This is a genomic window from Streptomyces sp. NPDC048196 (genome assembly GCF_040652715.1).
Classification (GTDB): Bacteria; Actinomycetota; Actinomycetes; order Streptomycetales; family Streptomycetaceae; genus Streptomyces; species Streptomyces siderophoricus.
On sequence record NZ_JBEZMM010000001.1, the window covers coordinates 278,698 to 394,040 of the forward strand.

Sequence of the window (115,343 nt, forward strand, 5' to 3'; positions counted from 1 at the left end):
GCCGCCCGGGCGGTCTCCTCGATCGTCCGGCTGGCGAAGGTGCTGGTGACGGTGAGCGCGCCGACCGCACCGGCGGCCCGCACGGTCGCCGTCTCGCCCTCCGCGTCGACCAGTTGGTGGTACGCCATCGGCGCGACACCGACGGGGAAGGACACCGGGGAGCCGAGCAGGGTGGTGCCCGGCTCGCAGTGGGAGACGTCGACCAGGGTCCGCGGGCGCAGCCGGTAGCGCTCGTACGCCGCCCGCTCCCCGCGCAGCGTCACCTCGTCCCCGCTGCCGCCGGCGATGAAGTCGTACACCGCCCGGTCCAGTCGGGCGCGGGCCGCCGCCTCGTAGTCCTCCGGCGACAGCAGCACCTCCCCGGCGTCGGCCCCGGGCTCCCGGCCGGCCCGCGCGGTCATACGCCGGCCTTCGCGGACGCGCCGGCGGGAACCGCGTCGCCGCGCGGATCGTCGGCCTCGTCGGTGCGCGTCCGCTCGCGCTCCACGGCCTCGTACAGCGCCTTGATGTTGCCGCTGCCGAAGGTCCGGGCGTCGAGCCGCTGGATCAGCTCGAAGAACACCGTGCGGCGGGCGTAGGGGGACCGGGTGAAGACCTGGACCAGCTGTCCCCACTCGTCCCGGTCGGCGAGCAGACCGAGGTCCTGCAGTACCGCCGGGTCGATGCCCACCTCGATGCCGCGCTCCGCGAGCGAGGCGTAGTAGCCGGCCGGCGTGGAGAGCAACTCCACGCCGGACAGCCGGAGTTCACGGGCGGCGTGCACGATGTCGTCGGTGCTGTAGGCGACGTGCTGGACGCCCGGGCCGTTGAACCCGTCGAGGAAGTCGTTGAGCTGTCCGCGGCCGCCGACCGGGTCGGGCTCGACCATGGTGAAGGTGATGCCCCGGGTCTCGTCCTGGACGACCTTGGAGGCCATCGCCTGGCCGCCGACCACGATGTACTCGTCGTAGGTGTGCTTCAGGCCCAGCGCCCGCTGGTAGAAGTCGACCATGGTGTCCAGCGAGCCGGCCCGCAGGCAGAGGGCCAGGTGGTCGACCGAGCGGAGCAGGGCGGGCCCGGACGCCTCGGCGGCCTCCGCCACCGGCCGGTACCGCCCCGGCAGGAAGTGGGCCGAGGCCTCGTCGTCGCCGTCGCGCTGGACGAAGCTGTGGACCAGGTCGTTGGTCGCGGCGACGGTGGCGCGGACCACCCGCACCCCGTCGTCCTCGAACGTCTCCGGCCCGGCCACCGGCTCGGCCCCGGCGGCCAGCGCCTGCTCGAAGTCCGCGACGGCATCGGTCGACCGCAGGGCCACGTCCCGTACGCCGTCGCCGTGCCGGTGGACGAAGCGGGCGGCCCGGTGGTCCGCGTGCAGGGCGGAGGTCAGCACCAGGCGGACGCCGCCGTGCGCCAGGACCAGCGACCGGGCGCCGGCGAGACCGGTGAGCGGCCCCGCTTCGGCCACCACCCGGAAGCCGTAGGTCCCGCAGTAGTAGTGGGAAGCCTGATTGACGTCCCCCACATAGAACTCAACGTGGTCGATGGAGTGGGCGGTCACAGTGATCCAATCTGTTGCTCGGGAGGTGGGAGCAGCCGCAGCCGGCGCACCGCGGCTCGGCGCGGCGCCGGAAGCGTGCGGCGACGGAGCAGGGGACAAGGGGCGGGAGCGGGCTACCGGAGGGGACCGGACGCCTCGGCAAGTGAGCGGAAAATGGCGGCGGTCGAGGTGGCGCCGGGGTCCTGGTGGCCGATGCTGCGCAGCCCCAGGTACGCCGCCCGGCCCTTCCGGGCCTGCAGCGGAACGGTCTCCCGCATCCCGGCCTCGGCGGCCTCGGCCGCGGCGTGCGCCGCCGTGGCGAACGCGGCGCCGGACTCCGCGGCGGCCCGGAAGGCGCCGACCGCGGGGGCGTATGCGTCGATCATGGTCTTGTCGCCGGGCACGGCCGCGCCCAGCTGCTGGATCTTCGCCAGCGCCGCGGCGAGCCCGGCCGCGAACCGCCGGGCGTCGACCTCGGGGGAGGAGCCGAGCGCCTCGCCGAGGGCCCGGAACGCGCCGCCGAACAGCGGTCCGGACGCGCCACCGACGACCGAGACCAGACAGTTCCCGGCCCGGAGGAGGATCTCGCCGGGTGCGTCGGTGCCGTCCGGCGCCGCGACGGGTGCGGACGGCCCGGGCCCGGAGCGGGCCAGGCCGGCCTGTACCGCGGTGAACCCCCGGGCCATGTTGGCCCCGTGGTCCCCGTCGCCGATGGCGGAGTCCAGACGGGTGAGCAGGTCCCGGTCCCGGTGCATGGCCGAGGTGGTGTGCTGCATCCAGCCGAGGGCGAGCGCCGAGTCCACCGCTACTCCTCCGGTTGTGCCGATCGTTCTGCACCGGCGGGGTCGCACCGTCCGGCTCGTCCGGTGGCCGCCCGCATGAGCGTCCGGGCCGCCCGGCCACCGAGGCGGAGTCCTCGTCGACGCGCGGAACTCCGGCCCCGGCGCCGGCGTCACCGGCCCGGACAGCACTAAGTTGTCGCTCTTCTCCGCAGGCTTCCGCATGGCAGGCGCTCCTTCGTTCCCCCGGTGCCCGCGACCTTGAGGGCGAGTCGGATAACTAACGCTTTACCGAAAGCTGTTCGGCATTGCCGAATGGCCATAGGAAGCAAAACGCAGCGACCCCGGCCCCGTCAAGGGCTTCGGCGCATTGGCAACGCAGGCAACACAATCGCCGGGCAACCAGCCCCTGAGCACTGCGGGTTGATGAACCCGTGATGAAGCCGTGGGGTCTTCGGCGCACGTCAACCGGCGGCGCGCAGCCCGGCGTTGCGTGGCGCGCCGAGGTCCCGCGACAGGCTGCGGGCCACCTCGCGGACCGCGATCGCGCACTCCTGGCGAACGGTTTCGGCCAACAATCGCTCGACCGGTCCCACCAGCCCGAGCGCGCCCACCACCTCGCCGCTGCGGTCGAACACCGGCGCCGCGATCCCCGCGTCGCCGAGCGTCAACTCGCCCTCTTCCAGGGCATATCCGGTCTCCCGGGCCCGGTCCAGCTGGGTCGCCAGCCAGCCCGGGTCGTCGATGCTGGCCCCGGTGACCCGGGCCAGCTCGCCCGCGAGCAGCTCGCCGCGCCGCTCGGCCGGCAGGAACGCCGCGATCGCCTTCCCGATCGCGCAGGCGTTCCAGGGCAGGCTGGCCCCGGTCTCCAGCACCTGCACCGACCCGCCGGGCCGGAACGCATGGTGGATGACCAGAACCTGACTACCCGTCAAAATCCCCACCCAGACGGCCGCGCCGGCCTGGTTGGCCAGCAGGTCCGCCCAGGTCACGGCGCGGGTACGGAGCTCGTGCGAGTCCAGATAGGCATTGCCGAGGGTCACCAGGCCCGGGCCCAGCCGGTACTTCCCGGTCTCCCGGTCCTGGACGACCATGCCCTCCGACTCCAGGGTGCGCAGCAGGGCGTGGACGGTCGGCTTGGCCACTCCGATGCGGTCGGCCAGCTCGGTGACGCCCAGGCGCGGCGTCGCCGTGGCGAGCTCCCGGAGCACATGGATCGCCCTGTGGACAGCCTGGACCATCGATCAACTCCCTGTTCGGTATTGCTGAACGGCGTTCCGCTCCGTAGAGTCCTCGTTCATGACACCGCTGGTTGGCATCGTACTTGTGTCGCACCGTGCGGAGATCGCCTTCGGCGTACGGACCCTCATCGAGCAGATGGCCGGTCCCGGAGTCGTCGTCGCCCCGGCCGGCGGCACCGATGACGGCCGCACGGGTACCAGTTACTGCCGCATCCTGGGCGCGCTGCGCACCGCCGCCACCGGCGAAGCGGGCGCGGTGGTCCTCCCCGACCTGGGCAGCTCGGTCCTCGCCACCCGTCTCGTGCTGACCGATCACCCCGGCATCCACGCCGTCCTGGCCGACGCCCCCTTCCTCGAAGGGGCCGTGGCGGCCGCCGTCACTGCCGCGAGCGGCGCCGCCCTCCCCACCGTCCTCAAAGCGGCCGAAGAGGCCCGCCACGCCTCCAAGTTCTGACCGGATCCGACTGTTGTGCCTCGCTCCTGGTGCTACATCTGACCGGATCCGAGCGGTCGCGGCTTATCCCCGGAAGCCGCGGACCAGGAGTTCGGTGTTGCGGTCCGCCGGCCGGCCCGCCATCTCCTCGTGCACCCCGCCCGCCATCCCGTCGGCCAGCCCCGGGGCGTTGTACGACAGCTCGCGGTACAGGGAGGCGAGGCCGACCGCGGAGAGATCGCCGAGGTCGGTCCGGTGCGGTGCCGCGGATTCGATGAGCGTGGTGAACAGCGACACCGTGCCGTCGTGGTTGTCGACCAGCTCCAGCAGCCGGGCGTGCTGCGGATAGTCCACGTGGGACGCGGTGTTGACCTCCCAGAAGGACCGGGCCGGCGTCGGGTGGGGGTGCGGGGTGATGCGGTTGACGTGGCTGTGCCCGTTGATCCACGCCACCACGTTCGGGAACCGGTTCAGCAGCGCGATGACCTCGGCGCCGTCGTGCCGCGGCGCGCCCGTACGGGCCGCGTCCGGGCGCCGGGTCATGCTCGGACTGTGGTGGTGGCTGAAAACCAGGACGTGGGCGTCCGCCGCGCCCGGGTTGTGCACCGGGCGGCCGTCCGCGTCGAAGTAGCGGGAACTGTGCGCCGCCAACGTCCGCTCCAGCCAGCGGAGTTGCTCGCTGTCCAGGGACCCCTCGAAGTGGCCGCTGCGATACGTCGTGTCGAGGCTGATGCCGAGCACGTTCTCCGCGACCGGGAACGTGTAGTACATGCGCTCGCCGTCGAGATGGTTCTCGGTGTAGCCGTGCCCGGCCGGCCCCGCCCCGGCGTGGGCCGGATCCAGATGCGCGCGCAGATACGCGTGCGGGGTCACCATCCGCCGCCGCTCATCGGCGACCACGCTCCGGGCCCCGGCGGAATTGCGCTGCAGAATCTCCTTCAGCACCACGCTCTTGGGATCGTCACCGGTGTTGAGCACCCGGGCCAGTGCGGCCACATCGGCGTCCGGGACGGAGAAGACTTTGCGGGCCCCGGTGAGGTAGTCGCACAGCCAGGGATCGGCCGGATTCAGGCACCCGCCCGGCAGGTCGTCGTGATTGCCCGGCGTCGAATACCAGGGAATGCGCAGCCCGGGGCTGGTCACCGGCCGGATCGCGGCGTCGAGGAATCCGGGGATCTCCGGTAGCCCCCGCCGCTTGTCCTGGTCGCGCAGACCGGCGTCCGGATGCCAGTAGAGCGGAAGCCCGGAATTCTGGACGCCCTCGTACGACGCCGGTGCTCCGGTATTCGGCGTGATGCGGCCCCCGCTCATCAGCGTGAGGAACCACTCCAGCTCCACCATCTCGTGATTGTCGATGTTGTCCCCGGTGGACATCGCGAAGGTCGGCGCCCGCCCGGTGTGCGGCCCGCCGCGGATCGCATTGACCTGTTCCACCAGCGACACCGCACCGGCCACCGACAGCGCCTCCTGCCCCCGCCAGGACCCCGGCGATCCGGCGCGCAGGAATTCGGTCCGCAGCGGGCTCTGGACGTCGGCCACATGCAGATCGGTGAGCTGGACGAAACAGGCCAGCGGGGTGCGCCGGTCCTGCCGCCGGGGCCCGGCCGCGGCCAGCTCGTCCCGCACGACCAGGGGCCAGCCGGGCCCGGAGGCCATCCGCCGGTAGCCGCTTGTGCCGGTGAGCCGGGCGGTGGTCTCCAGGGTCGTGACGCCGTACGGCGCCGGGCGCCCGGAAGCGGGCCGGGCCGGCGACGGCACCGAGTCGGTCCGCGCGGGTCGGGGATCCGCAGCGGCGCTGCTCCGGCGCTGGCCGGGCAGTGCCCAGGCGGCGCCGGCCCCGGCGACGGCGGCGCCGGAGGAGAGAAGGAATCGACGACGGGGGGTGGGGGTGTGCAAACCGGCCATGGGGCCCTCCGTGGACGGCGGCCGGAATGGCGGGCCACCGGGGTGTCACCAAACGGAACATCTCGTTCCGAAGAGTGCGCGGGATGCGTGGCCGGAAGTTGAACGGACCCGGAACGCGGAACACCCATCGCTCGTCGATTCGGGGACGCAAAAATACCCCGCGACGAATTTGACGTCCGGGGTATTTCTCTGCGTATATTGAGGGCTTCTGTGTCTTGGTTGCGCAAGAACACTACCCAACGTTCCAAAGCAAACCGTACTTGAGCGGAGTCGAATTGTCAAACGAGGAATTGCGGCAGGAGCAGGAATTCATCGACCTGCTCTACGAGCGTCTCGCGGAAATGCGCGCGGAAGCCGCGACCGCGGTACGAAAGGCCCTGGCGCTCGCGGGGAACAACGCCCAGGCACGGCTGGAGCGCGATGTCGCGGTGGCCGAGCAGTCCGGTGTGCTGGCCGCCGCCGACGCCGGGGAGTCCGGGCTCTGCTTCGGCAGGCTGGCCTTCCGTGACGGCCGTGACCACCACATCGGCCGGATCGGCATCCGCCGCGACGACGCCGACCACACCCCGCTCGTCCTCGACTGGCGCGCCGAGGTCGCCCGCCCCTTCTACCTCGCCACCGGCCACACCCCCATGGGCCTGCGGCGCAGACGCCACATCAGCACCGAAGGCCGCCGGGTCACCGCCCTGCACGACGAGATCCTCGACCTCACCGACGCCCTCCGCACCGGACACGAAGGCACCGACGCGGACGCCGTGCTGCTCGCCGCCCTGGACACCGCGCGCACCGGCCGGATGCACGAGATCGTGCAGACCATCCAGGCCGACCAGGACCGCATCATCCGCGCCCCGCACCACGGCGTCCTCGTCGTCGAAGGCGGCCCCGGCACCGGCAAGACCGTCGTCGCCCTGCACCGCGCGGCCTATCTGCTCTACGCCCACCGGGAACAACTCGCCCGCCGCGCCGTGCTGATCGTCGGCCCCAACCCCGCCTTCCTCAGCTACATCGGCGAGGTGCTGCCCGCGCTCGGCGAGACCGGGGTACTGCTGGCCACCCCCGCGGAACTCTTCCCGGGCGTCACCGCGACCGGAACCGACACGCCCCGGGCCGCCGAGGTCAAGGGCGGCGCGGCCATGGCCGAGGCGCTCGCGCGGTTCGTCCAGGACCGGCAGACCCTGCCCGATCCGGAGATCGTCATCGAGCACGACGACGGCGAACTGCGGCTGGACGCACCGATGGCGGAGGAGGCCCGGCGCCGGGCCCGCGAGACCCGGCTGCCGCACAACCTCGCCCGCCCGCACTTCGCGTTCCGCATCATCGACGCACTCACCGCCCAACTGACCGACCGGATCGGCGCCGACCCCTACGGCGGCCCGAACCTGCTCGGCGCCGACGACATCGCCCAGCTCGGCAAGGCCATCGCCACCAGCCGCGAAGTGCACCGCGCCATCGAGGAGTTGTGGCCCGCTCTGACGCCCCGGCAGCTGGTCGCGGACTTCCTCGCCGAGCCCGTCCACCTCCCCGAGGCGGACGCCGACGCGATCCGGCGGACCGGCGGACAGTGGACGCCCGCGGACATCCCGCTGCTCGACGAGGCGGCCGAACTCCTCGGCGAGGACGACTCGGCGGCCCGCGCCGCCGCCGAGGCCGAGCGCCTGGAACAGATCGACTACGCCCAGGGAGTGCTCGACCTCTCCTACGGCTCCCGCACCCAGGAGTTCGAGGACCGCGACGACGAGGACTCGGAGGTGCTCGCCGCGCACGACCTGGTCGACGCGGAACTGCTCGCCGAGCGGCACGAGGAGGCCGACCACCGCAGCGCCGCCGAGCGCGCCGCGGCCGACCGCACCTGGGCCTTCGGCCACATCATCGTCGACGAGGCACAGGAACTCTCCGCGATGGCCTGGCGGTTGCTGATGCGCCGCTGCCCGACCCGCTCGATGACCCTGGTCGGCGACCCGGCCCAGACCGCGGAACCGGGCGGCTGCGGCTCCTGGGAGGCGATCCTCACCCCGTACGTCGGTGACCGCTGGGAGCACACCCGGCTCGGCGTCAACTACCGCACGCCGACCGAGATCATGGCGGTCGCGGCCGAGGTGCCGCGGTCCCTGGACCCGGACTTCGCGCCGCCCCGTTCGATCCGTTCCACCGGTGTACGGCCCTGGGCGCAGCGCACCGACGACCTGGCGGGCGCGGTGGCCGCGGCCGTCGCACGGGAGAGCCGGGCGGACGGCCGGCTCGCGGTGATCGCCCCGCGCTCCCGGCACGCGGACCTGCTGCCGCTGCTCCCGTCCGCGTCCGCCGGACCGGCCCCCGACCTGACCGGCCCGGTCGTGCTGATCGATCCGCGGCAGGCCAAGGGCCTGGAGTTCGACACCGTGCTGGTGGCGGAACCGCACGAGCTGGGCGCCAGCGATCTGTACGTCGCGCTCACCCGGGCGACCCAGCGGCTGGGCGTGCTCCACACAGGAGCGCTGCCGGCCGGGCTCGCGGCGGCGCCGCTGGCGGAGGCCACCGCGGCCGACCGGTGACGCCCGGCGCGGGCGGCGCGGGGCGGGGGAGCGGCGGCGGAACGCCCGCGCCGGTCCGCCGTTCCACGCCGTTCCCGCGCGCCGGTGATGCCCCGTCAGGCCCGCGGGCCGGGGCATGAACGCACCCGCCCCCGGCTAGGCACTCTGCGCCCCTCGCGCACAACCGGCGAGCGGGCCGTTCGAGATCACGGTTCCGTTCCGCCAAGGGGGAGTTTCGGCATGCCCGGACCGCACGGCACGCATCCGCACCACGCCCGGCAGAGAAAGCGTCCGCGCCACGCACTGGCTCTCGTGCTCGCCGCCGCGGTCCTCGTCCTGCCGGCCGGCCCGGCCGCACTCGCCACGCCGGGGTCCGCCACCGTCGAGCGTCCGCCCATCGGCTCCCTGTGGCAGGCCGTCCACCAGGTCGTCCTGCTGGTGAACGGGGAGCGGGCGGCACACGGCTGTCCGGGGGTGCGGTGGAACGCGGCGCTCCAGCGGGCGGCGCAGCGCCATGCGGACGACATGGCCGCGCGCAGGTTCTTCGGCCACACCAATCCGGACGGTGCCGATCCGGGAGCCCGGATCACCGCGGCCGGCTACTCGTGGTCCGCGTACGGCGAGAACATCGCGGTGGGCCAGCCGACCCCGGCCGCCGTCATGAAGGACTGGATGAACAGCCCCGGCCACCGGCGCAACATCCTCCGGTGCGACCTGAAGGACCTCGGCGTCGGCATCCGGGAGGGCACCGGCGGGCCGTGGTGGACACAGGACTTCGCCGCCCGTTGAGGTTGAGCGCGGTGCGGAGGTCGGCGGTCCGGTCGAGCGAGGCGGTGACCCGGACGTCGAGCAGCCGGGTGCCGCGGGTGAACGCCTTCGTCGCGAGGGCGGTGTTGAGCCGCTCGGCGGCGGACGCGGACAGGGTGATCGGGGCCTTGAGGCGCAGCACCCGGGTCCTGGTGTTCAGCGCGGTCCTGAGGTCGGCGCGGGGGAAGCTGCCCAGCGTGATCCGGGTGCCGCGGCCGGTGCGGGCACTGAGCATGCCCCGGCCGAGCTCGGCGGTGAGGCCGGTGAGCCGGAGGGTCTTGTGCGCCTTGGCATGTACGAGGGCCACCCCGCCGGCGCCGAACCGCAGTTCGCCGCCTGCCTTGCCGCCGCTGTTGGTGACCGCACCACCCGAGAGGCGCAGGCTCAGCGTGCGGCTGCCGTCGTGTGCGAGGTGCAGGCGGGGTTTCCCCTTCGTGCCGAGCGCCTTGGGCACCACACCGTGGGTGGCGAGCCGGGTGAGCAGCGCGGACGGGACACGGAAGCGGGCGGTGCCCCGTTCGACGGGAACCTCGGTGTTGCCGGCGTGCCGCGCGGCGGTGGTCCGGCTGCCGGTCGGGGGAGCGGCGCCGGGTGGGGGACCGGCGGCGACGAGTGCGGTGGTCGTGAGCGTGAGAGCGGCGGCGGTGGCGAGACGGCGAGCGGGCATGCGGGACCTCGCTATGTCATGTGATGTACCGATCTGCCACCTTACGTTCCGAACGGTCGGCCGCGGCTGAACGGCGCAGTGCGGCTGACGGCCGGTCAGTGCCGGCCGGCCGGAACGGCCGTACCCTCCTCGACCGCGGTGGCGGCGGACGCGGTGAACTCCGGATCCGGCTCCAGGAACCGGATGGCGACCGCGGTCAGCAGATGAAGCCCGGCGAAGATCCAGACGATCCCCTCGATCCCGAACGGGCCCAGGGCGACCGCGACGACGGCCGGCCCGGCGAAGGTGCTGAGCCCCGCACCGAGGTTGAGCGCGGACATCGCCTGACCCTTGTGGCGCGGCGCCAGCGCCGGTACGAGCGCCGAGATCGGCACGTAGCCGGCCAGCGCGATGCCGTAGAGCGCGGCGGCCACCGCGGAGGCGGCGAAGGACGGGCCGGCCACCAGCGGGACGTAGTACAGCGCGAGGCAGGTCAGCGCACAGGCCACGGCACCGAACCAGGTCATGGTGCGCTGCCAGCCGAGCCGGTCCCCGACGGCGCCGAAGAAGAGATTGGCGAAGATGTTCGCGGTGAACATCACGCTGAGCAGCCGCAGCCATGCCGAGGTGGTGAATCCGGCCGTCTCCGTGAAGAAGAACGGCATGCAGACGAGGAACCCGAACTGGGAACCGGTGCTGACCACGCGTACCGCGGCACCGACGGCCACCCGCGGGCGGCGCCGCATGATCGAGACGCTGCCCGCCAGCGTCGCCAGCGGCCGTTCACCGGCCGGCGCGAGCCGGGAACGACCGGTGGGTTCGCGCACCAGCAGCAGGGCGAGCAGCCCGCCGAGCGTCACCAGTCCGAGCGCGAACCAGAGCGTCTGGTACGAGCCGACCTGCGGGATCGTCGCGCTGGCGAGCAGCGAACCGAGCGTCGGCAGCCCGCCGGTGAAGGCGAACCAGTACCAGCCGACGGCCGTGCCCAGCCGGTGCGGCGGGGTCGCCGCGGTCACCCACACCAGGAATCCGTAGGCGAACAAGGGATAGCCGAAGCCGCGCAGCCCGTAGACGAGCAGCAGCAGCGGATAGTTCATGGCCGGCAGTGCGACCGACAGCAGGAGCAGCTGGAAGACGAGCCAGATGGCGAACCCGGCGGTCATCACCCGCCGCGGCCCCCAGAGGTCGGACAGCGCCCCGGAGAGCCAGGCGCCGACGGCGACGGTGATGCCGTAGACGGCGATGACGACCGCCGCGTCGGCCTTGGTCAGCCCGTGGTCGGCCAGGTACTTCGAGAAGAACCCGGTCTCCACGCCGTCGCCGGTCATGAAGAGCAGGACGCCGACGAAACCCCAGGTCAGCGCCGGGGGTATGCCCAGTCGTGCGAGGCGGGAGCGGTCGGTCGCCGGCCGGGGCGCACCGGCCGGGGTCCGGGCCGGGCTCGACGAGGGGGCGGGGCTGCTCATGGGCCCTCCAGGGCGGAGAAGGAAGGGGATGCGGGTTCCACCGTCGCGTCGGCGGAGCCGGAAAGTGCTGCCGAACGGTGGACCGGCCGCAAAGTCTTCTCGTATTTTGTGCGAAGTCAAGCCTGCTCTGCTAAAAAAGAGCGCACATCCTCGAAGACCCCAGGGAGCCGTGCCCGCCATGACCGCCACCCCCGCGCAGCCCGCGATCCCCACGACGGCCGCGATCCCCGCCACCATGCGCGCCGCCGTCCTGCACGGCCCCGAGAAGCTGACGCTCGAAGAGCGCCCCGTCCCCACCCCCGGACCGGGAGAGGTCCTGGTCCGCGTCGAAGCGGTCGGCACCTGCGGCTCCGACGTGCACTACTACCGGCACGGCCGGATCGGCGACTTCGTCGTGCGGGAACCCCTCGTCCTCGGCCACGAGGCGGCCGGCACCGTGGTCGCCTGCGGGCCGGGCGTCGACCCGCAGCGGACCGGCCGGCGCGTTGCCGTCGAGCCCGGCACCCCGTGCGGCACCTGCGGCGAATGCCGGGCCGGCCGCTACAACCTCTGCCCCGGAATGCGCTTCCTCGCCACGCCCCCGGTCGACGGCGCCTTCTGCGAATACCTGGCCGTCCACCAGGACTTCGCCCATGCCGTCCCCGACTCCCTGACCATCGAGGACGCCGCCCTGCTGGAGCCGCTCTCGGTCGCCGTCTGGGCCTGCCGCAAGGCCCGCGTCGCCCCCGGTGACCGGGTGCTGATCACCGGAGCGGGACCCATCGGCCTGGTCGCCGCCCGGACCGCACGCGCCTTCGGCGCCCGGGAGGTGCTCGTCACCGACGTCGTCCCGCACCGCCTGGAACTCGCCCGCGCGGCCGGCGCCACCACCCTCGACGTCTCCCGCACCCCGCTGCCCGAGGCCGGCTGGACCCCCACCGTGCTGCTGGAGTGCTCCGGCGTCCCGGCGGTGACCGGCGAGGCGATCCGCACCGTCGGCCGGGCCGGCCGGGTCGTGCTCATCGGCATGGGCGGGGACGAGATCCCGCTCCCGCTCGGCCGGGTGCAGAACCACGAACTCGAACTCACCGGCACCTTCCGCTACGCCCACACCTGGCCCACCGCGATCGCGCTGGTGGAGTCGGGTGCGGTCCGGCTCGACTCGCTGGTCTCGCACCGTTACGGTCTTGCCGAGGCCGAGCACGCACTGACCGTCGCCACCAAGGACGCGACCGCCGTGAAGGCCGTCATCCATCCGCAGCGGTAGGCGCGCCGCTGCCGCTGTGCGACCGGGAAAGGGGCGGCCCCGATGGCTTCCACACGGTCGTCGCTGGCCGAGGTCGACCGGCGACGACAGGACGTACTGGCCTTCGTCGTCGAACGCGGAGAGGTCCGGATCGACGAACTGGCCAGGCACTTCGGGGTCAGCCTCGCGACCATGCACCGCGACCTGGACCAGCTCGCCGAACGCCGGCTGCTGCGCAAGGAACGCGGCCGGGCCGCCCCCTTCCCCACCCTCACCATGGAAACCGCCACCCGCTTCCGCATCGGCGTCCAGCGCCCGCTGAAGGAGGCGCTGTGTGCCGCGGTCGCCGACGAGATCCGGCCCGGCAGCACCGTCGTCCTGGACGACTCGACCACGCTGTTCCCGCTCGCCGCGCGGATCGCCCGGACCGAGGCGGTCGCCGTGGTCACCAACTCCCTCGGCGTGGCCCGGCTGTTCGACGAGACACCCGGCGCCGACGTCACGCTGCTCGGCGGTCGCTACCGCGGCGAATTCGGCTCCTGCGTCGGCCCCGACGTGCTGCGCGCCCTCGGCCGGCTGCGCGCCGACCTCGCGGTGATGTCGGCCGTCTCCATCCTCGGCGGCCGGCTCTTCCACCCCATCCGCGAGTACGCCGAGATCAAGGAAGCCATGCTGGACTGCGCCCGGCGCTCCCTGCTCCTCGTCGACCACACCAAGTTCGGCAAGACCGCCACCCACGCGTACGGCGACGCCGGCCGCTACGACCGCATCGTCACCGACCGCGCCACCCCCGCCGCCGAACTCGCCGCCCTGCGCGACCGCGGCGCGACGGTCGACGTGGTGGACGCCTGACCCGTCCCCGCGCGAAGCGGCACGGTCGTCACCCGCCGGGGCGCGCACCCTCCGCGGACGCCGGCGTACGGCTGCCGGTGCGGGCGGCGCCGATACCGGCGAGCACGACGCAGACGACCCCGGCCGCCGGGCCCGCCCCGGGCAGCTGGCCGAGGGTGACGGCGCCGATGACCAGGGCGATGGCGGGTTCCAGGCTCATCAGGGTGCCGAAGGCGGTGGTGGAGAGCCGGCGCAGGGCCAGGAATTCGAGGCTGAACGGGATGACCGGGTGCAGCACCGCCAGCGCCAGGCCGGTGAGCACCAGGGACCAGGTCACCGACGCCAGGGCGGACGGTCCGGCGAACAGCGTGGCGACCAGGGCGGCCACCGGCATCGAGACGGCCAGACCGTTCAGACCGGTGACCCGGTCGCCGACGCGCTGGGTCAGCAGGATGTACCCGGCCCAGCAGCCCGCGGCGGCCAGCGCGAGCCCGAGCCCGACCGGGTCGCTCCCGCCGTGCCAGGGCTCGGTGAGCAGCACCACCCCCACCGCGGCCAGCGAGGCCCACAGCTTGCGGCCGCCCCTCGACCCGAACATGGCCACACCGAGCGGCCCCAGGAACTCCAGTGCGCTGGCCGTCCCCAGCGGGATGCGGGCGACCGCGCACATGAACAGCAGCATCAGCCCGGCCGTCACCACCCCCAGCCCGAGACAGACGAGCAGGTCCCTGCCGGTGAAGTCCGAGCGGCGCGGGCGGACGAGGACCAGCAGGAGCAGGCCCGCCCACGTCAGGCGCAGCGCCGTCGTTCCCACCGGTCCGAGCTGGTCGAAGAGCCGCACCGAGAGCGCGAGGCCCAGCTGGACGCAGCTCATCGAGGCGAGGGACATCAGCACCCCGGCGTCGGTCCCGCGGAAGGAGGCACGGCGGGCGGCGGTGGAGGACGTCAGGGCAGGTGGCGCGGTCATGGCCGCCAGTAGACGGTCTCGGCATCGTTGCCGTCCACGTGCCGATCATGGACATTCCGTTCGGGAAAGCTGAACAATGGCGCGCATGGAGACGAGGCGACTGGAACTACTGGCCGAATTGTCCCGGCTCGGGTCGATGCGTGCCGTCGCCGAGACCCTCGGAACGACCACCTCGACGGTCTCCCAGCAGATCGCCGCGCTCGCCCGTGAGACGGACACCACGCTCATCGAGCCGGACGGCCGCCGGGTCCGGCTGACCCCGGCGGGCCGGCGGCTGGCCGAACACGCCGTGACGATCCTCGCCGCGGTCGAGGCGGCCCGGCTCGACCTGGGACCCGGGGCCGAGCCCCACGGCACCCTCAGGGTCGCCGGCTTCGGCACGGCGATCCGTACGTACCTGCTGCCCATCGTCACCGGGCTCGCGACGAGCCACCCCCAGGTGCGGATCCTCATCCGCGAGCACGAGCCCGCCGAGGCCCTGCACGCCCTCGCCGCCGACGAGACGGACCTCGCGCTCACCTACGACTACAACCTCGCACCGGCCACCTTCGACCCGTCCGTCGGCGCGGCGCCGCTGTGGACCACGGAATGGGGCCTCGGCGTCCCCGCCGGTATCCAGGTGCCCGAGGGCACGGCCCTGGACGTCGTCACCCGCTTCCGTGCGGAGAGCTGGATCGTCAACTCCCGGAATTCCGCGGACGAGGTGGCCATCCGCACGCTCGCCTCGATGGCGGACTTCACGCCCCGGGTGACCCATCAGGCCGACAGCCTCGACCTGGTGCAGGCAATGGTCGCCGCCGGGCTGGGCGTCGGGCTGCTGCCCGGGGACCTCGCGCCCTTCCCCGGCGTCCGCATCGTCCGGCTCACGGCCCCGGAGGTCGTCCTGCGCGCGTACGCCGTCGCCCGCCACGGCAGCCTCAACTGGCCCCCACTGGCGCTGGTGACCGACCTCCTCGCCCGCCGGACCCACGAGGACACCCGCCCGCCGCGCCGGTAGCCGCCGGGCGGATGACGTACGGTCGCGTGCCTTCGGGGGAATGCCGGCCCGCGGGCGTTCGAGAACCGGTGCCGGGTGATACCACCTCTGGGTAGGCACGGGCGCGCGGAGGGCGGTGGCGGCCAGGTGCGGAACCGACCCGGCAGGAAGCGGGAGAGCACGTCCGGCGCCTCTGGCAGCGGCGGCCGGCCGCGCGGCCGGGTCACGGTTCTGCGGACCCGCGGCGGCCGGCGGACCGTGACCGTACGCCGGACGGCGGGCGGGGGACCGGAGCGCCGCCCGGCCGTACCCACCGGGCCGTCCCCGATGTTGCAAGCCGCCGCCGCGTACGGGTGGCGCCTCATCATCGTGGGCGCGGTCGTCTACGCGGTCTTCGTGGCCCTGGGCAAGTTCCACCTGGTGACCCTGGCGGTCTTCCTGGGCCTTGTGCTGACGGCCCTTCTGGAGCCGCTGACCCGACTGCTCGACCGCTGGATGCCCCGGTCGGTGGCGGTCGCCTCCGGGCTGCTGCTCGGCATCCTGCTGCTCTTCGGTGTGCTGAGCCTGATCGGTGCGAACGTCGCGGGGGAGTGGGCGGGGCTGCGCCGGGAGTTCGACGGCGGTGTGGCCAGGATCGAGCGATGGGCGCAGGGCCCGCCGGTCCACCTGAGCCGCGAGACCCTCGCGCATCTGCAGACATGGGTCCGCAGGTTCGTCTCCACGCACCGGTCTGCGTTGATCAGCACGGCGCTGAGCGGCGTGGACCGGCTCGTCGAAGCGGCGACGGTGGGGGTGCTCGCGCTGTTCTGCTCGGTCTTCTTCCTGCATTCCGGCGGCCGGATGTGGCGCTGGTTCGGCGGCCAGCTGCCCGGCAACCGGCGCCGCCCGGTCCAGCTCGCGGGCCGCGCCGCCTGGACCACGTTCACCGGCTACACCCGCGGCATCGTCCTGGTCGCCGCGATCAACGCCGTGCTCGTGGGCGTCGCGCTGTTCATCCTGGGGGTGCCGCTCGCCGTCCCGCTGGCCGTGTTGGAGTTCTTCGCCGCCTTCATCCCGCTGGTGGGCTCGCCGGTCGCGCTGGCCGTGGCCGCCGTGGTGGCGCTGGCCGCCAAGGGCCCGGTGATCGCGCTGATCGTCGTGCTGCTGATCGTGGTCATCGGCCAGATCGAGGGCCATGTGCTGCACCCGCTCGTGATGAGCCGCGCGGTCCAGCTGCATCCGGTCGTGGTGGCGCTCTCGGTGGTCTGCGGCGCGGTCACCGCCGGGGTGCCCGGCGCGATCGTCGCGGTACCGCTCGTTTCGGTGGTGTGGTCCGTCTACAGCGTGCTGCGCGCGCTCCCCGCCGCGTCCTTCCGGGCCCCCTGAGCGCGCCGCGCGCCCGGACGCCGATTGCGGCTGCGGCACCGTCCGGGGCACTCTTGCGTCATGTCATATGTGCGGCTCGAAGCCTGGATCGGTGGGGAGTGGCTGGAGGTGGACTCGGTGAGCGTGAGCCTCGTGGAGTCCGCCCTCACGCTCTCCTTCGAGCACCAGCGGACCGAATCCGGCTACCGGGATCTCATCTGGGAGCCGCTGGAGAAATTCCTCCGTGAGTACCGCGACGAACCGCTCGTCGTCGTACCGCGCCGACGCAATCTGCCGGTGATGTTCGGCCCCGGTGCCGCGGGGCCGTTCCGGCTCGCCGAGGTGTCGGACGGCTGACCTCCGCTGACATCCCGTCAGCGGAGGGGACAATTCGTGGCCATCTACGGCACGGCAGAGGGAATGCTCTCCTAGGGGCCCGCTGCCGTGCTGTCAGACCGAACGTACCGGGTCGGCAGCTACGTTCTCACCGCATTTCCGTCAAGAGGATCGTCGGAAACGAGCAAAACTGGCAACTATTTGACCGGACTGTCGCGTCCTCCGTGCAGAGTCATCAGGTGGGGGCACCCGTCACCGCACCGCCACCGCGGCGGGCGGGAACCGGGTCTTGTAAAGGAGAAAGCATGCGACCGTTTGCGTTGAGCTACGCCCGTCCGGCGGTGACGCCGTCGACCGCCGCGCCGTACACCTATGACGCCGCGCGGCAACTCAACGTACTGCCCGACGGACGCCCGGCCACCTCCAGCCGGGCCGTGCTGCTGGCCACCGGCACCACCGCGTCCACGGCCGGCTCCAAGACCCACTTCGACGACTGAGCGTCCATGACCGTCCTGGTCCTCACCTGCGAGGAGGACTTGACCGCGGACATGGTGGTCACGATCCTCCACGACCGCGGTGTCCCGCTCGTCCGCCTCGACCCCGCCGACCTGCCCGGCCGGGTCGCCCTGTCGGCGGACTACGCCCACCACGCCTTCCACGGCTACCTGAAGGCGGACGAACGCATGGTGAGCCTGCGCAGCCTGCGGTCGATATGGGTCCGCCGGCCCGGAACGCCCGGCACCCGCGCCGAGGAACAGTCCGCCTGGCTCGCCACGGAGGCCGAGCACGCGCTCTACGGCATGCTCACCTGCACCCCGGCGCGCTGGATGAACCACCCCGTCGCGGCCGCGCAGGCCCGCTACAAGCCCTGGCAGCTGCACCTCGCCCAACAGAGCGGTTTCACCATCCCGCCCACCCTGATCACCACCTTCCCCTCGGTCGCCCGGCAGTTCGCGGCCACCCACCGCGACCTCGTGGTGAAGTCGGTCTCCGGCAAACACCCCGGCGAACCCCCGATGGTGCTGCCCACCACGCGGATCGGCCCGGACGTGGACTTCACCGGAGTCGCCGCCTCCCCCACGCTGCTCCAGCGCCACATCCACAAGCAGGCCGACATCCGGCTCACCTGCGTCGGCGGCCGGCTCTTCGCCGCCCGGAAGCAGGCCGATCCGGACGAGGTCGACAGCCGTTTCACCCAGAACGCCGCCTGGAAGCCCACCGAGGTCCCCGACACGGTCCGGCGCTCGGTCGCCGCGTACCTGCGCCTCGCCCAGATTTCCTACGGTGCCTTCGACTTCGCGGAGGACCGGGAGGGGGCCTGGTGGTTCCTCGAATGCAACCAGGGCGGACAGTTCGGCTTCGTCCAGCTCGACACCGACCAGCCCATCGCCCAGGCCATCGCCACCTGGCTGGCGGAGGAACCCGCGTGACACCGGCACCCGCCCCGTCGGGCCCGGCGGCCCGGTGACCGGCTCGTCGGGCGCGTCGAAGGCGATCAGCGGACCCATACGGCGATTGTCGCCCGTCCGGGGCGCCGAGTGGGGGTGGGACGGTACGGCGAGTGTGGAGGGACGGTGTGCCACCCGGTGCGAAATCTCCCGAGCAGGTCGTCTAAGGTCGTCGCGGCACCGATGAGGGGAGCGGGTATGGCCGGCTGGCCGGTGACACTCGACCGGGCCGGGATCATGGACCCCTCGCTCCGGCGCGACTACACCGAACAGCGCCGTCTGGTCGCGCGGTTCGCCCGCGCCGAGTACACCGCGGTGCGGTTGCTGCTGCCCCCTGTACTGGTCCCCGACGTCCTCGCCGCCACGGCCTTCATGCACCACACGGACGACCGGATCGACCAGGGGCCCGTGGCGGAACGTGCCGCGGCCCGCACCGCGTGGGACGAGCAGGTGCGGACGGCGCTCGCGGGCGGCCCGACGGACGAGCCGTTGTTGCGCGCGCTACGGCACACCGTCACCCGGCATCCACAACTGGAGCCACACGTACGGGAGTTCCTGGCGGGGGCGGCGGCGGACGTGGACTGGTCCGGGTTCGCCACCGAGCGGGAATTCCAGGACTACATCGACGCCTATTCGCTGCCCGCCTTCATGCTCCTCACCTGCCTGCTCGCGCCCGACACCGGCACCGAGGCGTACGTGGCGGGCTGCCGCAGCTTCATCGAGGCGATGCAACGCCTCGACTTCCTGGACGACATCGCCGAGGACCTGTCCCACGGGCGGCTCGGCATCCCGCAGGACGCCCTGGCCCGGCACGGGCTGACCCACCGGGATCTGGCCGAGGCCGGTCCCGCCGCCCGTACCGCCTTCGCGGCCCTGGTGCCGCAGCAACTGGCCCTGGCCCAGGACGGATTGGCGGCCTCGTACGACCTGGTCGAGCGGGTGGCGGCACCCGGCCGGCCGCTCGTCCGCGCGCTGCTGACCCTGCAGGAGCTCCGGGTGCGCACGGTGCGACGGAAGGGCGCGGCCCTGCTCACCGGCGGCACCCGGCCGCCGGTCGTCGGTGCGCTGGGCCTCCTGGCCCGGGAATACCGGACGGCGCGCAGCCAACGGCTTCCCGTACGGGCCTGAGGCCGGCCGCCGCCCGGGCGCGGCCGCTGGTTTCCGGCTACCGCAGCAGCCACTTGCCGGTCATCGCCATCACCTCCGCGCGGTCGCGCGGGCCGTGGTCGGCGGCGATGAAGTGGTTGCCGATCCGCAGGGAGAAGGCGAGCAGGCTGCGCACCTCGACCTCGTCCTCGTCGGCGCAGAGCGAGCCGAACAGTGAACGCAGGTACGCCATGCGCCGGTTGTCGACGCGCCGCAGCCGCCGGGCGACGGCCTCGTCGCGCCGGGCCCAGTCGCGGACCGCGAGGTCGGCCGCGGTGCCCCGCAGCGGCCCCTCCGTGGACGACGAGGCGATCGCGAACAGCCGCTCCAGCTTGGCCCTGGCGTCCCCGCCGCCGCTCTCCACCTGCTCGATCACCCCGTCGGTGACCGCCTGCTCCCAGGCGTCGAGCATCTCGGTGAGCAGGGCCTCCCGGTTGCTGAAGTACCCGTAGAAGCCGCCCTTGCTGACGCCGAGGGCCTGCGCCAGCACCTCGATCCGGACCGCCTCGGGGCCGCCCGCGGCGAGCGCGCGCAGGCCTTCCTCGATCCACTTGCCGCGCGGCGTGCGCGTCACGCCCATGCCGTGTCTCCTCTCACTTCCCACCCGGCCTATACGGCACCGTACAGACCGGTGCTAGCCTAGATCTATACGCCACCGTATAGATAACCGTATGGACAGGGGCCGGCCATGAGACTCCCCAGCACAGCGCACACCTCCCGTCCCTGGCGCATCCATGAGATCGCCGGGGACTTCCAGGTCGAGGACGTATGGGCGCTCCCGACACCCGGCGGTCCGGACGATCTCGCGCGCCTGGTACGCCAGTTCACCGGCGACGTCCCCGAACGCGGGACCCACCACTTTTCCCTCGTCCCGCGGACGCTCTTCGCCGCGCGTTGGGCGCTCGGGCGCCTCTTCGGGTGGGACAAGCCGGTCGCCGGTCCCGGCAGCCGGAAGTGGACGCTGCGGGACCGGCTGCCGGCCGACCTCCGCGACGGCCCGCGGGGGCCCGACCTCCGCGCGGTGCCGTTGACCTCCGTCTACCTGACGCACGACGAGTGGGTCGCCGAGCTCGCCAACCGGACCGTGCAGGCGGTGATGCACATCGGCTGGGTCCCGGACGGCGCCGACGGCTACCGCGGGCAGATGGCCGTCCTCGTCAAGCCCAACGGACTGTTCGGCGCCCTCTACATGGCGGCCATCAAGCCCTTCCGCTACCTGGGCGTCTACCCGGCACTGTTCCGCGGGATGGGCCGCAGGTGGCAGCAGGGCTGACGCGCCGGACCTCGTGCGGACCGCCTCGTCAGCCGCCGTCGCGCGGCCCGGCGGTGCGGTCGCGCCGGGCCGGGCCGGGACGAGCGCACCGAGCATCAGGACGGCGGTGACCGCGAAGGCCGCCGGATAGCCCGTCCAGCCGGCGACCACCCCGAAGCCGGCCGCGCCCACGCCCATGCCCGCGTCGTACGCGACGTTCCACAGCGCGCTCACCGTGCCGTAACCGGAAGCGGGCACCCGGGCGTACATCAGCGTCAGGGTGGCGTTCTGGAGGATGCCGAATCCGGTGCCGAAGACGGCGACCCCGGCGACCACGGCGGCCGGACTGTCCGTCAGCACGAGGCCGAGCGTCCCGGCCGCGGACAGCAGCAGACCGGGCAGCACCAGCCGGGAGGGGCCGTGCCGGTCGCCGTACCTGCCGGCGACCCAGCGCGCGACGACCGCGGCGAGCGGCTGGACGAACAGCACCACCGCGACGACCCCGGCCGAGCCGGACGCCACCGCTCGACCAGCTCGCCCTGGCGAAGCTGATCGAATCCGGCAGGTACGACCGGCAGCTGCGCCGGATGCGGACGGTCCACGCGGCCCGCCGGGACGCCCTGGTGACGGCACTGGCCGCCCATGCTCCCGGCATCGCGTTCACCGGCCTGGCAGCCGGCTTCCACGCCGTGGCCCACCTCGCACCCGGGACCGACGAGCAGACCCTGATCGCCGCCGCCCGTACCCGGTCCGTCGGCCTCCACGGCATGAGCGCCTGCCGCTCGACCGGCGCCACCGCACCCGCCCAACTGGTCCTGGGCTTCGGCGACCTCGGTGAGCGCGCCATTACCGCCGGTATCGCCGCGGTCGGGGACCTGCTGTGCGGACCGGGCCGAGCGCGGCCGGCCAGGACGGATTCCTGCCCTTCCGCCGGTCGGCCCGCACTCTTCCTGATCGGACCGCCCCGAACTGGGCATCCTCATACGTGACCGCCTCGGTAGCATTGCCGCGGCGAGGAAGATCGCGAGCGGCCGGCGGCCGACTCGCGCGGACCGGACCGGGGCGACACCGCCCCGGTAAGTCGTCAGAAGGGACTGGGGTTTGCGTACCACCGAGGCGGCAGCACGGGAGCGCATCGCGGCAGTGCTGCGCACGGAGGCCGACGACATCGCCGACCGCTGGGTGCAGTTGCAGTTGGCCCGGGCGGCCTCGGGGGACGGCGTGGGGGAGAGCGCACTGCGCGAGGAGGCCGACGCACTGCTCGGCGCCCTGCTCGCCGGACTGGAAGGTGACCTCCCGGTGGAGCGGGTCTTCACCGGCCACCAGGCGCTGCGGCAGGCGGTGTCCGACCTCTCGCTGCGCCGGGCCCGCAACGGCGTGAGCCCCACCGTCACCGCGCTGGCGGTGATGGCGCTGAAGGAGGCGCTGCTGGAGGCCGCACAGCGGCACAGCGCGGACGGCGACGAACTCTTCGCCGCGTCCCTCCTGGCCAACCGTCTGCTGGACACCGCCGGCGCGCTGTCCTTCGAGACCTACGTCGACGGCCGGGAAGAGATCATCCGCAGGCAGAGCCGGCAACTCCTCGAAGTCTCCACGCCCGTGGTGCGGTTGTGGCGGCAGGTCCTCGCCGTCCCCCTGATCGGCACCCTGGACACCGCCCGCACCCAGGTCGTCATGGAGAACCTCCTGGAGGCCATCCAGGAGCACGAGGCGCTGGTCGCCATCATCGACATCACCGGTGTGCCCACCGTGGACACCGCCGTGGCCCAGCACCTGATGCAGACCGTCAACGCGGTACGGCTGATGGGCTCGGACTGCGTGATCAGCGGGATCCGGCCGCCGATCGCCCAGACCATCGCCCAGCTCGGCATCGACCTGTCCACCATCCTCACCCGCGCCACCCTCGCCGACGCGCTGGCCGCCGCGATCCAGCTCACCGACGCCGCGCCGGCCATGACCGCACCGGGAGCGGAGCGATGACCAGCCCGCCCGCCACCGGAGTGCCCATCCTGCGCCTCGGGGACGTCCTGGTCACCGGACTCCTCAACGAGCTCGACGACGAGGCCGCCGTGCTCTTCACCAGCGAGCTCACCGAGCGGATCGCCACCGAAGGGGCCCGCGGGGTACTGATCGACATCTCCCGGCTGGAGATCATCGACTCCTTCGTCGCCCGCATGCTGATGGAACTGACCACCACCGCACGCCTGTTGGGCGCCCGGGTGATCGTGGCCGGCATGCGCCCGCCGGTGGCCATCACGCTCGCCGAACTGGGACTGCAGCTGACCGGGGTGGAAACCGCCCTCAACGCGGAACAGGGCATGGCGGCCCTGGGCTGGCACCAGAGCCCGGCGCCGCCCGGAGAGGCTCGCCGTGACCGGCGCCGGTGACGGGGGCACGACCGTGCTCGGGGACGCGGAGCGCCGCGCGGCCAACGGCGAGGCCGTCGCCGGGTCGGCCACGTACGGCGTGCGCAGCGAACAGGACCTGCTGACGGTCCGGCATGCCGTGCGGGCCGCCACCCGCCGGGCCGGCTTCAGCATCGTCGACCAGACCAGGGTCGTCACCGCCGCCAGCGAACTCGCCCGCAACGCCTACGTGCACGGCGGCGGAGGAACCCTCACCATCGACTACCCGACCCGGCGGGACGCGGTCGGCCTGCGGCTGACCGTCACCGACGACGGCCCCGGCATCGACGACGTCCCCACCGCGCTCGCCGACGGCTACACCACCGGCTCCGGACTCGGACACGGCCTGGGCGGCGCCCGGCGGTTGATGGACGAATTCGACATCCGTACCGAGGTGGGCGGCGGGACGACGGTGACGGCCACGCGGTGGGCCGTACGGTGACCGCTCCGCCGCCCACGGCGTGCGTCCCCATCGACCACTACAGCGCCGTCCACGTCGCCGCGGAGACCGCCCGCGCACTGGCCCGGGACTGTGCGCTGCCCGCACCGCTGCCCGACCAGGCCGCCGTCCTCGCCTCCGAACTCGGCAGCAACCTCGCCAAACACGCGGTCAACGGCGCCCTGTACGTGCAGCGGACCCCGCTCGGCGACGGCGTGGAGATCCTCGCCGCCGACCGCGGACCGGGCATGCCCGAGCTGGGGCGGTGTCTGGCCGACGGCTACACCACCACCGACACCCTCGGCGCGGGCCTGGGCGCGGTCGGCCGGATCGCCACCACCTTCACGATCCGCAGCGCGCCCGCCGACGGTACGTTCGCCTGCGCCCGGCTCACCCCGTCCGCACATCTGGCCAACGACCTGCACGGACTCGGGGCGGTCTGCCTCCCGGCCGCGGGTGAACGGCTCAGCGGTGACGCCTGCGCCGTCGCCGACGGGCCGGACACCCGCACCACCCTCGTCGTCGACGGACTGGGCCACGGCCCGCAGGCCGCCGAGGCCGCACAGCTCGCGGTGCGCACCTTCCGGCGCGAGCCGCACGGCCCGCTGCCCGACATCCTGCACGCCGTCCACCGCGCCCTGCGGCACACCCGCGGCGCCGCTGTCGCACTGCTGCGGTTGCACCCGGACCGCGCCGAGTACTGCGGGGTCGGCAACGTCCGCGCCCTGGTCGTCACCCCTGACCGCGTCCACCACCAGCTCACCGGGCAGCCCGGCGTGGCCGGCCTGAACCTGCCCCGCGCCCATCCCCGCGAGCTGCCCATGGAGGACGGGGCCACCGCCGTGCTCCACACCGACGGCGTGGACCACCGCTGGACCCGCACCCCGCCGCCGTTCCTGCTGCGCCTGCCGCCGCCCCTGCTCGTCACCGCCCTGGCCCACGGCCACCGCCGTACCAGTGACGACGCGACCGTCCTTGCCGCCAACCGCTACCAGAGACCCTCGTGACCCCACGCGTACTCCACACCCTCCCGGCGCTCCAGCAGGCCGTCCGCGGGCTGGCCGAATCCAGTGCGCTGCCCGTCGAGACCCGGGCCCGTCTGGTGCTCGCCGTGAGCGAATCGGCCGGTGCCGCGCTCGACGCCGGCCAAGCGGTGACCCTGGAGGTCACCCGGGAGACCGGCCGGGGCCGGGCCGCCGCGCCCGCCCTCGTCCTCACCCTCCGCACCCCGGGCGCCGCCCGCCCGCCGCGCACCGGGCACTCCCCGCTGCCGGCCCGCACCGGATCCGACGGGTCACTGACCTGGCGCGTCCCGCTCACCGACCCCGGCAACGGTCCGGAACCGCACCGCCCGCACGGCGCCGCCGACACCGCGGCGACCGAGACCGCCGCGCTGGAGGAGGAACTGCGGGCCGCTCTCGGCCGCGTGGACGCCCTCGTGGCCGAAAAGCGCCGGCTGACCGAGGAGCTGGAGGAGACCAACACCGGCGTGCTGGCCCTCTACGTCCAGCTCGAAGAGCGCGACGAGCGGCTCCGCAACGCCCACGGCCAGACGCTGCGCGAACTTGAGGACGCCCTGCGGCCGCCGCCGCTGACCCTCGACGGCCTGGAACTCGCCGTCCATTACGCACCGGCCGGCACCGACGCCCCCACCGGCGGAGACCTCTACGACTGGTTCCTGCTGCCGGACGGCACGGTGCACATCACCATCGTCGACGCCCTCGGCCACGGCGTACGCAGCACCCGCAGCGCGCTCAACGTCACCCACGCGGTCCGCACCCTGGCCCTCGAAGGCCACCCGCTGGAATCGATCGTGGCGCGCACCCACGAGATCCTCACCCCCTTCGACCCCGAGCTGATGGCCACGGTCCTGCTCGTCCGGCTCCACCCCGCCACCGGCGAACTGCAGTTGGCCAACGGCAGCCACCCGCCGGCGCTGGTGGTCCGCCGCGACGGGACCGCGGAATTCCTGGAGGTCCGCGGCCGCGGCGTGGGCTTCCCGCTGCCCGGCAGCGAACGGCTGCTGCGGACCCGGCTGCACGAGGAGGACCTGCTCGTGCTCTACACCGACGGCCTCACCGAAAGCCGCCGGGATCCGCTGGAGGGCGAACAGCGGCTGATCCAGAGCGTGTTACAGCACCGGCACCGCCCGATAAGAGAAATCCCCGGTGCCCTGGCGGAGGACATGCACGCGGTCATCCTGCACTCCGACGACACCCTCGCACTGACCCTCCGCCGGGCCCCGCAGCCGGGGTAGGCAGCCGGGGTGGGCTGGAGCACCTCCGGTGCTCACGGGTGGGCGCTCACCGCTCCCGTCGGCGGCACGGGATCAGCGCGTGCACCGTCTTGCCCTGGTCGGTCAGGCACACCGACGTGGCGATCGCGAGCCGCTGGACCATCGGCCAGCCGAAACCCCCGGTGTCGCCGTCGACATCGGGCACCCGTCCCACGGGCGGATCGCTGGACGCGTCGGTCACGCCCACCGCGAGCGCATCGCCGCAGACGGCCAGCCGCAGTGAGAACGAGGAACCGGCCGCGTGCCGTACGGAGTTGGTGACGAGCTCGCAGACCACGAGCACCACCGCGTCGGCGGCGCCGGCGTCCAGCGGGGGCCGCAGGCCCGCCAGGAACTTCCGGGTGACCTCGCGCGCGGTGGCGGCCGCCCTGGGCCGCCTGGCCATCGTCGTCACCTGTGCCGACGGCGAGGGGGCCGACGGCGTCATGCCGTGGTGCCGGGCCGTGGTGCTGCTCAACAGGATCACCTCGTTCGTGTCGTCCTTGAGACGGGCCACCGGGCCGCCACATCGTCCTCCGCGCACGCTTCCGGTCCGCCGGACGGTGACCGCCCAGCAAACCCGTGTGTCATACACGGAGAGTCACTCCTCTCGTGCTTCCGTTCCAGCGCAGGTCAAGGGCATGGCTCTGACCTGGTGTTCCGTCAGCCTCTTCGATTGCAGATCCTTACTACCCTGGTCACCCTGCGTTAATCCGCCCGTGGGTAAGGGATCACCAGAGCCTGTCGATCGTCCCCGGATACAGCGCGAGACGGGCATGCCGGAACGCGGCGCGGTGCCGCCGGGCCCCGGCGGAGAAGAAGTCGGCCATGGTGACCTTGTCGAAGGGCGGCCGGTCGCTCGGGAGGGGACACTGCGGCGTGCCGCCGATGAGATGGGTGCCGGGCAGCAGCCGCCAGCCCGCGCTCCGGTAGAAGGGTTCGAGGGGCCGGTCACAGGTGAACACGCCCAGATCCAGGCCGGCATCGGCCATGGCCGTACGGGCGGCGGCCACCAGCCGTCGGCCGTATCCCCTGCCGCGTACGGCGGGTCGGGTCACGACGGTGCTCAGCCCGCCCGCCCGGTAGCGCCGGCCGGCGTGTACCAGCGGCTTGGACAGCACGTCCAGCGCCGCCACCACTGTGCCGTCGTCGACGAGCAGCATCGAATGGGGGTCCAGCGCCGGATCGTGAGTGAGAGCGTCGCCGAAGGCGGGGGAGGGTTCGGCCGGGGGCCATGCCTGGTGCTGGAGGTCCAGGACCTGCGTGCGCAGGGTGGCCGGGGTGTCCGCTTCCGGGAAGCACAGGATCTGCATGCGGTGATCGTGCCTGGCCCCACTCCGTACCGAAAGCGCGTTTCGCCCGCGGGCGGCTCAGGTCCCCAGACAGTCGACGAACGACACCCGCCCGCCCGCGCCCTGGATGAAGTCCCGCGCGGGGTGGTTGCGCAGCAGGCACATGTCGTAGCGGGCCTTGGGGCCGCCGTCGCCGTCCTCCTCGTAGAAGTGCTTCCCGGACAGCTGGCACGAGTCGTAGCGCACCAACGGGCCCCGGGGGCCGATGCGGTAGCGGTGCGGGCGGCTGGCCCCGGCGAACGGCTTGAAAGCGTGCGCGGTGTCGTCACAGTCGTTGAAGTGCACCGTGCCGCTGTCCCAGGCGCAGTCGATCACGACGGTGTCCGGGCCGCGCACCTCGAAGCGGATGTCCTCGGCGTGGAAGCGCTGGACGGAGTCGTGGTGCGGGCCGCGGGGGAAGCGGAAGAAGGTGCTGGTCCGCCCGTAGTCGGGGGAGTTGCCGGGGCGGCGCCCGGTGATGATGTACGAACCGCCGCGGCACGTGACCGAGCCCCCGTAGGGGAATTCCAGGAAATTCCCCCAGGAGTACTCGACCTTCATGTCGGTGAACCAATAGTTGAGGAACTGGTCCTGCTGCGACTGGTCCGGCGACTTCTGCGACAGCCCGGAGTAGAGGAACGCCTTGCGGTAGGAGCCGCCCACCCGGCACGCGTCCCACCGCATCTCCGAGTTGGTGTTGCTGCCGTCGAGGGCCAGCCCGTAGGTCCACTCCCCGGTCCACTCGCACTCGGAGAAGCGGTAGTCCTGGGCCTGGCCGGTCGAGAACGAGTAGAAGAACGACGCGCCGGGCGTGCCGGAGCGGAAGGCGAGCTGCTCGAACATCACATTCGCCCAGCCGTCCTCGTTGCGGCACAGGTAGGCGTCCTCGGCCCGGGACGGCGCGAAGATCAGCTGCGTCATCCGCTTCCCGGCCCCGCGGAATCGCAGTCCGTTGGCCTTGAGCTTGCCGGCCGGCGCGTCGAGGAGCGCATGCGGCGACCGGATGAGGTACGTCCCGGCCGGAATGTCGATCACGGTCCGGCCGATGTGGTCCCAGACCCGGCCGGCCGCGTAGGCGTAGGCCCGGGCGAACGCACGGCTGTCGTCGGTGCGGCCGTCCCCCTTGGCGCCGCAGTCCGCCACCACGTCGATGACGTCCTTGCCCTTGGGCTTGCGGCCGGTGACCAGCGGGCCCGTCGGGGCGTTGTCGGACGGCTGCCGGTCGGGCGCGGAGTCACAGCCGGCCAGGGCGGCCGCGAGCGCGGCGGCCGTACCCGCCAGCACCGTCCGGCGGCCGGCGCCACCGTTTGACGGAGAGGTCCTGCCTGCCATGATGTGCTCCTCCGGGGGGTCCATTTCAACGAGTGGGGGGACATGAGTCAGTTCGGATATGCGCTCAGGGAACTGTCGGCGGCCCAGAAATCCGCGAAGGGGGTGTCCCTGTATTCGCGTTATGTGAACCGGCCGGCCGGGCGGATACTCGCCGCGGCGGGCCATCAGCTGAAACTCACGCCCAATCAGGTCACGCTCATCAGCGCGGCCGTGACCTTCGCCGGGGTGGTGATGATCGCGGCCCTGAAGCCCTCGTCCGCCGCGGCGCTCGGAATCGTCGCGGCACTGGGCCTGGGATTCGCACTGGATTCGGCCGACGGCCAGCTCGCCCGGTTGACCGGGGCCGGCAGCGCCGCGGGGGAGTGGCTCGACCATGTCGTCGACTGCGCGAAGATGCTCGCCGTCCACATGGCCGTACTCCTCGCCTTCTACCGTCACTTCGGATTCTCCGACCCGGTGTTCCTGCTGCTGCCGGTGGCCTTCCAATTCGCCGCGGTGATGGTCTTCTTCGGCGGAATCCTCACCGACCAGCTCAAGCGCGCCGAGCGGCTGCGGAACGGCGCGGAACGGCCCGCCGCGGCACCGGTGTCCACCCTGCGCGCGGTGGCCCTGCTCCCCGTCGACTACGGCGTGTTCTGCGCGGCGTTCCTGCTCTTCGGCAGCCGTGACCTGTTCGTCGCGGCGTACTGCGCGCTGCTCGTCGCCCATCTCCTCTTCATGGTGGCGTTCCTCGTCAAGTGGTACCGGGAACTGTCCGTCCCCGTGCGCTGACGAACGGGAACGAGGCAGCGGGGCATTCCCCGGAAGAACTCCGGGGAATGCCTCCGCCCACCTCTGCCGGCCTCCCGTACTACGCCGAATTCGCCAGCCCGTCGAGCGCCTTGCGCAGCAGTGTGCTCGACGTGTGCACGGTGTAGGGGAAATAGATCACCTCGACGCCGACCGCCGCGAAATCCCGTTCGAGCTTGTCACCCTTGCTCGTTCCCCGCCAGTCGTCGCCCTTGAAGAGGACATCGAACCGGACCTGCTGCCAGGTCACCAATTTGTCCGGCACGGTTTCCACGAACGCCGCGTCCACGAACCGGACGCTGCGCACGATCTCCAGCCGCTCGGTGAGCGGAATGACCGGTGCCGTGCCCTTGGCCTGCTCGGCCATTTCGTCCGAGACGACCCCGGCCACGAGATAGTCGCACTGGCTCTTGGCATGCCGGAGAATGTTCAGATGCCCTATGTGGAACAAGTCGTAGACCCCGGGTGCGTACCCCACGCGGTGCGTCATGTGCTCCCCAGTCGGCGAACGGTCAGTACTTGGCGGTGACGTTGACCGGGCCGTTGCGGCCCGAGACGTTGGTGCCGTCGGTGACCTCCAGCGAGTAACGGTGCGCCGAGCCGGGCTCCACGGTGTCCGTGAAGCTCATGTCCGGCCGGTTCCAGTAGCGCGAGTCCTTGGTGAGCGAGGTCAGATACACCCCGTCCCGGTAGAGCTTGTACGTCAGCACGCCGTTGTCCCGGTCCCACGAGGCCTTCCAGGTCAGCGTGATCTTCCCGCGCGACGGGCTCGACCCGCTCATCAGCGGCACCTGCGGCGCACCGGTGTCCGGAGCCGCCGCGAACCGCGTCAGGCCCTGCTGCGGCGCGTCGTTGACGGTGGTGAACTCGCCGCCCGCCCACAGGATCCCGTCCGCCATGGTCAGCGCACGCGGGCCGATCTGCTCGCCGATCCCGTCGTTGGTGTCCGGGAACCACGGCAGGATCGTCTTGTCCGCGATCGACTGGGCGAGGAAGTGCTGCCGGTTGCCGATGTCGGAGAAGCCGCCCGGGGTGTCGGAGCAGTTGTGCGCGTGCGACCCGCTGTAGAGGACGCCCTTGTACGGCAGCACGGCCTGGGTGGCGCCCAGACAGGTGTCCTTCCAGATCTGCCCGCCGTCCGACAGCCGGCCGGCGATCCGCCCGTCGAAGACCCCGCCGCCGGTGCCCTCGGCGCCCAGATAGAAGTTGGTGCCGTCGTTGACGAGCGCCTTGACCGCCGACCTGCTGGGGATCCAGCCGGTGAAGGTGTTGACGACCTTGCCGGTGGTCGCGTCGAGCCCGGCCAGCGCGTGCACGCTCAGCAGACTGCCGTTCACCGAGGTGAACCGGCCGCCGATGATGACCTTGTTGAGCTTCGGGGCGACCGTGATCGCGTTCACCCCGGGCGTCGGGTCGTTCGGGATCGACGAGCCCCGGATCGTCGCCTTGAACGGCAGCAGCGCACCCGTCGGACGCAGTGCGGCGACCCGCTCGCGGGTCTGCCCCTGGACCTTGTCGAACTGCCCGCCGATGTAGACCGCGTCGTCGGTGACGTCGAGGGCACGCACGGTCGAGCTGACCGTGGGCTTCCAGTCGTCGCCGATCGTGCAGTCCGCGGTGTTGAGCGAGGCGGTGTTGGAGCGCCCGACCGGGCCGGCCTTGCCGAACGAGCCGCCGATGTAGATCAGCGAACCGTCGGGCGAGGCCTTCATCGCCCGGATGGTGTTCTCACCGCCGCTGAACGCCGGGGCGCAGGCGAGCGGTTGCCCGGTTTTGGCGTCGAAGGCCGCGAAGTTCCTACGGGCGAGCTCACCGCTGCCGGGGGCCGCACCGGGCGGCCGGATGTGATCGAACCGGCCCCCCACGTAGACGATGCCCTTGGCGTACGCCAGGGACCACACGATGCCGTCGGTCTGCCAGGTGCTCAGCGGATCGGCGGTCAGTGTGGCCTCGCCGTTGGCCTGGGCGGGACCGGCGGCGAGCGCGGTCGAGGCGGTGCCGAGCACCGCGGCCGCGAGGAAAAGATGGATGGGTCTGCTTCGTTGGCGCACAGGTCCCCCCTGGAAGCATGGCGCGAGCAATAAATGTTGTCGGGACAGGAAGCGCGAACGAGTTGATTTCCGTGTGGAATTGCGACCAGCGTTCACCGTGAGTTTTCCGAACTGCGCTTGCGCAGCGCACCGAAGAACTCCCCTACCCCCAGCGGCAAACGATAGCGCCAGACGAGGGCGCCGAACGCCCCGATTGAAAAAACCATTGCGAAAAGCACAGCGGCCACGCTGTCCCCCCATAGCGCCCGCATACCGAACGCCCCGCACGACACCGCTCCGAGCCCGGCCAGCGCGGCCAGCACATAGCCCCGGTCCACGGTGCGGAACCCCAGCCGCCGGCGGACCAGCAGCGCCGAGACCCCGTTGTCCACGACGATCGCCAGCCCCCAGGACACCGCGGCGCCCAGCACCCCGTACCGCGGCACCAACCACACCCCGCTGCCCACCTGGACCACGAACGCGGACCCCGCCACGGCAAGGTTCGCCACGCTCCGCCCGGCCATCAGCAGCGCGGTCTGGGCGTTGCCCACCCCGACGTTGACCGCCGCGGCCACCGCCAGCACCACCAGCCCCGGCGCGCCGTCGGCGAAGCCGTTGCCGAACACCGACAGCACGGTGCGCGGAAAGGCCGCGAGCAGCACGAACACCGGCCAGGAGAACAGGGCGATCCACCGCGTCGAGTGCCGGTGCAGCCGCTGTGCCGCGTCCGCGTCACCGCCCGCCAGCAGCCGGCTGATCTGCGGCGCCACCGCCAGCCGGACCGCCAGTTGCAGCAGCGTCCCGGCGGTGATCAGCCGCCCGATCGCCGTGTAGACGCCGGCCTCCGCGCTCGTGCCCAGCACCGACAGCAGGATCACGCCGATCCACACCGCGGCGATGTCGAACAGCGACGACACCGCACGCGGTCCCGCGAACGCCCAGAACTCCCGGATCCGCGGCGGCGGCCGGCCCGTTCCGGGATGCGCCCGCCGGGACCGCCGCAGTGAGATACCGGCCGCCACCGCGCCCAGCACCCCGGGCAGCAGCCAGGCCGCCCAGACCCCGGAGACGCTCGGCGCCCACAGCACCAGCGGCACCGCCAGGAGCACCCGCAGCACCGGCTTGCCGATCTGCTCCACGCCCACGAACGGCACCACCGACCCGTACCCCCGGGTCGCACCGAGCAGCACCAGCGTCACCGTCGTCACCGGCAGGAACACCGCACACAGCCGGAGCACGGCACCGGCCTGCCCCGGGTCCAGTTCGGGCAGCAGCCGGCCGGCGAGCCCGGGGGAGCACAGCAGCACCGCGGCCCCGGCCCCGCTCGCCACCAGCGCGGGCAGCACCGCGGTCCGCAGCAGCCCCGGCACCCCGGACCCATCGGTCAGCTCCAGGTCCTGGGAGACGAAACGGACCAGCGCGGTGTCGGCCCCGAGCTTCAGGGCGTTGCTCAGGATGGTGAAGGCCGCGACCGCGGTGAAGACCGCACCGGCCCCGCGGGCCCCGAGCCCCTGTGTGACGACGGCCACCAGCAGGAACCCGAACACCGCGTTCGCCGCGGAACCGGCCAGCGCGAACAGGCTCCCGCGGGCCGTCGTCCGCACGCCGGCCGCACCAAACTCCTTGCGTCGGACGCCGGTTGCCGTCGTCGCGCTGCCCGGGCCCGCCGGGCGGACGCCGGTCACCCGCGCAGCGGTCGGGCATCGGCGGACGCGCCGTCCGCCGCCACCGGGCCGGTGCGCGGAGCCGGCGGACCGGGCCGCACGGACGGTGCCACCACGGTCGTCCGGGGCTGGTGCCGGCCGCGCTTGCGGCGGGTCGGCCCGCCGTCCGTCAGCCGGCGCAGCGACGGGCCCCGGCGCCCCTTGTCCAGCACGGCCCCCAGAATGTGCCCGCCCGCGCCGGTGATCAGCTCCCACACCCGGTCCAGATCGTCCCGGCGCACCTCGTTGAGGTCGCAGACCACCACCACACCGGCGCCCTGCTTGGCGACGGCCAGCCCGTCCGCGTGTGAGAGCAGCGGCCCGGTGACCACCACGACCCGCTCGTCCGGGCCCGACGGCGCGTTGAGCAACCGCGCGAACTGCGGCGAGGACAACACCCGGGCCGGATTGGGGACTTCACGCCCGGGCAGCAGCTCGAACCGGCCGTCCACCCCCGCCTCCACCGCGAGCCGTTCGCCCTCCGCCCAGCTGCCCGGGACCGGCCGGCCGTGACCGGGCCGCAGCGGCAGCCGCTGGGCGAGTCGCGGCGTCCGCAGATCCGCCTCCACCAGCAGGATGTCGTTGCCGATCTCGGCGAACGCGCCGGCCAGATTGACCGCGACCGGCACCGCCTCCGCGTTCTCCCGCGGGGAGACGATCAGCAGGCTGTCCGTACCGGAGAACCGCAGGTCGTGCATGAGCCGGAAGGCGATGGTGCGATAGGCCTCCGCCCGGTTGCCGTGCCCGGACCGGCCCACCTCCAGCACCTGCTCGCCGCCCCGCCGCCGCGGCAGGATGCCCAGCACCGGGGCCCGCAGATTGTCCTGCACGTCCGCCACCGACCGGACCCGCGGCTCCAGCACCGACCGGACCCACGCCGCCAGGATGCCCAGCACCAGCCCCGCCACCGCACCGGCGAGCAGCAGCACCGCCAGCCCGGGGCTGGACGGGAAGGCCGGCGGATCGCCCTTGCGCACGATGTCGCCCGGCGTGGTGTCCAGGGACTTCAGACTGGAGATCCGGCCCTGCAGGTCGGTGATCTGCGACACCAGGTCCCTGCGCTCGGACTCGTCGGCGGCCCGCCCGGCACCGCCGCCCGCGTCCGCGATCCGGCGGTCCAGCACCTTCCGCTGCGCCATGAGCGGCTTCAGCTCGTCCCCGAGCTTGCTGACCGTGGTCTCGATCCGCTGCGCCGCGGTCTCCTGACGGTACGTCAGGTAGGCCTGGACGAACGCGTTGACCAGCGCGGACGCCCGGTCCGCGGAATCCGCGCTGTACTCGAACAGCAGGGTCTGGGTCTCGGGCGGATTGCTCACCCGCAGATCGCGTTGCAGAACGGCCGGATCCGTGCGTTCCCCCAGGGCCTTGGCCGCACCGGCCGCCACCGACGCGCTCTGTGCGATCTGCCGCTCGGTGCCCATGCTGATCTGCTTGTCCGCCGAGACCCCGCCGGCCTCGAACGGCGCGGTGCTGATGGCATGCACCACCACCTCGCCCGTCGCCGTATAGGTCGGGCCGCCCAACACGAACACCGCACCGCCACCGAGCAGGCCCAGAACCAGGCCGAGCAGGATGAACGCCCGGTACCGGAAGAGCCGGCGCAACTGGTCGCGGATCTGGTCCGGTTCCTCCGCGGGCTCGTCGAAGACGCTCACGTACGTGTTCCTCCTGTGCATAGCGACGGTGCGGTGCGGTCCGCCGGGGCCACCGGCTCCGGCGCGGCCGCGGGCGGGGACGGACGCCCCGGCTTGCGGGTGATCAGCAGCGGGATGCACACCAGCAGCGCCAGCGGTCCGACGATCGCCATGAGGCTGCCGCGCAGCAACACCAGCTGGTAGAAGCCGAACGCCGGGACCAGCAGCGCCGCGAGGGTGCCCCGGTGCCGCCGCAGCCGGTGCCGCAGCTCGTCGATCCGCCGCCCCACCGCGCCGATCAGACCGAACACCGCGACGACCGACGGGAACCCGGCCCACATGTACGACTCGATCCACAGCGGTGCGGAGAGGTTCTCGAAGGAGTACCCCGCGTGCCGGGCGAGCAGGATGCCCGCGTCGTCCGGCTTGCCGGGCCACGCGGCGCGCGGCACGAAGAACAGCGGCGGCCCGAGCGCGGCCGTCGGCGTGAAGCCATGGGTGCGGACGTAGTCCACCCCCGTCTCGATCTGCTGGAACGCGTCGTAGTCCCCGTTGGACGTGAACTGCTCGGCCAGCGAGACGATGCGGACCGGCTCCCGCTTGTCGTAACGGAAGTAGTCGCTGTACGGGAACACCACCAGCACCACGGCCGCCACCGCCGCCGCTCCGACCCGGAACGCCCGCGGCCCGCGCAGCCAGGACGCGCCGAAGACCAGCGCCAGCAGCACCGTCCCGGCCCAGAACCGCGGCTGGCTGACGGGATTGTTGACGATCACGTTGACCGCGGCCAGCAGCGGCAGCAACAGCCACCGCAGACCGCGCAGAATCCGGTCGCCGGCCGGGAACCGCGGCACGTGGACCAGTGCCACCAGCGCCCAGAACGCCGGCACCGACAGCAGCCAGGCCGCCATCGCCCGGTCCGCCGACCCCGCCGGCTCGGCGAGCGCCGCCGCCTCGTTGGCCGCCTGCCGGCTGAGGAAGAACGCCGCCAGCCCGCCCTGCTGCGGGATCAGCACCACCGCCAGCAACAGTGCTGCCCCGCACAGCAGCAGCACCCGCCCCGGCGCCAGGCGCCGCGCGAGCAGCGGTTCGAGGACCGCGGACCCACGGCCGGCCCGCCAGGCGGCCACCGCCGACCCCGCGCTGTACGCCAGAAGTCCCGTCTCCACCAGCGCGGTGGAGACGAACGCGGAGTGCGCATCGACCACGAACCCGCGTGGATACGCGTCCGTGGCGAGCATCGCCAGCGGCGCCAGCCCCAGCCACACGTACGAGAACAGCCAGAAACCGAACGCGATCAGCCGGGCCCGGACATCCGTCAGCACCCGCGCCAGCGCCGCACCGGTGTGCACCACCACCACGAGTTGGACGGCGAGCGCGGCACCGAAGCGGGCGTCCAGCGACCGCAGCACCAGCAGCGGCAGCAACACCACCAGCAGCAGCGCCCAGCAGCCCAGCGCGGCCACCGCACGCCCGGGCCCGCCGGCCGTCCGACGCCCCGCCCTCACCCGCCCACCTCCCCCAACTCCCCTGCAGCGGCCCACAATCTAAGCGACATCGGATGACAAGAGTGGCTTCGGGACACAATCGCAACCCAATTCACAGTCCGGGACGCCCTGACCACTTCTACGATGACCGGCACACCCAGAGGGGGGCATACGTGGAAGACTCGTTCGACGGACGGCGCGTGCTGGTCGTCTCGACCAACTACGCACCCGAGCACACCGGAATAGGGCCGTACTCGACGCAAGTGGCCGAGCACCTCGCCGCGTCCGGGGCCGACACCCATGTCCTCGCGGGCCTGCCGCACTACCCGTCCTGGCGGGTGGCGGAGGGCTACCGCGGCCGCTGGCGGATGCGGGAGCACCGCGGCGGGGTGACCGTGCACCGCCGGCGGCACACCGTACCGGCCCGGCAGACCGCCGCCCGGCGGGCGCTGTTCGAGGCGAGCATCCTGGCGCACGGCGTGCTGGCACCGCCGCCGGTCCGGCCCGATGTGGTGCTCACCCAGATGCCCACCCTGGCCGGGGGAGTGCTGGGCGGCCGGCTGGCGCGGCGGGCCGGGGTGCCGCATGTCGTGGTCGTCCAGGACCTGATGGGCGCGGCCGCCGAGCAGAGCGGCATCCAGGGCGGGGGCCGGGCCGCGGCCCTGGCCGGAGCCGTCGAGGCCCGGGTCCTGCGCGGCGCCGCCGTCGTCGGGGTGGTGCACGAGTCGTTCGTCGCCCGGGTCACGGCGATGGGCGTGCCCCGCGAACGGATCCACGTGGTGCCCAACTGGACGCACGTGACGGGCCCGCGCGGCGACCGCGAGCGGACCCGGGCCCGGCTGGGCTGGGCGGCCGACGAGACCGTGCTGCTGCACGCCGGCAACATGGGCCTGAAACAAGGGCTGGAGGTGCTGGTCGAGGCGGCCCGGCTCGCCGACCGCGAAGCAGCCCCGGTACGGATCGTGCTCATGGGGGACGGCAACCAGCGCGCCGACCTGCAACGGCTGGGCGCCGGCGTCCGCGCGTTGACCTTCCTCCCGCCGGCCGACGCCGAGGAGTTCCCCGAGGTGCTCGCGGCCGCCGATGTGCTCGCCGTGACGCAGAAGGCGTCCGTGCTCGACATGAGCCTGCCGTCCAAGCTGACCTCGTACTTCATGGCCGGCCGGCCGGTGATCGCCTCGGTGGCGGCCGAAGGCGGTACGGCTCAGGAGGTCCTCCGCTCGGGCGCCGGGACGGTCATCGCTCCGGAGGACCCCAAGGCGCTGCTGGCCGAGGTCCGCGCGCTCGCCGAGGACCCCGTACGGGCCGCCGGGCTGGGCGCCCGCGGTCCCCGCTACGCCGAGGAACGGCTCAGCAGCCGGGCCGGACTGGCGCGGATCACCGCCCTGCTGCGGCTGGCCATGGCCGGCCGGGCCGGCGGCCGTTAGGCCCCGGTCCGTGCGGTACCGGCGGCGGGGCCGGAGCCCCGCCGCCACCCGGCTCATCCGCCTCCCGAGAGGGACCGGTAGTGCTCCTCCAGCCGGTCGGCCACCGCGGCGAGCGAGAACTCCTCGTCCAGCGCCGCCCAGCCGGCCCGCACCACCCGATGCCGCAATTCCTCGTCCTCCAGCAGCCGCAGCACCGCATCGGCCAGCTGCTCCGGCGAACCGTCGGTCACCAGGGCCGCGCCGCGGCGCCGGAGCGCACCGGCGATCCCGCAGCGGTCCGTGCAGACCACCGGCGTGCCGACGGCCAGGGCCTCCAGCACGCTCATCGGGAAGGGCTCCTCGACGCTCGGCAGCACATACACCGCGGCCCGCGCGGTCCGCTCCACCGCGGTCCCGTGGTCCAGCGCCCCGCCGTACGTCACCACCTCGCCGAGCCCCTCGTCGGCGATCAGCCGCCGGACGGCACCGAGCCGTCCCTCGTCCGCGCCGTACACGGGGAACATCACGTCGGGGCGCTTGCGGTGCACCAGCGCCGCCATCCGCACGAACGCCTCGGGCCGCTTACGGGCCTGCAGCCGCGCCAGGAACAGCACCTCGGCCGGCAACCTCACCACCGCCTCGTTCGCCCCCTGCCGCACCCCGTTGTGCAGCCGGACCAGCCGCGGCCCGCGCGGCCCGCGCGGCCCCAGCACCCGCCGCAGCCCGGCCTCCTCCTCGTCCGTGAGCACCAGCGCCGCGGCCGCCCGGCGCAGCAGCGGCACATAGACCCGGTCGAAGAGCCGGGCGACGGCCGACGACCGCGGCTGGACCATGCCGTGCGTCTGCACCACGAACGGCCGGCGGCGCAGTACGGCGACGGCCAGCGCGGCCAGCGACACCAGATCGCGGCCGGCGTGCAGATGCAGGGCGCCGGCCCGGCCCGCGGCCCGCCACAGCAGCGGCAGCAGCCCCGGGTGGAACAGGCCGAGGAACCCCTGTCCCGGGACGAGCGTGCGTGCGGGGCGGGCCCGCAGCGGCACCCCGTCCACGGTGCGCGGCGGGCCGCCCCGGCCGCGCCACAGCGCGATCAGCTCGACCTCGTGCCCGCGCGCGGCCAGTTCGGCCAGCTGCCCGGTGGCCACGCTCACCGGCCCGCCGTACGCGCCGTCGTCGCTGATCAGGGTCACCACATGGCTGATCCTCACCGGGCACCCCCGGTCGTGTGCACGGCCCCCGCGGGCACGTCCCGGTGGGCGACCGCGCCCGCGCCGACCACCGCGCCCGCACCGACGGTGACCCCGCGCAGCACCATGGCGCGGGCGGCCACCCACGCGCCGGGCTCCAGACGGATCGGTCCATTGTCGAACTCGAAGGTGGGCGACCGGCGTTGATGGCTCCCGGTGCACAGCACGGCGCCCTGGGACACACAGACGTCATGGCCGATCGTGATCGGCTCCAGCGTGATCAGCCAGGCGTCCTCGCCCACCCAGACGTCGTCGCCGATGGTGAGCTTCCACGGCCACTGCACCCGGACCCGGTGCCGGATCAGCACCCGGTCACCGACCCGCGCGCCGAACGCGCGCAGCACCCCGGGGCGCAGCCGCGGCGGGAACCACCACTTCACGAAGAACAGGTTGAGCACGGCGAACCAGAGGGCCTGGGTCAGCAGGCCGCGGCCCTTGTCGTAGCCGGCGCCGGTGAAGCCGCGCAGCCGGCGGGCGGTGACGGACGTGGTCATCGGTCCACCCGCACCCGGTGGCCGGAGAGTTCGTCCTCCAGCTGCCGTATGTCGGACTCGACCATGATCCGCGCCAGCTCGTCGTACTGCACCTTCGGCGACCAGTCCAGCAGCCGCTTCGCCTTGGACGGATCGCCGATCAGCGCGTCCACCTCACTGGGCCGCTCGTACTTCGGGTCGAACCGGACGCTGCGCTCCCAGTCCAGCCCCACGCAGTCGAACGCGGCGTGCAGGAAGTCGCGTACGGTCGCGGCCACCCCGGTCGCCACCACGTAGTCGTCGGGCTCGTCCCGCTGGAGCATCAGCCACATCGCCTCCACGTACTCGGGCGCATAACCCCAGTCGCGGACGGCGTCGAGATTGCCGAGATACAGGTGCTGCTGCAGACCCGCCTGGATGCGGGCCACCGCGCGGGTGATCTTCCGGGTGACGAAGGTCTCGCCGCGCCGCGGGCTCTCGTGGTTGAAGAGGATCCCGTTGACCCCGAACAGCCCATACGCCTCGCGGTAGTTGACGGTGGACCAGTAGGCCATCACCTTGGCGCAGCCGTAGGGGCTGCGGGGGTGGAAGGGCGTCGTCTCGTTCTGCGGCGGCGGGGTGGCGCCGAACATCTCCGAGGACGACGCCTGGTACAGCCGGGTCTGCACGCCGCTGGCACGGATGGCTTCCAGCAGCCGCAGCGCACCCAGCCCCGTGACGTCGCCGGTGTACAGCGGGGCGTCGAAGGAGACCCGGACATGGGACTGCGCGCCGAGGTTGTAGACCTCGTCCGGCTGCAGGTCGCGCAGCAGGTTCACCAGCGCGACCCCATCGGACAGGTCGACATGGTGCAGCAGCAGCCGGCGCCCCGGGGTGTGCGGGTCCTGGTAGATGTGGTCTATGCGCTCGGTGTTGAAGCTCGACGAGCGTCTCATCAGCCCGTGCACTTCATAGCCCTTGCTCAACAGCAATTCCGCGAGATACGAACCGTCCTGGCCGGTGATGCCGGTGATCACTGCGGTTTTGGTCATGGCTTCCCCCCACGAGAAACGTTGTTATTTCCTGAAATGGCCGGTGGATGTAACGGTTCCACTGCCACAATCCGGACCATGGATGACTTGCTGCCCCCGCCCGCCCGGGTCTTCGTCGCCGGCCACCGGGGCCTGGTCGGCTCCGCCGTGGCCCGGCGGCTGTCCGCGCAGGGTTACGACGTACTGACCCGTCCCCGCACCGCACTCGACCTGCGCGATGCCGCCGCCACCGCGGACTGGCTGCGCACCGCCCGGCCCGACGCCGTCGTCCTGGCTGCCGCCAAGGTCGGCGGAATCATGGCCAACAGCACCCAGCCGGTGCAGTTCCTGGAGGACAATCTGAGCATCCAGCTCAGCGTCATCGCCGGCGCCCACCAGGCAGGCGTGCGCCGGCTGCTGTTCCTCGGGTCGAGCTGTATCTACCCCAAGCACGCCCCCCAGCCCATCACCGAGGACGCCCTGCTCAGCGGGCCGCTGGAGCCCACCAACGAGGCGTATGCGATAGCCAAGATCGCCGGCCTGGTCCAGATCCGCTCCTACCGACGGCAGTACGGCGCCTCCTTCATCTCCGCCATGCCGACCAATCTCTACGGCCCCGGCGACAACTTCGATCTGGAGACCTCGCACGTCCTGCCCGCACTGATCCGCCGCTTCCACGAGGCGAAGGAACAGGACCGGCCCGAGGTCACCCTCTGGGGCACCGGCACCCCACGGCGCGAATTCCTGCACGTCGACGACCTCGCCGCGGCCTGCGAGCTGCTGCTGCGCCGCCACGACGGCGAGGACCCGGTCAACGTCGGCTGCGGTGAGGACCTCACCATCGCCGAACTCGCCTCCTGCGTCGCCTCCGTCGTGGGCTATGCGGGACGGATCGCCTTCGACCCGTCCCACCCCGACGGCACCCCGCGCAAGCTCCTCGACATCAGCACGATGCGCGCCCTGGGCTGGTCGCCGACCGTCCCGCTCGCGGACGGCATCGCCGCGACCTACGCAGCCTGGCGGTCGCAGCCGGCCCCGGCGTGAGAGGGCCGGGCCCCGGGTGTGCGCACGGCGGCCGCTCCCACGAGCGTCCGCACCGGCCGCACACCCGGGCCGGCCGACCCGCTCAGTACGCACCGCGGCCGTCCAGCACTGCCCGGACCGTACGGGCCAGCACGCCGATGTCCCGGCCGTAGGACCAGTTGTCCACGTAACTCAGGTCCAGCCGCACGGTCTCGTCCCAGGAGAGATCGGACCGCCCGCTGACCTGCCACAGGCCGGTCAGCCCCGGCTTGACCGACAGCCGGCGCAGCTCCGTCCCGTCGTACCGCTCGACCTCCTCGGGCAGCGGTGGCCGCGGCCCCACCAGGGACATATGGCCCGCAAGGACGTTGAAGAGCTGGGGCAGTTCGTCCAGCGAGAGCCGGCGCAGCACCCGGCCCACCCGGGTCACCCGGGGATCTCGCCGGATCTTGAACATCGCCCCGTCGTGCTCGTTCGCCGACTCCAGCGCGGCCCGCATCCGGTCGGCGGTGGCGACCATGGTGCGGAACTTCCACATCCGGAAGGGCCGCAGATCGCGGCCCACCCGTATCTGCCAGTAGAAGACCGGGCCGGCGGAGGTGAGCCGGATCGCCGCCGCCACCATGGCGAACAGCGGGGCGAGCAGCACCAGCAACAGCAGCGCCCCCACCCGGTCCGTGGTCTGCTTCAGCAGTACCGGCAGCCCCCGTCGTGCCGCCGGGTCTATGTGCATCACCGTCAGTCCGGCGGCCTTCGCCAGCCGGACCCGGTGCCGGGACACGTCGATCAGCCCCGGAAGTATGGCCAGATCCCGTCCCTCGTCGTGCAGCGCCCAGGCCAGCCGGCGCACCCGCTCGGCGGACATCCGGCGGCCGGGCGCCACGAAGACCAGATCGGCGTCGAGTTCGGCCGCACACCGCAGCACGGTCTCGCCGTCCTGCGTGCCGTCCGGCCCGTCCCCGTCGAAGGTCAGCCGGGCCGGTACCGGCAGCGCCGAGTCCGTGTCCTCCTCGCCGACCAGGCAGCCACCGACGACCACGTACTCGTGATCGGTACGGTGTGCCATCTCTTCCAACACCAGGTCGACGGCGCCCGGTTCCCCGACGAGCAGCACCCGGCGCAGCGCCTGTGCCCGCCGGCGTACACGCTGCAGATAGCGGTGCACGAGCTTGCGCCGCAGCACGGCCAGCGCCAGCCCCGGCACCAGCGCGAGCACACAGATCTCGGTGGAGACGTCGATCCGCGCCACGACGCAGGTGACGGCCAGCACGCCCAGGACGGTCAGCCAGTCCCGCAGGATCGGCAGCACCGCACCGCTGCCGCCCAACTCATCTTTGGAGTAACGATTCTTTGCCGCTCCCACGGCCAGCCAGGCGGCGCCGGCGAGCGCCGCGACGAGCAGCGGCTGCGGTTGCCGGGTCGCGGCGCAGACGGCCCCCATCGGCACCAGCGCACCGAGGAGATCGGCGGCCAACGCCACCTGTAAGAGCCGCTGTTCGGTGGATCGGTGCCTGCTTTCCTCGCGCTGTTGCGATGTGCGTTCCAGCTTGGCTGTCCCGGCGGATGACGCGATCACCCGTGATCCGGCAGCTTCGAACAACCCCATGACCCCCCACTTGGTCGTCCCCTCACGTCCGGTGCGGTCGGACCCCCCGGTACTCGACCGCCTCCGTGTCGGAGGTGAACGCTAGAGCACGGTGCGTCCGACTGCTGAGGTTTACCTATTTTGAGTGTTCTTGTGCCTCGTTGTTTACAAGCGCGTGCAGGCATGCTCCACTTCGGGGCCTTCCAGAAGCAAGAGACACAGAAGCCCCGGGGATGTGATCCAGCCCCGGGGCTCACGTGCCTATCGCGTCAGGTGCTCAGTGTCAGTGCCGGTGGCACACCAGGTGTGTCCGGTGCCAGGTCCGGGTCCAGTAGCCGGGGTGGCGGTGCCCGCGCCGGTCCTGCCAGGCCGGGTGCCAGACCCGGACCCAGCGGCCGTGGACCACGCGACAGTGGCCCCGGTCGACGTGCCTGGACGCCGTGTGGTCGTCGTGCTGCGGCGTCGTGGCCGAGGCGGAACCCACCGAGAAGAGGGCCATGCCCCCGGTGAGGGCAACGGTGGCGGCGCCCAGTGCGAAGGCGCGCTTGAATCCGTCAATCATGAGGATCATGCCTTTCTGCATTGCCATGCTGCGAGATGCCCCGGCTCTGGCCGGGCAGCAAGGAGAATGCACCCGCGGGACGGCGCGTGCCCGGTCAACACCGAGGGCTTTACCGAATGCAGACATAAGGCAAATGAGGCGGATAATCCGACTTATGTGACGAGGGGTGTGAGGCGTTACTGAAGCCCCGTCTGTGACTTGCTGAAGAGCACGCCCTCGGAATAGAAGAACACCGCGTTGCTGCTGCCGTCGGCGCCGTAACACGTCCAGGTCACGGGGTAGTTGTCGGCGGGCTCGGTCTTGTTCTCCTGCTGGCAGGTACTCGCGTAACGGAGCAGGGTCCGCACACTGCTGCCCGCCTTGATCGCGTTGAATTCGGCGAGGGTCAGCGGGTCACTGGCGATGGCGATGCCTTCGTAGGCGCCGGCGGCCACGAGCAGGCCGAGGGTGCAGAGGCCGGCTATCGCGCTCTTCTTCACGGGTGGGATCGTCCTTGTGCGGCGGTGGCGACGGGAGGTGTGTGCAAGGAGCGTAGCCGTCCGGCCCGATTCCCGGCACCGGGGCGGCGAGCTGCATCACAACCGGTGTCCTCCGGGGCCCGGGCGCCGTAACGTGGGCGGGTCCATCGAGAATGCTGGCGATAATCCGCACAACGCGGGTAGACGCAGGGGTGTCACGAAGATCGGCCCGGTTCGGAGGAGGGGGGAAACGGTGACCCAGGCAGCGTCCCACATACCGGCCACGGCCGCGCAGGCACGCGATCGCGTCAACGACCTCTTGAAGGCCCACCCTGGCCCCGTGGAGGCGATGAAGCTCACGGATGCCTTGCTGATCACGTCCGAGCTGGTCACCAACGCCCAGCGGCACACGGACGGCTTGATCGCCTTCACCGCGCGCATCACGAGTAACCGCCTCACCCTCCTCGTCGAGGACGCCAGCCCGCACCACCCCGTGCTGGCCTCCCGCCACGAGCCGGGGGACATCGGCGGCTACGGCTGGCCCATGGTGCGCCAACTCGCCACCTCCGTCAGCATCGTTCCCACGGCCCGCGGCGGTAAGGCCATCACTGTCACGCTTGACCTGATGTGAATCGATATGCCCTGACGTGCTCCGCTCCGGGGTGACGTGGCCTGGTATGGAAAGGGCCCGGGCCTCGTGTGGAAAGGGCCCGGGCCGCTGTCAGGCCCGTCCGGACTGCGGAATGCGTTCCAGCAGCCCGCGCAGATCGTCCGCGTGCTCCTCCTCCTGCGCCAGCAGGTCCTCGAACACCCGCCGGGTGGTCGGATCGCCGTCGCCCAGCCACTGCGCGATCTCGGTGTACGCGGCGATGGCCACCCGTTCGGCCACCAGGTCCTCCTTGATCATCTCCAGCAGGTCGGCGCTCGCGTCATAGCCCGCGTGCGCCCGCTGGGTCAGCGTGTCCGGGTGAAAGTCGGGCTCCCCGCCGAGCTGCACGATGCGCCGGGCAATCTTGTCGGCGTGCTGCTGTTCCTCCGCGGCATGTTCCAGGAACTCCGCCGCGACCGGCTCCGAATAGAGCCCGGAAGCCGTGTAGTAATGCCTCTTGTACCGCAGCGTGCACACGATTTCGGTGGCCAGTGCCTCGTTCAGCACCTGCAGCACGCGTTCCAGATCGGCGCCGTAGGCATCGGTCACCGGACCCTTTTCGATTTCCTGGCGGGCGCGGGCGCGGATGGTTTCGATGTCGGTAAGGAAATCAGCCATGACTTTTCTCCCTTTCCATTGATCGACTTTCGTTGATCGTATTCCGCTGGTCTCCCACTTCGGGTGAGGGGACGCGTCCGGTTTCGCCTGTGCCGTTGTCCGGTCTAGACGTGCCAGCTCACCGTCCCGGTGGCCATCGACACGACGACCAGCAGCACCAGATCGGCCACGCCGAAGGCCAGTCCCAGCCAGGCCCGCAGCCGGCGGATCGTCCCGCGGCGGAGCGCTAAGAAGCCGAAGACCAGCGCGCACGGGCCGAAGAAGACGTTGAAGATCAGCGTCCCGATCAGCCCGCAGACGAACGAGGTCACGGCCATGCGGTCGGCCTGCGGATGCGGGCCGGTCTTCAACGGGAGCCAGGTGGACGTCATCGGTGCGCCCCCTTCGACGAGGTCGTCGCCTTACGGCGCTCGCGGACGAAGAACACCGTCAGCCACGCCGCGATCGCGATCCCGGCGACGACCGTGACGGCCGCGGGGACATGGCCTGCGGTCCCCAGCAGCACGCCGAAGAGGAAGACTGCTACGACCAGAAAGAGCATGGTGTGCCTGTGCCTTTCCCTAGGGGGCCGGCGGACGCGCAGCGCGTTTGCCGGCACCGACGGGCACCGGCCGCTCCATTGCGGCGGCTTGCACGAACGCTGGTACCCGGGGATCGCCGGAAAAATCAGCTCGGCGCGGCGCAGATCGCCGCCTTCCCGGCCGCTCCGGGGACCCCGGAAGCCATTTCACCCCCACCCCTTACCGACTTCCTTCCCGCCCTTGTCCGAGCCGCCCGGACGGCCTGTCACGGCGTCCGCCCACATCGCCGGAACGGGGTCCCGGACGGCACCGGACCTACGATCGCCGGACGGAATGAGCACCGAAAAGCGGACGGGAACGGGGAGGGCGAATGAGGCAGGAAAGGAAGGAAGGGAAGGGCCGGAAGGGCAGGGAGGAAGGGGCGAACGGCGGCGGGAGCCCTGAGGACAGGACCGGCCCGATCGACCGTCACATCCGCAGCGTCGACGATGTACTCCGGCTCCTGGACGGGTTGCTCGCGCCGGAGACCGACCGCTGGACGGCCGGTGCGGCCTCCTGGTGGGACGGCTTCTACGCCGACCGTTCCAGGCCGGTGCCGTTCTTCGTGGCGAAGCCCGACGAGAACCTGGTCTCCTACCTCGACCGCGGCCTGGTCGCTCCCGGGCGCGCGCTCGACCTGGGGTGCGGGCCGGGCCGCAACGCCCTCCACCTCGCCGCCCGGAACTTCCGGGTGGACGCCGTGGACCTCTCCCCGGCGGCGGTCGCCTGGGCCGAGGACCGCGCCCGGGAGGCCGGGGCCGACATCACCTTCCACTGCGGCGACGCCTTCACCCTCGTCGGCTCCGACGACGGTGCCCCGCTCCACGGCCCGTACGACCTGATCCACGACTCCGGCTGCTTCCACCATCTGCCGCCGCACCGCCGCGTCAGCTACCTCGCCCTGCTGGACCGCGCGTTGGCCCCCGGTGGCCATCTCGCCCTGACCTGCTTCGCGCCGGGCGAGGAGCGGGGCGGTTCCGAGCTCGGTGACGCCGACCTCTACCGCCGGTCCACCGGTCTGCACGGCGGCCTCGCCTACACCCCCGAGTCCCTGCGCCGGATCTTCGCCGACCTGACGGTGGTGGAACTCCGCCGCATGCACGACGAGCCGCCCAGCTCCCCGCACTTCGGCGAGCCCTTCCTCTGGACCGCACTGCTACGGCGCGACACGCGACCGCAACGGTCGTGACGGGGGAAGACCTCTAGCAGAGGCTGAGGATGGCCTCGGCGGTGAATTCCGGTGCCTCACGGGGCGGGAAGTGGCCTACGCCGCCCAGGACTTGACGGGTGTAGCCGTCGGCGAACAGCTGCTGCTTGCCGGCGGTGGTGCCCAGGAGGTTGTCGGCGTCCTCCGCGCCGTGCAGCACGATCGTCGGCACCTGGATCGGGGCCGGGGCGGCGAGGCGTTCCTCGACGGTGTCGTACGCGGGGTCGCCGGGGGCCTCGCCCCAGCGGTGGAGGTAGGCGTGCACGGTCACGTCCGCCCAGTCCTCGTTGTCCCACGCCGCGGCCGTCTCGTCGAACTCCTCCTGCGAGAAGTCCCAGCCGGGGGACCAGGCCGTCCACAGGTAGTGGCAGAAGGCGCGCCGGTCCTGCACCATGGCCCGCCGGCCGCGGCCGGTGGCGACGAACCACTCGTACCAGTACGCCTGCGCAAGCGCGTAGGGGAGCGGTGCGTCCGGGCGGTGGGTCGCGTATCCGGCCGACAGCGCCGCGATGGCGCGTACCCGCTCCGGCCAGAGCGCGCCGACCACGTACGCGGCGCGGGCGCCCCAGTCGTGCCCGGCCAGGACGACGTCGCCGAGGTCCAGTGCGTCGAGGAATTCGCCGAGGTCGCTGCCGAGCGCCGCGATCTGCCCGCTGCGCGGCCGGGCCGGATCGCGGAAGCGGGTCGGGCCGAACCCCCTCAGATACGGGCGGTAGACGCGGCATCCGGCGGTGTGCAGGGCGGGCAGTACGCCGTCCCAGCAGTGGATGTCGTCCGGCCAGCCGTGCACCGCCACGACCGGGCGCCCGGTTTCGGGGCCGCTGACGGCGTAGGCCGTGTCCAGCGTGGGTGTGCGTACGGTCCTGACCTCCAGCTCGGCCCCGGCGCCGTTCGCCGCCGCCGTCCCGGTCTCGCGTTCCGTCACCGATGGGCCTTCCGCAGAGTCGAGTCGCCGGTCGTGGGGGCGCGCCCCCTGCGACTGTGCCAAGCGGCCCGGCTCCCGCCCGTCATCGACACGCGCGGGCACGGCGGTGGCCCGGCGGAGGGGGAATCCGCCGGGCCACCGCCTCACACTCTGCGGGCTCTGCCCACCTCGCCGCCGGTGTCGCCGCCGAAGCGGCCGTGCGACGCGGTCATCGCTCCATGGCGTCCCGGGCCTTGTGCCCGGCCTGACGCAGATCGCCCTTGGCCCGTTCCGCGCGGCCCTCCGCCGTCAGCCGCTCGTTGCCCACGGCGCGGCCGACGGTTTCCTTCACGGCGCCCTTGATCTGCTCGGTCTTCGCAGAGGTCTTCTTGCCGGCAGTCATGGTCGTGCTCCCTTGCTGTCGAGCCGTTCCTTGACGAAGAGCCGTTTGCCCGGGACGCCCCGGTGCAAACGCAAGAATCGATCCGCCCGAACGGGGCACATGTCCGTGGTCCTTCCACTACGGAAGACGCCCGACGGAGGGAGACGACACCACCGATGAGCGACCACCGCGAGTTCGCACCCGACCACGAGCGCCACCACGACCAGGAGCGCCGCCACGAGTACGAGCAGTGGCAGGCCCGCACGGTCCGGTGCCCCGAGGACGTACCGGTGACCACACCGCTGTCCTGGATGGCGGAGAAGCACTTCGCCCACGGGGAGCGGTTGGCCGACCGCCGGCTGCCCGCCGCGTACCGGGGGCCCGATGAGCGGGGCGATGCGGGGGACGCGCTGGCGCAGCTCGCGCTCGGCGTCCGGATCGCCCGCGCCGTCGAGCAATACCGTGCGGAGACCGTGCACGAGGCGCTGCAACTGGGCGCCACCTGGAGGCAGATCGCCACTGCCCTCGACCTCGGCACCGACGAGGCGCGCGACATCCTGCGCAGCCACGCGGACGGTCAGCTGCGGCTGTACGAGAGCGAGGACAGCGGAGGAGCCGGGCTGCTCGGCATGAGCCCCGAGCAGCACCGGGCCGCCAGGGCCCTCACCGCGCTGGGCGACGACGAACCCGGCACCGCCCCCGCGGAGGCGGTCATCCGGTGACCCTCGCCGTCAGCTCCCCGCCACCGTCTCCGCCCAGTCGATGCGGTGGAAGTGGAGCGGGCGGAGCATCTGCTCGGGGGTGGGGAGGGCGGCCGCGGCCCCGAGGTCGGACTTGCCGGCCTTGACCTTGTTGGCGGCGGCCGCGTTCCGCCCGACGGCCTCCACCCGCTCCCGGCGCAACCCGACGTAGGCGTGGAACGCCTCGGCGGGCGTGGGCAGATCGCGCAGGCAGCGGGCCAGTTCCACCGCGCTCTCGATGGCCAGCGAGGCGCCCTGGCCCGAGCTGGAGGACGGGGCGTGTGCCGCGTCGCCCACCAGGACCATGCGGCCGCGGTGCCAGTGCGGCACCGACGGCATGCGTTCCATCCGGCCGACCGCCATCAGCTCGTCGGGGTCGGTGTGCTGCAGCAGCCGCTCGCCCGGGACATGGCCCGCATAGGCCTCGCGCAGCGCGGCCAGCCACTCGGCGGCCGGGACCCGCGCCATGCCGGCCGGGTCCGGCGGGGTGTCGGTCGGCAGCCCGGCGAACCAGATCAACCGGCCGTCCGGGCCGCGCCAGTGGCCGGTGAAGGTGCGGCCGAAGGCGAAATACATCGTGCCGGGCGCGGCCTCGACGCCGCTGTCCGTGGCGTACCCGCCGAAGCTCAGCACGCCCCCGTACTCCGGCTCGGGCGCGTGCGGGTCGATCAGGGTGCGGACGGTGGAGCGGATGCCGTCGGCGCCGATCAGGATGTCGGCGGTCGCCGACGTGCCGTCGGAGAACCGCGCGGTGACGCCCTCGGGGGTCTCCTCGGCGCCCACCAGCCGTTTGCCGTACGCGAACGGGATGCCCTCGTCGGCGGCGTGATCGGTGAGCGCACGGTAGAGCGCGGCGCGGGGCATCGCCAGGCTGGGCGGCAGCTCGGCGAAGCCGTCGAAGGCGGCGAAGCGGTGCCCGGCGCCGTCCGCCATCACCATCCCGGGCACCGGCTGCCCGAGGTCCTCCACCGCCTTGCCGGCGCCGATCGCCCGCAGCGCCGCAAGGCCGTTGGGGGCCAGGGCCAGCCAGGCGCCCACCCCGTCCGCGGCCGCGGGGTAGGCCTCGTGGACCGTCGCCGTGATGCCCGCCTTGCGCAGTGCGAGTGCGGTGACCGGGCCCGCCACCCCGCCCCCGATGACCAGTGCCGTCCGCACGGCCGCGCCGCCGCGCCCGTCCTGAGTGCCGTTGACGCTCATGACCCCTCCCGAGGATGCGCCCGCCGGCCGGCGGGCTCCCGCTCTCCATAGTTGCACTGCACCTAGTTGCAATGCAACTAGTCTCGCCTCGCTACGCTACCGGCATGACCGCTCCCGTGAAGAGTTCGCCGCTCGCCCTGACCGTCCTGGCGCTGCTGCACTACAAGCCGCTGCACCCGTACGGCATCCAGCAGCTGATCAAGCAGTGGGGCAAGGAACAGGTGGTCAACGTCGGCCAGCGGGCCGGTCTGTACCGCACCATCGAGCGGCTCCACACGGGCGGGCTGATCGCCGTACGGCAGACCGAGCGCGACCAGCAGTACCCCGAGCGCACCGTCTACGAGGTCACGGACGAGGGCCGGGCGGTCGCCCGCGAGTGGCTGGACCAGATGCTGGCCGTACCGAAGGGCGAATTCCCCGTCTTCCCGGCCGCCCTGTCCAACCTGCCCATGCTCACCCCGGCCGAGGCGCTGGACGTGCTGGAGCGGCGCGCCGAACGCCTCGCGGCCCAGCGCGCCGACCTGGCGTCCCGACTGGCCGTCCACACCGAGGACGGCGTCCCGCGCGTCACCCTCATCGAGCACGAATACCTGCTGGCCATGGTCGATGCCGAGGAACGCTGGGTCCGCGCGGTGACCGCTGACCTGCACAACGGCCGACTGACCTGGTCCCCGGAAATGCTCGCGGCCTTCGACGAGCAGCAGAACTCGGGTGCGTCCTCGGGCGGTTGAGCGGGCTCCGCTCCCGTTCACCTACCTTGTCCACGGGCCGGCCCCCGTCCTCGGCCGCGACGACTGTGCGCCCATGCGCCCATGCGCCTACGAAGGGAAGAACCACCGTGTGGAATCCGACGGAGCTGTGGCTGGAGGGCGCGGTCATGGCCGTCCTACACGCCGCCGGGCCGGAGCAGGGCTACTGGGTCGAGGAGACCGGACTGTTCCATGACGACGGCAGCAGCAACTGGTGGCAGCTGATGCCCTTCGAGGGCGGCCGGGCGATCGTCATGGGCAAGGACCACGACCTGCCCGGAGACCTCTACGACGCACTGCCCCAGGCGCTCTCCGACGCGCCCGGCTGGCTCCGCGACGCCTGGCAGGACGACGCCGGGCCGCTGCGGAGCGTCGTCCGGGCCAGGGCACCGATCGGCTTCTTCTGCTGGGTGGACGAGCACGGCACCTGGGGCGAGGTGCCCACCGACCCGGCGCAGGACGACGGCAGCGCCCTGGTGGGAGCCCCCTACAGCGGGTCCGGCGAGCGGCTCTTCGAGGACTGCACCGACGCGGACGACCTGCGGCAGGCGTACCGCCTCGCCGACGCGGCGTTCGACGCGGCCCGTGCCGGCGCGCTGGACGCCGAGGTCCTGCTGCCCGTCCTGCGCCACGCCGATCCGGAGCGCGCCCGCCCCTTCGACATCGAGGCGGCCCTCGCGGTCGCCGCCCGGGCGGGTCTCACCCCCGGCACGGCCAGGCCCGCACTGCCCGGCGCGCCCCTGCCGCAGGAGGTGAAGTGACCCCCCATTCCCTGGCGTTCTACCTGGACGTCGTGACGTCGGGAACGGTGCTCGGCGCGAGGCCGACCGATCAACCCGACCGGGTGACCGGCACGTTGGGTACGGATTTCGCGGAGAACCGGTCCGGGCGTCACCACATGTGGCGGGACTACGGACTCGCGGAGTTCTTCTGGCAGCGGGAGGCCGGCGACGGCCCCTGGGCCGGGCACCACTTCACCCTGCAGGTCCACCGGCTCGCCCACGGCGGCCAGGTCGTCAACGGGGAGATCCGGTCCAGGTACGGACGGTTCGCCCGCAGACTGCGGTTCGCGAAACTGCAGCGGCTGCTGGCGAACCGCGGAACCGTGCTGCGGGAGATCCCGTCCGGTCAGGAACCCTGCTACCGCCTGTTCTGGAACCCCGACTCGTGGGTGGGCGTCAGCGTGATCGGCGCCAAGGAGGAGTACCGGACGCCGGACGACCTGCAGGTCGGGGACGTGTACAGCATCACTGCGCCGATGACTCCCGAAGAGGTGGCGTGGCGGACCGCGCGGTAGCGCCGGCCCTCCCGCGGTCATGGGCCGCGACCGCGGCGCGGTCGACCTTGCCGTTGGTGTTGAGCGGGAGTTCGGCGAGGTGGGTGAAGGAACCCGGGATCATGTAGACGGGCACCAGACGGCGCAGGAAGCCGGTCAGTTCCGCGGCCGCGGTGGGCTCGCCGGAGTAGTAGGCGACCAGGACGGAGTCCTCCCCGGTCTCGCGGACCAGCGCGACCGCGTCCCGTACGGCGGGGTGGCGGGCCAACGCGGCGTCCACGTCGCCGAGTTCGATGCGCTGGCCCCGGACCTTGACCTGATGGTCGAGGCGGCTCAGGAACACCAGCGCGCCGTCCTCGACCCGGACCCGGTCACCGGTCCGGTACCAGTGGTCCCGGGTCAGCGGCGCGGTCCCGTCGTGGATCACGGCGCGGGCGCCCGGGCGCCACTCCAGGAACCGGCCGACGTTGTCGACGGGGTCCAGATAGCCGTCGAAGCGCTGGCTGCCGCGCAGGCACAGCTCACCGGTCTCCGCGGGCTCGCCCGCATCGTCGAGGACGACGTGCTCCAGGTGGTCCGGCACCCGGCCGATCGGCAGCGTCCCGTTGGAACCGGCCGGTCGCAGCGAACTGCCGCTGCCCAGTTCGTGCGCCGTGGAGACGATCGCCACCTCGGTCGGGCCGTACAGGTTCCACAGCCGCGCGCCGGGCGCGGCCGCCGCCCACTGCTCGGCCTGCTCGCTGAGCAGCCGTTCGCCGCCGAACATCACCCCGGCCATGGTCGGCATCGAGTCCGGGACCAGCGCGTTCGTCCGGGCCGCGATGCTGCCGACGGACGGTACGCAGAACCAGCGGGTGATCCGCTTGGCGCTGACGAAGGCCGACGGGCGCACCACGTCGTTCGGCCGCGGGACCACCAGCGCCGCACCGACCGACCAGGTCGTGAACAGTTCGAGCACCGCCACGTCGAAGGAGAGCTCGACGTTCTGCGAGAGCCGGTCCTCAGGGCCGAAGCCGTGCTCCTCGACCAGCCACCGGAGGGTCGGCAGGACGTTGGCGTGCCGGATGGGCACGCCGCGCGGCCGGCCGGTCGAGCCGGAGGTGTAGAGGACGTAGGCGATGTCCTCGGCGGAGGTGGGGGCGGCGGGGGAGGCGGGCCCGTCCTCGGCGCCGGGAGTGCGCAGCCCGGTCAGCTCGGCGGGGGTGAGGGCGAGCACGGGCGGCAGCGGCGTGCCGTCCTCCGCCGCCTGGGCGGTGAGGAGTCGGGCCGCCCGGGCGGAGTCCTCGTCGGTGAGGATGACGTCCAGGTCCGTGGTGGCCGCGATGGCCAGGATGCGGGAGGCCGGGAAGGACGGGTTCAGCGGGACGACGGCCGCGCCGGCGCGCAGGGCCGCCAGATATCCGGCGTAGGCGGTCAGGCTGCGGGCGGCCAGCAGACCGACCTTGGCGGGACGCCCGGTGCCGTGCTCCGCGGCCGCGGCGGTCAGCCGCTGCGCCAGACCGGCCGCCAGCCGGTCCAGTTCGGCGTAGGTGAGGACCTCGTCCCGGACCTCCAGCGCGATCCGCTCCGGATGCCGCTCGGCGCTCGCGGCGAACAGTCCGAAGAGGGTGGTGGCGAACGGGTGCGGCGTCGTGGGGGAGGGGGCGGCGGAGGTCATCGGAGGGTCCTGTTCGTCGGCCGGAGTGCCAAGGGGCAGGGCGGGGGCGGTAGGAGCGCGGCGGTGCTCACAGCAGGTCCTCCAGCGTCCGCCACACCTCGTCCCAGTGGTCCGTCAGATACATGTGGCCGCCGGGGAACTCCGCCGTCCGGAAGGCGGCCGAGGTGAACGCCGCCCAGTCCCGCCACTCGTCGGCGGGCGCCAGATGGTCGGCGTCACCGCGGAGGGCGGTGAGCGGCAACGGCAGCGGGGTGAGCGTCGCGGGGGTGTAGTCGGCCAGCAGGTCCACGTCGGCGCGCATCGCCGGGAGCAGCAGCGAGCGGGCCAGGGGGTCGGCGAAGATCTCGATCTCGCGGCCCGCGATGGCGGCGGCCTGGGCGGCCGCCACCTCGTCGTCGGGGTCGAGCCGTTCGGCCTGGCGGTGGCGCGGGCTGGTGGAACCGCTCACGACCAGGTGGTCCGGGAGCGGGCCCCCGGTCGCGACCAGGTGCTGGACGGCCTCGTACGCCAGGATCGCGCCGAAGCTGTGCCCGAAGACGACGAACGGCTCCGTGCCGGCCGCCGCCCGGAAGCGCTCGGCGGTGCCGGCCGCGGCCTCCGCCATCGTCCGGTAGAACGGCCGGTTGAACTCCTCCTCGCGGCCCGGCACCTGCACCGGCACCGCGCGCAGCACCTCGGACTCCCGGCGCCGCCAGGGACGGTAGACCCCGGCTCCCGCTCCGGCGTAGGGCAGGCACATCAGCGTGGTCGTCATGCGGGACCTTCCGGTACGAGGGGGTGCGGGGGGACGGATGCGGGGGCCAGCAGGCCGAGTTGGGTACGGAAAGCGTCCGTGAGGTCGCCCAGGCGGTGCGCCCAGGCACCGGTCGTCGGCGCCTGGACCACGCACTTCAGCGTCCCGTCGGGCAGCTCGCAGACCTGGAGCTGGACCTCGGCGACCGCGCCCACCGGTGGGACCGGAACGGTGTGCATCCGCACCGGACCCGCCGGGTGCTCGACCCGGCGCCAGCTCTCGAAGGCGAACACCGCCTGGAACACCGGCATCCGGCGGCCCGCGACGGTGCGGGCGGCCCGCACGATCTCGTCGCAGGGCAGCGCGGAGCCCAGGATGGTCTCCCGGACCGAGGCCCAGACCCGTGCGACCGCGCCGGGCGCGGACAGCTCCGGCATCCGGACCGGCACCGTGTTGATCAGACAGCCGAGTTCGTCCGTCTGCCCGGCGGAGCGGGCGACCACCGGAGTGCCCACGCAGAAGTCCGCACCCCCGGTGAGCCCGGCCAGCGCCCTGCCGTACGCGGCCAGCAGCACCACGAACGGCGAGCAGGCGCTGCGCCGCGCCTCGGCGCACACCGCCTGCCAGACCGCGGGCGGACAGGTGGTCCGCTGCTCGGCGAGGCCGGCCCGGGCCAGGGCCCGCTGGCCCGGCGCCGGCCCGTCGTCCGGCACCGGCAGGTCGGCCGCGCCCGCGAGCACGGTCCGCCAGTGCGCGGCGAGTTCGGTGCGCTGCGCCGCAGCGGGCTCCACCGGCGCCGGCCGTTCCCGCACCGGCAGCTCGGGCGCCCGGCCCTCGGCGGCCAGGCCGTACGCGCGGGCCAGATCGGTGGCGAACACCTCCTGGGAGAGGCCGTCGAAGGCGATGTGATGGACGGCGAGGAAGACCGTGGCGCCCTCGTCGTCGGGGGCGACCGCGGCCCGGTGGACCCGGCCCGTGGCGATGTCGAAGGTGTCCGCACCGAGCAGCGCGGCCGCCGCGTCCGCGAACCCGGTGCCCGCCGGGAGGCGCAGCGGGGGCTCGGCGACCGGCTCCGCGAGGACGGTCCGCACCAGCTGCCCCCGCTCGATGACGAAGGCGGTGCGCAGTGACTCGTGGCGGCGGGCCACGGCGGACAGCGCCGCGTCGAGCGCGGACGGGTCCACCGGGCCGTCGGCCCGGACCTCGGCGAGCACCCAGTTGGCGGGGCTCGCCGGGGCGATCTGCTCACCGAGCCAGAACTGCCGCTCCAGCGCGGAGGCCGGCTGCACCCGCAGCGCGGTGCGCTCAGTCACGGGCCAGCTCCTTGTCCGCGCCCGCCGCACCGTCACCGTCGCCGGTCCCGTCCGGCGGGGTCAGGTTGTCCATCTCCCGCAGCGCACGGTTCCGCAGCGAGACCAGCACCAGCACCACATAGGTCGCGCCGAAGGCCAGCAGGGTCCAGCGCAGCCCGATGCCGTGGATCGCCCAGCCGGCCACCAGGATGCCGACCGGCGCGGCACACATCGCGACGGCCGAGGTCAGCGCGAAGACCCGGCCGAACAGGGCCTGCGGCACCTTGTTGAGCATCACCGTCGACAGCACCGGGTTGAGCGGTCCGGCGGCCAGCCCCAGCAGGAACGAGATCGCGATGGACAGCACCGCGTTCGGCTGCCCGCCGAGGGCCAGCCGCAGCCCGCCGATGACCAGGAAACAGCCCAGCAGCGTCCAACGGCGGCTGGTCAGCAGCCGCTTGCTGGCCGGGCCGTAGAGGAACGTGCCGGCCACCGCGCCGCAGCCGGAGGCGGCCACCAGCCAGCCGAGGTACTGACCACCGCCCAGCACCTGGTCCGAGTAGACCGGCAGGATGACCGGCGTGAAGGCGTCGTCGAGGAAGTTGGTGACGAACACGAACGACGTCATCGCGCCGATCACCGGCAGCTGTTTGACCAGCCGCAGGCCCTCGGTGAGCTGCCGGACGAAGCCCTGCCGCTCGGCGGCCGGAGCCACCGGCCCGCCCGGCACGGCGACCCCGATCAGCAGCGCGGAGAGCAGGAAGGTCGCGGAGTCCACGTACATGCCGATCACCGGGCCGGACACGGCCGCGAGCAGACCGCCGAGCGGCGCCCCGACCAGCAGACCGAGCCGCGGGGCGCCCTGCATCCAGGAGTTGGCGCTCTCCAGCCGCACCCCGCCGCGGTCGGCGAGCCCCTTGAGCAGGCTCTGCCGGGCCGCACCGGTCGGGGTCGAGCCCAGACTGCGCACGAACAGCAGACCCATCAGCACCGGCAGGGCGAGCCCCACCGTGTCGTTGAGCAGCGGGATCAGCCCGATGACGGTGCCCGCGAGCAGATCGCAGAGCACGCTCATCCGCTTGCCGCCGATGCGGTCGATCCAGACGCCGCCGACCGCGCCCGCGAAGATCAGCGGCAGCGTGTTGGCGAAGCCCGCCAGGCCGGTCGAGACGGAACTGCCGGTGACGCCGAGCACGTACAGCGGGATGGTCACCACCGTCACCGCATTGCCGAACGACGACAGGTAGTGGGCCAGCAGCAGCATCACCAGCGGCCGGCGTTCCCGCACCGCGGTGCCGGGCCCGGGGGGCGAGGTCATCGAATCTCCTGTTCCGCACGGCGGGTGCTGGCGAAGAGCTGCTCCAGGTACTCCTCCGGGACCCCCGCCCGCCCGGGGACCTCGGAGTCCGCGATGCCGGCCGGTGCCAGCGGGTTGCCCCGTTGCCGCAGCAGCTCGGTGAGGGCGGAGAGGGTGGTGTGCCCGGTGACGTCCCGGGGCCCGGCGGTGAAGCCCCGCGCCGTCAGCAGCCGGGCGAGCCGCACGGCCAGCAGCGGGGTGCCGCCGCGGTCGGCGAACGCGTCCTGCGGGTCCGCGGTGGGCACGTCCAGCGCCTCGCACCACGCCGCGGCCACCAGCTCGGCGGCGCGTGCGGCCGGGCTGGTGAGCGGAGTGTCGGGCGAGGTGGCGAAGACCTCGACCAGCTGCAGCAGCCGCCGCGCGAGCCGGTCGATGGTCTCCGGCTCGAAGAGCGCGGTCCGGTACTCGAACCGCCCGTAGACCAGGTCGCCCAGATGCCACCAGGCGACCGTCGCGTCCATCGAGGAGATCCCCTCGGGCACCGCGTTGGCGTAGACGGTGGCGCCGGGCACCGAGTAGGACACCGTCTCGGCGAGGTCGAGATGGACGAGCATGGTGCGCAGCAGCGGATAGCTGTGCACGGACCGCTCGGGGGCGACCGCCCGCACGATCTCGCCGAACGGCGTCTCGTGGTGCTCCGCGACGGCGGCACCGGCGGCCTGGGTGGCGGCCATGAAATCGTGCGGGGTCGGATTCTCCGGCAGCCGGATCCGCAGCGGCACGTTGGTGAGCAGGAAGCCCACCAGGTCCTGGACGGCCGGCTCGCCGCGGGTCACGCTGGGCACCCCGAGGAGGACGTCCCGCTCGCCGCTCTCCTCGTACAGCAGCGCCGCGTAGACGGCGGCCATCGCGTTGGCGACGGTGCTGCGGGCCTGCTTGGCGCGGGCGATGAAGGCCGCGGCGACCCTCTTGTCCAGGACGAAGTTGTACTGCCGCCCGGCGCGGTCCTCGGTCTCGGGGGAGTGGTCGTATGGCAGCAGCGGCCGGTCCGGGAGGTCCGCCAGGTAGCTGCGCCAGAACGCCCGGTGGCGCTCGCCGTGCTCGCTGTCGAAGTACTCCCGCTGCCACTGCGCATAATCACCGAACTGCACGGGCAGATCGGGGAGTTGGGGCTCGCGGCCCTCCCGGGCCGCCCGGTAGGCCTCCAGCAGCTCGCTGTTGAGCCGCACGTAGGACCACTGGTCGGTGAAGGAGTGCGGCATGGTCTGCACGATCTGATGGTCGCTGCCGCCGAGGTCGGCCACCCCGATCCGCAGCACCGGGTCGCGGGCGAGGTCGAACGGGCGCCGGACCTGCTCCCGGATGAACTCCGCCCGGCGCCGCTCCCGTTCGCCGTCCGGCCCGGCCGACCGGTCGGTGAAGGTCAGGTCGGCGCCGCGGTCCGGGTGCAGCCGCAGTACCGGCCGGGTGCCGTCCGTCTCGATGGCCGAGCGCAGCAGCTCGTGCCGGCCCACCACGACCGCCACCGCCTCGGTGAAGGCCTGCCGGTCGAACTCCCCGAGGAAGCGCAGCCCGAACCCCAGGGTGTAGGTGGTGGTGCCGGGGTAGAGCTGGTCGAGGATCCACAGCCGTTCCTGGTCCATGCCGACCGGGAAGGTGTCCCGCGGCCCGGGCCGCGGCCGGAGCGGGCGCTTGCCGGAGCGCTGCTGCGACAGCTTGGCCAGGAGGGCGGCGCGCTTCTCGGGAGCCAGTCCGGCGAGCCGGGCCGCGAGCGCCGACTCCGCCCCGCTCATCGGGCACGCTCCGCGGGGAGGCAGCCGAACAGGGCGGGCAGCGCGGCCAGGATGTCCTCGGTGGGCAGCCCGAAGTCCACCAGGAAGCCGACCTCGTCGGCGCCCGCGGTCCGCAGCAGACCCAGCACCTCCGCGGCCTTGCCCGGACTGCCGAGCAGTGAGGGACCCTGCAGGAAGTTGAGGTAGGCGCTCTCCAGCAGCACCTTCTCGTCCTCGCCCGGTGCGGTGGTCTGACTGCGGTAGGCGCGCAGATAGCTGTGCATCGCGGGGCGCAGATGGTCCTCCAGATCGGGCCGGTCGCTGACGTAGGCGTGCACCATGACCACCACGTCACCCTCTCCCGCATGCCCGGCCTGCCGCCAGGTCGCGCGGTAGCGGGCGATGTTCTCCCGCAGCACCGGCAGCGTCTGGCCGAGCAGCGCGGTCATCACGCCGCAGCCGGCCCGCGCGGCGGCCTCGAAGGTCTCGCCGTTGCCGGCCGAGGTCAGCCAGACCGGGAGCTCCGGCTGCACCGGGCGGGGGCCGGTACGGACCTCGGCCGTGCCGCCCGCCGTGGTGGGGTGGCGGAGCGTCTCGCCCCGCCAGTGCGCCCGCACCTGCTCGATGATCCGCAGCGTGTCCGCGCGCCGCCCGGCGTAGTCCGTCCGGGCCAGCACGAAGTCGTCGGGGTGCCAGCCGCTGGCGAACGAGATACCCGCCCGGCCGTCCGACAGGTTGTCGACCACCGCCCAGTCCTCGGCGATCCGGGCCGGATGGTGCAGCGGCGCGGCCACGCTGCCGGCCCGGATCCGCAGCCGCTCGGTGCGCACGGCGACCGCGGCGGCCAGCACCGACGGGTTCGGCGAGTGCCCGCCGAAGTCCACGAAGTGCCGTTCCGGCAGCCAGACGGCGTGCAGCCCGGCCGCGTCCGCCTGCTCCGCCGCGTCGAGGACGAAGCGGTAGTACTCGCGCGCCGAGACCGCGTCCGCGCTGGCGAAGAAGTACAGGCTCTGCCGGGCAGGCGCGCCGTCGGCCGCCCCGTCCGCGGGCGGGGGGCCGGTACGGGCGGCCCGCTGCCGCATCTCCCGGCCGAGGACGCGGCGCTGTTCCGGCGTCAGGGCCGCCAGCCGCTCGGAGAGGTCGCTCACTGCACACCTTCGATCTCGTCGAGCAGCCGCAGGAGTTCGGCGTCGTCCCGGCCGGCGGCGAGCTCCTCGGCGCGGCGGATGAAGGAGCCGAGGTCGGAGTGCTCGTAGAGGTCGCCGAGCGCGACACCGAGCAGCAGCGTGTCGTTGACCACCGTGAGCAGCTGCGCGGCCTGCAGCGACGTTCCGCCGAGGGTGAAGAAGTTGTCCGACGGGCCGAGCGGTTCGCCGCCGAACGCCTCCTGCCAGATGGCGGTGATCGTGGTGGCGAGATCGCTGCCGGCCTCTGCGGTGTCCTCCTCCGCCGCCGGAGCCGACGGTTCCTGCGGCGGTGCCGGCTCGCGGCGGGCCGCGGCGGCCGCGGCGGGCCGTTCGTGGGGCAGCGCCCCCGGCGTCGCCTCGATCCAGTGCCGGGTCTCCGCGAACGGGTAACGCGGCAGCGGAACGGGCGAGGTGACGAGGGGCACGTCGAAGTCGACCGGACAGCCGGCCGCCCAGAGCCGCGCCAGCGCGTCCTCGTGCGCCTGCGACTCGTCCGCACCGGAGTGCCCGAGCAACTCGATGATGCCCGGCGGGTGCGCGAGGCCCAGCAGGCGGGCGGTCTGCCGCACGGGGTTGGTCAGCGCCCGGCCGCCGTGGATGCCGACGACCGCGGCGGGGCGGCCGGCCAGCAGCGTCCGGACACCGTCGGCCAGCCGCACGGTCCCGCGCAACTGCCCGGCCCAGTAGGCGGGATCGGTGGCCTCCTCGGCGCTCAGCTCCGCGCCGGTGCGGTTGGAGATGACGGTCAGCCGGGGCGCCGACAGCGGCACCGTGGCGAGGAACTCCCCGAACCGGGCGGCGGCCTCCTCCATCGCGCGGGAGTGGAAGGCGTGCGCGGTCTCCAGCCGGCGCGCGGTGAGCCCGCGCGCGGCGCAGCGCCGCTCCAGCTCGGCGACCGTGTCCGGGTCGCCGCCCAGCACCGTCGTCTCGGGGCCGTTGACACCGCAGACGTCGGCGGGCAGCCCGTCGGCGAGGTCGCGGGCGGCCTCCTCGTCCAGCGGGACGGCGAGCATCGCCCCGGCCGGGGCCCGGCCCATCAGCTCCCCGCGCCGTACGACGGCCGCCGCCGCGTCCTCGACGCCGAACACCCCGGCGTACGCGGCCGCGGTCAGCTCGCCGACGCTGTGGCCGAGCAGCGTCGCCGGCCGCACGCCCCGGCGTTCCAGCCGCCACAGGTGCGCCAGACCGACCACGAAGAGCAGCGGCTGCACCACCGCGGTGTCCAGCAGCCGCGGGTCGTCGCCCGCCCAGGTCTCGAAGCCGCGCAGATCGGGGCCGCCGGCCCGCAGCACGGCGGCGGACAACCGGTCGAGGTCCGCGCCGAAACGGGGGTCGTCGGCGGCCGACGCAGCGGTACCGGTCAGGCGGATGCCCTGGCCGGGCAGCAGCACGGCGACCGGGGCGTCCGCCACGGCCGGTGGCGTGTCGGCCCGCTTCGCGGTCTCCAGCAGCCATTCCCGCAGCCGTTCGCGGGCGGCGGCCGGGTCGGTGGGCAGCGCGACGGCCGCCCGGTGGGCGAGTTGCCGCCGGCCGTGCCACAGCGTGCCGAGCACGCCGGGGAGGGCGGCCCGCGCACCGGGGCCGTCGAGCCAGCCGGCCAGGTCCGCGGCCTTGTCGCGCAGGGCCTGCGGGGTCGCGGCGGAGAGCACGGCGACCGGCGGCCGGACGTCCTGGGCGGGAGCGGGTTCCGGTACCGGGTCGGCCGGGGCGACGATCACATGTGCGTTGGTGCCGCCGAAGCCGAAGGAGCTGACCGCGGCCCGGCGCGGGACCTCGGTGCTCCAGGTCGCGGCCGCCCGGGGCAGGAAGAACCGGTCCGCGCCGAGGTCCGCGTCCGGGCCGTCGCCCGGCTGGGAGGCGACCGGCAGCAGCAGGTCGTGCTGGAGCGCCAGCACCGTCTTGATCAGACCGAGGACCCCGGCCGCGCTGTCGGTGTGTCCGATGTTCGGTTTCACCGTGCCGATGGCGCAGCGGGGGGTGGCGGTGCCGGTGCCGTAGACCTCGGCCAGCGCCGCCAGTTCGACCTGGTCGCCGAGGACGGTGCCGGTGCCGTGCGCCTCGATGTAGCCGATGTCCGCGGGGGAGAGCCCGGAGACCTCCAGGGCCTCGCGGAGCACCTCGGCCTGGCCCCGCGGGCTGGGCGCGGTCATGCCCATCCGGTCGGCGCCGTCGTTGTTGACCGCGCTGCCGATGATGTGCGCACGGGCCCGGCCGGGGCCGTCGGCGAGGTCGGCCGAGCGGCGCAGCACCACGATGCCCGCGCCGCTCGACGGGACCGTGCCCCGGCTGCCCACGGTGAAGCTGCGGCAGCGGCCGTCGGGCGCGTAGATGCCGCCCTCGGGCCCGTCGTGCTCGGGACGTTCGACCGGGAAGACGGTGATCCCGCCCGCGATCGCCACATCGCATTCGTAGGTGAGCAGGCTGCGCACCGCCTGATGGACGGCGACCAGGGAGGTGGAGCAGGCGGTCTGCACGGTCATGCTCGGGCCGGTGAAGCCGAGCCGGTAGGAGAGCGCGGTGGCGAGGAAGTCCCGGGAGTTGCCGAGCATGATCTGCTCGGTGCCGTGGGCCCGCACGGTCCGCTCGTCCGGCAGGACGTTGCGGTGCAGGTAGATGTCGGGGCCGCCCCCGATGAAGACGCCGACCCGGTTGCCGGCGCGCGTGGTGTCGAGGCAGGCGTCCTCCATGGCCTCCCAGACCAGTTCGGCGATCACCCGGTGCTGCGGGTCGGTCAGCGCCGCGTGGGCGGGTGCCATGCCGAACAGCTCGGCGTCGAACTCGGCGAACCGGTCGATCTGCCCGCTGAGCAGTCGGCCGTTCCCGGTCCGTTCCCCCCGGGCCGCCGGCAACGCGACCTCACCCCGGGAGAGTTGGGAGAGGAAGGTCTCCGGGTCCGATGCGCCGGGGGCCCGCAGGGACAGCCCCACCACGGCCACGGCATTGTCCAGCTCCGTCATGCCGGTTCTCCTTCCATTGCGTACGAGCTGCTCGGTTGCGGTCCGGCCGGCGGGGCCGGCAGCGGCGGCCTCATGCGTCCGTCCGCGGGGCGAGCGCGGCCGCCAGCCGGCGGGGGGTGGAGTTGCGGAAGATGTCCCGCAGGCGGATCGCGGGGTAGTTCTCCTCGCGCAGGGCGGTGGCCAGCAGCACCGCTTGTACGGAGGTGCCGCCGAGGTCGAAGAAGTTGTCGTCGGGGGCGACGGGCACCTCCAGGACCCGCTGCCAGAGGGCGGCCATCGCGGCCTCGGGGCCCGAGGGCCGGTCCGGCTCGGGCGCCGGGGCACGCTCCGCGGGCCGCGGGTCGGGGAGCCGTGCGGTGTCGAGCTTCCCGTTGGCGGTGAGCGGCAGTTCGGGCACCGCGGTCAGGGTGGCGGGCAGCAGATGGCCGGGCAGCCGCTCGGCGAGCCGGTGCCGGATGTCGGCCAGTGCCCCGGGCGCGTCGGTGTCGGTGTCGGTGACCACATAAGCGTCGATCCGCGCGGTCGCCGGCCCGTCGGGGGCCCGGACCACGGAGGCGGCCGCCCGGACCCGGTCGTCCTCCAGGAGGGCGTGCCGGATCTCGCCGAGCTCGATGCGGTGCCCGCGGATCTTGACCTGGTCGTCGCGCCGGCCGAGGTACTCGATCTGCCCGTCGGGCAGGAACCGGCCGAGGTCGCCGCTGCGGTAGAGGCGGGCGCCGGGCGTTCCCGTCAGATGGTCGTCGGTGAAGCGTTCGGCGTTCAGTTCCGGACGGTCGAGGTAGCCCTGGGTGACCCCGGCGCCGCCGACCCAGATCTCACCGGGCACACCGGGAGCCGCCGGGCGCCCCCGGTCGTCGAGGACGTAGAGGTCCCAGCCGGGTATCGGCCGCCCGATCGAGCGGCTGCCGCGCAGCGCCTCGGACCGGTCGACGGGGTGCCAGGTGCAGAAGACCGTGGTCTCGGTGATCCCGTACATGTTGACGGGCCGGCAGACGTCCTCGGGATAGCGGGCGAACCACGGCACCAGCACGCCCCGGTCGAGCGCCTCGCCGCCGAAGATGACCAGTCGCACCGCGAGGCCGCCGTCGCGGAACGCCTCGGTGTTCACCAACTGGGCGAACGCCGAAGGGGTTTGGTTGAGGACCGTGACCCCCTCGCGGAGCAGCAGTCCGTGGAACGCCTCCGCGTCGCGGGAGACGTCGTAGGGGACGACGACCAGCCGGCCGCCGGTGAGCAGACACCCCCAGATCTCCCAGACGGAGAAGTCGAAGGCCAGCGAGTGGAAGTACGACCAGACGTCGTCGGGGCCCGGTGCGTACTCCTCGCGGGTCGCGGCGAGCAGGGCCGCCACATTGCGGTGGCTGACCCGCACCCCCTTCGGGCGGCCGGTCGAGCCGGAGGTGTGGATGACGTACGCGGTGGCCTCGGGGTCCACGGCCGGCAGGGCCAGGGCCGGGTCCTCGGGCGTGGCGTCCGGCGCGACCCGGTGCAGGCCGGGGACGTCCGCGAGCAGTTCGCCCTCGGTGATGACGGTCCGCAGGCCGGTGTCCTCGATGACGAAGGCGAGCCGCTGCGGCGGGTAGTCGGGGTCGAGGGGGACGTAGGCGGCGCCCGCCCGGAGCACCGCGAGCACGGCGGCGACCTGCCCGATGCCCCGGTCCAGGCAGACCCCGACCCGGTCGCCGGGGCGGACCCCCGACTCCACCAGTACGGTCGCCAACCGCCGCGAGGCGTCGTCGAGTTCGCCGTAACTGGCCTCTTCTTCCCGGCAGACCACGGCGGTGCGTCCGGCGGCCGCGCGCACCTGGCGCGCGAACAGTTCGGTCAGTGCCACCGGTGGTTCGGTGAGCCGCGCGCCCCGTCCGGTCGCGAGCAGGGCGGTGAGCTCGTCGGCCGGGAGGGTGTCCACCTCGTCCAGGCGCCCACCGGGCCGCTCGGTGAAGTGGGTGAGCACGGCCGTCAGTTGGCGGAAGAAGAGTGCGGCGGCCGCGTCGGTGACCAGGGCCCGCTGGTGCCGCAGCAGCATCCGGATACCGTCCGTGCGCCCGTGCGCCTGGTACAGGCCGAGGGTCAGCGGGAAGTGGGCGGTGCCCAGGCCCTGGTCCTCGTGCGGGACGGCGTGCCGGTCGCCTTCGCGCAGTTCGGGCAGGGTGTCGATGGCCGCCATGACCAGCTGGGGCGCGGTGAGGCCGGTCCCCGGCAGTACGGAGGACAGCGGCAGGTCGGCGTCGCGGTAGGCCTGCACACCGCGCTGGTGCACCTCCCGCAGGTAGTCCGCCACGCTGGTCTGCCCGTCGAGGCGGACCGGGACGGGAGCGGTGTTGTTGAAGTACCCGACGGTGTCGGCGTGCGCCGGTGAACGCCGCGAGACGGTGGTGCCGATGACCGGGCGCGCGGCTCCGGAGTTGCGGCCGAGGACGAGGGCGGCCGCGGCGAGGACGGCCGAGTAGGGGGTGATCCCCAGTTCGGTGCCGAGGTCGCGGAGGCTTTGGTGCAGGCCGGCGGGGAGGAGCGCTTCGGCGACGCCGCCGCCGGTGGGGTGCCCGTCGGAGGAGCCGGGTGCCTCGCCGGCGGCGCCCGCCCACTCCAGGGAGGGGACGACATCGGCCGCGGCCAGCTCGGCCCGGATCTCGGCCGCGCGGCCGGCCCGCCGGGGCAGCCGGCCGTGGGCCGCGGCCGCCCAGTCGGCGTAGGGGGTGGCGGGCTCGGCGGTCCGGTCCGTCAGGAGGCCGCGGGCGAGCAGTTCCATGGACCGGCCGTCGACCACGAGGTGGTGGGCGACGAGGACGAGGTCGGCGGTGTCCGGCGCGTACTGGAGCAGGACGGCGCGGCACAGCGGGCCCTTGGTGAGGTCCAGCGGCCGGGTCAGCTCCTCGCGCACCCGCAGACGGGCCGCGGTGCTGTCCGGCTCGTCCGCGACGCGCACGGACTGCAGCTGCGGCGGGTTGGGCGCGGTCTCCAGGAACCACGTCCCGTCGTCCTCCACCACGCGGGAGGCGAGCACCGGGTAAGTCTCCGCCAGGCGCGCGAAGCGCTCGGCGAGCAGCGGCCCGTCGGCCGGCCCGGTGATCCGGTACACGCAGTTGACGAGATAGGTCGAGGGGTCGTCGGCGGCCTGGTCGGCGGTGTAGAGGTCGACCTGATTCGGGGCGAGTGCGCAGCGCATGTCAGCTCCCCGCGCCGTCGGCCGCGAGCAGGCGGGCAACGGCACCGGCGCCGTCGGCCTCCAGGACGTCGAGGTACTCGACCTCGCGGCCGGTCAGCTCGTAGAGCCGGCTGGTCAGCAGGACCGCGCGGAAAGAGTCCCCGCCGTTCTCCAGGAATCCTTTAGCGGGATCAGCGTCAGCTCCGAGGATTTCTCTCCAGAGATTCTCCGCCACGTCAGCCGAATTCTCGGAGGAGGGCAGGGAGGGGTCAGCATTGAATTCCATGGAACAGCCCCCGAATTCTTTGAGTCCGAATTCCCCGCTTCTGCGCCACGTTGTGTCACGGGGCGTGTCACTGGGGGGTGGTCGACTCCGTCCAGTTTTCACGGCCGCAGGGCCCAATTACCCGCCTCAACGGTTTGGTTGACGCTACAGTTCCATCGGGAAGTTGATCAATGTGAGGTAGGTCACAATGCCTTCTCCGGCATTCTTGTTGAATTCCCGGGCGGTGTGTGCGGTGGCCCCCAGAATTCTTCTTGACACGACCAAACCGCCTCCATAACCTGGCCCGACTAATTCCGGTGCGGATTTCAGTCGGGGGGCTGTTCGTTGACCAGCGATGACGATGCCGGGAATGCGGTCAGGCCCGCCGACTCGGCGCAGACCCGGTTCTTCCTGCTCGACCAGCAGAGCGGCAGAGCCACCACTCTCCTCCAGCACATCCGGGTCGACGGCCCGGTCGACCAGGAGCGGATGACCGCGGCCGCGAGAGCGGTCTGCCAGGCGCAGCCGGCGCTGCGGACCTCCCTGCACCCGACCGCGGAGGGGCTCGTCCAGCGCACCCACCCCGTCTCCGAGGTCGACATCCGGACCGGACGGGCGGACGAAGAGAGCGCCCTCGACGGCTGGCTCGCCGAGGCCCGCGCCCCGTTCCCGCACGGCGCCGGACCGTTGTGCCGGATCCGGATCGTCGGCACGCCCGGGCACACGCACTGCCTCGTCGGCGTCCATCACGCGGTGTTCGACGAGGACTCCGCGGCCGTCCTGCTACGGCAGCTTGCCCGCGCGTACGCCGAGGCCCCCGGGACGCTCACCGCCGCCGACCTCCACCGGCCCCCGCCGCAGCCCGACCGCCTCGCGGCCCTCCACGCCTTCTGGGCCGACCACCTCGCCGGCGCGCCTACGGACACCGCCCTGCCCCACCTCCCGGTCACCACGGGAACCGGGACCGGGCACGGCGTGGTGTCCCTGCCGCTGGACGCCCGACTCGCCGCCGCGCTGCGCGAACGGGCCCGGGAGAGCGGGGCCACGCCCTTCGCGCAGGTACTGGCCGCCGTGGCCGTGGTCGTCGGCTGGTACGGCGACACCGAGGACGTCGTGCTCGCCACCGTCGCCACCACCCGCACCGCGGCGGACGCCGAGGTCATCGGCTGCCTCCAGAACACCCTGCCGGTACGCCTGCCGCTGCACGGCGCCGACACCGCCTCCGTGCTCGACCGCACCGCCGACGCACTGTTCGACGCCCTCGACCACTGCGATCTGCCGATCGAGGACATCCTCACCGTGTCCGGGGCCACCCGCCGTCCCGGCCGGCCACCACTGACGCAGATCATCTGCACCCAGGCCACCGCAGCCGCCCCGCTGACCACCGGCGGCCTGCGCTGGCAGCTCGTACCGGCCGAGGACGCGCGCAGCGAGTACCAACTGGCCGTCACACTCCATCAGGACCCAGCGGGTGCCCTGTCCCTGACGGTCGATTACGACCGCGCCGCACTGACCGCCGCGTCGGCGCGCCTTTTCGCCGAGCACCTGGCCGGCGCGCTCACCGCGTTCGGCACCGCACCGGCCGCCCCGCTCACCACGCTGCGCCTGTTCACCCCCGACCCACCGCCACCCGCCGCCCCGGCCGTCGCGGCCGGCCCGGCGCTGCCCGAGCTGATCGCCGGGCACGCCCGGCGCACCCCCGAGGCCCTCGCCCTGATCGCGGGCTCCCAGCGCGTGACCTACGCCGAACTGGACCGTCGGATAAGGGAACTCGCCGCCGCGCTGATCGACGCCGGTGTGCGGCCCGGCGACCGGGTCGGCGTGTGCCTGCCGAGGACGGCCGACCTGCTCGTCGCCCTGGTCGCCGCCTGGCGGGCGGGTGCCGCCTACCTGCCGCTCGACCCCGGCTACCCGGCGGGCCGGCTCCGCATGGTGGTCGAGGACGCCCGGCCGGCCGTGGTCGTCGGCGACGCCGCGGCCGCACAGGCCCTGGCCGCGACCGGCGCCGTACTGATCGGCCCTGACGCGGTGGCCGACCACGCGCCCGAGGAGTGGCCGGTCCCCGCGCCGCAGGACCCCGCCTACGTCATCCACACCTCCGGCTCGACCGGCCGGCCCAAGGGCGTGATCGTCCGCCACGACAACCTGGCCGCGCTGTTCGCGGCCTTCGCGCAGGTCCTTCCCGCGCCGCCCCGGGTCTCGGTCGCCGGCGCGAGCGTCTCCTTCGACATCAGCGTGCTGGAGCTGTTCTGGCCGCTCGCCACCGGCCGCACCGTGCTGCTGACCAGCCATCAGCAGGTGGCCGACGCCGACGTGCCGCGCGGCGCGCTCTACCAGTGCACCCCGACCATGGCCAGGATCCTCGCCGACGACCCGGCCGGCCGGCGGCTGCTCGGCGGCCTCGCGGTCCTCTTCGTCGGCGGCGAACCGCTGGCCCGCGACCTGGCCGACCGGCTGACCGAGCTGGTACCGGGCCCGGTGTTCAACTGCTACGGCCCGACCGAGACCACCGTCTGGTCGACGGTGTGGCGGGTCGAGCCACAGGTACCCGTGCACATCGGCCGTCCGCTCGCGGGGGAGGAGTGCCGGGTGGTCGACGCCCACGGCCGCCCGCTGCCGCCCGGAGTCCCGGGCCGGCTGCTGATCCTCGGCGCCGGCGTGGGAGCGGGCTACTGGCAGCGGCCGGACCTGACCGCCGAGCGTTTCGCCACGTACGACGGGCGCAGCGGCTACGACGCCGGGGACCTGGCCGTCCTCGACCCCGAGCACGGACTGCGCTTCCTCGGCCGGGCCGACACCCAGGTCAAGGTCCTCGGCCAGCGGATCGAACTCGCCGAGATCGAGACCGTGTTGCGCGCCCACCCCGCCGTCCAGGAGGCCGTGGCCACCGTCAGCGGCGACGGCACCGCGGTCACCGCCTGCCTGATCCCCACCGACCCGGCGGGCCCGTCCGGCGCCGCGCACCCGCGTCCGGCACCCGCCGAACTCGCCGACGCGCTCCGCCGGCACGCCGCCGTCTCGCTCGTGCCCGCGATGGTCCCGGCCGCCTGGCTGCTGGTCGAGGCGCTGCCCCAGCTGCCCAACGGCAAACTGGACCGCGCCGCGGTGGCCGACCTGGCGGCCGCGGCGCCCACGGCCGCCCCCGCACCGGACGACGCCGAGCCGTCGGCGGGCCCCTTTTCCGGGCAGGCCACCGAGGTGGTCCGGCGCGCCTGGGAGCAGGTACTCGGCGCCCCCGTCCGCGGCCTGGACACCCACTTCTTCGACCTCGGGGGCACCTCCGGACAGATCGTGCGGGTGCTCGCCCTCCTGCAGGGCCCGTACCCGAAGCTGACCACGGCCGACCTCTTCCGCTACACCACCGTCCGCGCCATCGCCCGCCATGTCGACGCGGCCGGCGACGACGGGGGAACACCGGAACGGTCCCGGCCCGCGGTGCGCGCCGCCGCCCGGACGCAGGCCCTGAACGGCTGGCGCCGGCGCACCGAACGATCCCGATAGCACACCGGTGACAGAAGGACCGATGATTCAGTGAGCACTCATCAGGCGGACCGGGCGGCTGCACCGGAAGAAGCACGGCCGGCCCGTACGGTCGCGGCGACGCCCCAGCAGCAACGGCTCTACCTCGCCCACGCCCTGACCGAGGACCACGCCCGCCACCACCTGGTGATCGACCTCGGCTTCGACGGCGTACCCGACACCGCGGCACTGCGCTCCGCACTGGAGGACGTGGTCCGCCACCACGAGGCACTGCGGACCCGCTTCGTCTTCGAGGGCACGACCCTGGTGCAGTCGGTCGTCGACCACCTGCCGCCGCTGTGGGAGACCGTGGGTGAGGACGCCGAAGCCCCGGCGCCGGAGCATCCGTTCGACCTGGAGGCGGGCCCGCTGCTACGGGCCCGGGCCCGGCGCACCGGCGACACCGGACTCCGGCTGCGCCTCACCCTCCACCGCATCGTCGCCGACGACAGCTCCGCCACCCTCCTGGTGGACGACCTCCTCACCGCCTACCGTGCCCGGCTGGCCCCCGGTGCCCGCCAACCCCTTGTCTCTGTAAGGCAGTTCGCCGACTGTCCGGTACTTCCGGCCCCGGCCGTCGAGCCGTCGCCCACGCCGGTCGGGGAACTGGCCACCGGAGAGCTGCCGTTGACCACCGGCCGCACGCTCGGTCGGACCCACCTCGTCCCGCTGCCCGACGGCACCCTCTCCGCGCTGGCATCCCTCTGCACCGCCGCCGGCGCCCCGCTCGCCGACGGACTGCTGGCGGCGCTCGCCGTGCTGGTGAACCGCTACACCGACGCCGACGACGTCCTGATCTCCGCCGACGGCCCCGACCCGCGCGGCACCGACCTCGCCCGCACCCTCGGCCCGTTCACCGCCCGGGCGACCGTGCACGCCGACCTGTCCACGAATCCCGGATTCCGCGCGCTGGCCGGGCAGTTGCGGCGGCTGGCCGAACCGGATCCGCTGACCGACTGGAGCGCACAGGAACAGCCCCCGCTCCCCGTCGGCTTCGCCCTGCGCGCCCCGCACCCCACCCACTGGGACCTCCCCGGCGGCATCACCGTCACCCGCCACCCGGCCCCCGAGGCGCACGGCCACGCCCTGCGCCTGGTGGTGACCACCGACGGCACCGCCCGCTTCGAGGGCGCCTGGCCCGACTGGCTGACCGAGCAATTCGCCGCCCACTTCGGGCAGTTGCTGACCGAGATCGTCCACCACCCGGACCGCCCGGTGCACGAGCTGGCGCCCTCCCTCGCCGAGGGCCCGGCCGGCCGCGCCACGCCCCTCGACACCGCCGCCCCGCCCGAGGCCACCACCGTCCTGGAGCGCTTCGCCCACCACGCCGCGCAGCGCCCCGACGCCATAGCCGTCAGCCACGGCAGCGAGCACCTCACCTACGGCGAACTCGACCGCCGCGCCAACCAGCTCGCCCGGCACCTCCAGGTCCACGGCGTCGGCCCGGAAACCCTGGTCGGGCTCGCCGCCGAACGCTCGCCGGACCTCGTCGTCGCCCTCCTCGGCATCCAGAAGGCCGGCGGCGCCTACGTACCGCTGGACCCGGCGTACCCCGACGCCCGGCTCGCCTACATCCTGCGGGACACCGCGCTGGCCCACGTCGTCGTCCAGGGCCGGCCCGGCGGCTGGCTGGGCGGCTTCACCGGCGCCCTGGTCTCCCTCGACGACGACGCCGAGGCGATCGCCGCCCACCCGGACGGCCCGCTCGCCTCTCGCGTCGCCCCCGACGACCTCGCCTACGTCATCCACACCTCGGGCTCCACCGGAGAACCCAAGGGCACCCTCGTCCCGCACCGCAACGTCGCCCGGCTCTTCACCGCCACCGAGCCCTGGTTCGGTTTCGGCGCGGACGACGTCTGGACGCTGTTCCACTCGTACGCCTTCGACTTCTCCGTCTGGGAGCTGTGGGGCGCACTGGCCCACGGCGGCCGCCTCGTCATCGTTCCGCACGAGGTCAGCCGGGCCCCCGAGGACTTCCTGGCACTGCTGCGCACCGAGGGCGTCACCGTCCTCAACCAGACCCCCTCGGCCTTCGCCCTGCTCCAGCGCGAGGACGCGCGGGCCGCGGACGCGCCGCCCGGCGCCGGTGCGCGGCTCGCCCTGCGCTATGTGATCTTCGGCGGCGAGGCGCTGGATCCGCGCTCGCTCCGCCCCTGGTTCGAGCGGCACCCCGACGGGCCGCAGCTGGTGAACATGTACGGCATCACCGAAACCACCGTCCACGTCACCTACCGGCCGATCCGCAAGGAGGACACCGACGGCGACGGCAGCGTGATCGGCGTGCCGATCCCGGACCTGAGCCTGGACCTGCTCGACCGCCGGGGCCGGCCGGTCCCGCAGGGCGTCACCGGCGAACTGTACGTACGCGGCGCCGGACTCGCCCGCGGCTACCTGGGACGGCCCGAACTCGACGCGGCCCGCTTCGTCACCCTCCCCGGCGGACGCGCCTACCGCACCGGCGACCTGGCCCGCCGGCTGCCCGGTGGCGAGTTGGAGTACCGCGGCCGGATCGACGACCAGGTGAAGATCCGCGGATTCCGGATCGAGCCCGGCGAGATCGAGGCCGCGCTGGCCGGACACCCGGACGTCACCGAGGCCCTGGTGACCGCCGAACCCGACCGGACGGGCGAGCGGCGCCTCATGGGCTACGCGGTCTCCGCCCGTACCGATCTGGGCGCCGCCGAACTCCGGGCCCACCTGGCCGGCCTGCTGCCCGCCCACATGATCCCCGCCGCCTTCGTCGTGCTGGACCGCTTCCCCCTCACCGTCAACGGCAAGGTCGACCGGCGACGCCTGCCCGCCCCGGAACGCCCCGCCGACGGCCCGGCCACCGCCTCCGCCAACCGCGCCGAGGAGATCCTCGTCCAGGTCTGGAGCGAGGTGCTCGGCCAGGACCGGGTGGGCACCGACGAGAACTACTTCCTGCTCGGCGGCGATTCGATCCGTACCCTCGCCATCCTCGGCCGGGCCCGCGAACTCGGCCTGGAATTCGAGCTCCAGGACCTGCTGCGCCACCAGACCATCCAGGAACTGGCCCCGCACACCAAGGCCGTCACCCCGGGCGCCGCCCGACCGCACTACCGGCCGCTGTCCCTGCTCACCGAAGCGGACCGGGCCCTGCTGCCGGCCGACGTCGAGGACGCCTATCCGCTCTCCCGCCTCCAGGCCGGGATGCTCTACCACAGCGGCCTCAACGCGGCCGAACGGATCTACCACAACGTGGCCGGCTACCACCTCAGGGCCGGCTGGTCCGAGGCCGCCTGGCGATCGGCCCTCACCTCGCTGATCGCCGACCACCCGGTCCTGCGGACCTCCTTCGACCTCGAAACCTACGCCGAACCGCTTCAGTTGGTGCACCGCCGGGTCGACGCCCCGATCACCTTCGAAGACCTGCGGCAGCTCTCCGCCGCCGACCGGCAGACCGCCATGGACCGCCGATTCGAGGACGAGAAGCGCCGGGAGTTCGCCTGGGACCGCGCCCCCCTGATCCGCTTCCACCTCCAACGGCTCACCGACGACACCTTCGAGCTGTGGCTCACCGAACACCATGTGATCCTCGACGGATGGAGCGAACGCTCCCTGATCACCGAGCTGTTCGAGCGCTACCTCGCCCTGCTCGACGGCTCCGGCACCGCCTTCCGGGAACCGCCCCGCGCCCACTTCGGCGCCTTCATCGCCGAGGAACGGGCGGCCGTCGCCGCCGAGGAACACCGCGACTTCTGGACCGGCGAACTCACCGGCAGCGACCTCGGCACCCTGCCCCGCCTGATCACGCCCGCCGATCGGCCCGACATGCGCATCACCCCCGTGTCACTGCCGCCCGAGGTCTCCGAGGGCGTGGACCGCTGCGCCCGCCGGGTCGGCGTCCCCGTACGCACCGTGCTGCTCGCCGCCCATGCGCACGTCGTCGGCATGCTCACCGGCACCGCCGATGTCGTCACCGGCGCCGTGTACAACGGCCGTACCGAGGACCGGGACGGCGACCGGGTCCTCGGCATGTTCCTCAACACCCTGCCGTTCCGCGCCCGGCTGACCGGCGGGAGCTGGGACGACCTGGTCGCCGCGGTGGGCCGTACCGACATCGCCCTCCAGCGCCACCGCCGCTATCCGATGCCCGAGATCCGCCGGATCCTCGGCGGGCGGGAGCTGTTCGAGACCTTCTTCAACTTCACCCGCTTCCGCGTCTACCGATCCGTACTGGAACGCTCCGACGAACTGACCGTGCTCGACGAGCGGCGGATCACCAACACCAGCATCCCGTTCGGCGCCGAGTTCGCCCAGGACCTCACCTCGTCCGAGATCAACCTCCATCTGCGGTACGACGCCGCCCAGTTCACCGAGGAGCAGGTGCGGCTGATCGGCGGCTACTACCGCCGGGCACTGTCCGCCCTGGCCACCGCACCGCACCAGCGCCACGACCGGACCGTCCTGCTCTCCGCCGAGGAGCTGCGCCAACTCGACCGCTGGCACGGCGAGTCCCGCCCCCGCAGCGCCGACCGCCCCTTCCCGCTCCAGCTGGAGGAACGGGCCGCGGCACAGCCGCACGCCCCCGCCGTCATCAGCGGCCGCACCGTCCTCGACTACGCCGAGCTCAACGCCCGGGCCAACCGCCTGGCCCGGGAACTCCTCGCGCACGGTGTGGAAACCGGCCGGATCGTGGCCCTCGCCGCGCCCCGCTCCGCCGAACTGCTGGTGGCCATGGTCGCCGTCCTCAAGGCCGGCGCCGCCTACCTGCCCATCGACCCGAACTACCCCGCGGAGCGGATCGCCCTGCTGCTCGGCGACGCCGCGCCCGCCCTGCTGGTGACCATCCGCGACACGGCCGGCACCCTGCCCGCCGACGACACCCCGCGGCTGGTCCTCGACGACCCGGCCACCCTGCGACGGCTCGCCGACCGGTCCGGCGCCGACCTCACCGACGACGAACGCACCCGGCCGCTGGACCCCGCCGACCCGGCCTACCTCATCTACACCTCCGGCTCCACCGGCCGCCCCAAGGGCGTGATCGTCTCGCACGCCAACATGGCCGACCTGATGGCCTGGATCGCAGGATTCCTCGGCCCGGACGGACTGGCCCAGGTGCAGGCCACCACCTCGATCAGCTTCGACGTCTCGATCTTCGAGCTCTTCGGACCGCTCGCCGCCGGCGGCACCGTACGCCTCCACCGCGATCTGCTGGCACTGGGCGAACCAGCTGCCCTGGCCGCCGGGCCGATCACCGCACCCGCCCTGATCAGCGGCGTCCCGTCGGTCTTCGCCGGCCTGCTGCCGCGGCTCGACCCGCGGCTGACCGCCGGCACCGTCGTCCTCGCGGGCGAAGCACTCAGCGCCCCGGTGGCCAACGAGATCGCGGCCGCCTTCCCCGGCGCCCGGATCGCCAACATCTACGGCCCCAGCGAAGCACCGGTGTACGCCACCGCCTGGCTCGGCACCGGCCCCTTCGACACCGCCCCGCCGATCGGCCGTCCCTCCTGGAACACCCGCGCCTACGTCCGCGACCACGCCCTGCGCCACGTGCCGCCCGGCGTCCCCGGCGAGCTCTACCTCGGCGGCCCCGGCCTGGCCACCGGCTACCTCGGCCGGCCGGCACTGACCGCCGAACGCTTCGTCGCCGACCCCTACGGCGCACCCGGCGCGCGGATGTACCGCACCGGAGACCTGGTGCGCCGACGCCCCGACGGCGACCTGGAGTTCCTCGGCCGCCTCGACGACCAGGTCAAACTCCGCGGCTTCCGGATCGAACTGGGCGAGGTGGAGGCCGCGCTCCGCGACCACCCGCAGGTCCACCGGGCCGCCGTCATCGTGCGGGAGGACCGCCCCGGCGACCAGCGGCTGGTCGGCTACGCCGTCCGCACCCCCGGCGCCACCGCCGACGCCCTCGCCCTGCGCCGCTACGTCGAGCGCCGGCTGCCCCGCCACATGGTGCCGGTCGTGGTCGTACTGGACGCCCTCCCGCTCACCCCGAACGGCAAGCTCGACCGTCGGGCCCTGCCCGCACCGGAACCCGAAGCCACCACCCCTGGCCGCACCGGCCGGGCCCCGCGCACGCCCCTGGAAGCCCAGCTGCTCGCCCTGTTCGCCGAGGTCCTCGGCCTCGACCAGCGCGGCCCCGACGCCGGCGGCCTGGGCATCGACGACAGCTTCTTCGAACGCGGCGGGCACTCCCTGCTCGCCTTCCGCCTGGCCGGCCGGGTGCGCGCCGCCCTCGGCGCCGACCTCGACATCGCCACGCTCTTCCGCACGCCCACCGTCGCCGGCATCGCCGCACTGCTCGCCGACCCGGACCGGCCCGGCGACCCGAACGACTCGCTGGACGTGCTCGTACCGCTGCGCCCGCAGGGCACCCGCGAGCCGCTGTTCTGCGTCCACCCCGGCGTCGGCATCGGCTGGGTCTACTCCGGGCTGCTGCGGCACCTGGACGCGGACCGCCCGGTGTACGCCCTGCAGTCCCGCGGCCTCGACGGCACCCGGCCACCCGCCGAAGACCTGTCGGAGATGGCCCGCGACTACGTGGCCCGGCTGCGCACCGTCCAGCCGCACGGCCCCTACCACCTCCTCGGCTGGTCCATGGGCGGGATCGTCGCCCACGAGATGGCCCGGCTGCTGCGGGCGGACGGCGAACCGGTCGCGCTGCTGGGCCTGCTCGACGCGTATCCCAGGCTCCCCGACGCCCGCCCGGTGGACTACGACGAACCGCAGGCGCTGGCCGAGGTCCTGCACTCGCTCGGCCTCCCGCAGCCCGACGGGGTGACCCTCGACCCCGGGTCGGCGCTGCGCCTCCTCAAGGAACACGGCAGCGCACTGGCCACCCTCGCACCCCGCCAACTCTCCGCGATCGCCACCGTCTTCACCCACAACGTCAACGCCCAGCGCCGGCACCACTCCCGGCCGCTCGACGCGGACCTGCTGTTCTTCGAGGCGACCGAGGGCAAGGGCCCGGACCCCGAACGGCCGGCCAACTGGGCGCCGTACATCAGCGGCCGGATCGAGAACCACCAGGTCGCCTGCCGGCACGGCGACATGCTCGCCCCCGAGCCGCTGGCCGGGATCGGCACCGTCCTCGCCGCACGCCTCCGGACGCTGCCCCGCCCCGAGTGACGGGCCGTGCCGCCGACCACCCCACAGGAGCCCATGTGACCAGCAACCCGGACGGGGAACCCGCATGACCGCAGCGCGCCACACCATCCCGTTCGCCCTCATCGACCCCGCGGTCCACCCGGACCCCGACGCCTGCGACGCCTGGCGCGACCTGCGGGACGCCCACCCGGTCGCCTGGTGCGAGGCCGACGGCGACCGCCCCGGCTTCTGGGTGATCACCCGCTACCAGGACCTCGCCGCCGTCTACCGCGACACCGCGCGGCTCAGCTCCGAACAGGGCAACATGCTCGGCACCCTGCTCACCGGGGGCGACCCGGCCGGCGGCCGGATGCTGGTGGTCACCGACCCGCCCCGGCACTCCGCGGTGCGCAAGGTGCTGCAGGGCGCGTTCTCCGCCCGGGCCATGGCCCAGATCGCCGACGGCGTCCGGGCGGCCACCAAGGGCCTGGTGGCGGCCGTCGTGGACGCCGGCGGCGGCGACTTCGTCGCCGATGTGGCGGCCCAGATCCCGCTGATGGCCATCTGTGAACTGCTCGACGTACCGCCCGCCGACCGCACCCTGATGCTCGATCTGACGATGGCGGCGATGGGCGAGGACGGCACCCCCGAGGCCGCCGAGGCCGCGGCCGACGCGCAGGAGGACATCCTGCTGTACTACGCCGGACTGCTGCCCGGCCGGCGGGAGTTCCCGGGTGAGGACGTGGTCAGCCTGCTGGCGAACGGCGAGGCCGGCGGCACCCCGCTGAGCGACGCCGAAGTGCTGCTGAACTGCTACAACATCATCATCGGCGGCGACGAGACCACCCGGCTGTCCTCCGCCGGCGCCGTGCTGGCCCTGATCGAGCACCCCGAGCAGTGGCAGCGCCTGCGCCGGGACGAGGGCCTGCTCGACTCCGCCGTCGAGGAGGTACTGCGCTGGACCACACCGGTCACCCACCTCGGACGGACCGCCACCACGGACCTCACGCTGCGCGGCTGCGAGATCAAGGCGGGCGACATCGTCACCCTCTGGAACACCTCCGCCAACCGCGACGAGGACGTCTTCCCGGACCCCTACCGCTTCGACCTCGCCCGCACCCCGAACCGGCACCTCACCCTCGGCCACGGCCCGCACTTCTGCCTCGGCGGCCCGCTCGCCAGGGTCGAACTCCGGGTGATGCTGGAGGAGTTGCGCCACCAGGTGGGCGAACTGGAGCTTGCCGGACCGGTCGAACGGCTCCGGTCCAGCTTCCTGACCGGGGTCAGCCGGCTGCCGGTGCGCTGCACCGCCGCCGGCTGACCCACGAGGGACTCCTCACTGGACCGCGGCGTCCGGCCCGGGTGACCGCTCCGCGGCCCCGGGCGCGCCGGCGGTGGCCTCCAGGTGCGCGGCCAGCAACCGCAGCGTCGAATTCCGGTAGAGGTCCACCAAGGTGATTTCGGGGACCTGCGTCATGCTGCGCAGGGCCTTCATCGAGTCGCCGCCCAGCCGGAAGAAGTCGTCGTCCCGCCCGATCGCCTCGACCCCCAGCACCTCGCGCCAGGCCGCGGCGATCCGCTCCTCCCACGGCCCGCTCGGGGCGGCGTCCGCGGGTACGGTGCCGCCCCGGCCCTCGTCGTGCGGTGACGGGGCGGCAGGCAGCGCCTTGCGGTCCAGCTTGCCGTTCGGACTCAGCGGCATGGCGGACAGCACCAGCACCGTGCCGGGAACCATATGGGCCGGCAGACGGGCGGCCAGCCGGTCGCGGACCTCGTCCGGGTCGATCGCCTCGCCCTCGCGCGGAACGACGTAGCCGACCAGCACCGGTGCGCCGGTGGCATCGGACTGCGCCGCCACCGCCGCTTCCTTGACCTGGGGGTGGTCCCGCAGCACGGACTCGATCTCGGTCAGCTCCACCCGCAGTCCGTGGATCTTGACCTGGAGGTCGGTCCGGCCGAGCAGCTCGATCAGCCCGTCGGCGTCGCACCGTGCCAGGTCGCCGGTGCGGTACAGCCGCTCGTCGGACACCGGACCGTACGACCAGTGCAGGAACCGTTCGGCGGTGAGGTCGGGCAGGTCGAGATAGCCCACGGCCAGGCCGTCGCCCGCGAGGTACAACTCACCGGTCACGCCCGGCGGAACGGGCTGCAGCGCCTCGTCCAGGACGTAGGTCCGCTGATTGGCCATCGGCCGCCCGTACGGAATGCTGGTCCAGCCGGGGTCGGTCGCCTCGACCTCGTAGAGCGTCGAATAGATGGAGGCCTCGGTGGCGCCGCCGAGCGAGATGAACCGGGCGTCCGGCGCGAACTCCCGGCTCCGGTCGGGCATCTTCACCGGGATCCAGTCCCCGGCGAGCATGATCAGCCGAAGCGGGTCCAGCGACGAGGGGCCGTTGGCGGCGGTCGCGTCGAGGTGGTCCAGCACCAGCTCCAGCAGGGCCGGGGCGGTGTTCCAGACGGTGACGCCGTGCTCCGCGGCCAGTGCGGCCCAGTGCGCGGGCTCCTTGCCGCGGCCCGGCGCCGGGAGCACGAGGGTGCCGCCGGCCATGGTCATGCCGAGGAACTCGTAGACCGACATGTCGAAGCTCGGCGAGGACAGCCCCAGCACACTGTCGCCGGGACCCACGGCGAAGCGGGTGTTGAGGTCCGCGATGTTGTTGAGCACGCCACGGTGCCGCAGCGCGATCGGCTTCGGCCGTCCGGTGGAGCCCGAAGTGTGGATCACGTAGCAGAGGTTGTCCGGGCCGGCCACGGGCTCCAGGTCGTCCGCCGGCAACTCGGCCAGGATCGCCTCGTCCCGGTCCAGCAGGATCAACTGCCCCTGCACCACCGCGTCCGCACCGCTGCCCAGCGCGTCGGCGAGCCCGGCCCGGCTGATCAGGGCCACGCACGACGCACCGGAGATCATCGTGGTCAGCCGGGCCCGGGGATACGCGGGATCCAGCGGCACATAGGCGCCGCCGGCCTTGAGCACCCCGAGCATGGCGATGAGCAGCTCGGGGGAGTGGTCGAGGAAGAGGCCGACGCGGTCGTCCGGGCCGACGCCCAGGTCCCGCAGATGGCGGGCCAGCCGGTTGGCCGCGGCATTGATCTCCCGGAACGTCCGCCGGGCCGTCCCCTGGACCACGGCGACGGCCTCGGGCGCCTGCCGGGCCCGCTCCTCGAACACCTCGTGCAGACAGGCGCCTTCGTGCGGCAGCGACACGGCGGTGTCGTTCCACTCCAGCAGGACGCGGCGCTGCTCGGCCTCGGTGAGCAGGGTGAGCCGCTCCAGCGGCCGGTCCGGGTGGTGCACGCCGTCGTGGAGCAGATGCCCGTAGTGGCCGAGCATCCGCTGTGCCGTCGCCGGGTCGAAGAGCCGGTCGTCGAAGTGCAGGGCGGCCCACCGGGAGCCCGCATCCGGTGCGGGCAGGGCGAGTTCGGCCTCGTACGGCCGGGGGTCGCCGTCCGCCGGGGGCGCGCCGATGCGTACGCCGATCCGGGCCGGCTCCGCCCCGGGACGCGCTACCGCGCCGGCCTCACCCGCCAGTCCGCGCAGCGTGCTGTGGCCGGTGACGGAGAAGCGGAGCAACGCCTCCTTGCCGCCTTCCCGGACGAGCCGGAACTCGACCTGGTTCTGCCCGGAACAGCGGTACACCAGCGCGGCGAATCCGGCCAGGAGCACATTCTCCGGGGTGGTCGCACACGAGGCGGCCAGCGCGCGGACCGCGTCGTCGTACAGCCCCGGAATCTCCTGGCGCACCACTGCCGTACACACCGGTGCATCGACGCCGCGCGGCCGGTCCGCGGGGAGTTGGGCGGCATGGGAGGACAATTACCGTCTCCTGTCTCGGAGTTTCTCGACTTCGCGGGTGCATTTCGGCGGCGGGCAATCGGTGGGGCGCAGCTGCGCACCGATGCCGGGTCGGGAACCTCCGAGCCCGGGAACCGTCCCGCTCGGTGGTCAATCCGGGCTGCGCGCCCGGCTGTTGGCGACATTAACCGGCCACGCTGACCGCCACAATGTGGCGGGCGTCACATTCCCCGGTCCGTGCCTGCTGCATAATCATGTACTCCCCAAGGGGGCCTCGACGAGGACGTACGCGGGGAAATCCGTCGCCGTCTCCCTGTCGCGCGGCAACCGACCGGCCGCACGGCGCCGTGTCATCCGACCGCAGGGGGAACAGCCGCATGAGCACCGACATTTCGCCGGCCGCGCTCGACGCCGTCGATCTGCGCCACCTCGCACAACGGGACGGCGAGAAATGGGCGACCGCCGGCGAGGGCATGCTGTCCTCCTGGGTCGCCGACATGGACTTCCCGACCGCACCCGCCATCCGCGAGGCGCTCATCCGCCGCGCGGACGGCGACCTCGGCTACCCCACCTGGTTCGACGAGAGCCAGGGCGGCCCGCTCGGGGAGGTGTTCGCCGCCCGGACGCAGCGCAAGTACGGCCACCGGCCCGAACCCACCCACGCCCGGCTGTTCACCGACATCAACCAGGCGATGCTGGCGACGCTCCAGGTCGCCACCGACCCGGGCGACGCCGTCCTGCTGCACACCCCGGCCTGTCCGCCGTTCGTCGACGTCATCGAGAAGATCGGCCGCAGACCGCTGACCGTGCCCGTCGAAGAGGGCCCGGACGGCTGGGGGTTCGACCAGGCCCGCATGGAACACGCCGCCGCGGACGGGGACACGGGGCGCTGCCGGGTGCTCTTCCTGGTGAACCCGCACAACCCCACCGGCCGGGTCTTCCGCCGGGACGAACTGGAGGCGCTGGCCGAGCTCGTCCTGCGGCGCGATCTGCTGGTGATCTCCGACGAGGTGCACGCGGACCTGACCCACGCCCCGCACCGCCACATCCCGTTCGCCTCGCTCGGTCCGGAGATCGCCGCCCGCACCGTCACCCTCACCTCGGGCAGCAAGGCGTTCAACCTCGCCGGGATCCGCTGCGCGCTGGCCCACATCGGCCCACGGGCCGTGCGCGAGGCCGTCGACGCCCGGCGCGGGCTGCTCTTCGGCCAGGTGGGGGTGCTCGCGGTCGAGGCGCTGAAAGCCGCCTGGACGGCGGGGGACGACTGGCTGGCCGACGTCATGACGGTCCTGGACCGCAACCGTCGGCGGCTGGCCGAGCGGCTGCCCCGCGGTATCCGCTGCCGCACCCCGGAGGCCACCTTCCTGGCCTGGCTCGACTGCCGGAGCCTCGGACTCGACGCCGACCCGATGCCGTTCTTCCGCGACCGGGCCAAGGTGCTGCTCTTCTCCGGCCCGGCCTTCGGGACCGACGGCGAGGGATTCGTCCGGCTCAATTTCGGTACGTCACCGCAGATCCTCGAAGAGACCCTGGAGCGCATGGACACCGCGCTGCGCCGGCATCGCGGGGAATGAAACCCGGGCCCCGGGCGCCCGGGCCGAAAACGACAATGTGGACAGTTTTCTTTTGTCGTTGACGCGCGCCGGGCCGGGGCTAGTAAAGTTCGGAAAGATCACGGGGGACAAAGTCGGGGGACTTCCACGGGAGTTCAGGCGCCCATGCGCAGAACGTCCCGGCCACCATTGCGAGAATGCCACCCGCTCTTATTGTGGCGTCCCACCGGATCCCTTGCGTCACCGATGTCCGCGTTCCGGGCCGAGACCCCGGAAGAAATCGGAAATCCGGAGGGCTGATGGCCACGCACGCCATGGAAAAGGTGTATTCGGGGAACGGCACCGTACGGCTGCACCGAGCCGGGGACGTGACCGACCCCGACGCCTTCCGGGAACGACGGCGCACCCGCAGACGACGCCTGGCGGAGTATCTGGCCGACGGCCGGGCGGAAACCCGCTATTTCCCGGTGCTGTCCGTACTGGCACCCGTCATGACCCAGTCCGAAGGGGAAATCACCTACCCGGGCGACCCGATGTGCCTCTACACGGCGCTGAGCCTCGCCGTGCACCGGGCCGTGGCCGACGCCGGCCCCTTGGCGGACGCCGCGCACTACACCGATCTCGCACCCGAGTGGACCCGGTTCCCGTCCAAGAAGTACCGGCTCTCCGCCGGCGACGACGGATACCGGGCCTACGGAACGGCCCCGAACACCGACCGCACCGTCTTCGACCCCCGGGTGTGGGACGACACGGCCCGCGCCCTGTGGGTACGGATGCTGCGCGAGGTCGGACCCCGGGTCGTCCTCATCAGCGCCGTATCGCCCGCCCACCGCTATGCGCTGCAGATCGCCGAACTGGCCAAGCGCGAGGTCCCGGAAACCTTCGTCATCCTCGGCGGCCGGCACGTCGACGAGACCACCACGGCCACCCCCGACGGCCAAGGACTGCTGCTCAAGCCCAGCAGCCCGCTGGCCGTCATGCAGCAGGGCAAGGTGCCCCGGGTGGTCGACGCGGTGATCAGCGGCGAGGCCTACCACGCCGTGGACCTGCTGATGCGGGCCCTCGCACTGGCCACCGACCTCGACCGGCGCCGGGTCGACCGGGACCAGGTGCTGCCGTGTCTGCAAGGGCTGCTCGCCGAAGAGGGGCCCGGTGCCGGCAACTCCCTCGTCGTCCTGGCGGAAGGGGACACCCTCGACGCGGTACCGCTGCGCGGCGGTGCGCTCGACCTCGCCACGCTGCCCTCGCCCTACGAAGCCTTCGCCATCCGCTCGCGTTTCCCGATCTTCACCGACCCGGAATCCGGCGAAGTGCTGCGCACCGCCCACTTCATGGTGTCCAACGCCTGTCCCTACCGCTGCAACTTCTGCTCCGAGTCCGCGCAGTTGAGCAATGGCCTCAAGCGGTTCAAGGACGATGCGATCGGCACGGCGGTCCAGCGGGTCTGCGAATACGTCGGCTACGGCGCCGCCTCGCTCTTCTTCGACGACTCGGTCTTCTGGAGCGGCCGCTACCGCGACATCGGCAATTTCTGCGAAGAACTCAGCCGCATACGCCGCACCCCGCCCACCGAACTCGACGCCCGTTACCGGCACTTCCTCCCTCACGACGACGACATCGAGCGGCTGCACGGCCTCCAATGGGGCGCACAGCTGACCGTCGACACCCTCGTCGCACTCCATTCCGCGGAAGAATCTGACGCCATTCTGCGGAAGATGAAGGAAGCCGGCTGCACCTACGTCTACATCGGCATCGAAAGCATGTCGACGCAGGTCATGACCCATATCCACAAGAACCTCCGCCGGGACGAGCGCAAACCCTGGCGGGAAAAGGTCCGGGAGGCCGCCGCGCTGGTCAAGGCGCACGGTCTGCAATTGGGCACCTCCGTCCTCTTCGGCCTGGACGGCGAAACCCGGTCGAGCATCGACGAGACCATCCACGAGGTCGGCCGGCTCATCGACGACAAGCTGATCGATCTGGCCAGCCCGAACATCCTCACCTACCACCCCGCGACACCCGTCACCCGGGCCCACGGCATGCAGGACCGGCTCGACTACCACTCCCCGCGCATCGACAACCGAAAGCCCTACATCTACTTCGAGGAAGCCTTTCCCGACGTCGTCTCCGTCCTGCTGACCGAGGACGACATCTGGCACATCCACCACGAGACCCGGCACCGCTGGGGCGGTGCCCGCAATGACGCGGCACCGGTCCCGGTCGAGGCCGGCGCGGAATGAGGAGAACCTGATGCCCGCTTCCCGCCCTGTCTCCGGTCAGCCGCTGCAACAGCCCTCGGGCATGCCCACGGAGAGATACACCGCCTACCCACGGGTCGACCTGCCGGACCGTTCCTGGCCGGCCGCCTCCCTCACCCGGGCCCCGCAATGGTGCGCGGTGGACCTGCGGGACGGGAACCAGGCGCTCGCCGTCCCCATGGACCTCGCCCGCAAGCGGAAACTCTTCGAACTCCAGGTCCGGATGGGATTCAAGGAGATCGAGGTCGGTTTCCCGGCGGCCAGCAGGACCGATTTCGATTTCATCCGGCTGCTCATCGAAGAGGACCTGATACCGGACGACGTCGCGATCCAGGTCATCATGCCGGCCCGCGAAGAACTCATCCACCGCACCTTCGAGTCCCTGGCCGGCGCCCGCCACGCGATAGCCCACCTGTACAACTCCACCTCCTGTCTGCAGCGGGAGGTGGTGTTCGGGATGGACCGCGCACAGATCAAGGACCTGGCGGTGCGCAGCACCCGGCTGTGCAAAAAGCTGACCGAGGACCTGGGAAGCCCCGGTATCCGCTACGAATACACCCCGGAGTCCTTCACCGGCACCGAGCTGGACTTCGCACTGGAGATCAGCAACGCGGTCACCGACGTATGGGACCCCGCCCCGGATCACAAAATGATCCTCAACCTCCCCGCCACCGTCGAGATGTCGACCCCGAACATCTACGCCGACCAGATCGAATGGATGCACCGCCACCTCGACCGGCGGGACTCCCTCATCCTCTCCATCCATCCGCACAACGACCGCGGCACCGCCGTCGCCGCCGCCGAACTCGCCTGCATGGCCGGTGCGGAGCGCATCGAGGGCTGCCTCTTCGGCAACGGCGAGCGCACCGGCAATGTCGATCTCGTCACCCTCGGACTCAACCTCTTCACCCAAGGCGTCGACCCGATGATCGACTACTCGGATCTCGCCGAGGTCGCCGCCACGGTCGAATACTGCAACCGGCTGCCGGTGCACCCCCGCCACCCGTACGGCGGCGAACTCGTCCACAGCGCCTTCTCCGGCTCCCACCAGGACGCCATCAAAAAGGGTTTCGAGGCCCTGGAACACCGGGCCGCCGCCACCGGCACCCCCCTCGGCCGGCTGCCCTGGGCCGTGCCGTACCTCCCGATCGACCCCAAGGACATCGGCCGCGACTACGAAGCGGTGATCCGGGTCAATTCGCAGTCGGGGAAGGCGGGTTCGGCCTACCTGCTGAAAAGCGCACATCACCTGGACCTGCCGCGCCCGCTGCAGGCGGAATTCGCCCGGATCATCCAGGAGCACACCGACGGCACCGAAGGGGAGCTGTCCGCCGACGAAGTCTGGTCGGCCTTCCGGCGCACCTACCTGGAATCCACCCGACCGCTCGCCCTCCTCGACCACACCGCGCAGAGCTCCGCCGACGGCGCCACCCGGTCCCTCACCTGCACCCTGCTGACCGGCACCGGCGACACCCTGACGCTGACCGGCTCCGGCACCGCACTCGCCGACGCACTCCTCGACGGCCTCGCCACCACGGCACACCCCGAGACCCCCGACCCCACCGCCCTCACCCTCGGGGACCTCACCCAGCACCCCCTCCCCGCGGACGGCGACCGGGCCCCGCGGTTCGCCGCCTACGCCCGCATCGACCACCACCAGCGCTCCGCCTGGGGCGCCGGGATCGCCCCCGATACCGCCACCGCCACCCTGCAGGCCGTCCTCAGCGCGGTGAACCGCCTTTCCGCAGGAAGCGCCGGAGTTTCGTCAGCGGCCAGGTGTTGATGACGTCGTCCTTCGAGAGCCAACCGCGCTGCGCCGTGCCCACGCCGTACCGCAGATAGGGCAGATGCGTGGTGGAGTGCGCATCCGAATTCACCGCGAACTTCACGCCGTGGCGCTTGGCGCGCAGGATGTCCTCGTCGCACAGGTCGAGCCGTTCGGGATGGGCATTGATCTCCAGCGCGGTGCCCGTCCTGGCGCAGGCCGCGAAGACCGCGTCGAAATCGGCGTCGATTCCCGGGCGTTTACCGATCCGGCGCGTCGTGGGATGACCGATCACGGCCACGTACGGATTCTCACAGGCACGGATCAGGCGCCGGGTGAGGGCCTGCCGGCTCTGGTTGAAGTGCGAGTGGACGGAGGCGACACAGAGGTCGAAACCCGCCAGGAATTCGTCCGGCCAGTCGACCTCACCGTCCGGCCCGATGTTGAGTTCGGTGCCGTGCAGCAGTCGCATCCCGTGGTACCGGCGGTCCAGCGCACGTACCTCCTCCCGCTGCGCGAGCATCTTCTCGTCGGTCATCCGCTGCATATAGAGGTTCGGAGCATGGTCGGTGACGGCGTAATAGGCATAACCACGTCCGGCGGCCGCGGCGACCATGTCGTCCAGGGACGAGAGGCCGTCGGTGAGGTCGGTATGGGTGTGCAGATCGCCGCGGATGTCGCGCTCGGTGACCAGGTCGGGCAGTTCGCCCCGGAGCCCGGCCGCGACCTCACCGCGGTCCTCCCGCAGGGTCGGCGGGATCCACGGCAGCCCCAGCCGGTCGTAGATCCCCTCCTCCGTCTCCGAGGTGATCATCTCGCCGCTCTTGGCGTGGAACAGCCCGTACTCGGACAGCTTGAGCTTGTGGCGCACCGCGATCGCCCGAGTGCGGATGTTGTGCGCCTTCGACCCGGTGAAGTACTGCAGTCCCGCACCCCAGGACACCGGCGGCAGCACCCGCAGATCCACCTGCAGCCCCTTGGTGGTGCGGATCGACGTCTTCTTCTCCCCGTGCGCGATGACCTCGGCGGTGTACGGCAGCTCGGCGAGCGCCGCCATGAACGGCGCGGACCGCTCGGCTGCGACCAGGATGTCGATGTCCCCGATCGTCTCCCGCATCCGGCGCAGCGACCCCGCGTACGTGCACCGTCTGCAGCCACGGATCCCCGACAGTTCGGCGACGATCTGCTCCGCCAGCTCCATGGCGGCACCCAGCAGGATCCGCCCTTCCCCGGCCTTCTGCATCAGCGAGATGCCGTGCAGGATGTTCTCCTCGGTCTTCTCACCGAACCCCTTGAGCTCCCGCAGCCGCTCCTCGTGGACGGCGTCGAGCAGTTGGTCCACAGAGGCGATGCCCAGCACCTCGTAGAGGACCATCGCCTTCCGCGGGCCCAGAGTGGGGATGCTGATCAATTCCCGGACTCCGGCGGGGACCGAGGCCCTGGTCTCCTCGATGGTGACGACCCGCCCGGACCGCAGATACTCGACGATCTTCTCCGCGATCGAGGCGCCGACGTGCGGAATCTCCCGCAGCCCCGGCACATCGAGCTGGGTGACGTCGACGGGGTAGCCACCGACGGCGCGGGCGGCCTTCTCGTAGGCACGGGCCTTGAAGGCGTCGCCACCACTGATCGCGATGAGGTCGGCGTACTCCTGCAGCAGCGCCTCGACCTCCTCATTGGCGCGGACCATACCTCCAGGGTGCGCCCGTATCGGCCCCGCGGCACGGCCGGCCGTCACCGTGCGCACACGACCGTCACCGACCGTCCCCCTACGGCCCGGCGCCCGCCTGTCCCACCACGCCGACCTGCCCGGCCTCCCGGGTCCCGTTTTTTGCACGCGGTTCGGGGAGGACTGCGGCGTGGTGCCCGTGTGCGCGCGGAACCGGCGGCTGAAGTCCCGCTCGCTCACCCCCGCCACCGCCGCCATCGCCTCCAGCGTCACTTCGCGGGGCCCGACGACGGGACGCGCCCTCCGTCCGTCCCCACCGGGCGTTACGGTCGAACTCCTCGGCCGGTGCCGTGCCGGCCGTATGTGGTGCCGCGTCGACGGACGTGGTGATCGGAGGTCGAACCGGATGCTGGTGGTGGGGCGCTCGGAGGTGGAGACGCTGCTCGACATGGACGCGCTGATCGATGCGCTGGCGTCGGCGATGACCGACCTCAGCGCCGGCCGGGCCGCCGCGCCGGACCGGGTGGCGGCGACGGTGCCGGAGCGGGAGGGCTTCGTCGCCGCCATGCCGGGCTATGTGCCCTCCGCAGGGGCGCTGACGAGCAAACTCGTCTCCGTCTTCCCGCGGAACGCCGGTACGCCGCTGCCGACCCACCAGGCGCTCATCGTCGCCTTCGACCCGGACACCGGCGAGCCCACGGCCCTGCTGGACGGTACGGCGATCACCGCCGCGCGGACCGCCGCCTGCTCGGCGCTCTCGGCGCGGCTGCTCGCGCGTGCGGACGCGTCGGTGCTGGCCCTGCTGGGCACCGGCGCCCAGGCCCGTTCCCACGCCCGCGCGATGTGCCGGGTCCGGCCCCTCCGCCACATCCGGGTGGCCGGCCGCAACCCGGCCCACGCCACCGCCCTCGCCGCCGAACTCTCGGCCGAACTCGGCATCCCCGCCGAGGCGGTGGCCACCTACGCCCAGGCGCTCGACGGTGCGGACATCGCCGCGGCCACCACCCACGCCGTCGCACCCGTCGTCCGCCGCCCCTGGCTGACCCCGGGCGTCCACGTCACCTCCGTCGGCTTCAACCCCGCCGGCCGCGAGGTCGACGACGCCACCATCGCCGACGCCCTGGTCTGCGTCGAATCGCGGCAGGCGGCCCTGGCCCCCTTCCCCGCCGGGAGCAACGACCTGCTCCACCCGATCCGCGACGGCGTCATCACCGCGGACCATGTGCACGCCGAACTCGGCGAACTCCTCACCGGGAGCCGGCCCGGCCGCACCGCGCCCGGGCAGATCACGCTCTACAAGTCCGTCGGCGTAGCCGTCCAGGACGCCGCGGCGGCAGCCCTCGTCGTCGAAGCCGCCCGGGAACGGTCCGCGGGAACGCACATCGACCTGGGCTAGGACCAGGGCCACCGCGGCACCGGCCTCCACCGGGTGCTACACGCCGCTCGCCTCGTAGTCGGGGGCTGCGGCCGGGGTCGTTCGGGCGGCCGGGCGCATGGTCAGGGTCAGTACGGCCAGTCCGGTGAAGATGACCGCGGCGGCGAGGCCGGTGACGTGCAGGCTGGTGGTGAACGCCGCCCGCGCGGTGTGCAGCAGTTCCGCGGCCTGGCCGGTGGGAAGGTGCCGGCTGGCGGCGACCGCGCCGGCCAGCGAGTCGGACGTGCCGTCCATCCGGCTGCGGTAGACCACCGCGGCCACCAGACCGAGCAGCGCGAAGCCGAGCGAACCGCCGAAGTAGTTGCCGGTCTCCGACATCGACGCCGCCGAGCCGGCGCGTGCCGGCGGCACGGACCCCACGACCAGCCCGGTGCCCAGCGCGAACAGCGGGCCGGTGCCCAGTGCCAGTACGGCGATGCCGGTCATCACCAGTGGCAGGGCGCTCGCACCGCCGGGGCCGACGCCGACCAGCAGCAGGCTGCCCAGCGCCGACCCCGCCAGCCCGCCGGCGATCGCGGTGGTCTGCTTCATCCGCCGGGCCAGCGCCGGCGCGGCCATGGTGCCGACCGCCACGCCCAGGCCCATCGGCGCGAACAGCACCGCGGACGCGACCGGCGAGAAGCCCAGCACGCTCTGCAGGTACTGGGTCACCAGCAGGCCCGTACCAGCCATGGCGAGCCCGGCGAAGACCAGCGCGACGAGCACGGCGGTGAAGGGGCGGTTGCGCAGCAGCCCCAGGTCCAACAGCGGCGTCTCCCGCCGCAGTTGCCGGCGTACGAACAGCGATCCGGTGGCTGCGCCGACGACGAGGGCCAGCGCCGGCACGACCGGGACACTGTCGACGGCCAGCTGCTTGATGCCGTAGATCATCAAGAGCACCGCCACGAGCGACAGTCCGACATCGGCCAGGTCCAGCCGGCCGGCCCGGTCGCTGCGGAACTCCGGCAGCAGGACCGGTCCGGCGAGCAGCAGCACCGCCATCGCCGGCACGGCGACCAGGAACACCGACCCCCACCAGAAGCACTGGAGCAGGAATCCGGCGAGTACGGGTCCGAGCGCGCCGCCGGTGAACTGACAGGTCGCCCAGATCGCGATGGCCTGCCCGCGCCGCCGTTCGTCCCGGAACATCTGGGTGATCAGGGCCAAGGTGGACGGCGCCAGGGTCGCGCCGGCGACGCCCAGCAGCGCGCGCGCGACGATCAGCATCAGCGGGCTCACCGCGAAGGCGGCCACGACGGACAGCACCGCGAACGCCGCTCCGCCGATCATCAGCAGCCGTCGGCGGCCGATCCGGTCCCCGAGCGTGCCCATCGTGATGACCAGCCCGGCCACCATGAGGCCGTAGCTGTCGCTGATCCACAGCTGCTGGACGCCGGTGGCACCCAGGTCGGCGCTCAGCCGGGGGAGCGCCAGGAGCAGCGCCGTCATGTCCATCGCGACGAGCAATGTCGGCAGCATGAGGACGACCAGGCCCAGCCAGGCCCGGCGGGCTCGCAGATCCGAAAGCACGAAAGCTCCCTGTTCTCTCGACGTGTTCTCTCGACGTGTTGTCGTGAGGTGTTCTCTCGACGTGTCGCCGGTTGGTCGGAGCGGCCGGGAGCTTCTTGACATCGCGGGGACGGATGCGACGGGAAAAACCCATGGGAAATTTCTTGGCGGGCGAGGTGCCGGGGATGTCAAGAAGACGACGGCGACTCCGACCACCGGTCGAAGGGCCACCGATCGAAGGACCCGGTCGAAGGACCACCGGCCCAAGGGCCCGGCCAGGGCCCGCCGAACCACGAGAAGCACCAGGAGTACGAGATGAAGTTCCTGATCAGCCTGCACATCAACCCGGCCGTGCTGGACGCGCTGACCGACGAGGAGAAGGCGGGGATCGGCGACGGCCACGCCACGTTCATCGAGTCGCTGAGGACGTCCGGCGAGCTGATCACCACGCAGGCGCTGGTCGACCCGTCACAGGCCGCCGTGGTGCGGGTCCGCAATGGTCAGCCGGCGGTCACCGACGGACCTTTCCTGGAGGCCAAGGAGTATCTGGGCGGCTTCTACCTGATCGACTGCGAGAACAAGGAGCGGGCGATCGAGCTGGCCACGCAGATCCCGGACAGCGCGATCGACGGTCTGGGGGTCGAGGTGCGGCAGGTGATGTTCGCTGACGGACAATTGGAGGCATGACCGCACCACCCATGGAGGACCTGCTGCGTGAGCTCACGCCGCAGGTCCTCGGCGCATTGGTACGCCGGCACGGCCAGTTCGAAGGCTGTGAGGACGCCGTACAGGAGGCCGTCCTCGCCGCCACCGTGCAGTGGCCGGCCGAGGGACTGCCCGACAACCCGCGCGGCTGGCTGATGACCGTCGCGTCCCGGCGGCTCATCGACCAGATGCGCAGCGACCATGCGCGCCGCGAGCGGGAGTCCGCGGTGGCCGCCGAGGTGGTGCCCGAGGACGTCCCGGACACCGACGACACGCTCGTCCTGCTGTTCCTGTGCTGCCATCCGACGCTGACCGCCGCCTCCCAGACCGCCCTGACGCTGCGGGCGGTCGGCGGCCTGACCACGGCCGAGATCGCCCGGGCGTTCCTGGTTCCGGAGGCCACCATGGCGGCCAGGATCAGCCGGGCCAAGCAGCGCATCAAGGCCGCCGGCAGCTCGTTCGGCCTGCCGGACGGCGCGGAGCGCGAGGAGCGGCTACGGGTCGTCCTGCACGTCCTCTACCTGATCTTCAACGAGGGCTACACCGCTTCCTCGGGCAGCGAACTGCACCGTGCCGACCTCGCGCACGAGGCGATCCGGCTGACCAGGACGGTGCACACACAGCTGCCGGCGGACGGCGAGGTGACCGGGCTGCTCGCGCTGATGCTGCTGACCCACGCCCGCCGGGAGGCCCGTACGACGGCGGCCGGCGACCTGGTGCCGCTGGACGAACAGGACCGTACGAAATGGGACCGCGCGCTGATCGACGAGGGCCTTGAGCTGGTCAAGTCATCGCTGGCGGGCCCGGCCCTCGGTCCCTACCAGCTCCAGGCCGCCATCGCCGCCACGCACGCCGACGCGGCCACGGCCCGGGAGACCAACTGGCCGCAGGTGCACGCCCTTTATCTGATCCTCGAACGCATCGCGCCCAACCCGATGGTCACCCTCAACCGGGCGATCGCCCTCGCCGAGACCGAGGGCCCGTCGGCCGGGCTGGCCCTGCTGAACACCCTGGACAGTGACGAGCGGATGGCCGGGCACCACCGTCTGCTGTCCGTACGGGCGCACCTGCTGGAGAAAACCGGCGACACGGCCGGGGCGTACGAGCACTACCGGCGCGCCGCGAAAGCCACCGCCGGCATCGCCGAGCAACGCTACCTGGAAGCCCGGGCCGGCCGGCTGCGGCAGGAGAGCCGCCGGCCCTCCTGATGCTGCCCGCGGCATCCACAGGAAACCCACAAGTTTGCCTCCTACCTTCCCGATGCGGCTACCGTGCACGGATGCCGCCGGCGGGTGTGTCGGGAACCGGGACGGCATGGACAGTGAACTGCACACGATGCGGTGGCGCGGTGGTCCAGGGGCCGGACGGCCGATGGTGCTGCGGCAACTGCGGGGCGAGCGGATGAGCCGAGGCGCCCGATGAGATGAGAGTGGAGCCCTGCATGTGCGCGGCCAAGCGCCTCGACCGAGTCCTGGTCGTCGACGACGACGCGATGATCCTGCGGTCCCTGGGGCGCGGCCTGCGACTGAACGGCTTCGACGTCGCGCTCGCCGAGGACGGCCCGACCGCTCTCGCGCAACTGGCGAGGACCCCGCCGGACGTGATCGTCCTCGACGTGTCCCTGCCGGGAATCAGCGGCATCGAGGTGTGCCGCACGCTGCGGGCCGACGGTGACGAGGTGCCGGTGCTGATGCTGTCCGCACTGGACGAGCTGGCGGACCGGGTCGCGGGCCTCCAGGCCGGCGCCGATGACTACCTGGTCAAACCCTTCGCACTCAAGGAACTGGTCCTGCGGCTGCAGGCCCTGCTTCGCCGCCGCCCGCCCGCAGGCAGAGACCTCGTGCAGGTCGGTGACCTGGTCCTCGACACGGCCGCGCGCGAGGTGACGTACGGGGGCGTGGCGGTGGGGCTCACCCGGCGGGAGTTCGAGCTGCTGGAGGTCCTCGCCCGCAACGCCGGCGTCGTCCTCACCCGCGACCAGCTCCTGGACCGGGTGTGGGGCTACGACTTCGAGGTCCGCACCGACGCCGTCGACACGTTCGTGAGCTATCTCCGGCGCAAGACGGAGGCCGGCGGCCGGCCGCGCCTCGTCCACACGGTCCGCGGAGTCGGCTTCGTGCTGCGCGCATCCGCCACGGACGCCGCGCGATGAGGCTCACCACCCGGATCGCCCTCGTCATGGGCCTCGCCATGCCCCTGCTGGTACTGGGCTCGGGCGCGCTGCTGCTGCGCCTGGTCACCCGCGACGTGCACGCCGAACAGGACGCCCATCTGCGGGAACGCGCCGCGGTGCTGCTGCCGCTGGCCAGGGGGCTGCTGCGGACCGAGGAGAGCGGACAGCCGCGGAAGGCGGCGAACCGGGAGCGGCAACTGCTCGACGCGGGCCTCGACGTCGGGGTGCGGCTCCTGGCGGCCGGCGGCGGGCCGGTGACGGACGGGAGCGCCGGCGGCGATCCGGCCGTGTCCGGTCGGAACACGACCACGGGCGGTGGCCCGCAGGGGTACCGGGTGGTGGCCGCGGCAGGCCCGCAGCCGCCCGCCCCCGCGTCGTTGCCGGTCGCCGCACCCGACCCGGTGACCGTACGGGCCCGCGGCCAGGCCTGGCGGGCGCTGTCGGTCGAGGTGGGCGGCGCGAACGCCCGAAAGGGTCCGCGCGGCACGCTGTGGGTGTTCTCCCGCGGATCGGCCGGGACCGCCGAGGTCACCGCCGTACAGCACCGCATCCTGGTGGTGGCGCTGATCGCCGCCCCACTGGCCGGGTTGCTCTCCTGGGCCATCGCCGAGCGTGCCACCCGCCCGCTGCGCCGCCTGCAGCGCCGGGCCGGCGGCCTCGACCCCGGCACCAGCACGGCGCGCCTGGACCACGCCCCGTCGCGGATCACCGAGGTGGACGACCTGGCCCGCACCCTGCAGACCGTACTGTCCCGGTACGACGAGCAGGCGGCGCGGACCCAGGAGGCACTGGCGACCGCACGGGCCTTCTCCGCGACCGCCTCCCATGAACTGCGCACCCCGCTGATGGGCATGCAGACCAATCTGGACGTCCTCACCGACCACCCCGACCTCGATCCGGACGACCGCGCCGATGTCCTGGCCGACCTGCGCTCCGGCCAGCAGCGGCTGATGGCCACGCTGATCGCGCTGCGGGCGCTGGCCCAGGGCGACTTGGTGGAGGCCGACGCCTTCGGTGTCGTGGACCTCTCCGAGCTGGTGGCGGCGGCGGTGGCGGATGTGGAACGGCACGTGGCGCGCCACCATCCCGGCGTCCGGCTGACCCTCCGGCTCACGCCCGGGCTGATGCTGAGCGCCTGGGAGCCGGGGCTGCGGATGGCGGTCGACAACCTGCTCCGCAACGCGGTGGTGCACGGGAGCCGGGCGGGACTGCCGGCGCGGATCGAGGTGGCGCTCCGGCCGGGCGGTCGGCCGGCGGACCCGGTGGCCGTGCTCACCGTGGACGACGACGGTCCGGGCATCGCACCCGAGGAGCGTCAGCAGGTCTTCCAACGGTTCCACCGCCGCGCCGGCAGCCCCGGGTCCGGCCTGGGCCTGACCCTGGTCGCCCAGCAGATCGCCCTGCACCGCGGCACGGTACGGATCCTGGACCGGCCGACGGGAACCGGCGTGCGCTTCGAGGTCCACCTGCCCCGGCCCGGCGACCCGGCGGCCGACACCCGCACCCTGGAACTGCCACTGCACCGCGCCTGGTTGAGCGAGGTCCCCGGGGAGGGCACGCACGAGCTGCCGACCAGGGCCTGACCGACCCCATCACCTCGTACGGGGCCGGGATTCCTTGACCACCCGCGCGGTGGCCCGGCCCGCCCCCGCGGAGCACCGCACCGAACGGAACCGGCCGCCGACCTCCGCGACCCAGAAGGCGTCCGCCACCGTGAGCGCCTGGACGCACCGGCTGCGCCGCCAACCCCCGAAGCACGCCTCGACGACGTCGGCGCCGGCCGGCAGCTGCCCCCACGCCAGCGTCCAGTGCCTCCCCGCCCGGCCGCCGTACCGGCCACCCCGGAGCGGGGAGACACAGAGCGTGCTCACGACGGACACATCGATCAGTCCGGCCCCGCTGTGCACCTCCAGCGCCGGTCGCCCCTCGGACCCCCGCCCGACGCGCAGCAGCCAGCCGCTCAGGGGCAGCCGCACGTCACGTGGTCCAGGGGAGGTGAGGACCGTGGCCCCCGCAGAGAAGGGCTCGTCCGACACGAGGAAGCCACCGTGGTCCACTGTCTCTCTCCCAGCTTCGAGGCACGGTGCACCTGACCGTCGCCGACACTCACGTACACCGTCGCCGACCTCTACGGACGCCGTCGCCGATGCTCTCGCCGATGCTCAACTACCCCCGACCATAAGGACGATCCTTGTGGATTCCCTGTGCCCGCAACGCCCCCGTGCGGACGGCGAACGCACCACGTAGCCGCTCACAAGGTCCCCACAAAAAACGCCCCTACGTTCTGCCACACGGCCCGCCCGCCCGCTTTTGCGAGGCCCCTGCGGCCGCCTTCATCCATCCCCTGACATCCCAGGCACTTCCAGACTTTCCCTCATCCATTCCTTCCTGAAGGGAGCACCACCATGCAGCGTCCCAAGATCGCTCTGGCAGGAGCCCTGTCCACCCTCGCGCTCACCGGTTGCCTGCTGAGCGGGGCGGTGTCGGCGAACGCGGCGGACTCCGGCAGCCCGTCGTCCGCCGAGCCCTCGGCAACCGCCCCGCACAACGGCAAGGGCAACGGCCACGGCAAGGGCATCTGCCACCGAGTGCCCAAGCTGGAGCAGCGCATCGACAAGGCACTGGACCGGCTCAACGACGATGCCCACACCCGTGGTTCGATCGCGCGCCTGGAACAGCGGGTGAAGAACGCCCGCGCCAAGAACCGCGACGCGGTCGCCACCTTCCTCCAGGACCGGCTCACCCACCGCAAGGAGCTCAAGCCCACGCTCACCCGCGAGCGCACCGACCTCAGGGCCGTCGCGGCCTGGTGCGCGACGAAGGACGGTGACAAGAAGGGCACCGCCTCGTGAGGCAACGCTCCCGGCGTGCCGCGCTGCTGCTGACCGCGGCGCTCGCGGTACCGCTCCTGGCGGTCACGGGCTGTTCGCAGGACTCCGGCCGGTCGGCAGCTCCCGGAGGCTCCGGGGGAAGCGGCGCGTCCTCGGCCTCCCACGCACCCACCTCAGCCCCGACCGCCGGCACGCCATCCGGTTCGTCCACCGAGGAACAGGAGATGGCGAAGAAGGTCCAAGAGGCCGAGAAGGCAGCGGACGCGGCCGACGCCGACGCGGCCGAGGACCCGCAGTGAGGGTCCGGTAGGGGAGGGCGGGGCACCGGTGGGTCCTTCCCGATCGGGCAGGCCAACCGGACACCCCGCCCCACGACTTGCGCACGTGACGGATCCACGCAGCCATGGGCCGCGTGGATCCGTCGGCCGTTCGGTCGCGTCAGTCCAGATCGTGCGAGTAGTCGGTGGTCACGCAGCCGTCCACCTCACCGTCGTCGGTGGTCTTGCCCTCGGGCGCGTGGAAGCCGGGGGCGCAGTTGAGGAACAGCAGCCCGGCATCGAGCAGCTTCCGGCGTTGGTCGTCGCTGCTCGGGTCGACGGCGAAGTCCTCCCCGATCATCAGGTCGTCCTGCTCGGACGTGTCCCCCTTGACGGCGGTCTGGAACGCCTCCATGTCCTCGATGGTCAGGAAGTCGGCGTCCCCGCCGCCGACCGCCGGGTCGTCACACTCGCCACCGCCGTTGATGCCCTTCATGCCCATGGCCTCGGCCCTTGCCACCTCCGGGGGCGGGGCGATGTCGACCTTCTCGCAGTGGAGCGCCGTTCGGAGAAGTTCCCCGGCCCCCTGCGGCGACCCACCGGAGGGCAGGCTGCTGCAAGCGGAAACCGATGCCAGGGCAAGGACAGTGCCGGCCGTGGCGAGTACTCGATGGAAACGCATGAATTCCTTTGCAGTGGTGGCTTCGAGACGAGCACCGAACGGCTGTGACGGTGCATCGGCTGCCAAAAGGCGAAAAAGCCATCTGCACTCCCCCGTTCCCCCGCTCTGATCATTTGACCGGAACATGGTAAACGCAGCCCGCACCGGCTGCGTCGCGTCAGCCGCAGCACGAGACGGCCTCGGACGGCAATACAGTCACCCCCGGCGATGCCGGACAAGGTCTGTCGCGGCTGAGCGGCCGTGAAAACCGGTTGCCGACGACCGGGATCAGACCCAGGCTTGCGGTCATGCTCCCCTCAGCTTCGTGACCCAGTGCTTCCACCACCGTGACGAACGAAGACCAAGAACGTGAGCCGCATCATCCGGGATTACACCGCCGCGGACGAAGAGTCATGGCTCCGCTGCCGGGTTCTGTCCTTCCTGCACACCCCCTACTTCGATGACGTCCGGCAGGCCAAACCAGAGATCCCTACCCCGGGATTCGAGTTGGTGGCCATAGGAGACTCCGGGACCGTACTCGGCATCATGGACGTGACGGTCGACGAAGACCTGGCCACCATCGACACGGTCGCAGTGCACCCCGATCACCAGCACCAAGGACACGGCCGGGCGCTGCTCACCGAGGCCAGATCCCGCGCCCGGGCTCTGGGACTGACCACACTTGATGCGTGGACCCGGGACTTCCCCGACACGTTGCGCTGGTATCGCGCCATGGGGTTCGCCGAAAGTGACCACTACCTGCATGTTTACGCGAGCCACTACACCGAGCCCGGCGAACCTGCCCGCGCGATGGGAAGTCGCCGACAGGGCCTGAAGCCGATGGCCGCGTTCCTGCACGCCGACCTCGCCGACGAGCAGCGGTTGAGAACCGAGTTCGCCCGCATCCACGTCTGCCGCCGGTTCGCACTGTTGCTCTGACGCTGTCCACCCACGGTTGAGCGAGGCCACCGCCTGGGGCGGGGATGTGCCTCCCGCTCACACGCTCGGAAGTCAACGCCTGGCCCGCCCGGCCTACGGCCCTTGGATGCTCAGGATGACCGCCGTTCCGGCGATGGTCCGGTCTTCGTGCATGGTGATGACTTGGCTGGCCTGCAGGTGCTGCCACTGTGCCGGGTCGAGGGGGGCCAGGCGTACGGTGGCCCGTCCGCCGGGCTCCAGGTGGGGCGCGAACTCCACCCACAGGCCGGCGATGTTGAGGGCCGGTTCGCCGGTCGGGGCTCGATTGCCGATGTTCCACATCGGCCGGAGGACGCCGGCTCCCGAGAAGGGTGTCTGTCGGCGTGCCACGTCGGCCGGTACGAGGGTGAGGTCGGCACGGATGATGCCGTGTCGCGCTTCGTAGCAGCGCCAGTGACACCAGGCCGCGCTGCGCTCCAGTCGCATCTGCTCGGCGGCGGTGGCGAGCGTCTGCCAGAACGCGAGCGGTAGCGGAGGGACCTCGCCGAGTTCTTCCAGCAGACCGAGCGCCACTTCCCATTCGTCGTGAGTGAGGTGGTCCCAGACATCGTTCACCGTGAGGTCGTTCTCGGTGGCGAGGGGTTCGGGGACCAGCAGTGCGGCGGCTTCCAGCAGCCTGGGGACGTCCATGCCCCGATTCTGGACGAGGGTCCCGCCCCGCAGGCTCGCAGGCCCCTCCCGGCCGGGACCAGGGCGTGATCCCGGCCTGCTGCTGTCTGAGCCGTACTACTTCGCGGCCGGTCCGACGGGGACCGGGAGTGGGCCGGCCGCGCAGGTCGTGTCGTGCTTCGGCGCCTTGCCGGTCAGCAGGTAGGTGGTGACGATGTCGTCCACGCATGCGTTGCCGTTGCGGTACTGACCGTGGTCGCCGCCGCCGGTGACGGTGACCAGGCGGGAGCCGCGCAGGGCCCGGTGGTCCCGGAGGGCGGCCTCGTAGTAGGTCGCGGGGTCGTGCACCGAGTTGAGCATCAGGGTCGTCGGCAGTCCGGCCCCGGTGACCTTCACCTTCGGCGCGGTCGTCGTGGGCCAGTACGCGCACACCGATGAGAAGGCCAAATCCCGTGCGCCGACGAGTGGTTGGGTCTTCGTGTCCTTGGCGCTCCGTCGGATCCAGTAGTCGATATCGCGGTTCCAGGCGGTGTCGTTGCAGGTGACCGAGAAGTACTCGGCAAGGAATTCCGGGCTGAGATACGAGCCGAAGACCTTTTCCATGAGCTGCCGCTCCGGATCCCCTGCGCCGTCCCCGTGGTCGAGCGCGACGAGCGCCGACGCCAGGGCGGGGAAGCCCTCCTTGGCGTTGTAGATGGCCTGGATGGTGCCGTTGTCCAGCTGGTTCGGTCCGATGACGACCTGGCCGACGGTCACCGGGTGCTCCGCCAGCGCCCGCCGGCGCGCCTCCCACCGGGCCTTGGCCTGCCGGGCCGTCCGCCCGTAGTGGTAGACGGCGTCGTACTTCGCCAGCCAGGGCAGGAAGTCCTGCTCGAACCGGCGCTGGAAGCTCTTCGGCTGTCCCGTCTCGAACCCCTCCCAGGAACCCGACCAGCCGACGTTGCTGTCCAGCACGGTCCGCTCGATGCGCCGCGGGAACAGCGTCGCGTAGTAGGCGCCGATCATCGTGGCGTAGGAGGGCCCGTAGTAGGAGATCTTCCGTGCACCGAGCAGCGAGCGGAACAGGTCCATGTCACGGACCGTCTGCTCGGTGGTCAGGTACGGCAGCAGCCCGCCGCTGCGGGTCCGGCAGTCCTGGACCAGCTTGCGCGACCGCGCCAGCACGCCCTGGACCGCGGCGGGGGAGCGGTCCCGGAAGTCGTGCGCGAAGAACTCCCGGAACTCCGCGTCGGTCTGGCACACCGGGCGGGTGCTGCGACCGACGCCGCGCTGGTCGAAACTGACCACGTCGTACGCGGCGCCCACCGCGGGCTCGTCCTTGACGAAACCCTCCGGTCGGTTCAGCCCCGAGGCACCCGGCCCGCCCGCCGCCATCATCAGCACCCCGCGCCGCCCGGCGGGGTTGCTCGCCCGGTGCCGGGAGACCGCCACGGTGAGGTCCACACCGGCATCCGGCCGGTGCCAGTCGCGCGGCACCGTCATCCGCGCGCACTCCAGTGACGAAGCGCCCTCACAGGGCTGCCAGTCCAGCCGCTGCTGCGCGTACCGGGCGGGCACCCGCATCCCTGCCCCGGTGGCCTGCGCCCCGCCCGCCGGCAGCACCGTCGCGGCCACCACCGCTGCGGCCACGCCCGCCAGTGCGGACGCGCCCCACCACCGCGGACGCGGCACCCTCCCCGAAACCCACGACCCTGCCATCGAACCCTCCCGGACGTGTTCCTTCATCTACCGGGACTGATCCTTCCGCCGGGCACCCGACCGCTCGATCCCTCCAGCATCCGTCTTGGGGGTGGCACTGGTACCACCCCCAGGACGGGAAGCCCCGGGAACGCAGGCGGCCTAGTCCGCGGTGATGGCTCGCGCGGCCTCGACCAGCGTCTTTCCTCCGGCCCGGCCGGTCATCACGAGGCGTGGCAGCCAGGGCCCCGTGCGGTCGTACGCATGGGTGACGGTCGGCTCGCCGGTCTCCTGCTGGGTGCCGTCACCGAAGTACCAGTGGTAGCGGTAGCCGGCGGCGGGCGGGTTTCCGTGCACGGTTGCCGAGATGCGCACCTCGGTGCCGACCGGGGCGTGTGCCGGAAGGCTCAGCCGGGCGGCCCGAGGGCCCTGCCGGGGCAGGCGGAACCACTCGCGCACCCGGGGGTTGAGGAGGAAGGCATCGGCGTACTGCCGGGCGCCCTCGATGTCGGGGTGGCCGACGGCCGCGCTCAGGCACTGCAGGGGAGTCGCGCTCAGCTCCGGGCAGGCCCGGGTGCGCAGCGGGAACGCCGGGTCGGTCACCGGAGTGTTCCAGACCTTGGAGTCCCGGGTGAGAAGGGCATTGTCCACGGTGAACAGCCCGTCGGCCGCCACCGCGTACGGGCCGTCGGCGGACGCCTTGTTGGCGGCGGCCGCCGCCTGGTGGTAGGCGGCAATGGCCAGTTGTGTGTACTGCTCATAGCGCTCGGCCACCCTGCCGAGGGCGGCCTTGCAGGAGGCCAGCCGGGCCCCGGCCACTCCCGGGACCGAACAGGTCTTCACCGGGATCGGGGAACTGCTGCGGCTCAGTGCGTAGTAGAAGTCGGCCACGATCACCTTCGGCCGGCCCGGCAGGGAATGGGCCTTCTCGATCGCCGCCTGCATCCCGCGTCCGCCGTATCCGACCTTCGCGCCGCTGAAGTAGGGCACGTCCTTGGCCGGGTTCTCCGCTGCCGCACCGATGCCGGAGCACTCGCGCTTGACTGCCTCGGGCACGCTTTCCGAGCCGGGAGTGATGCCGACGCCGATGCCGAAGAAGGGATCGAGGTCATTGATGCACCCGTTGATCACGACCAGGTCGAGGCCGTAGCCGCCCGACCGTGCCTGTGCTCCGGCCCTTTCCAACTGGCAGAAGACGTCCGGCATTTGTTGGGTGACCTCGCCGAACTCCATTTCCCCGTCGCCGTCCGGGTCCTGCTTCTCGGTCGTGCGCAGACAGTCCGCGTCCTTGTTGCCTGCGGGCAGATCGGGCGCGTCAAGCACCGCGCCGGAGATCGCGTAGTCGTTGAGCCGAAAGCCCCGGCCGGTCTCGCGGCCGAGCAACTGACCGGTCAGATAAGGGAACTTCTGGTCGTGGTCCAGACCCTGGCCCCAGACCACCGAGTCCCCGACGGACGCCACCCGCACCGGGTGGCACCCGCGGCGCAGCGTGTCCCGCCAGACCTTTCCGTAGCGGCCGGGTGCCTGGCCGTCGGGCGTGCCGGCGATACGGGCGTCGACCTGGAGGGCGGTCTCGGTCGCGGGCACCCGGTCGAAGGGGATGCTGAACTCGGCCGTTCCGACACGTGCGTTCATGTCGAGGCGCCCGCCCGCCAGTTGCTCCGCACCGGCGCGTACCCGCCACTCCACGGTGGCGCCGGCCTTCGCCGCGGCCGGGTCGTAGACCTCCACCCGGCCGCGCACAGGTCCACTGCACACCGGATTCGGCGTCAGGTCCACATCGAGGACGAGCGGAAACGCCGACCCCGGCAAGGCCGTGGCCTGCGCCTCGACGGGGAGACCGCCGAGGAGCTGACCCAACAGCACGGCGACCGCCCCGATCGCCCCGGCCCTCCACCGCCTCCGTGCAACCCGCCGCCGCGACCACACCAATCTCACGCCAACACCCCTGTCCCTGCCGTCATTTCGGTCCGTGCGGAAACGACTGCATTCCGCATCGGTACGGATCATGACAGTTGGGAGATCGGTGTGGACTGTGTGCAGCGCTCCATACTGAGTGAAACTGATCACTTACTTGCAGTTACGCCCGGGAAGGGTGAGGAACGAGCGCATGGTTCCCTAACCGATGTCGGGCTCGGACCGTACTTCGATCCGGTCCCCCCGGCGTTCCATTTCCAGCACGACGAGCTCGTTGCGGCCCTTCCGCCACAGATGACCGGGCGCGTACAGGGTGACCTGCGGTCCGAGGGACCAGTAGCGGCCGAGCGGGAATCCGTTGAGCCAGACCATGCCCTTGTCCCAGCCGGGGAAGGCGAGGAAGCCGTCCGCGGGGGTGGCGACGTGGACCCGGGTCCGGTGGAAGGCGGGGCCGGTCGGGGTGTCTTCGTTGCGGAATTTCAGAGCCGAAAGGTCGTCGAGGGGGAGCCGGCGGATCTCCCAGTCGTGCAGCTCTTCGTCGTCGAGGCAGACCTTGCCGCTGATTCCCTTGGGATCGTTGAGGCCCTGACCGAAATTGACCCGCCCGGTGGGGTCCACCAGGAGGTCGAGGGTGCCGGACGCGTCGGCCACGGTGAAGTCGACGGTATGGAGCGGCTGGTTGCGGTCGAAGGTGCCGATCCGCTTGCCGTCGCCGAAGACCAGCGCACGGTCGCCCAGCCCCGTGATCCGCAGGCGCCTGGTCCCCTGCGGCCCGCGCACCCGTGTGCGGTAGTGGATCAGACCGTGCGGCTGCCCGAGGGCCTCCATATGGACGGGGGTGGTGCGCCGCACCGGAGTGCTGCTCAACGCGTCGACGACGTCCATCAGCGGCACCGACTCGCGTACGGAGACCCGCTGGGCCGGCATCCGGCGCGGCGTGGCCGGCAGGGGCGTGTTCGGCAGGGTGGTGTATTTGGCGAGTACGTCGCGCACCGCGTGGAACTTCTCCGTGAGTTCGCCGGATTCGCTGATCGGGGCGTCGTAGTCGTAGCTGGTGACGGTGGGTTGATAAGCGCTGCCGCTCAGATTGGCACCCGCGTACCAGCCGAAGTTCGTGCCGCCCACCGCCATATAGAAATTGATCGACGCTCCTGCTGCGAGGATCTTCTCCACGTCGGCGGCGGTCCGCGCGGGGTCGGAGGTGTGGTGCCGCTCGCCCCAGTGGTCGAACCAGCCGTCCCAGAACTCCGTACAGAAAAGGGGCTTGTCCGGCTGGAATCTGCGCAGTTCCGCGAAGGGGCCGGTGGGGTCACCGGCGAAGTTGACGGTGGAGAGGAGATCGGGGAGGCTGCCCGCTTCCAGCGCTTGCTGAGTGGCTCCGTTGGAGCAGAACAACAGGCTGTCGATGCCCTGCGCCCGCATGGTGTCCCGCAGATGTTCCAGGTGGGCGTGGTCGTCACCGTAGCTGCCGTACTCGTTCTCGACCTGCATGGCGATGATCGGCCCGCCGCGCGTGGCCTGCAGATCGACGAACCGGGGAAGCAGTTCGGCGAACCAGGTGTCGACCGCTTGCTCGTACGCGGGGTCGGAACGGCGCAGCGGGGCGTCCTTGTTCTTGAGGAGCCAGGCGGGCAGCCCACCGAAATCCCATTCCGCGCAGATGTACGGTCCCGGTCGCACGATCACCTTCAGCCCCGCCTCGTCCGCGGTGCGGACGAACGCGGTGACATCGCGCCACCCGGTGAAGTCGGCCTTCTTCTCGTACGGTTGGTGGAAATTCCAGGCGACGTAGGTCTCCACCGTGTTGAGTCCCATGGCCCGCAAGCGGAGCAACCGGTCGCGCCAGTCCTTGGGATGCGTCCTGAAGTAGTGGAAGGCACCCGAAAGGATCCGGAACGGCTTGCCGTCCAGCAGGAATTCGTTCCCGCGGATGGTCAGTCCCCGGGGGCTTTCGGCCTGTGCGAGGGTCGTACGGCTGCCGCCCAGGGCGACCCCCAGGGACGCGGCCCCCACCATGGCTGAGCTCAGAAACCTACGTCGGCTGAACTGCGTCATGTCTGCTCTCCTCGACTCGACCGGTCGTCGCCAAAGCTCGAACATGTTCAGGAGTGCGCGTTTCTGTGTGTTGAGAGTGTTGTATAGAACAGAAACAAGCACAAGGGTTCGTGGCGTCCACCGGAACTGACGCGCCCGTCCGTCCACAAGATCATCGTCAGCCGAAGTCCGTCGCGGGCTCCGTGGCATAGCGGCTCATCGCCTGGAGGTTGGCCTGGGGGGCCAGTGCCTGGCCGCCGGCAAGCATGTCCTGCAGGTCCCGGAAGTACTGCACATAGAGGTCCGGCGTGAAAGTGCTGAGCATGACGGCCGGTTGGTCGGTGACGTTGGCGAACGTGTGCGGGGCTCCGGGCGGGACCATCACGAGCGTGCCCGCGGCCGCGTCAATGTCCTGGTCCCCGACCGTGAACCGCACCGTGCCGGAGATGATGTAGAAGCCCTCGTCGTGCTGGGCGTGACGGTGCTGCGGCGGTCCGGGCGTGTGCGGCGCGAGGACGGACTCGGCCATCCCGAGACGGTGACCGGTGTTGCTGCCGTCTTCGAGGACGCGCAGACGCGTGGTGCCCAGGAAGATGGTCTCCCCGTCGCCCGGGCCGACCACCGATACGGCGGGTGCGGCGATCGGCTCGCGGGCCTTCGTTTCATGAGTCATGTCGTCAGTCATGCTTCGATCTCACAGTCAGGGCACGGGGACTGTCCAAGACCCCTTCGGTGAGCTCGATACCGTACGGGTATCGTCGCGCCATGGAGCTACGCACGCTGCGCTACTTCGTGGCTGTCGCCGAGGAACTCCACTTCGGCCGGGCCGCCGCCCGGCTGCACATGAGCCAGCCGCCCCTGAGCCGGGCGATCAAGCAGTTGGAAACCGAAGCCGGCGCCCCGCTGTTCGACCGGTCGTCCGCCGGTGTCACCCTCACCCCGGTGGGAGCGGTACTGCTCGATGAGGCGCGCGCCCTGCTCGACCAGGCCGACCGGGTGCGCCTGCGCGTGGCCGCGGCGGCCGGCAACGCCACCCTCACCGTCGGCATCCTGGGGGGCAGCAGCGACCCGGGCGCAACCCGGCTGGCCCGCGCCTACCACCGGCGGCACCCGCGCGTCGAGGTGCACATCCGCGACACGGACCTGACCGACCCCACCTGCGGGTTGCACGCCGGAGCGGTCGATGTCGCGCTGACCCGCGGGCCGTTCGACGGGACCGGCCTGAGCCGGCACGAGCTGCGTGCCGACCCGGTGGGGGCCTTGCTGCGCACCGACGATCCGCTGGCCCGCCGGGACCGCCTCAAGCTGGCCGACCTCGCCGGCCGCCGTTGGTTCCGCTTCCCGGAGGGCACCGACCCGCTCTGGCAGTCGTACTGGAACGGCGGGGAACCTCGTGACGGTCCGGTGGTGCGCGCGGTCCAGGAATGCCGGCAAGCCGTTCTCTGGAACGGCACGGTCGGCATCACGCTCCTGGACCACGAGCCGGTGAGGGGGCTTACCGTGGTGCCGCTGAGCGACATGCCACCGAGCCGCGTGGTGGTGGCCTGGCACGCGGGCGATGCGAATCCCCTGATCCGCTCGTTCGTCCGGATCGCGCTCGCCGCCTACCGCGACGGAGACCCCCCACCAGCGCGCAGCCTCCGATAGCGCCGGGCCGCCAGCCCCCAGCACGTGCCGAAGAGCAGCCAGTACGGCGACCACAGCAACAGGTCCCACTGCGCCTGGAAACGCGCAAGGTCGGCGTGCGCGGGCGGAACGGAAGCCCAACCGGCCAGCACCCGCACATCACCGGCGAATCCGTAGCCCAGGAGGCCGAGCGCACGCGCCACCATGAACGCGCACCCTGCCCAGGAACCGGCGAGCAGCATGCCGCGGCGGAACCTGCCGTGCGGTCCGAAGCGACCGGACAGATGAAGCGCGGCCGCCATGCCGACCAGCGCCAGGGCGACGGACGCCCAGCTCCCGGCGACCGCTCCCGGAGCGGCGTTCAACACGTCGTCCCGGGCACCCGTCGGCAGCGGGGTCTCCCGCATCAACAACGCACCGCCCAAGGCCCAGTCGAGCTTCATCGCACCGTAGGCGAAGGCACACCAGAAGGCGAGGGGCGCGGCGACCGCCGTCGGGTCACGGCGATCGGTCCGAGTACGGCGACCGGTCACCGGCGCGCCTCTGTCGCGACGCCGGCGTGCGGACGGCTGCGCAGGAAGTACGACACCGTCACCACGACCCACGCCGCAATCCCGACGCTGCCCATGACCGCCTCGTAAACCGGGCCCCAGCCAAGGCGCACCATGTCGAAGTCCGTGCGCTGGACGGTGATCACCGCTCCCAGTGACTGCAGCACCGCGGCCAGTGCCAGGGCGCACAGCAGAGCCCAGCGCGGGATGCGCGCTCCCCAGCGCGCGATGGTCGCCCATGCCACCACCACCGCAAGCAGACCGAGCGAAGCGTTGCCCGCCTGGGCCAACCCCGGGTGCGCGAACTGCGCCTGCACCTCGGCGGGTGCGGGATGGCCGGGCATACCGACCTCCCCGCGCGCCGCCATGTACGCCTTCTGCCCCACGTACACCAGCGAGCCGGCCACCGTCAGCCACACCGCGACCCGGACGCGGGGCCCGGCGGGCGCCGGCCGGGCCGGCCGGAGCAGTATGCGGCGGGCCACGGCAATGCGGGCGCTTGCGTCAACTCTCATGGATCCGATGCTGGCCCGGCACCCGCACCGCCCGCTTCCTGCCCTGGAGCCACCCGCTCCACCGAGCGGGCGAACCGCGCGTCCTTCCGAAGGACGAGGAGACCACCGCTTCTCCACGGCGAAGCGGCACCCGCCCGGTGGGCGGGTGCCGTCGAAGGGCCGGTGTGGCGTCAGCCCGCTACATCGCCAGCCACACCGCCTGGTCCGGGCCCAGACACCCGTTGTCGAGCGGGCCGCCGCTCGTCAGCAGGACCGCCTCGTGCGCGGGCAGTTCGTACGGCTGCGAGGAGAGGTTGACGATGCAGGCGAAGCCCGGTTCGCGGTGGTAGGCGAGGACCCCGGCCGGGGCGTCGAGCCAGGTCAGCTCGCCCTCACCGAGGGCGGGGTGGTCCCGGCGCAGGTGCAGGGCGCGTCGGTAGAGCTCCAGCATGGAGGCCGGGTCGCCGGTCTGGGCCGCGACACTGAGGTCCTTCCAGTGCGCGGGCTGCGGCAGCCACGGCCGGCCGGTGGCATCCTCGGGGCTGAAGCCGTACGGGGAGCCCTGCCCGGACCACGGGATCGGTACCCGGCAGCCGTCGCGGCCCGGGTCGGTGTGGCCGGAGCGTTCCCAGATGGGGTCCTGCCGTACGTCCTCGGGGAGGTCCTCGACCTCCGCGAGGCCCAGCTCCTCGCCCTGGTAGACGTAGGCGCCGCCCGGCAGGGAGAGCATCAGCAGGGCGGCCGCGCGGGCCCGCCGGACGCCGAGTTCGAGGTCGAGGGGGCCTTCGGGCCGGTAGGGCGCGTTGGCGACCCACTTCTTCGCCACCGTCCGGCCGAAGCGGCTGGGGTGGCGTACCACGTCGTGGTTGGAGAGCACCCAGGTGGCGGGTGCGCCCACGGAGCCGAGCGTGTCCAGCGAGCGGTCGATGACCTCGCGCAGGTCGGCGGCGTCCCAACTGGTCATCAGGAAGTCGAAGTTGAAGGCGGTGTGCAGCGCGTCCGGCCGCACGTAGGCGGCGAGCCGCTCGGGGGTGTCGGCCCATGCCTCGGCGACGAACGACCGGTCGCCGGGGAACTCGTCGGCCACCCGGCGCCAGGTCTGGTAGATCGCGTGCACCTCGTCGCGGTTCCAGTACGGGTGGTCCGCTTCCTCGCCGGGCGCCGGCGTGTCCGCCGTGTCCGCCGGGTCTGCCGCGTCGCGGGTCGGCAGGTCGGGCAGTTCCGGGTCCTTGGCCAGGCCGTGTGCCACGTCGATGCGGAAGCCGTCGACGCCGCGGCGGAACCAGAACCGCAGGACGTCCTCGAACTCGGCCCGCACGTCCGGGTGTTGCCAGTTGAGGTCCGGCTGCTCGGGAGCGAAGAGGTGCAGGTACCACTGGCCGTCGGGAAGCCGGGTCCAGGCCGGGCCGCCGAAGACGGAACGCCAGTTGTTGGGCGGCTCGGACCCGTCGGGTCCACGGCCGTCGCGGAAGTGGTAGCGCTCCCGCTCCGGGCTGCCGGGCCCCGCCGTCAGCGCTGCTTGGAACCAGGCGTGCTGGTCGGAGGTGTGGTTCGGCACGATGTCGGGGATGACGCGGATGCCGTGCCGGTGGGCCTCCTCGATCAGCGCCTCGGCGTCGGCCAGGGTGCCGAAGAGCGGGTCGATCGCGCGGAAGTCCGCCACGTCGTAACCGTGGTCGGCCATCGGCGACCTGTACCACGGGTTGATCCAGATGGCGTCGATCCCGAGCGACTTCAGGTAGGGCAGCCGGGAGCGGATGCCGGCGATGTCACCGACTCCGTCACCGTTCCCGTCGGCGAAGCTGCGGACGTAGACCTGGTAGATGACGGCGCTGCGCCACCACGGTGCGGGGTTGGGGGTGCTGGGCATGCTGCTGCGTGCTCCTCGGGGCTCTTGGGGCATCGGTGTGCGGTGGGGGGACTACTTCGCCGCACCGGCGGTGAGGCCGGCGACGATCCGGCGCTGGAAGACCAGCACCATGATCACGAGCGGGACGGTGACCAGTACGCCCGCCGCCATCTGGCTGCCGAACGGGGTCTCGAACTGGCTCGCTCCGGAGAACTTGGAGATGGCCACGGGAGCCGTCTGCATCTCCGGTTTGTTCGTCATCGACAGCGCGATGAGGAATTCGTTCCAGGCGGCGATGAAGGTGATGATCGCGGTGGTGAACATGCCCGGCGCGGCGAGCGGGACGATGATCCTGCGGAACGCCTGGCCGCGGGTGCAGCCGTCGACCATCGCGGCGTGCTCCAGCTCCTGCGGCATCTGCCGGAAGAAGGCGGTCAGGTTCCACACCGCGAGCGGCAGCGTGAAGGACATGCTGGGCACGATCATCGCCTGGTAGCTGTTGATCCAGCCGAAGTCGACGAACATCTTCAGCAGCGGGACCACGATCGACACCACCGGGAACATGGAGGTGGCGATGATCAGGGTGAGCACCAGCCGCTTGAACCGGAAGTCCAGCCGCGCCATCGCGTAGGCGGTGAAGGTGGCCAGGACCAGCGCCACGGCGGTGGTGATGCCGGCCACCACGACGCTGTTGAGCAGCGCCCGGGTGAAGGACTCCGACGGGTCGAGGACCGCGAGGTAGTTCTCGAACGAAAGGCGGGTCGGAAAGGGCGAGTTGGAGAAGATGTCGGCGGTCCGCCGCAGGCTGGAGACCAGCATCCAGTAGAACGGTGCCAGGCAGTAGGCGACGACCGCGGCGACCCCCGCGTACAGCAGCCCCTTGCGCAGTTTCGGGGAGAGGGTGTTCATGCCGCCACCTCCGTGCGTCGGCGCGAGAGCCATCGGCGGCGCAGCGGGGCCGGGCCGTCATCGCCCACGACGTCGGCGCCCAGCAGCCGGACGAAGGCCAGCGCGATCAGGAAGACATAGACGAAGAGGATCACCGCGTAGGCCGCGGCGGGACCGAAGCGCACGTTCGCCGCCTGGTCCTGGGCGAGCATGGACAGCGTCTCCACGGAGGTCTTCTGCGCGCCGATGAGGATGTACGGCAGGTCGAACATCCGCAGCGCGTCCAGCGTCCGGAACAGCACGGCCACCAGCAGAGCGGGCTTCACCAGCGGCAGGGTGATGTTCCAGAACTGGCGCAGCGCGCCCGCCCCGTCGATCCTGGCGGCCTCGTAGACCTCCTTGTCGATCACCTGCAGCCCCGCCAGGACGAGCAGGCCGATGAACGGTGCGGTCTTCCACACGTCCGCGGTGATGACCGCGAGCTTGGCGTGGAACCCCTCGGTGGTCCACAGGATGTGCTGCCCGGTGAGGGCGTTGGCCACGCCGTTGCTGTTGAAGATCCAGCGCCAGAGCAGACCGCTCACCGCGGTGGGGATGGCCCACGGCACCAGGATGCCGGCCCGTACCAGAGCCCGCCCCTGGAACGCGCGGTGCATGATCAGCGCCATGGCGATGCCGATGACCGTCTCCAGCGCGACCGTGGTGCCGGTCAGGAAGGTGGTGTTCCAGAAGGCGTTCCAGAAACGTGCGCCGGCCGCGCCGAAGATCGCGCCGTAGTTCTGCAAACCGACGAACGGGTCGGTCTCGTTGACGAAGCCGGTCTTCGGGTTGAGACCGGGCGTGCCGAAGAGCGAGTCCTTCAGCGCCACGATCGTCGGGTAGAGCACCACGACCGCCAGCACCAGCAGGGTGGGGGAGACCAGCAGGGCGGCGAGCCGGCCGGAACCGGAGGTGGCCCGGGCCCGGCGCTGCGGCCGCCTGGCCGGCAGGGACAGCGCGGGTGGCGCGGCCGGGTTCTGCGTTGTCACCATGGTGTGCTCCTCACTCTCCCGCAGCCTGCTGCCGAAGGGTCTGCTGAAGGTCCTTCAGGGCCTGCCCGCTGCTCGTGCTGCCGGTCAGGGCCGCGTACGCCTGCTGCTGGATCGCCGCCGTGACATCGCCGTACCGGAAGACCCGGGGCCGCGGCACGGCGTGCAGGATCGACTGCTTGAGGGTGGGGAGGTACGGATACTGCTTGACCAGCTTCGGGTCCTCGTACAGCGCCTCGTAGGTCGGCGCGCCCGGTGCGCGGGACAGCGTGAACCGCTGGACGGCCTGGCCGGCGAAGAACTTCATGAAGTCGATCGCCGTCGCCTTGTTCTCCGCCGAGGCCGACAGGGCCAGGTTGTGGCCGCCCAGGCTGGAGGCGCCGGGGCCGTTCAGACCGGGCAGTGGTGCGGCACGGAAGTGGCCGGCAGCCTTGTTGGCACCGTCCTTCTGGGCCATCAGGGGGTAGGCGTAGGGCCAGTTCCGCAGGAAGACCAGCTTCCCGGCCTGGAAGGCGCGGCGGCCGTCCTCCTCCTGGTAGGTGACGGCGTCCTTCGGGATCGTGCCGTCCTTGAAGGAGTCGACCAGGAAGTCCAGGCCCCGCTTCGCCTGCGGGGTGTCCACGTGCGGGTTGCCCTTGGCGTCGGTGACGACACCGCCGGCGGAGTTCACGGCCTCGGCGAAGTTGACCGTCAGGCCCTCGTACTTCTGGAACTGCCCGGCGTAACAGGACATCCCGCGCGCCTCGGGCAGTCGCTCGACCTTGGCGCAGTCCGCCTTCATCTGTGCCCAGGTGGCCGGCGGCCCGGCGATCCCGGCCTTCTTGAGCAGGTCGGTGCGGTAGTAGAGCATGCCGCCGTCCGAGCTCATCGGCAGGGCGTACAGGCCACCGCGGTACTTCCCGGTCTCGACGATCGGCTTGAGCATCTGTCGCAGCGGAAACTGCTCTTCGGGCAGCCGGTCGACCCAGCGGTGCGCGGCGAACTCCGAGGTCCACACGGCGTCGAGCGCCAGTACCGTATAGGCATCGGACTTCGTCTGGGCGTTCTGGATCATCTGCTGGCGCTGTGCGTCGGGGTCCGTGGGCAGCTGGACGAAGGTGACCTTCTCCTGGGGGTGCCGCTTGTTCCAGCGGTCGATCACCGCCTGGACGGACCCGGAGGCGTCCTTGCCGGCGACGTAGGTGATGGGGCCGCGCCCCTCGAAGGTGGGCCGGCCGCCGGCCGTGGTGGTCCCGTTGGTGCCGCAGGCGGCGAGGGCGGCGAGCCCCGCGAAGGCCGCGCCCGCGCCCTGCAGCGCTCTGGTGGTTCTGCTCTTCACTGTCTCTCCTGGGGGTGCGAACCGGGGCGGTGGCCGGTCACTCGCTGGGAAACCGCTCGCCGGTCGTGGCCGAGAAGAAGTACGTACCGTCGGCCCGGAGCCGCAGGGTGATCCGTTCGCCCTTCCGGGGCGGGGTCCGCGGGTCGACCCGGGCGACGACGCCGGCCCCGGTTCCGGCGGTGACGCCCCCGCTGCCGCTGCCGCCGTCGTGGTCGCCCTGGAGGGTTCCGTAGGCGTACGCCTCGGAGCCGAGCTCCTCCACCATCGACACCGCCATGCCCAGGCCCGGCTCGTCCGCCGCTACGGTCTCCAGCGCCTCGGGCCGGAAACCCACCACGACGCGGTCGGCCCCCTCGGCCGCGACCGCGGTGAGCACGCGACGGGGCAACGGCACCCGGGCGCCGCCGAGTTGGACGCCGTCGTCGGCCACCCGCGCCTCCTGGAGGTTCATGGCCGGCGACCCGATGAACGAGGCCACGAACACATTGGCCGGCTCGTCGTAGAGGACGCGCGGGGCGGCGCACTGCTGGAGCACCCCGTCCTTGAGCACGGCGACGCGGTCGCCCATCGTCATCGCCTCGATCTGGTCGTGCGTGACGTAGACGGTGGTGGTGCCCAACCGGCGCTGGAGCGCGGCGATCTGGGTGCGGGTCTGGGTGCGCAGCTTGGCGTCCAGGTTGGACAGCGGCTCGTCCATCAGGAACACCTGCGGTTCCCGCACGATGGCGCGGCCCATCGCGACCCGCTGCCGCTGCCCGCCGGAGAGCGCCTTCGGCCTGCGGTGCAGGTACGCCTCCAGATCCAGGATCCTGGCCGCTTCCTGTACCCGGCGGCGGATCTCGTCCTTCGGCGTACCGGCGACCTTCAGGGCGAAGCCCATGTTGTCGGCGACGCTCATGTGCGGGTAGAGCGCGTAATTCTGGAACACCATGGCGATGTCCCGGTCCTTGGGCGGCAGGTGGGTCACGTCCCGGTCGCCGATCCGGATCACGCCGTCGTCCACGTCCTCCAGACCGGCCAGCATCCGCAGGCTGGTGGACTTGCCGCACCCGGAAGGGCCGACCAGGACCAGGAACTCGCCGTCGGCGATGTCCAGATGGAGTGCGTCGACCGCGGGCCGGTCGGCACCCGGATAGCACCGGGTGACCTTTTCAAAACTCACTGTGGTCATGCGGAGGCTCAACCCTTCCCGGCAGCGGCCGCCGGATGGCATGGACAGGGGCGTGCAGAGCGTTACTGATTGCGCTGTCTCCGTCATCAAATGAATGAGCCGGCAGGTCAAGAGGGGTGGAGGATCGCTCCAGGGAGATACCGGTGACACCGCCGAGACAGCGCTTTCAAGCTAAGAGGGCACCCAGGGGAAGTCAATGCGTTACGCCCTGGTAATCCGCAGGTCATCCGGCTGTACCGTGCAGCTTCTATAAGGGAAAACCACCTGATACCGACCACCTGACGGGCCCGTGACAGCGCTGTCATAAATCCCCGGGGACTCGTGCTCACCGTGCTACCTTCCGTGCATGTCACCAGCTCAACGGCACCCCACGATGGCCGACGTCGCCGAGCGCGCCGGAGTCTCCGCCTCCACCGTCTCGCGCACCCTGCGCGGCCACGCCTCCGTCTCGGCCGAGGTGCGCGAGCGGGTCGAGCGCGCGGCCCGGGAGCTGAACTTCGCCATCTCACGGCAGGCGGCCAGCCTGGTCACCGGCAAGACCGGCGTGGTGGCGGTGCTCGTGCCGATACTGAAGTCCTGGTTCGTCGGTTCGGCGCTGGAAGGGCTCGGACCGGTGCTGCGCGCGGCGGGCCTGGAGCTGGTGGTCTATTACGTGCCCGACATGACCGCCCGGGCCGACTTCTTCGAGCGCCTGCCCGCGCGGCGGAACGCGGACGCGCTGCTGGTGTTCTCCTTCGACCTCACCGAGGAGGAGAGCGCCCGCCTGGACGACCTGCAGATGCCGGTCATATACGTCAGCCAGCACGCCGAGGGCCGGGCGAGCGTGTACGTCGACGATGTGGCCGGGGCGCTCGGCGGCACCCGGCACCTGCTCAACCTCGGACACCGCCGGATCGGCTTCCTGCGGGCGATCGGCGTCAGCGGTTTCACCTTCAGCTCCAACGAACGACTGACCGGCTACCGGCAGGCGCTCACCGAGGCGGGCATCACGCCGGACGACGAGCTGGTGGTCGGCGCCGTGCTGGGGCAGGACCGCACCGTCGTCGAGGCGGTCGGCCGGCTGCTCAGCCTGCAGCAACCGCCGACCGCACTCTTCGTCGAGCAGGACGAGCTCGCCGTCGCCGTCCTGTCGACCCTGCGCACGAGCGGCTTCGACGTCCCCGAGCGGCTGTCCGTGCTCGGCTTCGACGACCACGACATCGCCCACTGGGTGGGGCTGTCCACGATCGCCCAGTCACCCACGGACATCGGCCGCGCCGCCGGCGAGCTGGCCTGCGCGCTCATCGAAACCCCCGACGCCGACCGGGAACGCCACATCGTCCTGCCCACCCACCTCATTCCCCGGGCCAGCACCGCTCCGCTCATGCCACCGTCCGCGGAGGACGACGGTGGGCGGGCTGCGCCTTCGGGCGGGACGGGCACCGCTCGGCGGGACTGATCGG

96 protein-coding genes and 2 pseudogenes (1 of these 98 running past the window's edge) are annotated in these 115,343 nt (G+C 72.3%); 43 read left to right on the forward strand and 55 right to left on the reverse strand.

Features of this window, described 5'->3' with window-relative positions:
* The 4 genes from AB0E02_RS01365 to AB0E02_RS01380 all read right to left on the reverse strand — a co-directional run.
* Positions 1-401: the 5' end (the start) of an alpha-hydroxy acid oxidase gene (locus AB0E02_RS01365; RefSeq protein WP_362134695.1), read on the reverse strand. The gene continues 811 nt to the left of window position 1, outside the view; only the first 401 of its 1,212 coding nucleotides appear in the window; the start codon lies at positions 399-401; its stop codon lies off the left edge, out of view.
* On the reverse strand, positions 398-1,537 hold the full coding sequence (gene hppD, locus AB0E02_RS01370; protein ID WP_362134697.1) for a 4-hydroxyphenylpyruvate dioxygenase: 1,140 nt from the start codon (positions 1,535-1,537) through the stop codon (positions 398-400). Before hppD ends, AB0E02_RS01365 begins: the two co-directional genes overlap by 4 nt.
* Positions 1,538-1,650: 113 nt before the next feature.
* Positions 1,651-2,319, reverse strand: coding sequence for a dihydroxyacetone kinase subunit DhaL (gene dhaL / locus AB0E02_RS01375; protein WP_362134699.1), 669 nt, complete (start codon positions 2,317-2,319; stop codon positions 1,651-1,653).
* 440 nt (positions 2,320-2,759) lie between these two features.
* Positions 2,760-3,536, reverse strand: a complete 777-nt coding sequence (locus AB0E02_RS01380; protein WP_310722910.1) for an IclR family transcriptional regulator — start codon at positions 3,534-3,536, stop codon at positions 2,760-2,762.
* Between the two features lie 58 nt (positions 3,537-3,594).
* Here AB0E02_RS01380 and dhaM point away from each other — a divergent pair, with 58 nt between their 5' ends.
* A complete protein-coding gene (gene dhaM / locus AB0E02_RS01385; protein ID WP_362134702.1) occupies positions 3,595-3,990 on the forward strand; it encodes a dihydroxyacetone kinase phosphoryl donor subunit DhaM in 396 nt (131 codons plus the stop codon).
* Between the two features lie 63 nt (positions 3,991-4,053).
* Here the strand turns inward: dhaM and AB0E02_RS01390 are convergent, their stop codons facing one another.
* Positions 4,054-5,874, reverse strand: coding sequence for a TIGR03767 family metallophosphoesterase (locus tag AB0E02_RS01390; RefSeq protein ID WP_362134704.1), 1,821 nt, complete (start codon positions 5,872-5,874; stop codon positions 4,054-4,056).
* Between the two features lie 290 nt (positions 5,875-6,164).
* Between AB0E02_RS01390 and AB0E02_RS01395 the strand changes: the two genes are divergently transcribed.
* On the forward strand, positions 6,165-8,405 hold the full coding sequence (locus AB0E02_RS01395) for a DNA/RNA helicase domain-containing protein (protein ID WP_362135534.1): 2,241 nt from the start codon (positions 6,165-6,167) through the stop codon (positions 8,403-8,405).
* A gap of 402 nt (positions 8,406-8,807) precedes the next feature.
* Positions 8,808-9,173, forward strand: a pseudogene (locus AB0E02_RS01400) (CAP domain-containing protein); the annotation flags it as partial.
* A gap of 780 nt (positions 9,174-9,953) precedes the next feature.
* On the opposite strand, the gene AB0E02_RS01405 reads toward AB0E02_RS01400, so the two are convergent.
* Entirely contained in the window at positions 9,954-11,303 is a 1,350-nt protein-coding gene (locus AB0E02_RS01405) for an MFS transporter (protein ID WP_362134706.1), read from the reverse strand.
* 178 nt (positions 11,304-11,481) lie between these two features.
* Between AB0E02_RS01405 and AB0E02_RS01410 the strand changes: the two genes are divergently transcribed.
* Positions 11,482-12,549, forward strand: coding sequence for an NAD(P)-dependent alcohol dehydrogenase (locus tag AB0E02_RS01410; protein WP_362134708.1), 1,068 nt, complete (start codon positions 11,482-11,484; stop codon positions 12,547-12,549).
* Between the two features lie 42 nt (positions 12,550-12,591).
* Positions 12,592-13,380, forward strand: a complete 789-nt coding sequence (locus AB0E02_RS01415; protein WP_362134710.1) for a DeoR/GlpR family DNA-binding transcription regulator — start codon at positions 12,592-12,594, stop codon at positions 13,378-13,380.
* A 28-nt stretch (positions 13,381-13,408) separates the two neighbouring features.
* Here the strand turns inward: AB0E02_RS01415 and AB0E02_RS01420 are convergent, their stop codons facing one another.
* A complete protein-coding gene (locus AB0E02_RS01420) occupies positions 13,409-14,326 on the reverse strand; it encodes an EamA family transporter (RefSeq protein WP_362134712.1) in 918 nt (305 codons plus the stop codon).
* Positions 14,327-14,411: 85 nt separating this feature from the next.
* On the opposite strand from AB0E02_RS01420, the gene AB0E02_RS01425 reads away from it, so the two are divergent.
* The 6 genes from AB0E02_RS01425 (at position 14,412) to AB0E02_RS01450 (ending at position 19,558) form a co-directional block, all read left to right on the forward strand.
* The gene (locus AB0E02_RS01425; protein WP_362134714.1) at positions 14,412-15,323 is read left to right on the forward strand and encodes a LysR family transcriptional regulator; all 912 of its coding nucleotides are present in this window, start codon (positions 14,412-14,414) and stop codon (positions 15,321-15,323) included.
* 306 nt (positions 15,324-15,629) lie between these two features.
* Positions 15,630-16,667 carry an AI-2E family transporter gene (locus AB0E02_RS01430; RefSeq protein ID WP_362134716.1) on the forward strand — a complete coding sequence of 346 codons (1,038 nt, stop codon included), beginning with the start codon at positions 15,630-15,632 and terminating at the stop codon, positions 16,665-16,667.
* A 60-nt stretch (positions 16,668-16,727) separates the two neighbouring features.
* Positions 16,728-17,003 carry a hypothetical protein gene (locus tag AB0E02_RS01435; protein WP_030409927.1) on the forward strand — a complete coding sequence of 92 codons (276 nt, stop codon included), beginning with the start codon at positions 16,728-16,730 and terminating at the stop codon, positions 17,001-17,003.
* A gap of 284 nt (positions 17,004-17,287) precedes the next feature.
* Complete coding sequence (gene tgmA / locus AB0E02_RS01440; protein ID WP_030409928.1) at positions 17,288-17,479, forward strand: putative ATP-grasp-modified RiPP; 192 nt, start codon at positions 17,288-17,290, stop codon at positions 17,477-17,479.
* 6 nt (positions 17,480-17,485) lie between these two features.
* Positions 17,486-18,412: an ATP-grasp ribosomal peptide maturase gene (gene tgmB / locus AB0E02_RS01445; RefSeq protein ID WP_362134718.1), complete on the forward strand. Its 927-nt coding sequence runs from the start codon at positions 17,486-17,488 to the stop codon at positions 18,410-18,412.
* A 216-nt stretch (positions 18,413-18,628) separates the two neighbouring features.
* The gene (locus tag AB0E02_RS01450) at positions 18,629-19,558 is read left to right on the forward strand and encodes a squalene/phytoene synthase family protein (RefSeq protein WP_362134720.1); all 930 of its coding nucleotides are present in this window, start codon (positions 18,629-18,631) and stop codon (positions 19,556-19,558) included.
* Between the two features lie 37 nt (positions 19,559-19,595).
* On the opposite strand, the gene AB0E02_RS01455 is transcribed toward AB0E02_RS01450, so the two are convergent.
* Positions 19,596-20,156 (reverse strand): TetR/AcrR family transcriptional regulator, encoded by a 561-nt coding sequence (locus AB0E02_RS01455; RefSeq protein ID WP_362134722.1) that lies wholly within the window; start codon positions 20,154-20,156, stop codon positions 19,596-19,598.
* Between the two features lie 108 nt (positions 20,157-20,264).
* Between AB0E02_RS01455 and AB0E02_RS01460 the strand changes: the two genes are divergently transcribed.
* A complete protein-coding gene (locus AB0E02_RS01460; RefSeq protein ID WP_362134724.1) occupies positions 20,265-20,849 on the forward strand; it encodes a DUF2867 domain-containing protein in 585 nt (194 codons plus the stop codon).
* 36 nt (positions 20,850-20,885) lie between these two features.
* Here AB0E02_RS01460 and AB0E02_RS01465 read toward each other — a convergent pair.
* A pseudogene (locus tag AB0E02_RS01465) lies at positions 20,886-21,461 on the reverse strand (MFS transporter); the annotation flags it as partial.
* On the opposite strand from AB0E02_RS01465, the gene AB0E02_RS01470 reads away from it, so the two are divergent.
* The 6 genes from AB0E02_RS01470 to AB0E02_RS01495 all read left to right on the forward strand — a co-directional run bounded on the left by AB0E02_RS01470 (position 21,416) and on the right by AB0E02_RS01495 (position 25,929).
* Positions 21,416-21,817, forward strand: a complete 402-nt coding sequence (locus AB0E02_RS01470; protein WP_362134726.1) for a hypothetical protein — start codon at positions 21,416-21,418, stop codon at positions 21,815-21,817. The pseudogene AB0E02_RS01465 and the gene AB0E02_RS01470 sit on opposite strands and share 46 nt — an antisense overlap.
* Before the next feature lie 112 nt (positions 21,818-21,929).
* On the forward strand, positions 21,930-22,808 hold the full coding sequence (locus AB0E02_RS01475) for an STAS domain-containing protein (RefSeq protein WP_362134728.1): 879 nt from the start codon (positions 21,930-21,932) through the stop codon (positions 22,806-22,808).
* Positions 22,805-23,215 carry an STAS domain-containing protein gene (locus AB0E02_RS01480; RefSeq protein WP_362134730.1) on the forward strand — a complete coding sequence of 137 codons (411 nt, stop codon included), beginning with the start codon at positions 22,805-22,807 and terminating at the stop codon, positions 23,213-23,215. Before AB0E02_RS01475 ends, AB0E02_RS01480 begins: the two co-directional genes overlap by 4 nt.
* A 13-nt stretch (positions 23,216-23,228) precedes the next feature.
* Positions 23,229-23,675, forward strand: coding sequence for an ATP-binding protein (locus AB0E02_RS01485; RefSeq protein ID WP_362135536.1), 447 nt, complete (start codon positions 23,229-23,231; stop codon positions 23,673-23,675).
* A complete protein-coding gene (locus tag AB0E02_RS01490) occupies positions 23,672-24,679 on the forward strand; it encodes a SpoIIE family protein phosphatase (RefSeq protein ID WP_362134732.1) in 1,008 nt (335 codons plus the stop codon). Before AB0E02_RS01485 ends, AB0E02_RS01490 begins: the two co-directional genes overlap by 4 nt.
* A complete protein-coding gene (locus AB0E02_RS01495) occupies positions 24,676-25,929 on the forward strand; it encodes a PP2C family protein-serine/threonine phosphatase (RefSeq protein ID WP_362134734.1) in 1,254 nt (417 codons plus the stop codon). Before AB0E02_RS01490 ends, AB0E02_RS01495 begins: the two co-directional genes overlap by 4 nt.
* A gap of 46 nt (positions 25,930-25,975) precedes the next feature.
* On the opposite strand, the gene AB0E02_RS01500 is transcribed toward AB0E02_RS01495, so the two are convergent.
* The 3 genes from AB0E02_RS01500 to AB0E02_RS01510 form a co-directional block, all read right to left on the reverse strand.
* Positions 25,976-26,425 carry an ATP-binding protein gene (locus AB0E02_RS01500; RefSeq protein WP_362134736.1) on the reverse strand — a complete coding sequence of 150 codons (450 nt, stop codon included), beginning with the start codon at positions 26,423-26,425 and terminating at the stop codon, positions 25,976-25,978.
* A gap of 253 nt (positions 26,426-26,678) precedes the next feature.
* A complete protein-coding gene (locus AB0E02_RS01505) occupies positions 26,679-27,260 on the reverse strand; it encodes a GNAT family N-acetyltransferase (RefSeq protein ID WP_362134738.1) in 582 nt (193 codons plus the stop codon).
* Positions 27,261-27,317: 57 nt separating this feature from the next.
* Entirely contained in the window at positions 27,318-28,610 is a 1,293-nt protein-coding gene (locus AB0E02_RS01510; RefSeq protein ID WP_362134740.1) for a glycosyl hydrolase family 28-related protein, read from the reverse strand.
* 42 nt (positions 28,611-28,652) lie between these two features.
* Between AB0E02_RS01510 and AB0E02_RS01515 the strand changes: the two genes are divergently transcribed.
* Complete coding sequence (locus AB0E02_RS01515) at positions 28,653-29,381, forward strand: CDP-alcohol phosphatidyltransferase family protein (protein ID WP_362134742.1); 729 nt, start codon at positions 28,653-28,655, stop codon at positions 29,379-29,381.
* 79 nt (positions 29,382-29,460) lie between these two features.
* On the opposite strand, the gene AB0E02_RS01520 is transcribed toward AB0E02_RS01515, so the two are convergent.
* The 5 genes from AB0E02_RS01520 to AB0E02_RS01540 all read right to left on the reverse strand — a co-directional run bounded on the left by AB0E02_RS01520 (position 29,461) and on the right by AB0E02_RS01540 (position 36,274).
* Entirely contained in the window at positions 29,461-29,889 is a 429-nt protein-coding gene (locus tag AB0E02_RS01520) for an adenylyltransferase/cytidyltransferase family protein (RefSeq protein WP_030409943.1), read from the reverse strand.
* A 22-nt stretch (positions 29,890-29,911) separates the two neighbouring features.
* Positions 29,912-31,450, reverse strand: coding sequence for a fibronectin type III domain-containing protein (locus tag AB0E02_RS01525; protein WP_362134745.1), 1,539 nt, complete (start codon positions 31,448-31,450; stop codon positions 29,912-29,914).
* Positions 31,451-31,542: 92 nt separating this feature from the next.
* The gene (locus AB0E02_RS01530; protein ID WP_362134746.1) at positions 31,543-33,033 is read right to left on the reverse strand and encodes an oligosaccharide flippase family protein; all 1,491 of its coding nucleotides are present in this window, start codon (positions 33,031-33,033) and stop codon (positions 31,543-31,545) included.
* Positions 33,034-33,110: 77 nt separating this feature from the next.
* Complete coding sequence (locus tag AB0E02_RS01535) at positions 33,111-34,787, reverse strand: lipopolysaccharide biosynthesis protein (protein ID WP_362134748.1); 1,677 nt, start codon at positions 34,785-34,787, stop codon at positions 33,111-33,113.
* Positions 34,784-36,274: a hypothetical protein gene (locus tag AB0E02_RS01540; protein WP_362134750.1), complete on the reverse strand. Its 1,491-nt coding sequence runs from the start codon at positions 36,272-36,274 to the stop codon at positions 34,784-34,786. Before AB0E02_RS01540 ends, AB0E02_RS01535 begins: the two co-directional genes overlap by 4 nt.
* 152 nt (positions 36,275-36,426) lie before the next feature.
* On the opposite strand from AB0E02_RS01540, the gene AB0E02_RS01545 reads away from it, so the two are divergent.
* Entirely contained in the window at positions 36,427-37,680 is a 1,254-nt protein-coding gene (locus tag AB0E02_RS01545; protein WP_362134752.1) for a glycosyltransferase, read from the forward strand.
* Between the two features lie 53 nt (positions 37,681-37,733).
* Here the strand turns inward: AB0E02_RS01545 and AB0E02_RS01550 are convergent, their stop codons facing one another.
* From AB0E02_RS01550 to gmd, 3 genes are read right to left on the reverse strand one after another with little or no spacing between them, the layout of a single operon-like run.
* Positions 37,734-38,846 carry a glycosyltransferase gene (locus tag AB0E02_RS01550; RefSeq protein ID WP_362134754.1) on the reverse strand — a complete coding sequence of 371 codons (1,113 nt, stop codon included), beginning with the start codon at positions 38,844-38,846 and terminating at the stop codon, positions 37,734-37,736.
* A gap of 14 nt (positions 38,847-38,860) precedes the next feature.
* Positions 38,861-39,397 (reverse strand): DapH/DapD/GlmU-related protein, encoded by a 537-nt coding sequence (locus AB0E02_RS01555; protein ID WP_362134756.1) that lies wholly within the window; start codon positions 39,395-39,397, stop codon positions 38,861-38,863.
* A complete protein-coding gene (gene gmd / locus AB0E02_RS01560; protein ID WP_030796147.1) occupies positions 39,394-40,407 on the reverse strand; it encodes a GDP-mannose 4,6-dehydratase in 1,014 nt (337 codons plus the stop codon). The genes AB0E02_RS01555 and gmd overlap by 4 nt, the downstream gene beginning before the upstream one ends.
* Before the next feature lie 78 nt (positions 40,408-40,485).
* Between gmd and AB0E02_RS01565 the strand changes: the two genes are divergently transcribed.
* On the forward strand, positions 40,486-41,430 hold the full coding sequence (locus AB0E02_RS01565) for a GDP-L-fucose synthase (protein WP_362134758.1): 945 nt from the start codon (positions 40,486-40,488) through the stop codon (positions 41,428-41,430).
* An 82-nt stretch (positions 41,431-41,512) separates the two neighbouring features.
* Here AB0E02_RS01565 and AB0E02_RS01570 read toward each other — a convergent pair whose 3' ends face one another.
* The 3 genes from AB0E02_RS01570 to AB0E02_RS01580 all read right to left on the reverse strand — a co-directional run bounded on the left by AB0E02_RS01570 (position 41,513) and on the right by AB0E02_RS01580 (position 44,035).
* Positions 41,513-42,850, reverse strand: coding sequence for a sugar transferase (locus AB0E02_RS01570; RefSeq protein ID WP_362135538.1), 1,338 nt, complete (start codon positions 42,848-42,850; stop codon positions 41,513-41,515).
* A 427-nt stretch (positions 42,851-43,277) separates the two neighbouring features.
* On the reverse strand, positions 43,278-43,556 hold the full coding sequence (locus AB0E02_RS01575) for a hypothetical protein (RefSeq protein ID WP_362134760.1): 279 nt from the start codon (positions 43,554-43,556) through the stop codon (positions 43,278-43,280).
* 176 nt (positions 43,557-43,732) lie between these two features.
* The gene (locus AB0E02_RS01580) at positions 43,733-44,035 is read right to left on the reverse strand and encodes a hypothetical protein (RefSeq protein WP_362134762.1); all 303 of its coding nucleotides are present in this window, start codon (positions 44,033-44,035) and stop codon (positions 43,733-43,735) included.
* A 232-nt stretch (positions 44,036-44,267) separates the two neighbouring features.
* On the opposite strand from AB0E02_RS01580, the gene AB0E02_RS01585 reads away from it, so the two are divergent.
* Positions 44,268-44,645 (forward strand): ATP-binding protein, encoded by a 378-nt coding sequence (locus tag AB0E02_RS01585; protein ID WP_362134764.1) that lies wholly within the window; start codon positions 44,268-44,270, stop codon positions 44,643-44,645.
* Between the two features lie 90 nt (positions 44,646-44,735).
* Here the strand turns inward: AB0E02_RS01585 and AB0E02_RS01590 are convergent, their stop codons facing one another.
* From AB0E02_RS01590 to AB0E02_RS01600, 3 genes are all read right to left on the reverse strand, one after another.
* Positions 44,736-45,281 (reverse strand): ferritin-like domain-containing protein, encoded by a 546-nt coding sequence (locus AB0E02_RS01590; protein ID WP_362134766.1) that lies wholly within the window; start codon positions 45,279-45,281, stop codon positions 44,736-44,738.
* Between the two features lie 104 nt (positions 45,282-45,385).
* Positions 45,386-45,652, reverse strand: coding sequence for a DUF4190 domain-containing protein (locus tag AB0E02_RS01595; RefSeq protein WP_362134768.1), 267 nt, complete (start codon positions 45,650-45,652; stop codon positions 45,386-45,388).
* Positions 45,649-45,822, reverse strand: coding sequence for a hypothetical protein (locus AB0E02_RS01600; protein ID WP_362134770.1), 174 nt, complete (start codon positions 45,820-45,822; stop codon positions 45,649-45,651). Before AB0E02_RS01600 ends, AB0E02_RS01595 begins: the two co-directional genes overlap by 4 nt.
* A gap of 440 nt (positions 45,823-46,262) precedes the next feature.
* Between AB0E02_RS01600 and AB0E02_RS01605 the strand changes: the two genes are divergently transcribed.
* Complete coding sequence (locus AB0E02_RS01605; RefSeq protein ID WP_362135540.1) at positions 46,263-47,030, forward strand: class I SAM-dependent methyltransferase; 768 nt, start codon at positions 46,263-46,265, stop codon at positions 47,028-47,030.
* Positions 47,031-47,043: 13 nt separating this feature from the next.
* Here AB0E02_RS01605 and AB0E02_RS01610 read toward each other — a convergent pair whose 3' ends face one another.
* Both AB0E02_RS01610 and AB0E02_RS01615 read right to left on the reverse strand, forming a co-directional pair.
* Positions 47,044-47,973, reverse strand: a complete 930-nt coding sequence (locus tag AB0E02_RS01610; protein ID WP_362134772.1) for an alpha/beta hydrolase — start codon at positions 47,971-47,973, stop codon at positions 47,044-47,046.
* 208 nt (positions 47,974-48,181) lie between these two features.
* Complete coding sequence (locus AB0E02_RS01615; protein ID WP_362134774.1) at positions 48,182-48,355, reverse strand: CsbD family protein; 174 nt, start codon at positions 48,353-48,355, stop codon at positions 48,182-48,184.
* Between the two features lie 155 nt (positions 48,356-48,510).
* Here AB0E02_RS01615 and AB0E02_RS01620 point away from each other — a divergent pair, with 155 nt between their 5' ends.
* Entirely contained in the window at positions 48,511-49,056 is a 546-nt protein-coding gene (locus AB0E02_RS01620; RefSeq protein WP_362134776.1) for a hypothetical protein, read from the forward strand.
* Positions 49,057-49,065: 9 nt separating this feature from the next.
* Here the strand turns inward: AB0E02_RS01620 and AB0E02_RS01625 are convergent, their stop codons facing one another.
* Positions 49,066-50,271 (reverse strand): FAD-dependent monooxygenase, encoded by a 1,206-nt coding sequence (locus AB0E02_RS01625; protein ID WP_362134777.1) that lies wholly within the window; start codon positions 50,269-50,271, stop codon positions 49,066-49,068.
* A gap of 104 nt (positions 50,272-50,375) precedes the next feature.
* Here AB0E02_RS01625 and AB0E02_RS01630 point away from each other — a divergent pair, with 104 nt between their 5' ends.
* The 3 genes from AB0E02_RS01630 to AB0E02_RS01640 all read left to right on the forward strand — a co-directional run bounded on the left by AB0E02_RS01630 (position 50,376) and on the right by AB0E02_RS01640 (position 52,317).
* Complete coding sequence (locus tag AB0E02_RS01630; RefSeq protein ID WP_362134779.1) at positions 50,376-51,002, forward strand: PadR family transcriptional regulator; 627 nt, start codon at positions 50,376-50,378, stop codon at positions 51,000-51,002.
* A 107-nt stretch (positions 51,003-51,109) separates the two neighbouring features.
* Positions 51,110-51,781 carry a hypothetical protein gene (locus tag AB0E02_RS01635; protein WP_362134781.1) on the forward strand — a complete coding sequence of 224 codons (672 nt, stop codon included), beginning with the start codon at positions 51,110-51,112 and terminating at the stop codon, positions 51,779-51,781.
* Positions 51,778-52,317: a hypothetical protein gene (locus AB0E02_RS01640; RefSeq protein ID WP_362134783.1), complete on the forward strand. Its 540-nt coding sequence runs from the start codon at positions 51,778-51,780 to the stop codon at positions 52,315-52,317. The genes AB0E02_RS01635 and AB0E02_RS01640 overlap by 4 nt, the downstream gene beginning before the upstream one ends.
* On the opposite strand, the gene AB0E02_RS01645 is transcribed toward AB0E02_RS01640, so the two are convergent.
* From AB0E02_RS01645 to AB0E02_RS01685, 9 genes are all read right to left on the reverse strand, one after another.
* Positions 52,268-53,953 (reverse strand): amino acid adenylation domain-containing protein, encoded by a 1,686-nt coding sequence (locus tag AB0E02_RS01645; protein ID WP_362134785.1) that lies wholly within the window; start codon positions 53,951-53,953, stop codon positions 52,268-52,270. The two genes, AB0E02_RS01640 and AB0E02_RS01645, sit on opposite strands and share 50 nt — an antisense overlap.
* Positions 53,954-54,020: 67 nt before the next feature.
* On the reverse strand, positions 54,021-54,707 hold the full coding sequence (locus AB0E02_RS01650; RefSeq protein WP_362134787.1) for an alpha/beta fold hydrolase: 687 nt from the start codon (positions 54,705-54,707) through the stop codon (positions 54,021-54,023).
* Entirely contained in the window at positions 54,704-55,999 is a 1,296-nt protein-coding gene (locus AB0E02_RS01655; RefSeq protein ID WP_362134789.1) for a condensation domain-containing protein, read from the reverse strand. The genes AB0E02_RS01650 and AB0E02_RS01655 overlap by 4 nt, the downstream gene beginning before the upstream one ends.
* Positions 55,992-57,296: an MFS transporter gene (locus AB0E02_RS01660; RefSeq protein ID WP_362134791.1), complete on the reverse strand. Its 1,305-nt coding sequence runs from the start codon at positions 57,294-57,296 to the stop codon at positions 55,992-55,994. The genes AB0E02_RS01655 and AB0E02_RS01660 overlap by 8 nt, the downstream gene beginning before the upstream one ends.
* Positions 57,293-59,068: a condensation domain-containing protein gene (locus AB0E02_RS01665; RefSeq protein ID WP_362134793.1), complete on the reverse strand. Its 1,776-nt coding sequence runs from the start codon at positions 59,066-59,068 to the stop codon at positions 57,293-57,295. The genes AB0E02_RS01660 and AB0E02_RS01665 overlap by 4 nt, the downstream gene beginning before the upstream one ends.
* On the reverse strand, positions 59,065-60,195 hold the full coding sequence (locus AB0E02_RS01670; RefSeq protein WP_362134795.1) for a MupA/Atu3671 family FMN-dependent luciferase-like monooxygenase: 1,131 nt from the start codon (positions 60,193-60,195) through the stop codon (positions 59,065-59,067). Before AB0E02_RS01670 ends, AB0E02_RS01665 begins: the two co-directional genes overlap by 4 nt.
* Positions 60,192-63,191 carry a beta-ketoacyl synthase N-terminal-like domain-containing protein gene (locus tag AB0E02_RS01675; protein ID WP_362134797.1) on the reverse strand — a complete coding sequence of 1,000 codons (3,000 nt, stop codon included), beginning with the start codon at positions 63,189-63,191 and terminating at the stop codon, positions 60,192-60,194. Before AB0E02_RS01675 ends, AB0E02_RS01670 begins: the two co-directional genes overlap by 4 nt.
* Positions 63,192-63,261: 70 nt before the next feature.
* Positions 63,262-66,357 carry an amino acid adenylation domain-containing protein gene (locus AB0E02_RS01680; protein ID WP_362134799.1) on the reverse strand — a complete coding sequence of 1,032 codons (3,096 nt, stop codon included), beginning with the start codon at positions 66,355-66,357 and terminating at the stop codon, positions 63,262-63,264.
* A 1-nt stretch (position 66,358) separates the two neighbouring features.
* Positions 66,359-66,622: a phosphopantetheine-binding protein gene (locus AB0E02_RS01685; RefSeq protein WP_030409976.1), complete on the reverse strand. Its 264-nt coding sequence runs from the start codon at positions 66,620-66,622 to the stop codon at positions 66,359-66,361.
* 324 nt (positions 66,623-66,946) lie between these two features.
* On the opposite strand from AB0E02_RS01685, the gene AB0E02_RS01690 reads away from it, so the two are divergent.
* The 3 genes from AB0E02_RS01690 (at position 66,947) to AB0E02_RS01700 (ending at position 78,497) form a co-directional block, all read left to right on the forward strand.
* A complete protein-coding gene (locus AB0E02_RS01690) occupies positions 66,947-70,102 on the forward strand; it encodes an amino acid adenylation domain-containing protein (RefSeq protein ID WP_362134801.1) in 3,156 nt (1,051 codons plus the stop codon).
* A gap of 30 nt (positions 70,103-70,132) precedes the next feature.
* Positions 70,133-77,218 carry an amino acid adenylation domain-containing protein gene (locus AB0E02_RS01695; protein WP_362134803.1) on the forward strand — a complete coding sequence of 2,362 codons (7,086 nt, stop codon included), beginning with the start codon at positions 70,133-70,135 and terminating at the stop codon, positions 77,216-77,218.
* Between the two features lie 64 nt (positions 77,219-77,282).
* Entirely contained in the window at positions 77,283-78,497 is a 1,215-nt protein-coding gene (locus AB0E02_RS01700) for a cytochrome P450 (RefSeq protein WP_362134805.1), read from the forward strand.
* 15 nt (positions 78,498-78,512) lie between these two features.
* Here AB0E02_RS01700 and AB0E02_RS01705 read toward each other — a convergent pair whose 3' ends face one another.
* On the reverse strand, positions 78,513-80,990 hold the full coding sequence (locus AB0E02_RS01705) for an amino acid adenylation domain-containing protein (protein WP_362134807.1): 2,478 nt from the start codon (positions 80,988-80,990) through the stop codon (positions 78,513-78,515).
* 356 nt (positions 80,991-81,346) lie between these two features.
* Between AB0E02_RS01705 and AB0E02_RS01710 the strand changes: the two genes are divergently transcribed.
* From AB0E02_RS01710 to leuA, 3 genes are all read left to right on the forward strand, one after another.
* Entirely contained in the window at positions 81,347-82,543 is a 1,197-nt protein-coding gene (locus AB0E02_RS01710; RefSeq protein ID WP_362134809.1) for an aminotransferase class I/II-fold pyridoxal phosphate-dependent enzyme, read from the forward strand.
* A gap of 278 nt (positions 82,544-82,821) precedes the next feature.
* Entirely contained in the window at positions 82,822-84,759 is a 1,938-nt protein-coding gene (locus AB0E02_RS01715) for a radical SAM protein (protein WP_362134811.1), read from the forward strand.
* Positions 84,760-84,820: 61 nt separating this feature from the next.
* Positions 84,821-86,560, forward strand: coding sequence for a 2-isopropylmalate synthase (gene leuA, locus AB0E02_RS01720; protein WP_362134813.1), 1,740 nt, complete (start codon positions 84,821-84,823; stop codon positions 86,558-86,560).
* Here the strand turns inward: leuA and polX are convergent.
* Complete coding sequence (polX, locus tag AB0E02_RS01725; protein WP_362134815.1) at positions 86,499-88,232, reverse strand: DNA polymerase/3'-5' exonuclease PolX; 1,734 nt, start codon at positions 88,230-88,232, stop codon at positions 86,499-86,501. The two genes, leuA and polX, sit on opposite strands and share 62 nt — an antisense overlap.
* A 385-nt stretch (positions 88,233-88,617) precedes the next feature.
* Here polX and AB0E02_RS01730 point away from each other — a divergent pair, with 385 nt between their 5' ends.
* Positions 88,618-89,607: an ornithine cyclodeaminase family protein gene (locus AB0E02_RS01730; protein WP_362134817.1), complete on the forward strand. Its 990-nt coding sequence runs from the start codon at positions 88,618-88,620 to the stop codon at positions 89,605-89,607.
* A 36-nt stretch (positions 89,608-89,643) separates the two neighbouring features.
* Here the strand turns inward: AB0E02_RS01730 and AB0E02_RS01735 are convergent, their stop codons facing one another.
* A complete protein-coding gene (locus AB0E02_RS01735) occupies positions 89,644-91,155 on the reverse strand; it encodes an MFS transporter (protein ID WP_362134819.1) in 1,512 nt (503 codons plus the stop codon).
* 294 nt (positions 91,156-91,449) lie between these two features.
* Here AB0E02_RS01735 and AB0E02_RS01740 point away from each other — a divergent pair, with 294 nt between their 5' ends.
* The 4 genes from AB0E02_RS01740 (at position 91,450) to AB0E02_RS01755 (ending at position 95,595) form a co-directional block, all read left to right on the forward strand.
* Entirely contained in the window at positions 91,450-91,821 is a 372-nt protein-coding gene (locus AB0E02_RS01740; RefSeq protein WP_362134821.1) for a YciI family protein, read from the forward strand.
* Positions 91,818-93,047 carry a DUF6596 domain-containing protein gene (locus AB0E02_RS01745; protein WP_362134823.1) on the forward strand — a complete coding sequence of 410 codons (1,230 nt, stop codon included), beginning with the start codon at positions 91,818-91,820 and terminating at the stop codon, positions 93,045-93,047. The genes AB0E02_RS01740 and AB0E02_RS01745 overlap by 4 nt, the downstream gene beginning before the upstream one ends.
* A 233-nt stretch (positions 93,048-93,280) precedes the next feature.
* The gene (locus AB0E02_RS01750) at positions 93,281-93,991 is read left to right on the forward strand and encodes a response regulator transcription factor (protein ID WP_362134825.1); all 711 of its coding nucleotides are present in this window, start codon (positions 93,281-93,283) and stop codon (positions 93,989-93,991) included.
* Complete coding sequence (locus AB0E02_RS01755) at positions 93,988-95,595, forward strand: HAMP domain-containing sensor histidine kinase (RefSeq protein ID WP_362134827.1); 1,608 nt, start codon at positions 93,988-93,990, stop codon at positions 95,593-95,595. Before AB0E02_RS01750 ends, AB0E02_RS01755 begins: the two co-directional genes overlap by 4 nt.
* A gap of 9 nt (positions 95,596-95,604) precedes the next feature.
* On the opposite strand, the gene AB0E02_RS01760 is transcribed toward AB0E02_RS01755, so the two are convergent.
* Positions 95,605-95,988: a hypothetical protein gene (locus tag AB0E02_RS01760; RefSeq protein WP_362134829.1), complete on the reverse strand. Its 384-nt coding sequence runs from the start codon at positions 95,986-95,988 to the stop codon at positions 95,605-95,607.
* A gap of 429 nt (positions 95,989-96,417) precedes the next feature.
* On the opposite strand from AB0E02_RS01760, the gene AB0E02_RS01765 reads away from it, so the two are divergent.
* Positions 96,418-96,864: a hypothetical protein gene (locus AB0E02_RS01765; protein ID WP_362134831.1), complete on the forward strand. Its 447-nt coding sequence runs from the start codon at positions 96,418-96,420 to the stop codon at positions 96,862-96,864.
* Positions 96,861-97,142 carry a hypothetical protein gene (locus tag AB0E02_RS01770; RefSeq protein ID WP_362134833.1) on the forward strand — a complete coding sequence of 94 codons (282 nt, stop codon included), beginning with the start codon at positions 96,861-96,863 and terminating at the stop codon, positions 97,140-97,142. The genes AB0E02_RS01765 and AB0E02_RS01770 overlap by 4 nt, the downstream gene beginning before the upstream one ends.
* 139 nt (positions 97,143-97,281) lie before the next feature.
* Here AB0E02_RS01770 and AB0E02_RS01775 read toward each other — a convergent pair whose 3' ends face one another.
* Positions 97,282-97,782 carry a hypothetical protein gene (locus AB0E02_RS01775; protein WP_362134835.1) on the reverse strand — a complete coding sequence of 167 codons (501 nt, stop codon included), beginning with the start codon at positions 97,780-97,782 and terminating at the stop codon, positions 97,282-97,284.
* A gap of 348 nt (positions 97,783-98,130) precedes the next feature.
* Here AB0E02_RS01775 and AB0E02_RS01780 point away from each other — a divergent pair, with 348 nt between their 5' ends.
* Positions 98,131-98,700, forward strand: coding sequence for a GNAT family N-acetyltransferase (locus AB0E02_RS01780; protein WP_362134837.1), 570 nt, complete (start codon positions 98,131-98,133; stop codon positions 98,698-98,700).
* Between the two features lie 93 nt (positions 98,701-98,793).
* Here the strand turns inward: AB0E02_RS01780 and AB0E02_RS01785 are convergent, their stop codons facing one another.
* From AB0E02_RS01785 to AB0E02_RS01805, 5 genes are all read right to left on the reverse strand, one after another.
* Positions 98,794-99,369 carry a hypothetical protein gene (locus AB0E02_RS01785; RefSeq protein ID WP_362134839.1) on the reverse strand — a complete coding sequence of 192 codons (576 nt, stop codon included), beginning with the start codon at positions 99,367-99,369 and terminating at the stop codon, positions 98,794-98,796.
* A gap of 96 nt (positions 99,370-99,465) precedes the next feature.
* Entirely contained in the window at positions 99,466-101,073 is a 1,608-nt protein-coding gene (locus tag AB0E02_RS01790) for an alpha/beta hydrolase (protein ID WP_362134841.1), read from the reverse strand.
* 114 nt (positions 101,074-101,187) lie between these two features.
* Positions 101,188-102,891, reverse strand: coding sequence for a PKD domain-containing protein (locus AB0E02_RS01795; protein ID WP_362134843.1), 1,704 nt, complete (start codon positions 102,889-102,891; stop codon positions 101,188-101,190).
* A 252-nt stretch (positions 102,892-103,143) separates the two neighbouring features.
* Positions 103,144-104,958, reverse strand: a complete 1,815-nt coding sequence (locus tag AB0E02_RS01800) for a beta-galactosidase family protein (RefSeq protein ID WP_362134845.1) — start codon at positions 104,956-104,958, stop codon at positions 103,144-103,146.
* 196 nt (positions 104,959-105,154) lie between these two features.
* A complete protein-coding gene (locus AB0E02_RS01805; RefSeq protein ID WP_362134847.1) occupies positions 105,155-105,649 on the reverse strand; it encodes a cupin domain-containing protein in 495 nt (164 codons plus the stop codon).
* A 92-nt stretch (positions 105,650-105,741) separates the two neighbouring features.
* On the opposite strand from AB0E02_RS01805, the gene AB0E02_RS01810 reads away from it, so the two are divergent.
* Positions 105,742-106,623 (forward strand): LysR substrate-binding domain-containing protein, encoded by an 882-nt coding sequence (locus tag AB0E02_RS01810; protein ID WP_362134849.1) that lies wholly within the window; start codon positions 105,742-105,744, stop codon positions 106,621-106,623.
* Here the strand turns inward: AB0E02_RS01810 and AB0E02_RS01815 are convergent.
* The 7 genes from AB0E02_RS01815 to ugpC form a co-directional block, all read right to left on the reverse strand.
* A complete protein-coding gene (locus tag AB0E02_RS01815) occupies positions 106,581-107,135 on the reverse strand; it encodes a DUF3995 domain-containing protein (protein WP_362134851.1) in 555 nt (184 codons plus the stop codon). The two genes, AB0E02_RS01810 and AB0E02_RS01815, sit on opposite strands and share 43 nt — an antisense overlap.
* The gene (locus tag AB0E02_RS01820) at positions 107,132-107,668 is read right to left on the reverse strand and encodes a hypothetical protein (RefSeq protein WP_362134853.1); all 537 of its coding nucleotides are present in this window, start codon (positions 107,666-107,668) and stop codon (positions 107,132-107,134) included. Before AB0E02_RS01820 ends, AB0E02_RS01815 begins: the two co-directional genes overlap by 4 nt.
* A gap of 178 nt (positions 107,669-107,846) precedes the next feature.
* On the reverse strand, positions 107,847-109,517 hold the full coding sequence (locus AB0E02_RS01825) for a glycoside hydrolase family 13 protein (RefSeq protein WP_362134854.1): 1,671 nt from the start codon (positions 109,515-109,517) through the stop codon (positions 107,847-107,849).
* A gap of 51 nt (positions 109,518-109,568) precedes the next feature.
* The gene (locus AB0E02_RS01830) at positions 109,569-110,405 is read right to left on the reverse strand and encodes a carbohydrate ABC transporter permease (protein ID WP_362134856.1); all 837 of its coding nucleotides are present in this window, start codon (positions 110,403-110,405) and stop codon (positions 109,569-109,571) included.
* On the reverse strand, positions 110,402-111,415 hold the full coding sequence (locus tag AB0E02_RS01835) for a sugar ABC transporter permease (RefSeq protein WP_362134858.1): 1,014 nt from the start codon (positions 111,413-111,415) through the stop codon (positions 110,402-110,404). Before AB0E02_RS01835 ends, AB0E02_RS01830 begins: the two co-directional genes overlap by 4 nt.
* Positions 111,416-111,425: 10 nt before the next feature.
* Positions 111,426-112,730 (reverse strand): ABC transporter substrate-binding protein, encoded by a 1,305-nt coding sequence (locus AB0E02_RS01840; protein WP_362134860.1) that lies wholly within the window; start codon positions 112,728-112,730, stop codon positions 111,426-111,428.
* Between the two features lie 37 nt (positions 112,731-112,767).
* The gene (gene ugpC, locus AB0E02_RS01845; RefSeq protein WP_362134862.1) at positions 112,768-113,901 is read right to left on the reverse strand and encodes a sn-glycerol-3-phosphate ABC transporter ATP-binding protein UgpC; all 1,134 of its coding nucleotides are present in this window, start codon (positions 113,899-113,901) and stop codon (positions 112,768-112,770) included.
* A gap of 346 nt (positions 113,902-114,247) precedes the next feature.
* Here ugpC and AB0E02_RS01850 point away from each other — a divergent pair, with 346 nt between their 5' ends.
* Complete coding sequence (locus AB0E02_RS01850; RefSeq protein ID WP_362134864.1) at positions 114,248-115,339, forward strand: LacI family DNA-binding transcriptional regulator; 1,092 nt, start codon at positions 114,248-114,250, stop codon at positions 115,337-115,339.
* Positions 115,340-115,343: the final 4 nt, after the last annotated feature.

Coding starts and splice junctions, on each gene's coding strand:
- AB0E02_RS01600 (WP_362134770.1), bottom strand. CDS start 45,822: ATGCTCTTTCTGGTCGTAGCAGTCTTCCTCTTCGGCGTGCTGCTGGGG.
- leuA (WP_362134813.1), top strand. CDS start 84,821: ATGCCCACGGAGAGATACACCGCCTACCCACGGGTCGACCTGCCGGAC.
- AB0E02_RS01435 (WP_030409927.1), top strand. CDS start 16,728: ATGTCATATGTGCGGCTCGAAGCCTGGATCGGTGGGGAGTGGCTGGAG.
- AB0E02_RS01570 (WP_362135538.1), bottom strand. CDS start 42,850: ATGGGGGCCGTCTGCGCCGCGACCCGGCAACCGCAGCCGCTGCTCGTC.
- AB0E02_RS01715 (WP_362134811.1), top strand. CDS start 82,822: ATGGCCACGCACGCCATGGAAAAGGTGTATTCGGGGAACGGCACCGTA.
- AB0E02_RS01430 (WP_362134716.1), top strand. CDS start 15,630: ATGTTGCAAGCCGCCGCCGCGTACGGGTGGCGCCTCATCATCGTGGGC.
- AB0E02_RS01665 (WP_362134793.1), bottom strand. CDS start 59,068: ATGAGCGGGGCGGAGTCGGCGCTCGCGGCCCGGCTCGCCGGACTGGCT.
- AB0E02_RS01680 (WP_362134799.1), bottom strand. CDS start 66,357: ATGCGCTGCGCACTCGCCCCGAATCAGGTCGACCTCTACACCGCCGAC.
- AB0E02_RS01820 (WP_362134853.1), bottom strand. CDS start 107,668: ATGAGAGTTGACGCAAGCGCCCGCATTGCCGTGGCCCGCCGCATACTG.
- AB0E02_RS01615 (WP_362134774.1), bottom strand. CDS start 48,355: ATGACTGCCGGCAAGAAGACCTCTGCGAAGACCGAGCAGATCAAGGGC.
- AB0E02_RS01745 (WP_362134823.1), top strand. CDS start 91,818: ATGACCGCACCACCCATGGAGGACCTGCTGCGTGAGCTCACGCCGCAG.
- AB0E02_RS01650 (WP_362134787.1), bottom strand. CDS start 54,707: ATGACGACCACGCTGATGTGCCTGCCCTACGCCGGAGCGGGAGCCGGG.
- AB0E02_RS01405 (WP_362134706.1), bottom strand. CDS start 11,303: ATGAGCAGCCCCGCCCCCTCGTCGAGCCCGGCCCGGACCCCGGCCGGT.
- AB0E02_RS01470 (WP_362134726.1), top strand. CDS start 21,416: ATGCGGACGGTCCACGCGGCCCGCCGGGACGCCCTGGTGACGGCACTG.
- AB0E02_RS01520 (WP_030409943.1), bottom strand. CDS start 29,889: ATGACGCACCGCGTGGGGTACGCACCCGGGGTCTACGACTTGTTCCAC.
- AB0E02_RS01455 (WP_362134722.1), bottom strand. CDS start 20,156: ATGGGCGTGACGCGCACGCCGCGCGGCAAGTGGATCGAGGAAGGCCTG.
- AB0E02_RS01575 (WP_362134760.1), bottom strand. CDS start 43,556: ATGATTGACGGATTCAAGCGCGCCTTCGCACTGGGCGCCGCCACCGTT.
- dhaM (WP_362134702.1), top strand. CDS start 3,595: ATGACACCGCTGGTTGGCATCGTACTTGTGTCGCACCGTGCGGAGATC.
- AB0E02_RS01595 (WP_362134768.1), bottom strand. CDS start 45,652: ATGACGTCCACCTGGCTCCCGTTGAAGACCGGCCCGCATCCGCAGGCC.
- AB0E02_RS01765 (WP_362134831.1), top strand. CDS start 96,418: ATGCAGCGTCCCAAGATCGCTCTGGCAGGAGCCCTGTCCACCCTCGCG.
- AB0E02_RS01785 (WP_362134839.1), bottom strand. CDS start 99,369: ATGGACGTCCCCAGGCTGCTGGAAGCCGCCGCACTGCTGGTCCCCGAA.
- AB0E02_RS01625 (WP_362134777.1), bottom strand. CDS start 50,271: ATGAGCGTCAACGGCACTCAGGACGGGCGCGGCGGCGCGGCCGTGCGG.
- AB0E02_RS01805 (WP_362134847.1), bottom strand. CDS start 105,649: ATGACTCATGAAACGAAGGCCCGCGAGCCGATCGCCGCACCCGCCGTA.
- AB0E02_RS01800 (WP_362134845.1), bottom strand. CDS start 104,958: ATGGTGGGGGCCGCGTCCCTGGGGGTCGCCCTGGGCGGCAGCCGTACG.
- AB0E02_RS01675 (WP_362134797.1), bottom strand. CDS start 63,191: ATGACGGAGCTGGACAATGCCGTGGCCGTGGTGGGGCTGTCCCTGCGG.
- AB0E02_RS01835 (WP_362134858.1), bottom strand. CDS start 111,415: ATGGTGACAACGCAGAACCCGGCCGCGCCACCCGCGCTGTCCCTGCCG.
- AB0E02_RS01790 (WP_362134841.1), bottom strand. CDS start 101,073: ATGAAGGAACACGTCCGGGAGGGTTCGATGGCAGGGTCGTGGGTTTCG.
- AB0E02_RS01480 (WP_362134730.1), top strand. CDS start 22,805: ATGACCAGCCCGCCCGCCACCGGAGTGCCCATCCTGCGCCTCGGGGAC.
- AB0E02_RS01410 (WP_362134708.1), top strand. CDS start 11,482: ATGACCGCCACCCCCGCGCAGCCCGCGATCCCCACGACGGCCGCGATC.
- AB0E02_RS01710 (WP_362134809.1), top strand. CDS start 81,347: ATGAGCACCGACATTTCGCCGGCCGCGCTCGACGCCGTCGATCTGCGC.
- AB0E02_RS01590 (WP_362134766.1), bottom strand. CDS start 45,281: ATGGCTGATTTCCTTACCGACATCGAAACCATCCGCGCCCGCGCCCGC.
- AB0E02_RS01415 (WP_362134710.1), top strand. CDS start 12,592: ATGGCTTCCACACGGTCGTCGCTGGCCGAGGTCGACCGGCGACGACAG.
- AB0E02_RS01685 (WP_030409976.1), bottom strand. CDS start 66,622: ATGGAATTCAATGCTGACCCCTCCCTGCCCTCCTCCGAGAATTCGGCT.
- polX (WP_362134815.1), bottom strand. CDS start 88,232: ATGGTCCGCGCCAATGAGGAGGTCGAGGCGCTGCTGCAGGAGTACGCC.
- AB0E02_RS01620 (WP_362134776.1), top strand. CDS start 48,511: ATGAGCGACCACCGCGAGTTCGCACCCGACCACGAGCGCCACCACGAC.
- AB0E02_RS01565 (WP_362134758.1), top strand. CDS start 40,486: ATGGATGACTTGCTGCCCCCGCCCGCCCGGGTCTTCGTCGCCGGCCAC.
- tgmA (WP_030409928.1), top strand. CDS start 17,288: ATGCGACCGTTTGCGTTGAGCTACGCCCGTCCGGCGGTGACGCCGTCG.
- AB0E02_RS01425 (WP_362134714.1), top strand. CDS start 14,412: ATGGAGACGAGGCGACTGGAACTACTGGCCGAATTGTCCCGGCTCGGG.
- AB0E02_RS01810 (WP_362134849.1), top strand. CDS start 105,742: ATGGAGCTACGCACGCTGCGCTACTTCGTGGCTGTCGCCGAGGAACTC.
- gmd (WP_030796147.1), bottom strand. CDS start 40,407: ATGACCAAAACCGCAGTGATCACCGGCATCACCGGCCAGGACGGTTCG.
- AB0E02_RS01850 (WP_362134864.1), top strand. CDS start 114,248: ATGTCACCAGCTCAACGGCACCCCACGATGGCCGACGTCGCCGAGCGC.
- AB0E02_RS01510 (WP_362134740.1), bottom strand. CDS start 28,610: ATGGCAGGCAGGACCTCTCCGTCAAACGGTGGCGCCGGCCGCCGGACG.
- AB0E02_RS01555 (WP_362134756.1), bottom strand. CDS start 39,397: ATGACCACGTCCGTCACCGCCCGCCGGCTGCGCGGCTTCACCGGCGCC.
- AB0E02_RS01775 (WP_362134835.1), bottom strand. CDS start 97,782: ATGCGTTTCCATCGAGTACTCGCCACGGCCGGCACTGTCCTTGCCCTG.
- AB0E02_RS01390 (WP_362134704.1), bottom strand. CDS start 5,874: ATGGCCGGTTTGCACACCCCCACCCCCCGTCGTCGATTCCTTCTCTCC.
- AB0E02_RS01505 (WP_362134738.1), bottom strand. CDS start 27,260: ATGCAGATCCTGTGCTTCCCGGAAGCGGACACCCCGGCCACCCTGCGC.
- ugpC (WP_362134862.1), bottom strand. CDS start 113,901: ATGACCACAGTGAGTTTTGAAAAGGTCACCCGGTGCTATCCGGGTGCC.
- AB0E02_RS01515 (WP_362134742.1), top strand. CDS start 28,653: ATGAGTCAGTTCGGATATGCGCTCAGGGAACTGTCGGCGGCCCAGAAA.
- AB0E02_RS01660 (WP_362134791.1), bottom strand. CDS start 57,296: ATGACCTCGCCCCCCGGGCCCGGCACCGCGGTGCGGGAACGCCGGCCG.
- AB0E02_RS01740 (WP_362134821.1), top strand. CDS start 91,450: ATGAAGTTCCTGATCAGCCTGCACATCAACCCGGCCGTGCTGGACGCG.
- AB0E02_RS01420 (WP_362134712.1), bottom strand. CDS start 14,326: ATGACCGCGCCACCTGCCCTGACGTCCTCCACCGCCGCCCGCCGTGCC.
- AB0E02_RS01830 (WP_362134856.1), bottom strand. CDS start 110,405: ATGAACACCCTCTCCCCGAAACTGCGCAAGGGGCTGCTGTACGCGGGG.
- AB0E02_RS01460 (WP_362134724.1), top strand. CDS start 20,265: ATGAGACTCCCCAGCACAGCGCACACCTCCCGTCCCTGGCGCATCCAT.
- tgmB (WP_362134718.1), top strand. CDS start 17,486: ATGACCGTCCTGGTCCTCACCTGCGAGGAGGACTTGACCGCGGACATG.
- AB0E02_RS01730 (WP_362134817.1), top strand. CDS start 88,618: ATGCTGGTGGTGGGGCGCTCGGAGGTGGAGACGCTGCTCGACATGGAC.
- AB0E02_RS01645 (WP_362134785.1), bottom strand. CDS start 53,953: ATGACCTCCGCCGCCCCCTCCCCCACGACGCCGCACCCGTTCGCCACC.
- AB0E02_RS01630 (WP_362134779.1), top strand. CDS start 50,376: ATGACCGCTCCCGTGAAGAGTTCGCCGCTCGCCCTGACCGTCCTGGCG.
- AB0E02_RS01750 (WP_362134825.1), top strand. CDS start 93,281: ATGTGCGCGGCCAAGCGCCTCGACCGAGTCCTGGTCGTCGACGACGAC.
- AB0E02_RS01755 (WP_362134827.1), top strand. CDS start 93,988: ATGAGGCTCACCACCCGGATCGCCCTCGTCATGGGCCTCGCCATGCCC.
- AB0E02_RS01825 (WP_362134854.1), bottom strand. CDS start 109,517: ATGCCCAGCACCCCCAACCCCGCACCGTGGTGGCGCAGCGCCGTCATC.
- AB0E02_RS01700 (WP_362134805.1), top strand. CDS start 77,283: ATGACCGCAGCGCGCCACACCATCCCGTTCGCCCTCATCGACCCCGCG.
- AB0E02_RS01450 (WP_362134720.1), top strand. CDS start 18,629: ATGGCCGGCTGGCCGGTGACACTCGACCGGGCCGGGATCATGGACCCC.
- AB0E02_RS01380 (WP_310722910.1), bottom strand. CDS start 3,536: ATGGTCCAGGCTGTCCACAGGGCGATCCATGTGCTCCGGGAGCTCGCC.